The sequence below is a fragment of the Sulfitobacter sp. M85 genome, from assembly GCF_029285915.1.
Taxonomy (GTDB): Bacteria; Pseudomonadota; Alphaproteobacteria; order Rhodobacterales; family Rhodobacteraceae; genus Sulfitobacter; species Sulfitobacter faviae.
In genome coordinates this window covers 1-113,740 of sequence record NZ_JABECQ010000002.1, presented here as the reverse complement: position 1 = coordinate 113,740, position 113,740 = coordinate 1, and the positions used below count along the sequence as shown (strand labels likewise).

The window sequence follows — 113,740 nt, the reverse complement described above, 5'->3', positions numbered from 1 at the left end:
CGCTGAGCAGCTTGGGCGCGCTGTCGGAACCGCCGATGCTGGCCGCGAGCCCTGCCATCACGGCATTGAACCGCTCAGAATAGGGACGCGAAGCCTCGGCAGCCTCCTGCGCGCGGCGAAGTTTCGCCGCGGCAACCATTTGCATGGCCTTGGTGATCTTGCGGGTCGATTTGACCGACGAGATCCTGTTCTTCAGGTCCTTGAGATTTGGCATTGCCTTATCTCCCGTTTAAGCGAAGTCGGCGGCGAAACCGTCGATGGCGGCTTTGATCTTCTCTTCCAACTCGCCTTTGACCTTGCGGTCGTTGTTGGTGATGTCCTTGAGAAGGTCGTCGTGCTTGCTGCGCAGATGCGCCAGCAGACCCGCTTCGAAACGGCCGACGTCCGAGATGTCCACCTTGTCGAGATAGCCGTGGGTACCGGCGTAGATCACGCAGACGATTTCGGAGTTGGTCAGCGGCGCGTACTGCGGCTGCTTCATCAGTTCGGTCAGACGCGCACCACGGTTCAGCAGCTGCTGGGTCGCGGCGTCGAGGTCGGAGCCGAACTGGGCGAAGGCCGCCATTTCGCGGTACTGGGCCAGCGACAGTTTCACCGGACCGGCCACCGAGGACATCGCCTTGGTCTGGGCCGAGGAGCCCACGCGGGACACCGACAGACCGGTGTTCACGGCGGGACGGATGCCCTGATAGAACAATTCGGTCTCAAGGAAGATCTGACCGTCGGTGATCGAGATCACGTTGGTCGGAATAAACGCGGAAACGTCGCCACCTTGGGTCTCAATGATCGGCAGCGCGGTCAGAGAGCCGTTGCCGGCCTCATCACCCAGCTTCGCCGAACGCTCGAGCAGGCGGGAGTGGAGGTAGAAAACGTCGCCCGGGTAGGCTTCGCGGCCCGGCGGGCGGCGCAGCAGCAGGGACATCTGACGGTAGGACACGGCCTGCTTGGAAAGGTCATCGTAGATGATCAGCGCGTGGCGGCCATTGTCGCGGAAATGCTCGGCCATCGCGGTGGCGGCATAGGGTGCGAGGAACTGCATCGGCGCGGGCTCGGAAGCAGTCGCAGCCACGACGATGGAGTAGTCGATGGCGCCGGTCTCTTCGAGCTTTTTCACCAGCTGCGCAACGGTCGAGCGCTTCTGGCCGATCGCGACGTAGACGCAGTACATCTTCTTGCTCTCGTCGTCGCCAGCGGCTTCGTTGACCTGAGCTTGGTTCAGCATGGCGTCGAGCGCGACGGCGGTCTTGCCGGTCTGACGGTCGCCAATGATCAGCTCACGCTGGCCACGGCCAATCGGGATCATCGCGTCGACGGACTTGAGGCCAGTGGCCATCGGCTCGTGCACGGATTTACGGGGGATGATGCCCGGTGCCTTCACGTCGGCGATGCCACGCTTGGTGGCGCCGATGGGGCCTTTGCCGTCGATGGGGTTGCCCAGACCGTCAACAACGCGGCCCAGCAGTTCGTCACCGATTGGCACGTCCACGATGGAGTTGGTGCGCTTGACGGTGTCGCCTTCGGTAATGTCGCGGTCGGAGCCGAAGATAACGACACCCACGTTGTCGGCTTCGAGGTTCAGGGCCATGCCCTGAATGCCGCCGGGGAACTCGACCATTTCACCGGCCTGAACGTTGTCCAGACCATAGACGCGGGCGATACCGTCACCGACGGAGAGAACGCGACCCACTTCGGCCACTTCGGTTTCCTGACCGAAATCCTTGATCTGGTCCTTCAGGATCGCAGAAATCTCTGCTGCTTGGATACCCATTTATCCGACCTCTTTCATTACATTCTGGAGGGAATTGAGCTTGGAGCGGATCGAGGTGTCGATCATCTTCGAGCCCACTTTGACGACAAGACCGCCGATGAGGCTTTCATCAACGGTCGCATGAAGTGATACTTTTTTGCCGGTGGAAGCGGTCAGCGATTTCGCCAGCTTGTCCGACTGTGTCTTCGTCAGTGCTTTGGCCGTTGTGACCTCGGCAGTGATTTCGCCTTTGGCTTCGGCAATGGTCTCGCGCAGCGCTTTGACCAGGGCGGGCAGCGCGAACAGGCGGCGCTTTTGCGCCATCAGTTGCAGCGTGTTCGCCATGGTCTTGGTCAGGCCCATCTTTTCGGCCAGCACCTTGATCGCCTGCTCCTGCTCTTCGCGGGTATAGAGCGGCGAAGTGGTCAGGCGGCGAAAATCGTCGCTGTCGTTCAATGCCGCTTCAAGCGCGGTAAGATCGCCCTCGATGGCATCGACCTGATTGGCCTCGCGGGCCAGATCGTACACGGCTGTCGCATAACGTTCCGCGATACCGGTGGAAATGGAAGCAGGTTCGGACACGTCCATCCTCTCGTTCAATAAGCGCCGGATATGCGAAGATGTCGCGTCACCAGCAGTTGGCGCGGCTTGAAGTTACCCAAGACGTCTAAATCAGGGGCGATGTAGCAGACAGGTTCACGCCCGGCAACACAGTATAGGCAGGTAATGTCGCGGCGTGCTGCAATATTGCCAGGGCTGCGGCCTATCGCGGCTCTTTGCCGCAGAAAAATGCCACCCCGACCACCGCTGGAGCGGGCCCACGAATCCAGCCCCCTCGCCCGCTGCATGCGCTAAGTCTACAAGGCGCTGAGGCGTTTAGACCGGTTTGGCCTGCGGCTCTGCCATCCCCTCCAACACCCCGATAGCGCGCCTTGCGGTGCTGCGTTGCGGGCGGCCCCGCGGCGGGTAAACCAGTTTCGTGGCCTCCACCAAGATCGCGCCGCCGCCCATCATCGTCGGCATCTGCCGTCCGATTTTCTCGAACAAAGGCGCCGATTTCATCCAGATTCGCTGCTGCGACGGGAACTGATAAAGCGCGCCAAGGTGCCGTTCGGGCAGGAACTGATGCTTGCGCAACTGCGTCTCTAGCTGCCCCGGCGAATAGGGCCGCCCATAGCCGAAAGGCGTGCGGTCGCGCCGCGCCCACATGCCCGCGCGGCTTGGCACGATAAACAGCGCCTTGCCCCCCGGCCCCAGCACACGCCAGCATTCGTCCAGCAGCTCGCTGGGCCGTTCGGAGGTTTCGAGCCCGTGCATCAGCACCAGCTTATCCACCGCCCCCGTCTCGACCGGCCAAAGCGTCTCTTCCGTCAGGACCGAGGTGTTGGGCATCCCCGCCGGCCAAGGCATCACCCCCTGCGGGCCGGGCATCAAGACCATCACCCGCCGCGCATCCGCCAGATAGGGGCGCAGCAGGGGTGCGGCAAAGCCAAAGCCGACAACGGTCTGGCCCTTCGCCTCGGGCCAAAGCTCCAACAACCGCCCGCGCAGGGATTTCTGCGCCGCACGTCCCAACGCGCTGCGATAATAGAAATTGCGCAGATCCTGTACATCAAGATGCATTGCAGCCCGCCTTGGTGAGTGTCACTCTTACCGGACCATAACAACACAGCGAGGTAAGACGCCATGGCCTTTGATCTGGTCACGATTCCCTGTCTGTCGGACAACTACGCCTTTCTGCTGCGTGACCATGACAGCGGCGCGGTGGCGCTGATCGACGTGCCCGAGGCCGCGCCGATCATGGCAGAGCTTGACCGCCGCGGCTGGACGCTGAGCCAAGTCTGGTTGACCCACCACCACCCCGACCACGTTCAAGGTCTGGCCGAACTGCTCACCCGCTTCCCCGCCGAGGTGATCGGCGCCAAGGCCGATGCCCACCGCCTGCCCCCGCTCGACCGCGCGGTGGCCGAGGGTGACAGCATCAAGCTGGGTGCGCTTGAGGCCCAAGTGCTCGACGTATCTGGCCATACCGTCGGCCATATCGCCTTTCATGTGCCCCAAGCCAAGGCGGCCTTTACCGCAGACAGCCTCATGGCGCTCGGCTGCGGCCGCCTCTTTGAAGGCACGCCCGCGCAGATGTGGGAAAGCCTGCAAAAGCTGGCCGCCCTGCCCCGTGACACGACGATCTGCTCGGGCCATGAATATACCGCCGCCAACGCAAAATTCGCCCTGACCGTTGATCCGGACAATCCCGCCCTTATATCAAGGGCCAAGGACATCGACAGCGCCCGTGCCAAAGGGCAGCCGACCGTCCCCTCGTCGCTTTCACTGGAACTAGAAACCAATCCCTTCCTGCGCCCCGCCGACCCGGCCATTCGCGCGACCTTGGGGATGCCAGACGCCACCGACACGGAAGTGTTCACCGAAATCCGCAGGCGAAAAGACCAGTTCTGAGCGCCTGCAATCATGGCTTAAAGTCCTCGCTCACGGCAAATGTGACCGATTCGGACCAGAATCTTCTTGAAGATGGGCCATGATCAACCAAACTCTAATACTATGAGGCCATGGTCGGACCGAGGCCTGAGACATCTCAGCACCTCACCGACCCCGATCGAAAAGGAGCACGCCCGTGCCTTCATTCTCGACTACACTTGAGCAGGCAATCCACGCGGCCCTCGCGCTGGCCAATGCCCGCCGCCACGAATTCGCAACGCTTGAACATCTGTTGCTGGCCTTGCTCGATGAACCCGATGCCGTGCAGGTCATGAAAGCCTGTTCCGTCGATGTCTCTGACCTGCGCGATACGCTGGTGGAATTCGTCGACGATGATCTCAGCAATCTGATCACCGACATCGACGGTTCCGAAGCGGTGCCAACGGCGGCTTTCCAGCGCGTGATCCAGCGCGCCGCGATCCATGTGCAATCTTCGGGCCGGACCGAGGTGACGGGGGCCAACGTGCTCGTCGCCATTTTCGCCGAGCGTGAGAGCAACGCCGCCTATTTCCTGCAAGAGCAGGATATGACCCGTTATGACGCGGTGAACTTCATCGCCCATGGTGTCGCCAAAGACCCGGCATATGGTGAATCCCGCCCCGTCACAGGCGCGCCCGAGACCGAGGAAGAGGCCCAAGGCGTCACCGATGGCGACAAGAAGGAATCCGCGCTGGCGAAATACTGCGTGGACCTCAACGCCAAATCCCGTGAGGGCGACATCGACCCGCTGATCGGCCGCGAGGGCGAGGTTGAGCGCTGCATTCAAGTGCTCTGCCGCCGTCGCAAGAACAACCCGCTTCTGGTGGGGGATCCCGGTGTCGGCAAGACCGCCATCGCCGAAGGGCTGGCGCGCAAGATCGTCGCCGGTGAAACGCCTGAGGTGCTGGCCAATACCACGATCTACTCGCTCGACATGGGCGCGCTCTTGGCCGGCACCCGCTACCGCGGTGACTTCGAAGAGCGGCTCAAGGCCGTGGTGACCGAGCTTGAGGATCACAAGGACGCCGTGCTTTTCATCGACGAGATCCATACCGTGATCGGTGCCGGTGCCACTTCGGGCGGCGCAATGGATGCCTCCAACCTGCTGAAGCCCGCACTTCAGGGCGGCAAGCTGCGCACCATGGGCTCCACCACCTATAAGGAGTTCCGCCAGCACTTCGAGAAGGACCGCGCGCTGAGCCGCCGGTTCCAAAAGATCGATGTGAGCGAGCCTTCGGTCGAAGACGCCACCAAAATCCTCAAGGGTCTCAAGCCCTATTTCGAGGAGCATCACAGCGTCAAATACACCTCCGACGCGATCAAGACCTCCGTTGAACTGGCGCATCGCTACATCAACGACCGCAAGCTGCCCGATAGCGCGATCGACGTGATCGACGAAGCCGGTGCCGCCCAGCACCTCGTCGCCGCTTCCAAGCGCCGCAAGACCATCGGCACCAAGGAGGTCGAGGCCGTGGTGGCCAAGATCGCCCGCATCCCGCCGAAGAATGTCTCCAAAGACGATGTGGTGGTGCTGAAGGATCTGGAAAGCTCGCTCAAGCGGGTGGTCTTCGGTCAGGATGACGCCATCGTGGCGCTGTCTTCGGCGATCAAACTGTCCCGCGCGGGCCTGCGCGAGCCGGACAAGCCCATCGGGAACTACCTCTTCGCTGGCCCCACTGGGGTCGGCAAGACCGAGGTCGCCAAGCAATTGGCCGACACCCTCGGCGTGGAACTGCTGCGTTTCGACATGTCGGAATATATGGAGAAACACGCAGTTAGCCGTCTGATCGGCGCGCCTCCGGGCTATGTCGGCTTTGACCAAGGCGGCATGCTCACCGATGGCGTGGACCAGCATCCGCATTGCGTGCTGCTGCTCGACGAGATGGAGAAGGCGCACCCGGACGTCTACAACATCCTGTTGCAGGTGATGGACCACGGCAAGCTGACCGATCACAATGGCCGCACGGTGGATTTCCGCAATGTGGTGCTGATCATGACCTCCAACGCGGGTGCTTCCGAACAGGCCAAAGCGGCAGTGGGCTTTGGCCGCGACCGCCGCGAGGGCGAGGATACCGCCGCGATCGAGCGGACCTTCACGCCGGAGTTCCGCAACCGTCTGGACGCCGTGATCTCCTTCGCGCCGCTGCCGAAGTCGGTGATCCTGCGGGTGGTCGAGAAGTTCGTGCTGCAACTCGAAGCGCAGCTGATGGACCGCAACGTGACCATCGAGCTCTCCAAGAAGGCCGCCGAATGGCTTGCCGACAAGGGCTATGACGACAAGATGGGCGCGCGTCCCTTGGGCCGTGTGATCCAAGAGCACATCAAGAAGCCGCTGGCCGAGGAACTGCTCTTTGGCAAGCTGGCCAAGGGCGGTGTCGTCAAGGTCGGCGTCAAAGATGATGAGTTGACGCTCAAAGTCTTGGGCAGCGAAAGCAAGCGTCTTTCCGGTGATCGCCCCCCGCTGCTCACCGCGGAATGATCTCTCGGGCCGCACTGGCCCTGATCCTCTCCTCCGCCAGCCCTGCGCTGGCGGAGGATTTGCAATTGGCCTTCCCGCTGGATTGCACCCTTGGGCAGGACTGCCACATCCAACAATATATGGACCGCGATCCGAGCGGTGACGCGCGGGACTACCGCTGTTCCGGTCTGACCTATGACGGCCATAAGGGCACGGATTTCGCCCTGCCCGACCGCGCGGCGATGGCGGCGGGTGTGACTGTGCGTGCGGCGGCGGCGGGGGTGGTTAAAGGGCTGCGGGACGGGATTCCAGATGGTGCGCCGCTCTCGGAGGTCCAAGGGCGCGAATGCGGCAATGGCGTGGTGATCGACCTCGGCCAGGGATGGGAGATGCAATATTGCCACCTCCGCCGCGGATCGCTCCGCGTGCAGGAAGGGCAGGAGGTGGCGGTTGGCGACGCCCTCGGCCTCGTTGGCCAGTCCGGCAAAGCGGCCTTTCCGCATCTGCACCTGTCGCTGCGCCATCACGGCCAGCCCGTCGATCCATTCGCGCCCGAGGGCCATAGTTGTGACGTCGAACCGCGCGAAACCCTCTGGCAAGACACCCCGCCCTACCACCCCGGCGGGCTGATTGCGCTTGGCTTTGCCGACCGCGTGCCCAGCTATGATGAGATCAAGGCGGGCGAAGCCCATCGCGACAGCCTGCCCAAAGAGGCCCCTGCCTTGGTCATCTATGGCTACAGCTATGGCACGCAAAAGGATGACGTGCTGCGCCTCAGCCTCGCGTGGCCAAAAGGCACGGTCATCGAAAGGGATGTGGTGATGGAGAAGCCGCAGGCGCAAGCCTTCCGCGCCATTGGCAAACGCGCGGCTTCTGCGCCATGGGCAGCCGGGCGCTATACGGGCAGGGTCACCCTGCTGCGTGAGGGCCGTGTGATCGACGAAAAGACTGGCGTTCTGACCCTGCGATAGGCCGGGACTGCCTGCCTACTTTTCAGTAAACTTCAACTCGATCCGCCTGTTCTGCGCCCGCGCAGCCTCGGTATTGCCCTCGGCTACGGGCTGATACTGGCCAAAGCCATTTGCGGCCAAACGATCCGGCGCGATGCCGAGGAAATTTACCATATATTTGACCACCGACAGCGCCCGCGCTTGGCTGAGTTCCCAGTTGTCCGCAAACTCCCCAAAGCCGGAAAGCGGCACATTGTCGGTGTGACCATCGACGCGGATCACCCAATCGATCTCGGGCGGGATGTCGTCCACAACGCTGCGCAGAATGCCCGCCACCTTGGCGATCTCACCCTGCCCGTCTTGGCTCAGCACCGCACTGCCCGGCGCGAAAAGCACCTCGGAGGAGAAGACGAAACGGTCGCCTTCGATCCGCACACCCTCCTGATTGCCCAGCAGATCACGCAACCGCCCAAAGAATTCCGAGCGGTACTGGGCGAGGTTCTTACTCTCTTCCTCAAGCCGCTTGCGCTCTGCCGCCTCCAATTCGGCGCGGCGGCGTTCCTCCGCCGCGACCCGCGCCAACGCGGTGTTCAACTCGGAGCCAAGCGATTGCAATTCCACCGATTTCGCCGCATCCCGCGCCACTGCGTCATCGAGCAGCGCCTGTAGGTTCCCCAGTTGCGCGCGCAGTTCCGCGACTTGCTGGTTCAACAACTCAGTCTGCCGCTGCGCCGCCGCGCTCACGGCTTTCTCCTCGGCCAGCGTCTCTTCGGCCTGCGCCAAAAGGGCAGCGCGGCGTTCGGCGGCAGTGGTCTTATCCTCGGCCAAAGTCTCCGCCGCGATTTTTGCCGCCAGCGCCTGCGCCAGACGTTCGCGCAGGTCCTCTTCGGTGCCTTCTGCGGCGTCCAACTCTTCGGCGAGCGCGGCGCGCTCGGCCTCCAGACCCGCGCCGCTCTCCTCCAGCCGCTCCATCCGCAGCAACGCTGCGGCAAGCTCACTGTCGAGATCGCTGCGCGCCGCGCGGGCAGCGGCCAAAAGAGTCAGCGTCTCTTCGGCCTTCTTGCGCTGCGTCTCAAGCGAGAGGGTCATGGCCGTCAATTCCGCATCCGCATCCTCCAGCCGGTCGCGCAGGGCCTGCGCCGCTGCGGCTTCGGCCAGACGGGCGGCTTCCTCGGCGCTGAGCGCCTCTTCGGCCTCCGCCACCTCGGCATTGAGGGCGTCGACTTCGGCCTCGGCTTCGGCGTTTTGCGCCCGCAGATCGGCCACCAGCGCATCCAACGCCTCGCGTTTCGCGGCGGCAAGCCGGGCCGTTTCTGCCTGCGCGTCGATCTCCTCCCGCGCGGTGCTAAGCGCGAGGTTCAGCGCCTCTTGCTCATCCAACAGCGCGGCTTCGCGGTCTTCCAAATCACCGATGCGCGCCTGATCTTCCGCCTGCGACGCCAAGAGCGCGGCCACCCGCGCCTCAAAGCCGGTGATCTCGGCCTCCGCCGCCTGCAAGGCAGCCGCTTGCGCTTCGCGTTCAGAGGTCAGCCCGGCGATCACCGCCTCTTGCCGCGACACCTCATCACGCGCGTCGTTTAGCGAGGCATTCAGCGCGCCGAGCCGAGCCTCCAAACGCGCGGTGGTGCGTTCCTCGACGCCAAGCGCTTGGGAAAGGGCCGCGACCTCTCCGGCCAGTTCGTTAAGCTCGCTTTCCTGCCCGCTGATCCGCTCTGTCAGGACGAATTGCACCACCATGAAGATGGTCAGCACGAACATCAGAACCAGCAAGAGCCCGGTCATCGCATCGACGAACCCCGGCCAGATGGAGCCCTGAAACCGTGCGCCTGTCCGCCGGGAAAGTGCCATTACTGGTCCCCGCCACCGGGAATATCGCTGGCCCGCAGGCGGCGGGCCTCAGGGGCGCGGTGCCCGGAGAGCGCCTTGGCCAGCAAAGAGATATCCTTGCGCAATTCGGCCATGGTTTCCTGCCGCCCGGCAGAAATCTCTTCCAAGATACGCAGCATCTGCACGTCGATGGAGCGCAGGCGCATCCGGCTTTCTGCGTCGATCCCTTCGCCCGCAACCTGACCTTCGAGCGTGGCGATCAATCGGTCTTGCCCATCTGCCACCCGCTCCAGCGCGCTGTTGGTGGTCGTGTCATGTTCCATCCGCGTGGTCATCCGGTCCACGGCATCGGCCAGCTTGCCCAGCTTGTCGTCGACCATGGCGCGGCTGACGTCTGATTGGGTGAACATCTGCTGCATTTCAGCCATCTGTTCGACCATCTGATCCATCACGCTGGCCATGATGTTCTGATCGCTCACATCGTCGCCCGAGGTCAGCCCGACCCGCGTGATGGAACTCAGCCAATCTTCCAGCTCTTGATAAAAGCGGTTTTGCCCGTGGCCCGCAAAAAGCTCCAACAGCCCGACGACGAGAGAGCCCGCAAGCCCCAGAAGCGAGGAGCCGAAGGCCACGCCCATGCCGCCCAACTGCGCCTCTAGCCCGGTCATCAGACGGCCAAAGACATCGACGCCCGCCTCCCCCTCACCGGGGGCGAGGGAGCGGATCGTATCGACCACCGCCGGAACGGTCGTGGCCAGCCCATAAAACGTCCCCAGAAGGCCGAGGAAAATCAACATATTGACGATATAGCGCGTGATCTCGCGCACTTCGTCGATGCGCGAGGCGACGGAATCGAGGATCGACCGGGTGGAGGTCGTACTGACCTGCATCCGCGCGCCACGCTGGCGCAGAAGAGACGCCAAAGGCGCCAGCAATTGCGGCGGTTTGGCATCGGGTTCGGCATTGCCAGCGGCGAAATCCTCGATCCAGCGGACCGAGCCGATAAGCTGCATCACCTGATAGAAACAGGCCAGCACACCGACGATGAAGACAAAGATGATGACCCCATTCAGCCATGGGTTCGCGGCAAAGATCGGCAGCACCCGGGGCAGCGCCAGAAAGACCCCGGCCCCCGTGAGGCCGAGCGCGATCAGCATCAGAGAAATCTGACGCACCGGTTGTGAAAACTGCGGTTTTGCCTTGCGGTCTGGCTGTGCCATGCGGCCTTTCCTGACCCTTTGTTCTGCTCTTGCCGCAGCTTACACTGAAACGGCAAAGAGTTGCCAAGTTTTTATGAGGTCAAAGCCTTCACCCGGTCATGCAACCACTCCAACGCGGGGTCATGCAAGCCCACTTCGAACAGATGCACGGCAGTGTTGATTAAATACTCGGTATTGGGCCCGCGTCCGCCTACGGCGCGGGCAATGATCTGCGCTTGTTCTTCCAAGGGCAGGCCACCGCAATATTGATCATGCGCCGCGTCGATCACATAGGTCACCGCCTCCACGTCGCGGCCATCGGTCAGATGCACGGTGAGGTTTTTCTCGACATAGGCCGAAGAGATCAGCTCACGCTCGCGCAGGTACTCCAGCGTCTGCGCCTCATGCCCCGCAGCCACCCGCATCGCCATGCCTTCGCAGGCCGAGCGGACGGATTCGTCGAGCGCCAGCACCAGCCCCGGCTGTTCGACCGTGCCCCGGTGATGGATCGAGCGCATGCAGAACGAACGGGCATAGCCCGGCAGCGTGGCGATCACGCTTTCCGCTACCTCGAATCCGGGGTTCCACAAGAGGCTGCCATAGCCAAATACCCACATTGTCATCCTGCTGGTCCTTTCTGCTGGCCTTCGGTAAACCGCATCTGAAGCACGATTTGAAGGGCTATCGAAATGCGGAAATTGGTTTGGCTGCTGATTGTGCTCGCCGCACTTTGGGGCGCGTGGTGGGCTGCCGCCACGACGCAGATGCAAAGCACCCTGACCCGCCTGCTCGACACCCGCCGCGCGGCGGGTTGGGAGGTGACGCTCAAAGACATCGACAAAGCGGGCTTTCCCCTGTCCTTGCAAAACCGGCTGAGCGGGTTTGCCGTGGCAGACCCGGCCCGCGGTCTGGCATTTGAGGCCCCGCAGCTTGATCTCTCCGCCCCGGTCTGGTGGCCCGGTGATCTCTCGGCCCGCGCGCCTGTTGCGGCGGCCGACCTGCCCGCAGGCGCATTGCCCCTGACGCTGAAGATGCGCGACCTGCGCGCCGATCTGGAACTGCATCCCGGCACCTCGCTTCAACTGGAGGCGATGGAGCTTCGCAGCACGCATCTTGAGGTCGACGGGCCCGACGGGCTGCTGCTGGAGGCCGAAGAGCCGCGGATGCGGATCGCGCAATCGGGCAGTGCGGCGCGGGATTATGACATCGCGCTGCTGCCCGGCGGCATCACCCCCGGCCCCTTGCTGCGCAAGGTTTTGGGCGATGGCGCGGGCCAGCCCGGCGGGCAGCCGATCCTCTCGGCGCGGATGGCCGTGACCTTTGCCCACCCGCTGGACCGGCACAGCGCGATGGCAGGCACCCCGCCGCAGATCGACGCGCTGACGGTTGAGAATGTGGATGCCGCTTGGGGCGAGGTGGCTTTGGGCGCCGAAGGGGCGCTGACCTTTGACGCCGCGGGCATTCCCGATGGGGTGCTGAGCCTGCGGGTCACCAATTGGTCCAAACTGCTCGACGCGGGCGAACGTGCGGGCTTTCTGCCGCCGTCGATGCGCGGGCAGGTCGACACCATGCTGCGGCTGTTGGAAGCGCGGGGCGGCACGCCGGGCGGATTGGACCTCGACCTGATCTTTACGGATGGTCAGATGATGCTGGCGGGGATCCCGCTTGGCCCTGCGCCGCGGTTGGTTCAGCCCTAACGGCCGCTTAGCGGCAGTAGCTACCACTGCGATAGCGCGCCGTGTCGAAGTGAAAGTGGTCTTGGTGAAAGCGGTCCGCCTCTGGTCCCAGCACCGTGCCAAACGGCCCGCAGGCGCCCCGGTGCATCCGTCGCAAAGCCGCGCTGCTGCGCCGCGCGCGCCAGCCCTTCAACAGGCTGATCGCGCTGCCGTCCGCCAGCTCAAACCCGGAAATGTCGATCGCGCGGCCCTTGCCATGTTCGGAAATCTTACCCCCCTTGCGGTTGTTCCGCGTCCGGCAGGCGTAATGCGCGGCGACCTTGAGCTCCTTCAGCCCGCCGCCCTGCCCCGCCAAAGCTGGCACCGCCGATTGGCGCACCCATGTGTTCAGCGCCTTTGCCGTGGTGCAATCCATCACCGCCGCGGTGCTGAGCCGGATGCCCGAGACCGAGCGTATCTTGACCGCATTCTCAACCCCGCAACCGTTGATCCGGCCCGGCACCCGGCCCACCCGCGTGCCCTGTATCGCCAGATCGCCGCAGACCGCGCCCTTGGCCAACATCCGCTGCCGCGCACGGGCGGCCTGTTCGACCTTTGCACTGCGCAGGGTGGGACGGAGCGATGCTTTCATCCCCTGCCCGCCCTCGGCGGCGGCACGGGCGGCGGGGTCACGTTCGGGCGGGCGATCGCGCCGCCGGGGGCGACGCTGACCGGCAAGCTATCCCCCTGCTGACGCGCCACGGGGCGCTCAGAACTGTCCGGCCCCGCAGCCAAGGCGATTTGCCCCAGCATGATCAGCGGCAGGACAGCCCAGCCCCTCATGACTTGGGCGCGCCCCGGCCAAAATCGGGCGCGTCGGTATCCTGCCCCGCCTCGATGATGCCGCGCCGGATCGCGCGGGTACGAGTGAAATAGGCGTGCAGATGATCGCCGTCGCCGGTCCGAATGGCGCGTTGCAGGGCGAAAAGCTCTTCGGTGAAGCGGCCAAGGATTTCCAGCGTCGCGTCCTTGTTGGTCAGAAAGACATCGCGCCACATCGTGGGATCACTCGCCGCGATCCGGGTGAAGTCGCGGAAACCGGCGGCGGAATACTTGATCACCTCGCTGTCGGTCACCCGGCGCAGATCGTCGGCGACGCCCACCATCGTATAGGCGATGAGGTGCGGCGCGTGCGAGGTGACGGCCAGCACCAGATCATGGTGTTCGGCATCCATCTCCTCCACATTGGCACCCGCCCCTTCCCAGAGCGCGCGCAGCCGCGCGATGGCGTCTTTGTCGGTGCCTTCCACGGGGACCAGCAGGCACCAGCGGTTGTCGAAGAGCTCGGCAAAGCCGCTGCGCGGGCCGGAATGCTCGGTCCCCGCCAGCGGGTGGCCGGGGATGAAATGCACGCCGTCGGGCAGATACGGCCCCACCTGCGCAATCACGTCGGCCTTGACCGAACCCACATCCGTCACCGTGGCACCGGGTGCGAGATGCGGCGCGATCTCGGCGGCCACGGCGCCCATGACGCCCACCGGCACGCAGAGCACCACCAGATCGGCGCCCGCGACAGCCTCGGCGGCACTGTCGCAGACCCGGTCGCAGAGGCCGATCTCGCGCGCCGTGGCGCGGGTCTCGTCGCTGCGGGCATAGCCGGTGACTTCGCCCGCCAGACCGCCGCGCTTCATCGCCCAGAACAGTGAGGAGGCAATCAGCCCCAACCCAATGAGGGCGACCCTGTCATAGACCTGCGCCATCAGTTGCCCCCTTTGAACTGCCGCACGGCATGGACGACGCGGCGGCAGGCGCTTTCATCGCCCACGGTGATGCGCAGACAGTTGGGCAGGTTGTAGCCCGCCACCCGGCGCACGATCAGCCCTTGGGTCTTGAGGTAGTCGTCACAAGCCTCGGCCTCGGCCTGATTGGCGAAGCGGGCCAGCACGAAATTGGCGAGCGAGACGTCCGAGGGCACGCCGATCTCGGCCAGCGCATCGGCCAGCCACGTGCGCCAGCGGGCGTTCTCGGCCCGGCAATGGTCGGTATAGGCGCGGTCGCGCATCGCCGCCTCGGCGGCGTTGAGTGCGGCCTGCGACAGGTTGAAAGGACCGCGCACGCGGTTCAGCACGTCGATCACATGGGCTGGCCCATAGCCCCAACCGATGCGCAGCCCGCCCAGCCCGTAGAGCTTTGAGAAGGTGCGCGTCATCACCACGTTGTCGCGGCGGTCCACCAAGGCGGCGCCGCCGTCATAGCCCTCGACATATTCGGCATAGGCCCCGTCGAGCACCAGAAGCGCCTGCGGCGGCAGGGCTTCGGCCAGACGTTCAAGCTCGGCCAGACCGATCATCGTGCCGGTGGGGTTGTTGGGGTTGGCGATGAACACCAGCCGCGTCGCCTCGGTGCAGGCGGCGAGGATGGCATCGACATCGGTCACCCGCTCACGCTCGGGCACCTCGACGGGCGTAGCCCCCGCGGCGAGGGCGGAAATGCGGTACATGGCAAAGCCGTGCTCGGTGTGCACGACCTCGGTGCCCGGACCGGCATAGGCTTGGCAGAGAAAAGCGATGATCTCATCCGAACCCGCGCCGCAGATGATCCGCTCGGCATCGAGGTCCAGCACCTCAGCAATGGCGGCGCGCAGGGCGCTATGGTCGGAGGATGGGTAGCGATGCAGGTCATAGGCCGCGCGACGATAGGCTTCGACGGCGGCAGGGCTGGGCCCCAGCGGGTTCTCGTTCGAGCTGAGCTTGACCACATTCTCAAGGCCCGCGACATGCGCCGCACCCCCTTGATAAAGGTCGATCTCCATAATGCCCGGTTGCGGTGCGATCTGTGTCATCTCGCTCTCATCCTCACGCTACTGCCGCCCTTCTATCGGGGGTGTCGCGGTGATGCCAGAATCATTCTGCATCCTCGGCGCCAGCGGACAGGCTGTTGCCCTGCTGCCGCCGCCCTGCGCAAAAAGAAAAGGCCGCGCGGTTTGCACCACGCGGCCTTTGGTATTCGACAGGCGAAGAAGCTTAGTTCTTCGCGTAGAATTCCACGACGAGGTTCGGCTCCATCACAACCGGGTACGGCACGTCGCCGAGGCTCGGTGTGCGCACGAAAGTCGCGGTCATTTTTGAGTGGTCACACTCCAGGTAGTCCGGCACGTCACGCTCGGGCAGTTGCACGGCTTCGAGAACCGAGGTCAGCTGCTTGGAACGGTCACGCACTTCGATCACGTCACCCTCTTTCACGCGGTAGGAGGGGATGTTGACCTTGCGGCCGTTCACTTTGACGTGGCCGTGGTTCACGAACTGGCGTGCAGCGAAAACTGTCGGCACGAACTTGGCGCGGTAGACAACGGCGTCCAAACGGCGCTCGAGCAGGCCGATCAGGTTCTCACCGGTGTCGCCCTTGACGCGCTCGGCTTCGCCGTAGATGCGGCGGAACTGCTTCTCGGTCAGGTCGCCATAGTAGCCCTTGAGCTTCTGCTTGGCGCGCAGCTGGATGCCGAAGTCCGACATTTTGCCCTTGCGGCGCTGGCCGTGCTGGCCGGGGCCATATTCACGACGGTTCACCGGGGACTTCGGACGGCCCCAGATGTTTTCGCCCATACGGCGGTCTAGTTTGTGCTTGGCAGCTGTGCGTTTTGTCACGGCTGATCTCCTTTATAAAGCCCCGAGGGGCGGTAAAGGGCGTTGTCCTTTGGCCGAAGCCCGACAGGCTTCCCCTTGCGGGGTCCACCAACACCAATGAAGGGGCGCTTATACGGGGCCATGGCGGGGAGTCAACGGGGGATTTTCGGCGAATTTGATCCGCCCCGCCCCTAACGTGCCATCGCAGCGCAGGGCGCGTGGCGGTGACAGGTCAGGATATGATCGTTCACCAGCCCGCAGGCCTCCATCCAGGCATAGGTGATCGTCGGCCCGCAGAACTTGAAACCGGCTTTCTTCAAGTCTTTGCTCACCTGCTCGGACAAGGCCGTCTTCGGCGGCACCTCGGCCTGTGTGGCAAAGCGGTTTTGCAGCGGTTTGCCATCGACATAGCGCCACATGAAGGCGTCGAACCCCTCGCGCGCCTCCAACTCCTGCCAGGCCCGCGCGTTGGTGATGGCGGCCTCGATCTTGCCCCGGTGGCGGATGATGCCCGGATCACTCAGCAGGCGCAGCACATCCGCCTCGCCCCATTCGGCGATCTGATGCGGGTCGAACCCGGCAAAGGCCGCACGGAAATTATCGCGTTTTTTAAGGATCGTGATCCAGCTCAGCCCCGCCTGAAACCCGTCAAGGATCAGCTTCTCCCAAAGCGCGCGGCTGTCGTATTCGGGCACGCCCCATTCGGTGTCATGGTAGGCTTGGTAAATCGGGTCATCCCCGGCCCAGTCACAGCGCTGCATCTTCGGCCCCCCTCTGCGCGATCCACCGCGGAAATCGCCGCCGATTAAGACCGTATTATCACCTTTGCGCCCATACCAATTGCAGGACAGCAAGAGAGTACCGCCGTGCCCCGTCGATTCCAACGCCCTTTCGCCGACGTTCCCCCCGGTGGGGACAGCCCGCTGAACCATGCGGTGATGCAGCGCGATGCCGCGACGCTTGAAATGGTGCGGGAGGCTGTGGCCCATCGCCAAACGCTGCTGGCGTTCCAGCCCGTCATGCTGGCCAGCGATCCGACAAATATCGCCTTTCACGAGGGGCTGATCCGCCTGCTTGATCCTACGGGTCGCGTGATTCCGGCCAAGGATTTCATGCCCGCGATCGAGGACACGGATACCGGGCGGCAGGTGGATGTTCTGGCCCTGCGCCTGGGGCTGAACGCGCTGCACCACCATCCCGGCCTGCGGCTGTCGATCAATATGTCCGCCCGCTCCATCGGGTATCAGGAATGGACTCGCGTCTTGCGCCACTGGCTGGCCCGCGACGCGACCTTGGGCGAACGGCTGATCCTTGAGATCACGGAAAGCTCTGCCATGATGGTCCCGGAACTGGTGACAAGCTTCATGAACCAGTTGCAGCCTCACGGCATCTGCTTTGCCATGGATGATTTCGGGGCGGGGCAAACGGCGATCCGCTATTTCAAGGATTTCTACTTTGATGTCCTGAAGCTTGACGGGCAGTTCATCCGCGGCATCGCCACCAACCCCGACAACCGCGCCCTGACCGCCGCACTGATGTCCATCGCCACGCATTTCGACATGCTGACCGTGGCCGAATGCGTGGAGAACGCCGCCGATGCGGCGGTGCTGACCGAGATGGGCGTCGATTGCCTGCAAGGCTACCACTTCGCCGCGCCAACCACCCGGCCCCCATGGCTGAATTTCGACCGGGTGCGGGCCACCGGCTAGGCCCGCGCGGGCAGGCCGCCGGGGCTGCGGCGGCGGGCTGCCTGCTCAGTTGCCGCATTGCAGCGCATCCGCTATCACTACCTCAGAGGGACGGGAGCGCCCACGCCCGACGATGGCGCGTGTCGGTGTGCCCCCGCCCAACAAGGTAGAGGAAAGTCACATCATGACCAATGTCGTCATCGCATCCGCCGCCCGGACCGCCGTGGGCAGTTTCGGCGGAGCGTTCGCCAATACGCCCGCCCATGACCTTGGTGCCGCCGTTCTGAAAGAACTGGTGGCCCGCGCCGGGGTGGACCCGTCCGAAGTCTCCGAGACCATTCTGGGGCAGGTGCTGACCGCCGCCCAAGGTCAGAACCCGGCGCGTCAGGCGCATATCAACGCAGGGCTGCCGAAAGAGAGCGCAGCTTGGGGCATCAACCAGGTCTGCGGCTCGGGCCTGCGCGCCGTGGCGCTGGCGGCCCAGCATATCCAACTTGGTGACGCGAACATCGTGGCCGCTGGCGGGCAAGAGAACATGACCCTCAGCCCCCATGCGCAAAACCTCCGCGCGGGCCAGAAAATGGGCGATTTGCAGTTCATCGACACGATGATCCGCGACGGTCTCTGGGATGCGTTCAACGGCTACCACATGGGCCAAACCGCTGAGAACGTGGCCGAGAAATGGCAGATCAGCCGTGACCAGCAAGACGAATTCGCCGTCGCCTCGCAAAACAAGGCCGAAGCCGCGCAGAAGGCTGGCAAATTCGCCGATGAGATCGTTCCCTTCACCATCAAGACCCGCAAGGGCGAGACGGTCGTCGACCAGGACGAATACATCCGCCACGGCGCCAATATCGAAGCGATGCAGAAGCTGCGCCCGGCCTTCACCAAGGACGGCTCCGTCACCGCGGCCAATGCCTCGGGCATCAACGACGGTGCGGCAGGTGCGCTGCTGATGAGCGCGGATGAGGCCGAAAAGCGGGGCATTCAGCCGCTGGCGCGGATCGCCTCCTATGCCACCGCCGGTCTCGACCCGTCGATCATGGGCGTCGGCCCCGTCTATGCATCGCGCAAGGCGCTGGAGAAAGCCGGTTGGTCGCCCGAAGACCTTGATCTGGTGGAAGCCAACGAAGCCTTCGCCGCACAGGCCTGCGCCGTGAACAAGGAAATGGGCTGGGATCCGGAAATCGTGAACGTCAACGGCGGCGCCATCGCCATCGGCCACCCCATTGGTGCCTCGGGCGCGCGGGTGCTCAACACCCTGCTGTTCGAAATGCAGCGCCGTGACGCCAAGAAAGGTTTGGCGACGCTGTGTATCGGCGGCGGTATGGGTGTTGCCATGTGCCTAGAGCGCCCCTAAGACTAAATCGGCGCGCAACTTTCTTGCGCGCCGATACATGCATTTGCAAGAACATTACCTTGAGGGAGGGATTACATGTCACGCATCGCTTTGGTCACCGGGGGAAGTCGCGGGATTGGCGCGGCCATTTCGACCACGCTGAAGGACAAAGGCTATACCGTCGCCGCCACCTATGCCGGCAATGACGAAGCCGCCGCGAAATTCACCGAAGAGACCGGCATCGAGACCTACAAATGGAACGTGGCAGATTACGACGCCTCCAAAGCGGGGATCGAACAAGTCGAAGCCGAGCTTGGCCCCATCGAGGTGGTGGTCGCCAATGCGGGCATCACCCGCGACGCGCCCTTTCACAAGATGACCCCCGATCAGTGGAATGAAGTCATCGCCACCAATCTGACCGGCGTCTTCAACACGATCCACCCGGTCTGGCCCGGCATGCGCGAACGCAAGTTCGGGCGCGTCGTCGTGATCTCTTCGATCAACGGGCAAAAGGGTCAGTTCGCGCAGGTGAACTATGCCGCGACCAAGGCGGGCGATCTGGGCATCGTGAAGTCATTGGCCCAAGAAGGCGCCCGCGCAGGCATCACGGCCAATGCCATCTGCCCCGGCTATATCGCGACCGATATGGTCATGGCGGTGCCCGAAAAAGTCCGTGAAAGCATCATCGCGCAGATCCCCGCCGGGCGGCTGGGAGATCCCGAAGAAATCGCCCGCGCGGTGGCCTTTCTCGTTTCCGACGATGCGGGTTTCATCAATGGCTCGACGATCTCTGCCAATGGGGCGCAATTCGTCGTCTGACGGGACGATGTTCTGGAAATTTAATGGGCCAGTCTTTTCCAAAGACTGGCCTTTTTAATGGGAAAACAGAACCCGACTGCGTCCTTTACCAGCCGTCCAGCCTGCCGCCCCGCCAGAGCGGAACGACAGCGATCAAAAACGCCGCATTCCGCGGCGAGGGTCAGCTCGACAGGCGGCTAATCTCCTCTTTCAAACGCAGTTTTTCCTTCTTCATGGAAGCCACTTTCAAATCGTCCATACCGGGGGCGCGTTGCGCGGTTTCCACCGCCTCACTCATCGCCTGATGCTTGCGCTTCAGGGTGTCCAGATGTGCGTTCAAAGCCATACAATCCTCCATGATTGGTGTGTAGAATTTCAGTGGACCACAGCGCGACCCACAAGTCACGCGGCACCGCAGCATAGGGGTGAAGTTGGTAAAGAAACGCTTAAGAAGTAGGATAGACCAGCGGCGCCCCCCGGCGCAGGACCGCTTCGATTTCCGGCACATAGCTATCGCCGTCCCCCTCATGCCGCGCGCCACGGTGCATGACAAAGCTGTGATAGAGCCGAAAAGCACCGCGTCCGTTCTTGCGCGCACGCAAAAGAATCAACTCCGGCATCCTTCCCGCGCGCGAGGCGAGCGGCAGCACCTCGACCGATCCCATCTCATGCGGCAGCGCCGCCAGAATCTCGGGCAGCCGTTCGGCGCGATGGATAAAATGCGCCTGCCCTTTGGGCTTTAGCCGCCGCGCGGCGGTGCGGACCCATTGTCGCAGGGGCGTCGCCTCACCCAAGGCCGTCTCGCGCCCGGGATCGCGGGACTGGACCGAGGCGGCCCGGTCGAAATAGGGCGGATTGGCAAGAACGTGGTCAAATTGTCGCTGGCGCAGATGCAGGGGCATCTCGGTCAGATCAGCCTCCACCACCTCCAGCGCCGCGCCGCCATTGCGCCGCGCCAGTTCGGCATAGGCGGGTTGCAGCTCACAGCCCGTCAGCGTCAGCCCCGGCACCCGCGCCCCCAGACAAAGCACCGCCGCACCGGCCCCGCAGCCAAGCTCCAACACGCTTTGCCCTGCCTTGGCCTCGATGCTCGCGGCCAGCAAAACCGGGTCCACCCCGGCACGATAGCCCCGACCCCGGCGCGGCTGCCAGAGGTGCAGCTTGCCGCCGAGGAAAGCGTCGCAGGTCAGGTCGTCTTCGGTGAAACGGGTCACAGCCCCAGCGGAATCTCATTGTCGCGCATCACCCGCAGGGCGGCGTCATGGTCATCAGGATGCACCATCAGGCGGCGCGGGAAAATCCCGATGCCTCCTTCGAGCACGCTCATGTTTACGTCCATTTCAAAGCAGTCTATATCCTCCCCCCTGAGAAGGGCGGTGGCAAAGGCGATGATGGTCATGTCGGTGCTGCGCAAAAGTTCCTTCATATCAAAGATGTAGAGCCGGATCACCGGCATGTCGAGCGGGACGCGGGAAATGATGATGAAAAGTGATGCAACGGGCAAACCGCACGACCGCATGGCGGCCTATCTAAGCGATGATATGGCGGCGGTCAGCGCCCTGATCCGCGAGCGGATGGCGTCGAAACACGCGCCCCGCATCCCCGAGGTCACCGCCCATCTGGTTGAGGCGGGCGGCAAGCGCCTGCGCCCGATGCTGACGCTGGCCGCGGCCCGGATGTGCGGCTATGACGGGCCCTATCACGTCCATCTGGCCGCCACGGTTGAGTTCATTCACACCGCGACCCTGCTGCACGACGATGTGGTGGACGAAAGCGCCCAACGGCGCGGGCGGCCCACGGCGAACCTTCTGTGGGACAACCAGTCGTCGGTGCTGGTGGGGGACTACCTCTTCGCCCGCAGCTTCCAGTTGATGACCGAGCCGGGCTCGATGCCCGTCATGCGCATCCTGTCGAACGCCGCCGCGACCATCGCGGAGGGGGAGGTGCTGCAACTGACCGCGGCGCAGAATCTGGCCACGGATGAACAGGTCTATCTGCAAGTCGTGCGCGGCAAGACGGCGGCGCTCTTCTCAGCCGCGACTGAGGTGGGCGGCGTGATCGCCGATGCGCCGGAGGATCAGGTCACGGCGCTCTATGACTATGGAGACGCCCTTGGCATCGCCTTCCAGATCGTCGACGATCTGCTGGATTATCAGGGTGATACAGGGGCCACGGGCAAGAACGTCGGTGACGATTTCCGCGAGCGCAAGCTGACCCTGCCGGTGATCAAGGCCGTGGCCAAGGCCGACGAGGATGAGCGCGCCTTTTGGACCCGCACCATTGAGAAGGGCAAACAGGAAGAGGGCGACCTTGACCATGCGCTGATGCTTTTGGCCAAACACGACACGCTCACCGCGACGCGGCGCGATGCCTGTGACTGGGCGGAGAAGGCCAAAGCGGCGCTTGCCCCCCTGCCCGACCACGAGTTGAAAGACATGTTGATCGATCTGGCCGACTACGTCGTCGCCCGGATCAGCTAAGCGGCCAAGATCGGCGCGGCGGCGACCCACCATTGCGGCGCGGCCTTGGCGATGCGATGGGCGGCGGCTTCTGCCTGCGCTGCCGTGGCGTAGAGGCCGAAACAGGTCGCGCCCGAGCCGGACATCCGCGCCAGCGCCGCATCGCTCAGCGCCTCCAGACAGACCCCGATGATCGGCTCCCGCGCGATGGCGGGGGCGGCAAGGTCGTTGCGCTGCGCGGTCAGAAATTCGATGAAATCGGAAAAGCCCGCGAACTTCGGGATCACCTCCGGCATCGGCGGCTGGTTCTTGTCGCTGAGCGCCGAGAAGACAGCGGGCGTCGGCACATCGACACCAGGGTTTACCAGCACCATATGGCAAGGCGGCAGCGCGGAGAGCGGCGTGAGGACCTCCCCCACCCCCTGCATCCGCTGCGGGCCGCGTGTCAGACAGACCGGCACATCTGCCCCGAGCTGCGCCGTCTCTTCGGGCAGCGGAACGCCCCAATGCGCCGCAAGCAGCTCCAAGGCCGCCGCCGCATCGGCAGAGCCGCCCCCGATCCCCGCCGCTGCGGGCAGGTGTTTCTCAAGATGCAGTGCGGCGCCACGGCCCGCGCCTGCGTCCAGCATCTCTGCCGCGCGCAGGACAAGGTTGCGCACATCGGTCGGCACCCCTTCGGCCCGCGGGCCGCTGACCGTCAGGGTCAGATCATCCGCGGCAGCCACACACAGCCGATCGCCCACACCAGCCCGCACCACCAGCGAATCCAGCAGGTGATAGCCGTCGGCCCGCTGGCCGGTGCAATGCAGGGTCAGGTTCACCTTGGCCCAAGCCATCCGCGACGCCGCAGCGCCGGGGTCGGCGGGCGCCCCATCCTTCGAAAGGCTCATTCGTCCGCAGCAACCTTGAGCGGGGCCGCGCCCTCTTCGGCCAGCACGGCATCGAGCCCCACTTCCAGCTTGCGGCGCATCCGCTCGGGGTCGGCCTCCGAATCCGCATCCGTCAGGTCAACGAAAGAGAGCGCCCGGCGCCACTGGAATTCGGCCTCGCGCTTGCGGCCCACGGCCCAGTAAACATCCCCGAGGTGATCGTTCACCACCGGATCGACCGGCTCCAACTCGACCGCGCGTTCCATCTGCTCTACCGCCTCATCGTAGCGGTCAAGGCGGTAAAACACCCAGCCCAGCGAATCGACGATATAGCCACTGTCGGGGCTGGCGGCGACGGCGCGTTCGATCATCTCTAGCGCCTCGTCCAAGTTGCGCTGCTGTTCGACCAGCGAGTAGCCGAGGTAGTTCAACACCTGTGGCTGTTCGGGGTTCAACTCAAGTGCGGCGCGGAAATCGGCTTCGGAGCCTTCCCAATCGCCGCTGCGTTCCTTGGCGATGGCGCGGGCGTAGAACAGCACCCAGCGGGCGCGGGCGGTTTCGGGCGTTAGCGCGAGCGCTTGGTCGTAGGAGGCGATGGCCGCCTCATAGTCCTCTTCGGCCCGCAGCATATCGCCTAGCGTGGAATGCACCACGGCCAGATCACCATGGCTGCGCGCGAGCTGTTCCAGCACTTCGATGGCCTGCGCGGTCTTGCCCGAGCGACGCAGCGCATCGGCGCGGCCCAGTTCGGCGGCGTGATAGGCCGGGCTGTCGGCAGGCAGGGATTTATATTCGGCAATCGCCAGATCATGCTCGCCAAGGTTCTCCAACAGGCTTGCCGTCAGCAAAAGCGCATCAACATGGTCCGGGCGCAGGTAACGCGCGATGCGCGAATAGAGCAGAACGTAATAGTCCCCCGCCGCCTCATTGCGCAGCACGGCGGCGAAGGTGAAAAACACCTCGGCCATGCCCGCTTGGGCGTTGGGCATATGGCTGAAGGGCGCGGGCGTTTCCTGCTGCAAACCTTCGATGAGCCGCGCGATTTCAGGATCGCTATCCGTGCCAAAACCGTCAGAGAGCACGGCCAGCGCATCCTCGCTGCGCCCCAATTGGCCAAGGATCTCGGCATGGGCCATCACGCCGCGCCGGGTCTGGCCTGCGGCCCCTGCCTCACCACTGGCAAAGATCGCCTCCGCCCCTTCGAAGTCGCCCACGCTCGCCAGCGCGAGGGCCTTGTGATACATCACGAAGCCCTGCATCCCGGCCTCTTCGCTCAGGCTGTCGAAAGCCTTTATCGCGGCGGTTACATCGCCCGCCCCCATATGCGCCCAAGCCTGCACCAGCCCGCCGACCCAAGGGCCGATGGCCGAGGTATCGCGTTCAAGCAGGGCCATGTAATCGCCCTCTTTCGCCAAGGCGGCCACGAGGGTCATCTCGGCCACCTGGCTCTTGGTGCCGAGGGTGATCATATTGCGTGCCAGCGGCAGCGCCTTGTCCACCCGCCCGAGCGAGAGATAGGACAGCACCGCGCTTTCCATCAGTTCGATGTTCTTAGGGTCCCGCGCCAGCGCTTCGGTGTAATAGCGCGCGGCCTCGGGGTAGTCGCTGTTCACGGCAGCATGACGCCCCGCCAGATAGGGGCCCGCGACCGATTGCGCCATCAGCGGCGCCGACAGGCCGATGCAAAGCGCCGCAACGCTGGTGAAACCTAGGACATTCCGAAACATGCAAACCGCCTCATATCGCTTTGCTCGCAGGCTATCATCTTCGTGCCGGGGCGCAATGGCGGGGCGGTGATGTCGCCCATGGCCGACAGGTTTTCGCCGAAAAGACGAAAAAGACCGACACGCCTGCGCGTGCCGGTCCTTTAATTGCGCCTTTGGCGATGGCTCACATATTCGGGTAGTTCGGCCCGTCGCCGCCCTGCGGGGTGGTCCAGACGATGTTCTGCGTCGGATCCTTGATATCGCAGGTCTTGCAATGCACGCAGTTCTGGAAGTTGATCTGGAACCGCGTCTCGCCGGTTTTGTCATCCTCGACGAACTCGTAAACCCCCGCCGGGCAATAGCGGGCCGAGGGGCCCGCGTATTTCGGCAGGTTCACCTCGACCGGAATGTTCGGGTCTTTCAGCTTGAGATGCGCAGGCTGGCTTTCCTCGTGATTGGTAAAGGAGAAGGCCACATTGGTCAGACGGTCAAAGCTGAGTTTGCCATCGGGTTTGGGGTAGTCGATCTTCTTGTGCTTATCCGCAGGCTCGGTCGCTTCGGCGTCCGATTTCCCGTGCCCGAGCGTGCCCAAGAGCGAGAAGCCGAGCGTGTTGGTCCACATGTCAAAGCCACCAAGCGCCAGCGACGCGGTGAGCCCGTATTTCGACCACAGCGGTTTCACGTTGCGCACCTTCTTAAGGTCCGTCGCGATCGGCCCTTCACGAACATCGGTCTCATATTCGGTCAACTCATCGCCGCCACGGCCCGCTTGGATCGCCGCATAGGCCGCCTCTGCCGCTGCCTTGCCCGAGAGCATGGCGTTGTGGTTGCCCTTGATGCGCGGCACATTGACCATGCCCACCGAACAGCCCAGCAGCGCCACGCCGGGGGCCACCATCTTGGGCATCGACTGATAGCCGCCCTCGGTGATCGCCCGCGCGCCATAGGCCACGCGTTTGCCGCCTTTGAGCAGTTCGGCCACCATCGGGTGATGCTTGAACCGCTGGAATTCCATGTATGGGAAGACATGCGGGTTCTTGTAGCCGAGGTGAACAACGAAGCCGACGTAAACCTGATTGTTCTCAAGGTGATAGATGAACGACCCGCCGCCCGCATTGCTGTTGAGCGGCCAGCCCATTGTATGGGTCACGGTGCCTTCTTTGTGCTTGGCGGGGTCGATCTCCCAGATCTCTTTCATGCCAAGACCGTATTTCTGCGGCTCTTTGCCCTCATCCAGCCCGTATTTCGCAATAACCTGCTTGCTGAGGCTGCCGCGCACGCCCTCGGAGAGGAAGACATATTTGCCGTGCAGCTCCATGCCCGGCTCATAGCTTGGGCCGGGGGTGCCATCGGCCTGACGCCCCATCTCACCGGCAACAACGCCTTTGACTTCGCCATTCTCGCCGAAAACCAGTTCCGAACAGGCCATGCCGGGGAAGACTTCGACGCCCAGTTCCTCGGCCTGTTCGGCCATCCAACGGCAGACATTGCCCATCGACACGATGTAGTTGCCGTGGTTCTTCATCAGCGGGGGCATCGGAAACTCGGGGATGCGCAGCTTGCCCGCCTCGCCCAGCAGGTAAAAGTTGTCTTCCTTCACCGGCACGTTCAGCGGCGCGCCTTTTTCCTTCCAATCGGGGATCAGCGCGTCCAGCCCGCAGGGGTCGAGCACCGCGCCCGACAGGATATGCGCGCCGACTTCCGAGCCCTTCTCCAGCACCACGACATTGCAATCGGCATCCAACTGCTTGAGCCGGATCGCAGCCGACAGGCCAGCAGGCCCGGCGCCGACGATCACAACGTCATATTCCATCGCTTCGCGTTCAATCTCGGCCATTTTGGTGCTCCCTCACGGCAAATTCGGTTTGGATTTGGCTAAACCACCGCCGCGCGCAATGCAATCGCGACCCTGCGTTTATTGCGCAAAACGTGGGCTCCACGACATAACATGACGCGCGACCTTGCGGATCGCCGGCTCTTCCCCCTTGAGGTAGTGCTGCCGCGCCCGGTTTCACCACTCAAGCGCTGCGGCCCGCACGGCGAAAACGGGACCGGATTGACGGCAGTCAACCGCCGATCCCGGGGCCGTTAGCCCCTTGCAATTGGCGGGCAGTTTGGGTCAGGTATCTGCCAAGTTAACACGCAATTGGCCGCCCCCCGGCGAAAACCCGGGTGCGGCCCTCATTATGTAGGCACACCGCCATGGAAAAAATCCCGATGACCCGCGACGGTCACACCGCGCTCGAAGTCGAACTCAAGCAGCTTAAAACGGTTGAACGCCCCGCCATCATCAAGGCCATCGCTGAGGCGCGTGAACATGGTGACCTGTCGGAAAATGCCGAGTATCATTCCGCCAAGGAAAAACAGTCTTTCATCGAAGGCCGCATCAAAGAGCTTGAGGGCGTGATCTCGCTCGCCGATGTGATCGACCCCAAGAAACTGTCGGGCTCGATCAAATTCGGCGCCACGGTGACGCTGGTCGATGAGGACACGGACGAAGAGAAAACCTATCAGATCGTTGGCGAATATGAGGCCAATATCGAAAAGGGTCTTTTGAACATCAAATCCCCTATCGCGCGCGCGCTGATCGGCAAGGAAGAGGGTGATTCCGTCGAGGTGCGCACCCCCGGCGGGCAGAAATCCTATGAGGTTCTCAAGATCGTCTACGCTTGAACGGGAAAGCTGACATGGCAGAGCCCGACGCTTCCGCATCCCCAGAGCAAGTCCCCCGCGCCCCGCGCGGCGGGACCGGCGCGGCACGGCCCACGCCGATGGGCATTTACGACCGGCCCAAGGCCAATAGCATCACCGAGATCGAGGTCATCGCGGGCGCGCTTTCGGCGCTCTGGCTGCTTGGCACGGCGATCTATTTCACCTTCATCCCCGCCGAGGTGCCCGAGGGCACGCCCGACAGCGGGCTGCGCGGGCTATTGATCCTGCTGGTGGTGATCATGCCCGTCGCGATGATCTGGGTCGGGGCCACCGCCGCCCGCGCCGGGCGGGTCATGCGTGAGGAAAGCCAACGTCTGCAAGCCGCGATCGACGCGATCCGGCATTCCTATATCTCGCAACAGCAGGGCAACAAACCGGCGGGCGAGGGCAGCATTGCCCGCAAGCTCGATGAACTCGCCGCCAGCGTCCGCAAGACCGAGATTGCGCTGGCCGGACTTCAGGGCCGCGATGCACCATCGCGCCCCGTCGATCCGGCCCCCGCGCCGACACCGCCCGCCGCAGAAGAGCAGCCGACGCTGGCCCTTGGCACGCAGGCGGGCGACAGCGCGCAGCCGCTCTCTGCCGAGGATTTCACCCGCGCCCTCAACTTCCCCGAAACGGCGGAGGATCAGGCCGGTTTCGACGCCCTGCGCCGCGCGTTGAAAGACCGGTCTGCCGCGCAGCTTGTACAGGCCGCGCAGGATGTGCTGACCCTGCTAAGCCAAGACGGCATCTATATGGACGACCTGCGCCCCGACCGCGCCCGCCCCGAAGTCTGGCGGCAATTCGCCAGCGGCGCGCGGGGCCGGACCATCGCGCCTTTGGGCGGCATTCGGGATCGCTCCTCGCTGGCGCTGGCCAATGCGCGGATGCGGCAAGACCCGATCTTCCGCGACGCCGCGCATCACTTCCTGCGCCGCTTTGACCGGACCTTTGCGGAATTCGAAAAACAGGCCACGGATGAGGAAATCTCGATGCTGGCCGATACCCGCACCGCCCGCGCCTTCATGCTGTTGGGCCGCTGCGCGGGCACCTTCGATTGACGCGCGGCCCTAGCCGGTAAAACTGCCGTAGGGGATGAAACGGACGGTATCGCCCGGCGCGATGTCGCGGGCGGCCTCGTCCAATTCGACCAGCCCTTCGGCCCAACTGAGCCCGCTGATGCGCCCCGACCCTTCGGAGGCAAAGACCTCGGCCCGGCCATCGCGCATCCGCGCGCGCAGGTATTCCCGCCGCCCGGCCTTTTTGCGCTTCTCGAAGGCGGCAGGCACGTCGAAACCCTGCGGCTCTTGCCAGCCGCCCCCGGCCAACAGCGCCATGGCGGGCCGGGCGAAGATCAGCGAACAGACCATCGCCGCCACCGGATTGCCCGGCAGGCCAAAGACCGGCACCCCCTGCCACATTCCAAGCGCCAAGGGCCGCCCCGGTTTCACCGCGATCCGCCAAAGCTGCATCGCCCCCGCTTCGGTCAGCAGGGCCGAGACGTGGTCTTCGTCCCCCGCCGATGCGCCGCCACTGGTGAGGATCACATCGACCTGCCCTGCCGCCGCGTCAAGCCGCGCGCGCAGCGCGGCGCGGTCGTCGGCCACGCGGCCCAGATCGACCGCCTCATGGCCAAAACCGGTGGCAAGTTGCAAAAGCATCGGGCGGTTGGCGTCGTAAATCTGCCCGTCGCGGGCCGCCGCGCCCATCTCGACCAATTCGTCCCCGGTTGAGATCACGCCGACCTTGAGCCTTTTGCGCAAAGACACCTCCGCCACCCCGGCGGCAGCCAGAAGCGCCAGTTCCGCCGGGCCGATGCGCGTGCCCGCGGCGAGGATCACGTCGCCCGCCTGCACATCCTCCCCTGCCTTGCGGGTGTTGGCCCCCTGTTTGACCGGCCCGTGAAAGCGCAGCACGCCCTCCTCAGCGGTCACATCCTCTTGCAAAATGACGGTATCGACGCCTTCGGGCAGTGCCGCACCGGTCAGCACACGGATCGCTTGCCCCGCAGGCACCGCACCGGGGCGGTCGCCCGCCGCCGCGCGGCCCGGCACCAGCGGCATTTCCTGCAGCCCCTCGCCCCGTCCTCCGGCAAAGCCATAGCCATCGACCGCCGTATTGGGCAGCGGCGGATTGGCGCGGATGGCGGTCACATCTTCGGCCAAGATGCGTCCCCCGGCATCGGCGGCGGGGCATGGCTCGGCCCCTGTCACCGCGTGAAGCCGCGCACGCAGCAGGTCCAGCGCTTCATTCACCGGGGTCCAATGGACGCCGGGGGGCAGGGCAAAACAGTCGTTGCGCAGGGGCGGCGGCGCGGTGCTGACGGGCGCCACCGGGACGGCGATCAGCCCCACTTCGCGCAGGATGAAATCGGCAATCGCACGGGTGTCGTTCAGGTCAAAAACAGGCCGGTCCATCTCAAGCGCCACGTCGCTGGCCACCGCCCGCACCGTCGGGTCATCCGGCGCGATCAGCGCGTTTCCGGTCTCGGCCCGGTGCGCTTCGACCTTGGGATGGCCATCGCGTTTGTAGCCTTCGATCAGCACCAGATCGACAGGCGAAAGCCGCGCCAGATGCGCGTCGAGCGGTGGCTCTTCGGCCCCGCGCAACTCATGCATCAAGGCAAAGCGCGCGCCGGAGGCCAGCAGCACCTCGCGCGCGCCCGCGACGCGGTGGCGGTGGCTGTCCTTGCCGGGGTGGTCCACGTCGAAAGTGTGATGCGCATGTTTGACGGTCGAGACGGTGAAGCCGCGCCCGGTGATCTCGGCCACCAACCGCTCCATCAATCCGGTCTTGCCCGCGTTCTTCCAACCGACGACACCGTAAACCCTCATGCCATCGCCTCTGCTTTCGCCAAATCCTCGGGCGTGTTCACGTTGAAGAAAGCGGCCTCATCGGGGAACAGCGCCTCGCGCCCATCGTGCTGTTCGGTCCAGAGCACCACCTTGCGCAGCCCGCCCGCCAAAGCGCTGCGCAGATCGTCGCGCAGCGCCACGGGCCAGAGGCCAAAGGTCGGATGCCGCGCCGTGCCGCGTTTGGCATCCGGCGTCGCGGCCAAGGCGAGCGGATGGGCCATATCATCAGCGGCGAGTAGCAGACGGGGAACCAGATCACAGGGGAAGAAAGGCGTATCGGCAGCGGCGGTCACAATCGTATCGGCCCCCTGTTCGGCGGCCCAGTCGAGCCCGGCCAGCACGCCCGCAAGCGGCCCGGCGAAACCCTCGATACTATCCGCCAGCACCGGCAGGCCCAGATCCGCAAAGCGCGCCGCATCGCCATTGGCATTGAGCGCAAGTCCCGCGACCTGCGGCTCCAGCCGGTCGATCACCGAGGATAGCAGCGTGCCCTGCCCCAGCGGCAGCAAGCCCTTGTCACCGCCGCCCATACGAGTCGCCTGCCCGCCCGCCAGAATGACGCCAAGTGGTTGTTTCATCGCTTTATTCCTTCGCGCCCTTGCGCCCGCTTTTGCGCGGCTCTTCGGCCACGCTGGCCGGATCCGCATCGCGGATCAACCGCCCCTCCCCGGCCAGACAGGTAAAGCGCTGCCCGCGCATCCGCCCAATCAGGGTCAGGTTCACCTGCTGGGCGATCTCCACCCCCCAAGCGGTAAAGCCCGAGCGGGACGCCAGCACCGGAATGCCCATCATCGCCGTCTTGATCACCATCTCAGAGGTCAGCCGCCCGGTGGTATAAAGCACCTTATCCTCGGCCCCGACCCCTTCGGAAAGCATCCAACCCGCGATTTTGTCGACCGCGTTGTGACGGCCCACATCCTCCATATAGACCAAAGGCCGGTCGCCTTGGCAAAGCACCGTGCCGTGGATCGCCCCGGCCTCCAGATAGAGGCTCGGCGTGCGGTTGATCTTGGCCGCCAGCGCATAGAGGTCCGAGGTGCGCACCGGCGTATCGGGCAAGCTCACCTCCGCCAGCCCCTCCATCATATCGCCAAAGACGGTGCCCACGGCGCAGCCGCTGGTGCGGGTCTTGCGCTGCATCTTGTCTTCGTAATCGGTGGCCCGTTTGGTGCGGACGACGACGGTCTCAAGCTCTTCGTCGTAATCGACACCGGTGATCTCTTCGTCCGGGCGCAGCATCCCCTGATTGCGCAGAAACCCAAGCGCCAGATAGGCTGGGTAATCGCCAATGGTCATGGCGGTCACGATCTCTTGCCGGTTGAGGAATATCGTCAGGGGGCGCTCTTCGACCACATTGATCGCCACCTCGGCCCCGGTGTGATCCACGCCAGAGACGCTGCGCGTCAGCCGAACAGCAGTCGGATCCGGGGCGATCAGATAATTGCTAAGTTCATTGTCTCGGGCCAATTGTATCCCCCTGCGGTTAGGTCTAAGCCTTTGACATTATATTTAAGAGTTCGCCATGGCCATCACCACCACCAAATCCGCCTATCGCAAAGGGATCGTCGACGCGCTGCCCTTCGTGCTGGTGATCATCCCCTTCGCCTCGCTCTTTGGCCTATTGGCGACCGAGGCCGGGTTGAACGTGTTCGAAACGCTGACCTTTTCGATCGTGGTGATCGCCGGGGCCGCGCAGTTCACGGCGCTGCAACTGCTGCAAGAAGACGTGCCCACGGCGATCATCCTCGCCTCTGCACTGGCGGTGAACCTGCGCATGGCGATGTATTCGGCCTCTCTCACCCCGTGGATCGGCGGCGCGCCACTGTGGCAGCGGGCGCTGGCGGCCTATATGACGGTCGATCAATCCTATGTCGCCGCGATGACGCAATATGAGCGCGACCCTCAGATGACGGTGCCGCAGCGCATGGCCTATTTCTTTGGGACCGTGACGCCGGTGGTGCCGCTTTGGTATATCTTCACGCTGATCGGCGCGATGGTCGGCTCCAGCGTGCCGGATAGCTGGGCGCTGGACTTCGCCATCCCGATCACCTTCCTTGCCATGATCGCGCCGATGTTCCGCACGCTGGCCCATGTGGCGGCGGCGGTCGTGGCGGTGGTCGTGAGCCTTTTCGCCGTCGAGGTGCCCTATGCGCTTGGGCTGATCATCGCGGGGCTCGCGGGCATGATCACCGGCGCGCAGGTCGAGGCGTGGATGGAACGGCGCAAACCGGGGAGCATGGCATGATGATCGATAGAACCGCACTTTGGGTCGTGATCATCGGCCTCGGGCTGGGCAGCTTTTTCCTGCGCTTTGTCTTTACCGGATTGGTCGGCAACAAACAGATGCCCGCATGGCTTTTGCGGCATCTGCGCTATACCGCTGTGGCGATTCTGCCCGCGCTGGTGGCTCCGCAGGTGATCTGGCCTTCGGCCACCGGGGGGCAATTCGATCTGCCGCGCGTTACCGCGGCGGCGGTGACATTGGGCGTGGGGCTGGTGACCAAGAACGTCCTCGCCGCGATCCTGTCGGGGGCCGCGGCGCTTTATGGGATGCTCTATCTGGTGGGGTAAGCGCGGGCGCTACTGTTGGGCCAGTTGCGCCGCGCGCAGGGCGTCGATCACATCGCCCTCATCGTCTTCGTAATATTTTGTCGTGGTGACGCCGGGCAGGGCCTCGAACCGCTCTTGCAGCTTGACGGGATAGTAGGTCGACCCAATGCTTTGAAACCCCGGCAACTGGCTGAGAATGCCGCTGGTGGCATTGGCGCAAAAGGCACCGGGCACCGCGCCATGGGCGGTCACCAGTTCAAGCGCGCGTTCGGCCACCCCGGGGCTGACGGGGATTTCCTGACTGACCACATGAAAGGTGCTGCGCGCATGGGCGGATTTATAGGCTTGCAACCAGGCAGGCGTCACCCCGTAGAGCACATCGCCCCGCTCGGCCATCCGCGCATCCCGAAACGACCCCGCGGGGTCAAAGATCACCCGCTGCGAGCCGTTCACCATCAGCGCGCTATGGCCGCCGCTGCCGGTGCGGTTGTTCACCATGGTCATCAATGTGAGGGACGGCGGCTCGGGCGCGCGGTAGGCTGCACGCGCCACAACGTCGGGCGGGCTATCGGGGCTTTGATCCACCGAACAGCCAGCCAGAACGCCAATAAGTGCAATCGACGCTAAGAGAGTTCTCAAACCGTTACCCTCGCGCCTAGGGATAGGACGTGATCAACCGGCAAAGATCGCCAACAGAACAAGGATCGCGAGGATGACAACGGTGCCGCGTGTCACGAAGGACATGAATCCGTCAAAGGTCTTTTGCTGCTCTTCGTAATTCATGCTGCCGTGTTCATGTTCAGCCATTTTCGTCTCCCTAAGACAATTTGTTGGCGCTGATTAACCTATTCGCATCACCCTGTCACGGGGGATTGATGCGCAGAAAACCATACTAGCTTTGCGCAGAACCACGCGCTATAGGGGAATCTTACACTTCCCCGCACGTTATAGAGTCTCTCAGGTTTCGTCGTCTTCCAGATCGGCAACCAGTCGAAAGCCGATCCGTTGCGGCGCGGCATCGGGCACCTTTTTCGGCAGGGCCCGCAGCATCACGTTCAACTGCCCCACATGCTGCACCAGTTGAGCCCGCGCCCCTGCCGGATCGACGCCGTAAAAGGTGATGATATCGGGGTCGAAATACCCCATGCCTTCGATCCGCAGCACCCCGGCATCGCCCCCGGCAAAGCCGATCGCCGCCTCGTGGTCGTTGTCGAGCTTTTCCTCGAAATTCTTGAGGTAGAGCACGACCCGCTCATAGGCCCATTGCGCGGGGGATTTCTGTTTCACCGGCTTGTCGGTCACCGATTTGGGCAGGGGTTGATCGCCCGACTTGGGCTGATCGGTGCCCGTATGCACCTCATGCATGCGCGGTAATGCCGCAGCCTCATAGGCCTCGGCTGCCGTTTTCACCTCATCGCCCATCGCTCACCCCTTGCGCTGATACACCCATGCGCCATCCGCCGCGCGCAAGCTGCGCGTGGCCTCTCCGGCTTGGTAAAGGTGGCTCAGATGGGCGACGGCTTCAACCAGCGCGAGGCCATATTCCGCCTCGCCGATGCTGCGCTTAAACAGCGGCGCGAAACATTCCGAGGCCGATTTCGGCGTGTCGATATAGGCCAGAAGCCTGCGCAGGGCGCTGTGGTGGTTCTCAATCAGTTGCTTTAGCCGCGTCGGCAGGCCGGTGAAGGGCAGCTTGTGCCCGCCAAGCACCAGATGATCCTCCCGCGCCAAGGGGACGAAACTCTCGCAAGCCTCCAGCCATTCGCCGATGGGGTCGGCCATCGGCTCGGTCGGGTAGACGCCGATGTTGGGGCTGATGGAGGGCAGGATCTGATCCCCCGCGATCACCAGATTGTCGTCACGGCTCCAAAAGGTCGCGTGTTCGGGGGCGTGGCCATTGCCGATATGCACCTCCCAATCGCGCCCGCCCATGCGGATTACATCGCCCTGCCGGATCCGCGTGAACCCCAGCGGCAGTGGGGCCACCACATCGGCGAAATTGAAAGGCCGTTCGTTGGCGCGTTTGTCATAGAGCGCCGCTGCCATCCCCGCCTTGCGGTAGAACGCGAGGGCTTCGGCGACCGGCACCTCCTGAACATCCAACGTCAGCATCCGCGCCGTCAGCCATGCCGTGCGTGTGGTGACCAGTTCCGCCCCGAATTCGGTCTGCAACCACCCGGCAAGGCCAACGTGATCGGGGTGGTGATGGGTGACGACCACGCGCGAGATCGGCTTGCCGCCAAGCGGCCCTGTCATCAGCCCGCGCCAAATTTCCTTGGCCCGGCGCGAGGCAAAGCCCGTGTCGATCACCGTCCAGCTATCGCCCTCGTCCAAGGCATAGACGTTGACGTGATCGAGCTTCATCGGCAGCGGCAGGCGGAACCAAAGCACCCCCGGCGCCACCTCGATCGCCTCCCCCTCGGCGGGCGGCACCTCCCAAGGATAGCGCAGCCCCTTGGGCGTTTTTGGCGAAGCGGTGGAGAGGGTGGCCTGCTCTGTCATCAGCTTCTCAGGTCTTCGACATCAAGCGCATAGAGGTCTTCCGCCCCGGCCTGCGCATGGGCCAGCAGGCCCTGATGCTCGGGCAAGAGACGTTGGATATAGAACCGCGCCAGCTTGGCCCGCGCATCGCCTGCGCCGGCGGCCTTCTCGGCCATGGCGGCTTGCAGATGCAGATGCCCGCCCATCACGCGGGCGAAGGCGCGCAGATAGGGGACGGCACCGGCGAAACGGGCGTTCATGTCCTTCTGCGCGGTCATCCACTCGGTCGCCTCGCGCAGGGTCTCGCTCGCCTGCCAGACCGCATCGGCCATGCGCGGGAAAGGGCCGCGGGCGGATTCGGCATGAGCTTCGATCTCATCCAAGAGCCGGTTCGCCGCCTCGCCGCCGTCCATCATCTTGCGGCCCACAAGGTCCATCGCCTGAATGCCGTTGGTGCCCTCGTAGATCGCGGTCACGCGCACATCGCGGCTGAACTGCGCCGCGCCGGTTTCTTCGATAAAGCCCATGCCGCCATGCATCTGCACACCCATCTCGGCGACGCCTATGCCCACATCGGTGCCGAATGCCTTGGTGATCGGGGTGAGGAACGCGGCCCGGGCAGCCCATTCATCCCCCTGCCCGGCGCGCGCCATATCACTGGCATAGGCACAGCTCAGCGCAATCGCGCGGGAGGCAAAGATATCGGCCTTCATGCTCAAAAGCATCCGGCGCACATCGGCGTGATCCACGATGGTGCCGGTGCCGCCCTCGACCGGGGAACGGCCCTGCTTGCGCTCCAGCGCGTAGTCCAGCGCCAGTTGATAGGCCCCTTCGGCCGCACCGATGCCCTGTTCGCCGACACCAAGGCGCGCGTTGTTCATCATGGTGAACATCGCCGCCATACCGCCGCCCTCGCGGCCCACCAGCCAGCCGGTGGCCTTGTCATATTGCATCACCGCGGTGGGCGAGCCGTGCAGGCCCATCTTATGCTCCAGGCTGACCACATTCACGCCATTGCGCTGGCCCGGCTCGCCATTCTCGTCAGGGATGAATTTCGGGACAAGGAAGAGGCTGATCCCCTTGGTCCCCGCAGGTGCACCCGGCAGTCGCGCAAGAACCAGATGGCAGACATTGCCTGCAAAATCATTGTCGCCCCAAGAAATGTAGATCTTCTGACCAGAGACCGCATAAGTCCCGTCGCCATTGTCTTCGGCCCGGCTGCTCAGCGCGCCTACGTCCGAACCGGCCTGCGGCTCCGTCAGGTTCATCGTGCCGGTCCATTCGCCCGAGATCAGTTTGGGCAGGTACAATTCCTTGATCGCGTCCGAGGCATGGTGCTCCAGCGCTTCGATCTGGCCTTGGCTCATCAGGGGGGCGAGTTGCAGCGACAGGCAAGCGCCGCTCATCATCTCGTTGACCGCGCTGGTCAGGGTCATCGGCAGGCCCATGCCGCCAAACTCCGGGTCCGCCGACATGCCGATCCAGCCGCCTTCCGCAATCGCGGCGAAACCTTCGGCAAATCCGGGAGAGGTGCGCACGACGCCGTTTTCCAGCTTGGCAGGGTGCAAATCCCCGCCCCGTTGCAGCGGCGCCAACACGTCATCGCAAAGCCGTCCGGCCTCTGACAGGATCGCGCCGGTGACGTCTTCACTGGCCTCAGCGAAACGGTCGGTGCTGCGAAGCGTTGCGAAATCCAACACGTCCTCGATCAGAAAACGGTAGTCATCCACGGCGGCGCGGTACGGCATATCATATCCTCCTGAAAGGCGCGCTTGTTCTGGCAAGCCTGACATGGCCCTGATAAAGGCTGGTTTATGTTGCCGCCAGCATGAAATGCCAGGCCGCCCCCCGCAACCCAAACGCGGCGTCACGGGATGCTGCATGATCCGACAGGCCGAAACACCCGATGACCCAGCCGACCGAGACCCTGACCGCCACGCCCCAAGGCATTGCCCGCGCGGCACGCCTGCTGCAAGACGGCGCGCTGGTCGCCCTGCCGACGGAGACGGTTTACGGCCTGGGCGCGGATGCCCGCAATGGCGAGGCTGTCGCGGGCATCTATGCCGCCAAGGGGCGACCCAGTTTCAACCCGCTGATCGTGCATCTGCCGGATATCGACACCGCCAAACGCTATGTCGACTGGACCGAGCAGGCCGACCGGCTGGCGCAGACCTTTTGGCCCGGCGCGCTCACGCTGGTCCTGCCGCTGAAACCCGACAGCGGGCTGTCGTCGCTGGTCACGGCGGGGCTGCCGAGCCTTGCGGTGCGGGTGCCCGCCCATTCCGCCATGCGGCAGGTCTTGCAGGCGCTCGGCGGTCCGGTCGCCGCGCCCTCGGCCAACCCCTCGGGCAAGATCAGCGCGACCACGGCGGATCATGTGCGGGCGGGCCTCGACGGTAAGATCGCAGCGGTGCTGGACGACGGTGCCTGCCCCGTTGGGTTGGAAAGCACGATCATCGGCCTGACCGGCCCCCACCCCGCTCTGCTGCGCGCAGGCGGCCTGCCGAGCGAGGCGATCGAGGCCGCACTTGGCCAGAGGCTGGACGTTGTCGATGGGGCCGAGATCATCGCGCCGGGGCAGCTCGCCTCGCATTACGCGCCCGGCGCGGCGGTGCGGCTGAATGCGCGAACGGCGGGGCCGGGTGAAGTGCTGCTTGGGTTTGGCGAGATGATCTGCGACCTCAACCTCTCCCCCTCCGGCGATCTAACCGAGGCGGCGGCGAAACTGTTCGACCACCTGCACCAGTTGGACGCCACCGGTCAGACCATCGCCGTGGCCCCGATCCCCGATCACGGGCTGGGCCGTGCGATCAACGACCGATTGGCCCGCGCCGCAGCACCGCGTTAGGCGTGCCCGGCTGAGGCCGACAGCCCCAAGGGGTCGATCCCCAGCGTCTTGAGCGCCGCGCCCCATTTCTCGGGATCCGGCAGGTCGAAGATCACCTCGGGCGAGGCTTCGCAGGTCAGCCATCCGTTCTGGGCGATCTCACCCTCCAACTGCCCCGGACCCCAGCCCGCATAGCCCAGCATCAACTGCGCCTGCGCCGGGCCCTTGCCGGTGGCGATGTCTTCGAGGATGTCGCGGGTGGTTGTCAGGGCGATGCCATCGCCCACGCGCAGCGTCTCGATGGCCGAGCGGTATTCGTCGGAATGCAGCACAAAGCCGCGCCCCGTCTCGACCGGCCCGCCGAAATGCACGGCCAGCGATTTGGCCTGCGGCGGTGTGTCTTCGACCAGTTGATCCAGCACATCCGACAGGCGCAGTTTCGGGGCGGGTTTGTTCACGATCAACCCCATCGCCCCCTGTTCGGAATGCGCGGAAAGATAGATCACCGAATGCGCGAAACGCGGATCGCCCATGCCCGGCATCGCGACCAGCAGCTTGCCCGTCAGTTCCATCGTCTGACCCGTCAACGCCCACCTCCTGAAGGTAACCTTTCTTTAAACATGGCCGCTTGCGCCCCACAAAACAAGAGAGGCGCCCTACCGTCCGCCGCATCAGCGAAACATGGATGATGCAAATGTGACTTGGCAGGCGCGGATGGATACCGCATCAAGACCGCATGAATATATCGCGCCTCTTCTCCGCCGTTCTTTCCTGCCTCGCCCTTGCCCTGCCTGCCGCCGCACAGGACGGTGTCGGCACGCCGTTGCAGGGTGATCTGCTCACTGGTTGGCAACAGGCCGACGGGCGGCGGGTGGCGGCGATCCGGCTGCGCATGGCACCGGGTTGGAAGACCTATTGGCGCAGCCCCGGTGATGCAGGCATCCCGCCGGAGTTCGATTGGTCCGGCTCGAACAACCTGCGCGATGTGCAGATCACATGGCCCGCGCCCAAGGTCTTTGACCAAGGCGGGGTGAACTCCATCGGCTATGCCCGCGAGGTGATCCTGCCGCTGACCATCACCCCGCGCCGCGCCGGTGCGCCGGTGACATTAGACACCAGCATCGACCTTGGCGTCTGCAGCGACATCTGCCTGCCACAGACCATCCACCTGCGCGCCCTGCTCGACACCCGCGACAGCAAGCCCACCCCGGCCATCGCCGCCGCCTTTGCCGCGCGGCCCTATTCCGGGGCCGAAGCTGGTCTGAAAAGCGCCCATTGTAGTCTGCGCCCCACCGCGCGTGGGCTGGAGATCGAAACCCGGCTGGCCCTGCCCTCTGCCGGGGGTAAGGAGACCGTGGTGATCGAACCCGGCAATCCCAACATGTGGATGAGCGAGACCGTGAGCCAGCGCTCGGGCAATACGCTTGTCGCCAGCGGTGAGATGATCGCCGAGAACGGCACCGCGCTGGCGCTCGACCGCTCCGCCATTCGGATCACGGTGATCGGCAAGAACCACGCGGTCGAGGTCACGGGCTGCACCTCGGGCTAAACCTGCGCGCTACTTGCGGCGCTGATGCTCGTCCAGCCGCGGCATGATCTCAACGAAGTTGCAGGGCATGTGGCGGTAGTCCAACTGTTTCAGCAGGATGCCGTCCCACGCATCTTTACAGGCACCCGGACTGCCCGGCAGCGCGAACAGATACGTCCCCAGCGCCACGCCGCCCGTCGCGCGGCTTTGCACCGCGCTGGTGCCGATCTTCTCCATCGAGATCATGGTGAAAACCGTGCCGAAAGCGTCGATCTCTTTCTCATAGACATCGCGGTGCGCCTCGACCGTCACATCGCGCCCGGTGAGACCGGTGCCGCCGGTGCTGATCACCACGTCAATCTCAGGGTCCGCGCACCAGTCGCGAAGTTGCGCCGCGATGGCGGGGCGGTCGTCGGTCACGATCTCGCGGGCGGCCAGCACATGGCCCGCCGCTTCGATCCGCGCGACCAACACGTCGCCCGACCGATCCTCGGCCAAACTGCGGCTGTCCGAGACGGTCAGCACGGCGATTCTTACGGGGATGAACTCCCGGCTGTCGTCGATCCTGCTCATGTCCGCTCCATCATTGCCAAACGCGCGGCCAAAGCCACGAAAATACCGCTGCTGATCCAGCCGAGCAGCCGCCCACCGCCCGCCAGCCGCCGTCCGATCCCGGCGGCAAAGACCCCGACCGCGCCGTTGATGACGAAACCGCCCAGAGCCAGCACCGCACCAAAGGTCAGGAACTGCGCCAAGACCGGCCCGGCCTCGGGCACCACGAATTGCGGCAGGAAGGCCAGCACGAAAAGGATCACCTTGGGGTTCGTCAGGTTGACTGCGAAACCGGTATTGAAGGCGCGCCAGCCGCCCATGCCGGGCGTCGTATCGCGCGGCTTTCCAGCCTGCCGCAGCGTTTGCACCGCAAGCCAGAGCAGATAGGCCACGCCGAGCCAGCGGATCATGTCCAGCGCCCAAGGCAGCGCCGCGACGACCGCGCCCAGCCCCAACCCGGCCAAAGCCACATGCACCAGCACGCCCGCCGAAATCCCCCCGCTCGCCGCTAATGCAGCCCGCGGGCCCGAGCGCAGCCCCTGCCCAAGGCAGAACATCATATCCGCCCCTGGCGTGAGGTTCAGCGCCAAGGCGACGGGCACGAAGGCCAGAAGGGTCAGCGCATCAACCATCGCGCAGCTTGGCCTGAACGCTAAGCAAATCGGCCCAAGCCTCGCGCTTGGCCTCGGGATTGCGCAGCAGGTAGCCGGGATGCACCATCGGCATGCAAGAAAGATCGGCGGCCTTGGTCCAATTGCCGCGCAGGCGCATGATGCTGCGTTTCTCCAAAAGCGATTGGCAAGACCAATTGCCAAAGAGCACCAGCACCTTGGGCTTGGCCAATTCGATATGACGCTGCACAAAGGGGCGCATCATCGCAATCTCATCAGGCTTCGGGTCGCGCCCCTGCGGCGTGCGCCACGGCAAGATATTCGACAGATAGACATTGCGGTCGCGCCCCATGTCGATCGCCGCCAGCATCCGGTCGAGCATCTGACCCGCACGCCCCACGAAGGGCTTACCCGCGCGGTCTTCGTCGCGGTCGGGGGATTCGCCCAAGATCATCAGCGGCGCGCCAGGCACCCCATCGGCAAAGACCAGATTGCGTGCGCCCTTGTGCAGCTCGCAATGCTCGAACCCTTGGATCGCGGCGCGCAGCTCTTCCAATGTCTGCGCGGACTGCGCGGCGCGGCGGGCCAGCGCCACCGGGTCGGGCGTCTCTGCCGCTTGCAGGGGCTGCGGCCCCTTGGTCGCCTTGGCGCTGGCCTTGGGCGGGCTTGCGGGCACCTCATAGCGGTTGACCGGCGCATCGCAGATCGCCTCGGTCGCGCCAAGCTCGACCTGCCACGCCAGCATCTCTGCCGCCTGATGATAATCGAATGATTCCATGACCCGCAGCTTACGCCCTGTGGGCGAGAGGCGAAATGCCCTATCGCTGCGCTTTACGCGCCAAGCCCCCCGCGCCTATAAGGCGGCAACAGCAGAAGGGATCGCCACCATGTCATTCGCCCATCGCCACCTGCTTGGCATCGAGCAGCTCTCGCAATCCGACATTACCACCCTTCTGGACTTGGCCGACACCTATGCCGACCGGAACCGCCAGCCGAACAAACATTCCGACGCGCTGCGCGGGCTGACCCAGATCAACATGTTCTTTGAAAACTCCACCCGCACGCAGGCGAGTTTCGAGATCGCAGGCAAACGCCTTGGCGCGGATGTGATGAATATGGCGATGCAGGCCAGTTCGATCAAAAAGGGTGAGACGCTGATCGACACGGCGATGACGCTGAATGCCATGCACCCCGATCTGCTGGTCGTCCGCCACCCGCAATCCGGCGCGGTGGACCTGCTGGCCCAAAAGGTGAATTGCGCCGTGCTCAACGCGGGCGACGGGCGGCATGAGCATCCCACGCAGGCGCTCTTGGACGCGCTGACGATCCGCCGCGCCAAGGGGCGGCTGCACCGGCTCAGCATCGCCATCTGCGGCGACATCGCGCATAGCCGTGTGGCGCGGTCGAACATCCTCTTGCTGGGCAAGATGGAAAACCGCATCCGCCTTGTCGGCCCGCCGACCCTGATGCCCAGCCAGATCGACCAGTTTGGGGTCGAGGTCTTCGACGATATGAAAAAGGGGCTCGAAGGTGTCGATGTGGTGATGATGCTGCGGCTTCAGAAAGAGCGGATGGATGGCGGCTTTATCCCGTCGGAGCGCGAGTATTACCACCGCTATGGGCTGGATGCCGAAAAGCTCGCCCATGCCAGCCCCGACGCCATCGTCATGCACCCCGGCCCGATGAACCGCGGGGTGGAGATTGACGGCACTTTGGCCGACGACATCAACCGTTCCGTCATTCAGGATCAGGTCGAGATGGGCGTCGCCGTGCGCATGGCCGCGATGGACCTGCTGGCGCGCAACCACATCGCCGCCCAACCCGGCGCGGCCTGACCGGAACCCCGACGGGCCAAGCGGCGTTTTCCTGAGAACAGTCAAAGGAAGCCGTCATGCCCCATACAGAAGTCGCCCCGCAAGAAGCTGGCAAGGTTCGCGTCTATGCCCTCTCGCTCTCGGATGCCGAGGCGCGGGCGATGCGCGATGATGAGACCGCACAGGCCGCGGCCCTCGGGGTCGATCGGATCGACGCAGCCTATACAGAGGTCTTCCGGGTGGCCGACCTCGATCAACTGGGGCTTGCGGGCTATCTGCGCGACGGCAATGGCGTGAACCCCGACCAGATCGAGACGGACCGCAGCAAGCTTGCCGCGCTCGATGGTTGGGTGATGATCGTCTACTCCCGCGCCTTTGCCGGGCAGTCGCTGCAACTGGCTCCGATCCCGGCGCTGACCCATATCGGCACCTATACCGAAGGCGGCCCCGACACGCCGGTGCAGGCGATGGAGGCCGAAGCCGCCCAGCCCTACACCGGCATCCCCCGCGTCGCCCCTTCCGAGCCCGCCAAGGGCGGCGGCGGCAAGACCATGGTGATCGTCGCAGTGGCCGTGCTGATCCTGCTCATCATCTGGTGGCTGCTGGCCTAAGCGCGAAAACCGCTGGCACCCTTGGTGCTGGCGGGCTACATCTGGCCCATGCAAGAACCTGAACACGATCCGAAAATGTCTGGCCGTATCGCCATGGTCGCCCTTTTGGTGGCCTTTGGCGTGGTCGGGCTGATGATTTGGATTGGCGGCTAGCGGCGCGTGCGCCGCGCCCGCGCCCAAAAGACCGCTTGGTTTGGGGGGCGATTTGGGGCATGACAGCGGCGCATCCGCTATCGCACCAAAGGCCCGCCCATGACCCAGTTCTTCACCAATCTGCGCCTTCTCGACCCTCAGGCTGGCACGCTTGAGCCTGCTGCGGTTCTGGTGCGCAACGGGGTGATTGCCGAGGTGCTGGCCGATGAGGCCACAGCGCCCGAGGGCGCGGAACTGGTCGATTGCGGCGGCCATATCCTCGCCCCCGGTATCGTCGACATCGGCGTCAAAGTTTGCGAACCGGGCGAGCGGCACAAGGAAAGCTACCGTTCTGCCGGGTTGGCGGCAGCAGCGGGCGGGGTGACCACCATGGTCACGCGCCCGGACACCGATCCGGCCATCGACAGCCCCGAGACGCTGGAATTTGTCACCCGCCGCGCCAATGAAGCCGCCCCGGTGAATGTGGTCCCGATGGCCGCGCTCACCAAAGGCCGCGAAGGGCGCGAGATGACCGAGATCGGTTTTCTGATGGACGCCGGGGCCGCCGCCTTTACCGATTGCGACCGCGTGGTGACGGATACCAAGGTCTTCTCCCGCGCGCTCACTTATGCCCGCAGCCTCGGAGCGCTGGTCATCGCCCACCCACAGGATCCGGGGCTGAGCAAGGGGGCGACCGTCACCTCTGGCAAGTTCGCCTCACTGCGCGGCTTGCCTGCCGTCTCGCCCATGGCCGAGCGGATGGGGCTGGACCGTGACATCGCCCTCATTGAGATGACCGGGGCGCGGTATCACGCGGATCAGATCACCACCGCCCGCGCCCTGCCCGCGCTGGAACGCGCCAAGCGCAACGGGCTCGACATCACCGCCGGTGTCGGCATTCACCACCTCACGCTGAACGCACTCGACGTGGCCGACTACCGCACCTTCTTCAAGGTGAAGCCGCCGCTGCGTGATGAGGAAGACCGCCTTGCCGTGGTCGAAGCCGTGGCCAGCGGCCTGATCGACATCATCTGTTCCATGCACACCCCGCAGGACGAAGAGAGCAAACGCCTGCCCTTCGAGGAGGCCGCCAGCGGCGCGGTGGGGCTGGAGACGCTGCTGCCCGCCGCGATGCGTCTGGTCCATGCCGAGATGATGGACCTGCCCACGCTCTGGCGCGCACTGTCGCTGAACCCGGCCAAACGCCTCGGCCTGCCCGGCGGGCGGATCGCCGTGGGGGCGCCTGCGGATATGGTGCTGTTCAACCCCGACGCGCCCTTCGTGTTGGACCGCGCGACGCTGCGGTCGAAATCCCGCAACACACCCTTTGATGGGATGCGGATGCAGGGTAAGGTCGTGGCAACTTATGTAGCAGGCTCCTGCGTTTACGAGGCGAATTGATGCCCCCAATCGAGACTTCCGTTGAATTGATCCTCTTCTGGGCGCTGGCAGGCTATGTCATCGGCTCCATCGCCTTTGGCATGTTGCTGGCACGGCTGATGGGGCTGGGCAATCTGCGCAGCATTGGATCGGGCAATATCGGCGCGACCAACGTGCTGCGCACCGGCAACAAGAAGGCGGCGGCGCTGACCCTGCTGCTGGACGGGGCCAAGGGGGCCGTGGCGGTGCTGCTGGCCCGCGCCTTCGCGGGCGAAGATGCGGCGCAGGCGGCGGCGCTTGGTGCGATGATCGGCCATTGCTACCCGGTCTGGCTGGGCTTTCGCGGCGGCAAGGGTGTGGCGACCTTTCTGGGCCTCATGCTGGCGCTCGCTTGGCCCGTCGGGCTGGCCTGCTGTGCGGTCTGGCTGGCGACGGCGGCACTCTCGCGCATTTCGTCGCTTTCCGCACTGGCGGCGGCAGCAAGCTCGACCTTCCTGCTGGTCTTCCTTGGCTACGGGGAAATGCTGCTTTTGGGCATCGCCCTGACTTTGCTGATCTTTTGGCGGCACCGCGACAATATCCGCCGGATCCGCGCAGGCACGGAATCGCGCATCGGCCAAAAAGGCTGACACCGCCCGAGGGCGGCATCAGCCTCTTTACCCTTCAGTAGGAATATTCCGCGTAGATACGGCTCAGATCGCCGTTCCATGGCCCGTGGTAATCCGCCAAGAGATCGTCAGCAGGCACACGGCCCGTCTCGATGCTGTCGCGCAGGGCGTTGAGGAAATGCGTCTCATCCGGCACCAGCCCACCGGCACCGGGACGGGCGCGGGCTTTCAGCCCCGCCTCTGATAGGGCCACGGCCTCGCGCGCCAGATCATGCATCTTAAGCCCGCCCACCTCGGCCTGAAGGCCGTGGGTGGAGGCGGCGATGCGCAATTCTTCCCGTGTCTCGGCATCCCAGCCTTTGACCAGATCCCACGCGCCATCCAGCGCGCTTTGGTCATACATCAACCCGACCCAGAAGGCCGGCAGGGCACAGAGCCGCCGCCACGGGCCGCCATCGGCCCCGCGCATTTCGATGAACTTCTTGACCCGCGCCTCGGGGAAGAGCGTGGTCAGGTGGTCGGCCCAATCGCTCAGCGTCGGCTTCTCGCCGGGCAGAGCGGGCAACTCGCCTTTCAAAAAGTCGCGGAAGGACTGGCCGAGCGCGTCGATATATTTGCCGTCGCGGTAGACGAAATACATCGGCACATCGAGCGCGTATTGCACCCAAGCCTCAAAGCCGAAGCCCTCATCAAAAACGAAGGGGATCATGCCCGTACGCGCGTCATCGAGATGGCGCCAGACCAGACCGCGGGTGGATTTCACGCCGTTGGGCTTGCCGTCGAGAAAGGGCGAATTGGCGAAAAGCGCATTGGCGATGGGCTGCATCGCCACGGCGACGCGCATCTTCTGCACCATGTCGGCCTCGCTCGCGAAGTCGAGGTTGACCTGAACGGTACAGGTGCGGCGCATCATGGTGGTGCCCATGGTGCCGACCTTTTGCATATAGCCGTCCATCAGCTTGTAACGGCCCTTGGGCATCAGATCCATCTGCTCATGCGACCATTCGGGCGCGGCCCCCAGACCGATGAAACCGACGCCGATCTCATCCGCCACGTCTTTCACCTCGCGCAGGTGGGTGTTCACCTCATCGCAGGTCTCGTGAATGGTCTCGACAGGGGCGCCCGAGAGTTCCAACTGGCCGCCCGGCTCAAGGCTGATGTTGGCCCCGTCTTTCTCAAGCCCGATCAGCTTGCCACCCTCTTCGACAGGGGACCAATTGTGGCGGTCGCGCAGCCCTTCCAGCATCACCCGGATCGAGCGTTCCCCCTCATAGGGGAGCGGTTTGAGCGTGTCCTTGCAATAGCCGAACTTCTCATGCTCGGTGCCGATGCGCCACTGCTCGCGCGGCTTGCAGCCGTCCGCCAGATACTGCGCCATCTGGTCGTGATGTTCGATCGGGCCGCCGCCGGATTGAGGAATGGACATATGCGAGGGCTCCGTTTTGAAGGATCGTCTTGGGTGTCTTCTAAGTTGTCGACGTGGCGTCGCGTCTAGCAGGGATGGGCGGATTTGACGGGGCTGTCAATGCAGCAAGACATGCGCCGGGCGCAGCGGCGCGCGCTCCCAGATCACAACGGCGTCATGGCGGGTCTTGCGTAGCTCAAAGAGCATCCTCTCGGTGCGTAGCCCCGGCAGGGCAGCGAAAGCATCAAACAGCGCCTCGGAGCCTGCGGCGTTCACCGGGATCAACAGGGGCGTCTCATCGTCGCGCGGCTCAAGCCGCCAATGGGCCGGAAACATCTGCCGGTCGAGGCTGAGCCGCTGCAATTCGCGCAGCGCCACCGTGCCACCGGTCAGCGGGCCGAAATAGGTAATCTGCCCTTCGACGACCTGCACCGCGCCCGCGCCATCGCCCTGCCCGCGAAAGCGCGCGCGTTGCACGCCAAGCCAGATCAGCGCGGCACCGCCCGCCAGCGCCGCATAGCCGGGCACCGCCAGCAAGAAACCGGGGCCCGCGACCAGCCAAAGGCCAAGGCCCATCAGCCCGCCGCCGACGATCGCCTCGCGCCAGCGCCAAAGCTGATCGCGGGCGCCTTGGCGCAGGAAACTCATCGGGCCACCATTCGCATCACCAATCTCCCAAAGCCTGCTGCCACATGGTCATCGCCGCCACGGCCGCCGTATCGGCCCGCAGGATGCGCGGGCCGAGCGTGACCGCATGGGCGTGATCGAAACCATGCAGCCGTTTGCGCTCGCCCTCGGAAAAGCCGCCCTCGGGGCCGATCAGGATGGCCCATGGCCCCTGCGCATCCGGCGGCAGCGCGCCGCTTTCCCCGGCCAAAGCCTCATCGCAGAACATGATCTGCCGGCTGCTGTCCCACTGGTCCAGCAGCCGCCCCAGCTTCTCGGCCTCGGCGACTTCCGGAACATAGGTGCCGCCGCATTGCTCTGCCGCCTCGACCGCATGGGCCTGTAGGCGCGGCCGCTGCACGCGGCCTGCGTTGGTAAATTCGGTCATCACCGGCAGGATGCGCGCGGCCCCCATCTCAGCCGCTTTCTCGACGATGAAGTCGGTGCGGGTCTTTTTGATCGGGGCAAAGAGCAGCCACAGATCCGGCGGCATTTGCAAGGGGCGGGTCTGTTCGACACAGGTCAGCACCCCGCCGCGCTTGCCCGCCTCGGCGACCTCGGCCAGCCATTCGCCATCGCGCCCGTTGAACAAAAGCACCCCGGCCCCAACCGTGAGCCGCATCACCCCAAAGAGGTAATGCGCCTGCTCGCGCGCCAAAGGAACCGTTTGCCCCTGCCCCAAGGGCTGATCTACATACAATCTGATTTTCGCGTTCATAGGGCCAGATATATGCACAACCAGCCGCCTTCGCCAGATGCTACGCCCGATGCGCCTGTTGCCGATGCGGTGGCCGACAATTGGGTCGACCGTCACGCCCCGGCGGGGCTCCGCCCCTACCTGCGGCTGAGCCGCGCGGATCGGCCCATCGGCACATGGCTGTTGCTGCTGCCCTGCTGGTGGGGGCTGAGCCTTGCGATTCTCTTCGACCAGTCGCCGCGGTGGGAGGATCTGTGGATCTTCGCGGGCTGCGGCATCGGCGCTTTCCTGATGCGCGGCGCGGGTTGCACGTGGAACGACATCACCGACCGGCATATCGACGGGAAGGTCGCCCGCACCCGGCTGCGGCCCATCCCTTCGGGCGCGGTGACGGTGAAACAGGCGCTAGCGTGGATGGTGGGGCAGATGCTGCTGGCGCTGCTGATCTTGCTGTCATTCAATCAAGCGGCCATCGCGATGGGCGTGCTGGCGCTCTTGCCGGTGGCGGTCTACCCCTTTGCCAAACGCTTCACTTGGTGGCCGCAGGTCTTTCTGGGCCTCGCCTTTAACTGGGGCGCCATGCTGGCTTGGACGGCCCATGCAGGCACGCTGCACGCGCCCGCCGTGGTGCTCTACTTCGCGGGCATCGCTTGGACGCTGTTTTATGACACGATCTATGCCCATCAGGATGCCGAAGATGACGCGCTGATCGGTGTGAAATCCACCGCCCGGCTCTTTGGTGAGAATTCCGGCAAATGGCTGCGGCGCTTCCTGATGGCCACAGTGGGGCTGATGGGGATTGCCGTGATCTATGCCGGGCTGCCCCAAGCCTCGGTGCTGGCGCTGGCGCTGGCCCTTGGCGGGCCTTGGGCAATGGGATGGCATATGGCATGGCAGCTGCGCGGGCTGGATACCAAGGACAATGCCAAGCTTTTGCAGCTCTTCCGGGCCAACCGCGATACCGGCATGATCCCGCTGTTGTTTTTCGCGGCAAGCTTGCTGGCCTGATTGCACCCCCGGCAGGACGCGCGTATCAAGTCGCAAGCTTAACAATCAGAAGTCCGCCCATGCGCCTCTCCGCCATTTTCACGATCGCCCTGACCTTTGCAGCCGCAGCGGTGGTCTCTCTGGTGGCGGCGAGCTTTTCGGTGCAACTGATCGAAGACACCTCGGAAATCGGCGTCCGTGACGCGCTGGACGCGCAGGGCATGACATGGGCCGAAGTGCAGGCCGATGGCTTGCAGGTCACCCTCGCCGGGATCGCGCCGACCGAGGCCGTCCGCTTTCGCGCCCTGTCGACCGCAGGCACCGTGGTCGACGCCGCCCGCGTCATCGACGAGATGGAGGTCGAGGCCCAATCCGGCATCGCCCCGCCGCGTTTCTCTGCCGAGGTGCTGCGCAATGACGCGGGCATCTCGATCATCGGCCTGATCCCCACCAGCACCGACCGCGAGGCGGTGATCGACGCCTTTGGCGACATGGCGGGCGACGCCTCGGTGACCGACCTTCTGGAATCCGCAGATTATCCCGCCCCCGAAGGCTGGGAAGACGCGCTGAGCTTTGCCGTGCAGGCGATGGCCGACCTGCCCCGGGCCAAAGCCTCGGTTGATGCGGGGCGGGTGACCATCACCGCCATCGCCGACAGCGCCGCCGCCAAGGCGCAGATGGAACGTAAACTGCAACGCGCCGCCCCGCCCAGCCTGCGGCTGCGACTGGACATCGCGGCCCCGCGCCCGGTGATCACGCCCTTCACCCTGCGGTTTGAGATCGACGCGGAAGGCGCGCGTTTCGATGCCTGCTCTGCCGATACCGAAGCCGCCGCCGACCGTATCTTGAAAGCGGGCATCACCGCCGGCGCGCCTGAGAGCGCCGATTGCACCATCGGTCTGGGCGTGCCCAGCCCGAACTGGGGCCGCGCCGTGGCGCTGACCATCGACGCGCTGCGCCGTTTGGGCCAAGGCAGCATCTCTTTCGCCGATGCGGACATCACCCTGCTGGCCGCGCCCGGCACCGAGTCCACCACATTCGACCGCGTGGTGGGCGAATTGGAAAACGCGCTTCCCGATGTCTTTGCCCTGACCGCGAAACTGCCCGAGGTCGAAGACCCAGAAGCAGGCCCGCCCGAATTCACCGCGACCCTCTCGCCCGAGGGGCAGGTGCAACTGCGCGGACGACTTTCGACCGAGGGGCTGCGCGATCTGGCCGACAGCTACGCGAAATCGCATTTCGGCTCGGCCAACGTCTATACCGCCGCGCGGCTGGACGAGACCCTGCCGGGCGATTGGGCCACCCGCGTTCTGACCGGGCTTGAGGCCATGGCCTCCCTCGCCAATGGCTCTGTCAAAGTCACCCCGGACCGGCTTGAGGTGATGGGTAACACCGGCAACAAGGACGCCAACACCACCGTCGCCTCGCTTTTGGCCGATAAGCTGGGCGAAGGGGCGGATTACAGCATCGATATCACCTATCAAGAAAAGCTCGACCCCATCGCGGGTCTGCCGACGCCTGAAGAATGCGAAGCCGAAATTCGCGAGATCCTGAAAATTGGCAAGATCACCTTTGAGCCGGGCAGCGCCACGATCGACGCCTCCGCGCTTGGGACGATGGACGATATCGCCGAAGTGCTCAAAAACTGCGGCGACATCCGGCTAGAGATTCAGGGCTACACCGATAGTCAGGGCCGCGAATCGATGAACCTGTCACTGTCGCAAAGCCGCGCGGAATCGGTTCTGAACGAATTGCGCGCGCGCCGGGTGCTGACCTCCTCCTTCGTGGCCAAAGGCTATGGCGAGGAAAACCCCATCGCAGACAACAAGACCGAAGAGGGTCGCGAAGCCAACCGCCGCATCGAATTCCGCCTGATCCAGCCCGAGGCCGAGACCCCCGAGGACGAAACAGCGCTGGAATCTGCTGAAGAAACGGGCGATACCACGGCAGAAGAGATCGGGGAATCCGACGAAACCGAAGAAGGCAGCGGTGATGAGCAGAACTGAGTTTGTCCTGGCAACAGCCATCATTCTTTTCGTGGCCTTCTGCATGGGATGGTTCGCCAATTGGCTGCTGAACCGCTTTACCCGCGTAGCCGCTGATGATGTGGCCCAGCTGGACCGGATGAGCCAAGAGCTGCACGAGGCCGAGGAAACCCGCGATCAGGCCATCACCTATCTGCAACAGCGCGAGGCCGAGTTGACCAACCAACTCGCCCAGACCGAGGCCGAGTTGCGCGCCGCGATGGACGGGCTGCGCGACGCGCGCCATGAGGCCGAGGAAATGCGCGCCTATATCGAACGTCAGAAAGCCTAACCCCAGACCTTCGGAGCCCTGCCATGGCCAAACTCGCCCACTCCATGATCCGCGTCTTTGATGAGGCGGCATCGGTGAAATTCTACGAAGACGTGTTCGGGCTGAAAATCGCGGACCGGCTGGATTTCGACAGTTTCACCCTGATCTACCTGCGCGACGCCACGGGCGCCTTCGAACTGGAATTGACCGTCAACAAGGACCGCGAGACCCCTTACGATCTGGGCGACGGCTATGGCCATCTGGCCTTTGTGGTCGACGACCTTGAAGCGGCGCGCGAGACCGCGATCAAGGCCGGTGCCACCCCGCGCGAGATCGTTGATTTCCGCCCCGCCGGAGAGACAGTGGCGAAGTTCTTTTTCGTGGCAGACCCCGATGGCTACCAGATCGAAGTCATCGAAAAAGGCGGGCGTTTCGCCTGAGCCGAAGGCTCACCAACGCTGCAACGCCGCCTCGTCTTCGTCTTTCGCGGCGACCCAAGTGTCCCCCTCTGCCGTGATTTCGCGCTTCCAAAAGGGCGCGCGGGATTTGAGGTAATCCATCAGGAACTCCGCCGCCTCAAAGGCATGGCGGCGGTGCCGCGCGGCGGTGGCGACCATCATGATCTGCTCCCCCGGCACCAGACGCCCGTAGCGGTGGATGACCAGCGCATCCTGCAGATCGAACCGTCCCATCGCCTGCTCGGCAATCTCACGCAGGGCCTTTTCGGTCATACCGGGGTAATGTTCGACTTCCATCGCGCTGAGCGTGCCCGCGTCATTGTCGCGCACCACGCCTGTAAAGGTCACGATCGCGCCGCTGCTCCCCTCGCCCTTGGCAAAGCGCGCGGCTTCCTCACCCAGATCAAAGGGCGCTTCCTGCACCAAAACGCGCATCGCTCAGCCCCCGGTCATCGGAGGGAAGAAGGCCACCTCGCGCGCGCCTTGCAGCGGGGCGTCGAAATCGGTCAGTTCCTGATCAACGGCGACCCGCAGCGCGGAAAGGTCGGAAAAGGCAACTTCGTAGCGCTCCTCCCGGCCCCGCAATTCTTCGACCAATTCGGCCACCGTGGCAGCTTGGCTCTCGACCCGTTCGCGGGGCAGGCCGATGCGTTCGCGGACCCATGCGAAATACAAAACATCCATTAGCGTGGCTCCTTCAGGTGCGGCAGCGCCTTGCGCAGATAGTCAAAGCCGGTGATGGCGGTCAGCACGGCGGCGACCCACAAGAGCGCCAGCCCCAGCAGCCCGGCCCATTCCATCCCGGCGAGTTTCCAGCCCAGCCCGAGATGATCTTCGACCTCGCCATCAAGGATCGCTTCGATCATCTGCTGGTCCATGCCGAAAACGCTCATCCCGAGGTAATGCTCGAACACGCCTTGCGAAAACAGCACGGCGATGGCGATCATCTGCAATGTCGTCTTCCACTTGGCCAGTTGAGTCACCTTCAACGTGCCGGCGACATCGCCCAAATACTCCCGCAGGCCCGAGACAAAGACCTCACGAAACAAGATCAGCGTGGCGGGCAGCACCAGCCATGGCGACCAGCTTGAGAAGGCGACGATCACCATCAGCGCGATCACGACCATCGCCTTGTCGGCAATCGGGTCGAGCATGGCGCCGAGTTTGGTTTCCTGCGCCCAAGCGCGGGCAAGGTAGCCATCGAACCAATCCGTCACCGCCGCCCCGACAAAGAGCAGCAGGGCGAACCAATCGGCATAGGGGCGCGTAAAATAGAGAAACATGACCGCCACACCGGGGGCCGCGACCAGCCTGAGCAGGGTCAGGATATTGGGCAAATTCCATTTCATGACGTTATCCTATCTTGCGCCGTTCGTGGCTGAAAGGACGAAACCGCCCCGTCCACGAGCTGTCGGCAGCACGGGGCCGCCCGCCCTATCCTTTTTCATGGAAATAGCCGTAGATCGTCTCGGCCAGCGCATCCGATACGCCCTCAACCGCCTTGAGATCGCTGAGGTTCGCGCGGCTTACCGCCTTGGCCGAACCGAAATGCGCCAGCAGCGCACGCTTGCGCGCAGCGCCGACGCCCGGCACATCGTCGAGGGGTGTGGCGCTGACCCCCTTGGCCCGTTTGGCACGGTGGGTGCCGATGGCGAAACGGTGCGCCTCATCCCGCAGGCGCTGCACGAAATAAAGCACCGGATCGTTGTGGCGCAGCGCCATGGGGCGCTTGCCGACGCGGTGGAACTCTTCCTTGCCCGCGTCGCGGTCAATGCCCTTGGCCACGCCGACCATGGGAATATCCTCAACCCCATGCTGCGCCATGATGGAGGCCACGGCGCTCACCTGCCCCGCGCCGCCGTCGATCAGCAGCAGATCGGGCCAAAGGCCGCGGCTGCGGTCCGGGTCCTCTTTGATGAGCCGTTTGAAGCGGCGGTGCAGCACCTCTTTCATCATGCCGAAGTCATCGCCCGGGGTCAGGTCATCGCCGCGGATGTTGAACTTGCGGTACTGGTTTTTCATCATGCCTTCCGGCCCCGCCACGATCATCGCGCCGACGGCATTGGTGCCTTGGATATGCGAGTTGTCGTAAACCTCGATCCGCTGCGGCGGCTTGGGCAGGTCGAAGGCATCGGCCAGCCCCTGCAACAGCTTGGTCTGCGTGGCCGTCTCAGCCATCTTGCGGGCGAGGCTTTCGCGGGCATTGCGCAGGGCACCGTCGACCAGTTCGGCCTTCTCACCCCGTTTCGGCACCAACAGTTCGACCTTACGGCCCAGCTTGCCGCTCAGCGCCTCGGCCATCAGATCTGGGTTCTCGATCTCATTGCTGAGGATCAACTGCCGGGGCGGCTCTCGGGTGTCGTAGAACTGGCCGATGAAGGCCTCCAGCACCTCGGCGGCGTCGATCTCGCTGCCGATCCGAGGGTAGTAGTCATGGTTGCCCCAGTTCTGGTTGGCGCGGATAAAGAAGACCTGCACGCAGGCCTGACCGCTTTCCATGTGCAGCGCGATAATGTCGGCCTCGTTCACCCCCTGCGGGTTGATGCCTTGGGCGGTCTGAACCTGCGTCAGCGCCTTGATCCGGTCGCGCAGGGCGGCGGCGCGTTCGAACTCCATCGCCTCTGACGCCTCTTCCATGTCCCGCGCCAAACGGCCCTGAATATCCGTCGATTTGCCGCTGAGAAACCGCTCCGCATCGCGCACGGTCTCGCGATAATCCTCGGCCGAGATTTTGCCGACACAGGGGGCGGAGCAGCGTTTGATCTGATGCTGCAAACAGGGCCGCGTGCGGCTGTCGAACATCGCGTTGGAACAGTCCCGCAACAGGAACACCCGTTGCAATTGGTTCAGCGTCCGGTTCACCGCGCCCGCGCTGGCAAAGGGGCCGTAGTAGCTGCCCTTCTCCTTTTTCGCGCCGCGGTGTTTCTTGATCTGCGGGTAGTCGTGATCGGCGGTGACAAGGATATTGGGAAAGCTCTTGTCGTCGCGCAGGAGCACGTTGAACTTGGGCTTAAGCTGCTTGATCAGGTTCTGTTCAAGCAGCAGCGCCTCGGTCTCTGTCTTGGTGGTCAGAAACATCATCGAGGCGGTGTTCGCGATCATCCGCGAGATCCGCGCCGAATGCCCCGTTGGCCGCGCGTAGGATGACACCCGCGCCCGCAGGTTCCGCGCCTTGCCGACGTAAAGCACGCGGCTCTCCGCATCGAGCATCCGGTAGACGCCAGGCGAGGAATCGAGCGACTTCAGATAGGCCTGAATCACCTTGCGGCCTTGCGGCGGAGGGCTGTCGTTGGGCGTGGTCATCTCAGGCGCTGATTCTCGTGCTTCGCTGCAATAGGACGGCAATGGGGGCAAGCTTTAACATGTCCACCAAACATGTGGATAACTCTGCCGATAACTTCTGGGCATCTTGGATTTCTCTTTGTTTTTAACATGGTTCGCTGATTTGCCTATTTTTTAGGCGCGCCCATAATATCCTGATTTCGTTCATTCTTTTGTTTACCATGAAACAAGCCTCTGAAAACAAAAGGGTTTCGGTAACACTTTGGTTACATAGGTTAAGGACGTGCAAAACTTCCCGCATGCGCGTCAGTTTCGGGGGCTTTTAGGGCTTGTTTCCCATTGCAAATGCTCTCCGCCATCGGTGCAGATAAGCTGCCCCGTGACCCCCGGCGAATCGATGAAATACCCCAGTGCCGCCGTGATATCCTCGGGGTTCGCGCCGCGGCCAAGAACCGTGCCGCGGCGCTGCGCGGCAAAGTCATCGGGGTCTTGATGCGGGCCTTGCAGGGTCGGGCCGGGCCCGATGCCATTCACGCGGATCGCGGGGGCCAGCGCCTGCGCACTGGTGCGCGTCATCGCCCAAAGGCCCATTTTGGCGATCGTATAGGTGGTGAATTCCGGCGTCAGGTTGCGCACCCGCTGGTCCAGCATATTGACGATCAAACCGCTGGCACGCGGCTCTCCGCCGGCGTCGGCATCGGGGGTCAGCCCCTGCCCTGCCATCGCCTGCGTCAAAACGAAGGGCGCGCGCAGGTTGCTGCCCATATGGCGATCCCAGCTTTCGCGCGTCGCGCTGGTGATATCGTCCTGCTCAAAAATCGAAGCGTTGTTCACAAGGCAGGTGATCGGCCCGCCGAGCGCATCCGCCGCGCGGGGCAAAAGCGCTTCGGCTTCGGCATCGTCGAGAAGGTCAGCTTGCAGGGCCACAGCGCGGCGGCCCAAGGCCGCAATCTGGGCGACGGTCGCCTCAGCCCCGCTTTGCGAGGTGGCAAAATGCACCGCCACATCAAAGCCGCGCTGCCCGAGGTAGAGCGCCATGGCGCGGCCCAGACGTTGCCCGGCTCCGGTCACCAATGCCCGCCGCATCTGCCGCCCTCCTCAGATCAGGATGATAAACAAATAAAGCCCATAAAGCGCGCTCAGCGCCACGCCCCAAAGCCGGGTGATATCGCGGCCCAGATAGACGAAGGGGATCAGCAAAAGCGACGCGCCCAACATCACCCAAAGGTCGATCCGCAAGAAAGCTTCGTCGACCGAGATCGGACCGACAAGGCTCGCAATGCCGATGATCGCCAGCAGGTTGAACATGTTGGAGCCGATCACATTGCCAAGCGCTACATCCGCCTGACGGCGCAGCGCCGCCATCACCGTGGTCGCAAGCTCAGGCAGCGACGTGCCCACGGCCACCAGCGTCAGGCCGATCACCGTGTCACTGACCCCATAGGTCTGGGCGATGATCGTAGCGTTATCCACCAAAAGGCTCGCCCCCAAGGGCAGGCCGATCAGCCCGAGGATCAGGAACATCGCGATCTGCCAGCCCGCCATATCGGGGTCCGCGCCTTCGGGCTCTTCCTCATCCTCTGCCGCGCCGCTGCGGCAGGCGTGGCGGTGGTCCTTGGCATCGCGGAAAGCGTCGAAAAGCATATAGGCCAGACCGGCGAGCAGGATCAGCCCGGCGATCCAGTCAAAGACGCCGCGGAAGGCCAGCGCGATGAACAAGAGCGAAGCCGCTATCATCTGGTTATAGGTCTTGCGGGTGCTGCATTCCGAGGTGTGCATCGTCGCCAAAAGCGCCGGAATGCCCAGCACCATCAAGATATTGGCCGTATTCGACCCCACGACATTACCAAGCGCCAGCCCCGGCACCCCGTCCAAAATCGCCTTGACCGAGATCAGCAACTCCGGCGCCGAAGTGCCAAAGGCCACGATGGTCAGGCTGACGATCAACGCAGGCACGCCAAGGCGCAGCGACAGGTTCACCGCCCCTTTCACCAGCGCATCCCCCGCAAACAGCAGGATCACGAGGCCAAGCCCCGAAAGTAGCCATGGCATCAGCATCAACGCCCTCCCTTACAGGCACAATCGCCTTTGCCAATGCGGTAACGTCCGCAGTCACGGCATTTGGACCGGGTCAGGCGCCTGCCCCCCAGCCAATGCATTTTTCCAAACCAAGCCATGAGGCCCATGGCCACCAGAAACAGCAGGACGATCTTGAAAACCATGGGCTAGAGTCCAAACCGCGCGAAGGCCGCGCGTTCCTCTATGCCCTGCACCGCGTCCTGCATCATCTGAACGCCAAAACGCGACAACAGCCCGCGTTTCACGCCATAGCGGCGCAGCCTGACCTTATCGCCAAAGCGCTTTTTCAGCAGTGGTTTCAGATGGCCGATCCCGTCGATCAGCCCCAGTTCGGCAGCGCGTTTCGCCAGCCAGATTTCCCCGGTAAACAGGTCTTGCCCCTCGGGCAGCTTGCCCGCGCGGCGGGTCTTTACATGGTCGATGAAATTCTCGTGGATATCTTCGAGCATGGTTTTAAGCCGCGCAACATCCTCAGGGTTTTCGGGACGGAACGGATCGAGCATGGATTTGCTCTGCCCCGCCGTATAAACGCGCCGCTCGACCCCATGCTCGCGGATGAACTCATGCACCCCGAAGGAGGCCGAGATCACCCCGATGGAGCCGACGACCGAGCTTGGGTCCGCGTAGATCTCATCTGCCGCCGCCGTCAGCCAATAGCCGCCCGAAGCGGCTACATCTTCGACGAAGGCGATGACGGGAATGTTCTTTTCTTCGGACAGGCGCCGGATGCGCGCGCCGATCAACGACGACTGCACCGGGCTGCCACCGGGGGAGTTGATCTCTAAGGCGACAGCGGCAGGCTTGCCCTTGGCAAAAGCCTTTTCGATGACCGGACCCATGGTGGCATCGTTCAACACCGCGCGGCCCTGCGCGCCGATCATGCCGGAAAGCCGGATTACGGAAACGCTGGGCGGGGATTTCAGGAAGGGCAGCCGAATTCTCATGCCCTTCATGTAGAACGCCCACCCCGCGCAAACAAGGCGGACGCCCAAGTTTCGTAGGCTCAGGCCCGAAGACGCCAGCCGGTGCGGAAAATCCACCAGATCACGCCGAGGCAAAGCGCCGTAAACAGCGCGATGGCGGCAAGGCTGGTGATGATCGGCACATCCGCCGCGCCGAAAAACGCCCAGCGGAAGCCCGAGATCAGATAGACCACCGGGTTGAAGTGCGAGATCACCTGCCAGACGGGCGGCAGCATCGAGATTGAGTAGAAAGACCCGCCAAGGAAGACCAACGGCGTGACGATCAAGAGCGGGACCAGTTGCAACTGCTCGAAATTGCCCGCCCAGATGCCGATGATAAAGCCCATAAGCGCGAAGCTGATACAGGTCAGGATCAGGAAGGCCACCATGGCGATGGGATGCTGGATCGTGATGTCGACAAAGAAGAAGGCCGTGATCAGGATGATCGTGCCGATAAAGAGCGCCTTGGTCGCCGCCGCGCCGACATAGCCGATGACGATCTCGAAGAAGTTGATCGGCGCCGAAAGCAACTCGTAAACCGTGCCGATGAACTTCGGGAAATAAATCCCGAAAGAGGCGTTGGAGATCGACTGCGTGATGACGCTGAGCATGATCAGCCCCGGCACGATGAAGGCGCCGTAGCTCACGCCCTCGACCTCATCGATGCGGCTGCCGATGGCGGCGCCGAAGACCACGAAGTAAAGCGAGGTCGACAGCACCGGCGAGATGATGCTTTGCGTGATGGTGCGAAAGAAACGCGCCATTTCAAAAGCGTAGATGGCTTTGATCGCGGTCCAGTTCATGCCGCATCCTCCTTGAGCAGATCGACAAAGATATCTTCCAAACTGCTTTGCCGTGTCGCCACGTCTTGCAGCACCAGACCGCTTTCCGCGACCTTGGAGAGCAGTTTGGTGATGCCGGTCCGCTCGGCATTGGTGTCATAGGTGTAGATCAGCGATTGCCCATCGGCGGACAATTCCACATCTGGCGATTGCAGCGCCGGCGGCACTTCGGTGATCGGCTCGGTCAGTTGGACTTCGAGTTGCTTCTTGCCCATGCGCGCCATCAGCGCGTGTTTCTCTTCGACCAGCAGCAATTCGCCCTTGGCGATGACGCCAATCCGGTCGGCGATGGCCTCGGCCTCTTCGATATAATGGGTGGTCAGGATGATCGTCACGCCCGAGGCTTTCAGCCCCGCCACGATCTCCCACATGTCCTTGCGCAGTTCCACATCGACGCCTGCGGTCGGCTCATCCAGAAACAGCACCTTCGGGTCATGCGCCAGCGCCTTGGCGATCAGCACGCGGCGTTTCATCCCGCCCGAAAGCTCGCGGATTTGGCTGTCTTTCTTATCCCAGAGCGAGAGTTGCCGCAGGATTTTCTCCAGCACCGCCTCATCCGCCGGACGGCCAAACAGCCCGCGCGAGAAGCGCACGGTGTTGATGACCTTCTCAAAGGGTTCGAGATTGATCTCCTGCGGGACCAGCCCGATCATGGAACGGGCCGCGCGGAAATCATCCCGAATGTCATGGCCGCCGACGGTCACCTTGCCGCTGGTCGCGGTGGTGATGCCGCAGATGGTCGAAATGAGCGTCGTCTTCCCCGCCCCGTTCGAACCCAGAAGCGCGAGAATCTCGCCCTTCTCGATCTGCAAGTTGACCCCTTTGAGCGCCTCGAAACCGCCCGCGTAGGATTTACGCAGGTTCTGAATATCCACGATTGTCGGCATGGTCGTCTCCGCTTTGGTAAGGCGCGCAACCTAACCGGCTTTGCACCGGCTGAACAGATGCCTTCAGGTCTTGGCGCGACCGAACCAGCCCTTTTTGGCAGGCGCGTCTTCTTCGGTGGCCGACGCCTCTGTGCCCTCCTCTGCCGGACCTTCGAGCGAGGATTGCAGGTTGTCGAAAAACTGATCCGCCATTTTCTTGGCGAAACCGTCGATGATCCGGCTGCCAAGCTGCGCCAGCTTGCCACCGACCTTGGCCTCGACATCATAGCTCAGCTCGGTGCCGCCGTCCTTCTCAACCAGCCGCACTTCAGCACCGCCCTTGGCGAAACCGGCGGCGCCGCCCTTGCCCTCGCCGGTGATCGTCAGCGCCTCATTCGGCACCAAATCAGAGAGCGTGACATGGCCCTTGAACGTCGCCTTCACCGGGCCGACCTTTTGCACCACCGTGGCGACATAACCCTCTTCGACCGAGCCTGAGACGTCTTGTGCGCCGGGCACGCAGGTTTGCAGCATATCCGGGTCGAGCAATGCCGCGTAAACCTCGGCGGGGGTGGCGGCGATCTGGCGGGTGTCGGACATCTGCATGGCTGGCTCTCCCTTAGGCGTATCGCAACAGTCTAGCGGGGAATTCTGCGCAAACCAATGTCAAAGCGCTGGACCTTACGCGCCGGGCTGATAGGTCTTTGCCATGACAAGTAGTTCCCATAACCGCGCCGGACTGGCGATCGGGCTGATCCTTCTCGGCGTCGCCGCGATTTCGGTCAATGACATGCTGATCAAACGTCTGTCGGGCGGCTATCCGCTGCATCAGATCGTCTTTACCCGCTCGGCCATTGGGATTCTGCTGGGGCTGGTGCTGGTCAAACTCGAAGGCGGATTTCACCTGCTTAAAACGCAGCAGCCGGGGCTGCATCTGCTGCGCGGGCTGCTCATCGTGATTTCGAACATGTCGTTCTTTTTGGCGCTCTCGGTCCTGCCGTTGGCCGAGGCAACGGCGCTGTTCTTTGCAGCCCCCCTCTTCATCACGGTGCTGTCGATCCCGCTTCTGGGTGAAAAGGTCGGCCCGCTGCGCCTTGGCGCGGTGATCGTGGGGTTCATCGGCGTTGTGATCATGATGCGCCCTTGGGCCAGCACCGCGACGCTCGAAGTCTCCCGCTGGGTGCTGCTGCTGCCGGTGCTGGCGGCGCTGACCTATGCGTTGAACCAATTGATGACCCGCAAGCTTGGGGTGAACTCCAAAGCCTCGGCGCTGATGGTCTATATCCAAGCCGCCTTTGTCGCCGTGTCGCTGGGGTTTTTCCTGATCGCGGGCGATGGGCGGTTCGTGGATGAGGGCAGCAGTGCCTCGCTCCAGTTCCTGCTGCGCGCGTGGATTTGGCCTGCCCGTGAGGATTACCTCACCTTCCTCGGCATTGGGTTGAACATCGCGCTGATCGGCTATTGCCTGAGCCAAGCCTACCGGCTGGGGGATGCCGCCACCGTCGCCCCGTTCGAATATATCGGCCTGCCGCTGGCGGTGTTCTGGGGTTTCGTGATCTTTGGCGACCTCCCGGTCTGGGAGGTCTGGGTCGGGATCGCGCTGATCCTCGCCTCGGGTCTGTTCGTCTATCTACGCGAGCGCCAAAAGGCGCTGCGCGTGACCCGTTTGCAGGGCGGGCGGCGGGCTTAAGCCGCCACCTCGACCACCACTTTGCCGGTCGCCTTGCGGTCGCGCAGCAGGGCCAGCGCCTCATTCGCCTGTTCCAGCGGCATCACGTTGCTGACATGGGGTTTCAGCTTGCCCGCGACATACCATTTGATCAGCTCGGCGAAACTGTCGGTCAGCACCGAAGGTTTGATCTTGGCATAGCCGCCCCAGTAAAAGCCCAAAACGGTGAGGTTCTTGACCAGCAGGATATTGGCCGGGATCTGCGGCACCTCGCCGCTGGCAAAGCCCAAGGGGATCAGCCGCGCTTCGGGGTTGCAGGCGCGCATGGCGGCTTTGAACTGATCGCCGCCGACGGGATCATAGACCACATCGGCCCCGCCCAATTCCTTGACGATGGCGCGGATGTCGTCGGTCTCGGAATTAATCAGGTGATCGGCGCCCGCCTTCTTGCAGACGGCGAGCTTGTCTTCGCCGCGCGCCACGGCGATCACCTCGGCCCCCATCAGCTTGCCCAGTTCCACCGCCGTCAGCCCGATGCCGCCCGACGCGCCCAAGACCAGCAGCCGCTCGCCCGGCTGCAACCGCGCCTTATAATCCAGCGCCACATGGCTGGTGCCATAGGCGATCAGAAAGGCCGCCGCATCGACCGCTGTCATCTCTTCGGGGATCGGCACGCAGACGGCTGCCGGAATGGCGGCATATTCGGCCAGACCGTCAAACCCGGTATAGGCCGCCACGCGCTGGCCGACCTTCAGGTGATCCACCCCCGCGCCCAGAGCGGTGATCCTGCCCGCCATCTCCATCCCCAGCGTGAAGGGCAGCGGCGGTTTTTCCTGATAGGTGCCTTTGATGATCAACAGATCGCCAAAGTTCAGCCCGCAGGTCTCGACCTGAACCAGCACCTCGCCCTGCCCCGGCATCGGCATCTCAAGCTCTTGCAGGGTGAGCGGTTCGTCATAGGCGGTGACTTGCATGGCGCGCATCGGGCTGTCCTTTCGTGCTGCTTTGGCCCGAAGAGGCCAGAAGCCAGCGCGCTTGGCAAGACCCGTGGCCCGCGCCGCTGCGTCAGCCGGGCATGATCACCAGCCGGATGCCATAGGCCACCACCGCCAGCAGGGCGACGCTGGCCAGCCAAAGCGCCACGAACCAGCCCGCGCGTTTCAGCCAATGGCGCATCAGTGATAGCCCTCCTCGGGGTCGATTTTGCCGCGGAACACCCAATAGGCATAGGCGGTGTAGCTCAGGATCAGTGGCAGCAGCACCAAGGTGCCGACCAGCGCGAACATCAGGCTCTCATCCGGGGCGGCAGCCTCTGCAATGGTCAGGCTCGGCGGGACCATATGGGGGTAGAAACTGATCCCGATGCCGATAAAGCCCAGCACGAAAAGCGCCAGCGCGCAGAAGAACGGCTGCTTGTCGCCGCGGCGTTGCAACCCGCGCAGCATGCCGAAGGCCGCAAGCGCCACCAGCAGAGGCACGATGCCGCTGAAGAGCGCGGTGGGCCACGCGAACCAGCGTTCGAAATAGACCGCATCGGTGAAGGGCGTCCAAAGGCTGACCAGCCCCATGAAGACCAGTGTCGCCACCGCCAACGGCCATGCAAGGCGGCGCATATGCGCTTGGATGCGGCCTTCAAGCTTCATGTTGAGCCATGTGGCGCCCAAGAGCGCATAGCCCGTGGTCACCGCCACACCGGTCAGGATCGAGAAGGGCGTGAGCCAATCCCACCAGCCGCCCGCATAGGCGCGGCCTTCGATCTCGATCCCCTGCACCAGCGCGCCCAAGGCGATGCCCTGACAGAAGGAAGCCACCAGCGAGCCGCCGAAGAACGCCATGTCCCACAGCGGTTTCCAGCGTTTCGTGCGCCAGCGGTACTCGAAGGCAACGCCGCGGAAGATGAGGCCCAGCAGCATCAGGATGATCGGCATGTAAAGCGCGGGCATCACCACCGCATAGGCCAGCGGAAAAACGGCGAAGAGCCCGCCGCCGCCCAAGACTAGCCACGTCTCATTGCCGTCCCAGATCGGCGCAACCGAGTTCATCATCACATTGCGCTCGCCCTCATCCTTGGTCATCGGAAAGAGCAGCCCAACACCCAGATCGAAGCCATCGAGGATGACGTAGATCAACACCGCTGCGGCGATGATCCCGGCCCAGATGAACGAAAGTTCAAGTCCAAACATCTCAGCTCTCCTCGCCCTTGTTATGCGCGGTCTTGTCTCTGACCGCCGCCTCTTCGCCGACAGCAAGGATCGGCCCCTCGCCGCGCGCCGGGTCGTTCTGCGCCGCCCCGTCTTGCGCGTCGTCCCCCTGAACGTCGTCGCGTTCATCCTCCAGCACATGACCGACAACCGGCTTGCGCATCATCGCCAGAATATACCAAGTGCCCGCGCCGAAGACGAAGAAATACACCACAATGAAAGCGATCAGGGAGGTCGCGACCGCCGGCGCCTCAATCGGGGCGAGGCTTTCCGAGGTCCGCAACAGCCCGTAGACGGTGAAGGGCTGCCGCCCGACCTCGGTCGTGATCCAGCCCGCCAGCACCGCGACAAAGCCGGTGGGGCCCATCAGCAGCGCCAGCCGGTGCAGCATCGGCGCATCGTAAAGCCGCCCGCGCAGCCGCGCGAAGGCCGCCCAAAGCCCCAGCCCCAGCATCGCAAAGCCAAGCGCGATCATGATGCGGAAAGACCAAAAGACGATGGCCACCGGCGGCTCATCCGCGTCTGGGATCGTATCCAGCCCGTCGAGCGGCGCGTTCAGATCGTGCTTGAGGATCAGCGACGACAGTTTGGGAATTTCTACCGCGTAGTCGATGCGCTTTTCCTCGGGGTTCGGGATACCAAAGAGGATCAGCGGCGCGCCCTCTGGGTGGCTGTCGTAATGCCCCTCCATCGCCATGACCTTGGCGGGCTGATGCTCCAGCGTGTTCAGCCCGTGCATATCGCCTGCAAGGATTTGGAGCGGTGTGACCAGCAAGAGCATCCACATCGCCATGGAGAACATCCGCCGCGCCGCCGCATCCGCGCGGTCGCGCAACAGGTGCAGGCCCCCGACCCCGCCGACGACCAACGCCGTGGTCAGATAGGCCGCAAGCACCATATGCAGCAAACGGTAGGGGAAGGACGGGTTGAACACGATCGCCCACCAATCCTCGGGCACGAATTGGCCCACGTCATTGATGGCAAAGCCCGCAGGCGTCTGCATCCACGAGTTCACCGACAGGATCCATGTGGCCGAGGCCAGCGTGCCAAGCGCGACCAGCGCTGTGGCGAACATATGCAGCCCGTCGCCCACCCGTTTGCGGCCAAAAAGCATGATGCCCAAAAAGCCCGCCTCAAGGAAAAAGGCCGAGAGCACCTCATAGGCCATCAACGGCCCGACCACAGGCCCCGCCTTGTCAGAGAAGACCGACCAGTTGGTGCCGATCTGGTAGGACATGACGATGCCCGAGACGACCCCCATGCCAAAGGCCACCGCGAAGATTTTCTTCCAGTAGTTGAAGAGCTTCAGATAGGTCTCTTCGCGTTTCCACAGCCAGAGCGCGTTGAGCACGGCCAGAAAGCTCGCCAACCCGATCGAGAAAGCCGGGAAGATGATGTGGAACGAAACCGTGAATGCAAACTGCACCCGCGCTAGGATTTCGGCGGTGTAACCGTCGAGCATATGAAGCCCCCGCGTATTGTTTCCTGACCTATATAGGACCCGGCGGCGGGAGCGGCACAGGCTAAATTGCCGCAGTGCTTGGCCCGCGTTCTAGCTGTCGAACGCCACCACGACGCGCAGCCCCGGCGCGTTGTCGGCAAGCTCCAGCCTTGCCCCATGGAGTTTCGCCACCCCATCGACCAGCGCCAGACCCAGCCCATGACCCGGCGTGCCCCGGCTGCGATCAAGCCGGTAGAGGCGCTGCAACACTTTGTCGCGGTCCTCTGCCGGAATGCCGGGACCGCCGTCCGCCACCGTGAGCGTGACCTGCCCCGCCGCCTGCTTCAGCGCGACCTCTACCGCCTCGGCATCCCCGGAATGGCGCAGGGCGTTTTCGATCAGATTGGCCAGCAATTGCCCCAAAAGCGCGCGGTCACCGGTGACATGAACAGGGGGTTCGGGCAGATCGCAAAGCAGGCGTTTGCCCTGCTCCCCTGCTGCAGGCTCGTAAAGCTCGACCATAGTGCGGCAAAGCGCGGTGAGGTCGACGGAGGCGAAATGGGCGCGGGCCTCGCCCTGCTCCACCTGCGCCAATTGCAATAGCGATTGAAAGATCGCGGCAATGCCCTCCAACTCGGCCCGGGCACGGGCCAGCGGTTCGGCGGGGTCCGCGCCCGCAGCCTCGGCCCGGTCCAGATCGTCAAGATGGACAGAGACACGCTGAATCGGGGTCTTCAGATCATGCGCGATATCGAGAGAGACCTGCCGCAGCGCCGCGACAGAGGTTTCCTGCGCCCGGGCCATCTGGTTCACCGCCTCACCGATGCGCAGCAGGTCATCCGACCAGCGCGGCCCCGGCGCGACCCTTGCGGCCAGATCCCCTGTCGTCAGCCGATCTAGCGTGGCACGGATCACCTCCACATGGCGTTTGGAGCGGCGGGCAAGGATCAGCCCGCCCGACAGCGCGATCAGGACCGTGGGCAGCAGGCTTACCAGCAGAATATTGACGAAAACCTCGCGCAGGGCCGTGATCTCGGCCCGGCTGCGCGCGATGGTCAAAAGCCCGCCATAGAGCGTGTCGGTCAGGGTCAGGTAAACACCCCGATACTCCGCCCGCGCCGCACCGATCGAGACGATGTGATAGCCCTCGTTATCCCGCGCGATGGCCCCGTTGCCGTAAATGCGCCCGTTGGGACCGATGTAGCTGAGGATCAGGCGGTTCGGGTCGGTCTCCCGCGATTCCGCCTCGACCAGCCGCGCGAGCGCGGCGGCGCCGGGGGCGGCACGAAAGCCTGCCATGTCCTGCGCTAGATCGGCGCGGATCGCTTGCTCGAACGACCGTTGGGTGACCGCATAGCTGGCCGCGAGGCTGAGCAGGCTGACGATGGTGAACAAAAGCACCAGCAAAAGCGCCAGACGCAGCGGCATCGACCGCCAGAGCCCCGCCAGCCGCGCCCTCATGCGTCGATCCTATAGCCAGCGCCACGCACGGTCTGGATGAGTTCGCTATCAAAGGGCCGGTCGACCTTGGCGCGCAACCGGCTGATATGGGTCTCCACCACGTTGGTCATCGGGTCAAAGGAAATGTCCCAGACCGCCTCCAAGAGCATGGTGCGGGTCTGCACCCTGCCCTTGCGGCGCAAGAGATGCTCGAGCAAGGCAAACTCGCGCGGCAACAGGTCGATCTCTTGGCCCGCCCGCGTCACCCGGCGGCTGATGAGGTCCATGGTCAGGTCGCCCGCGCGCAGGACCGTCTCCTGCTCCAGCGCCTGCGGGCGGCGGGCCAGTGCGTTGACCCGCGCCGAAAGCTCTCCGAAGGCGAAGGGTTTGACCAGATAGTCATCCGCCCCGGCATTGAGCCCGTCGATCCGGTCCTCCACCGCGCCCATCGCCGTCAGCAGCAGCACCGGCGTGGTATTGCCCGCCCCGCGTAGGGTTTTCAGCAGCGTCAGCCCATCCAACTCAGGCAGCATCCGGTCGAGGATCAGCACGTCATATTGCCCGGTGGTGGCCTGCACCAACCCGTCGCGGCCATCGGCCACCACATCCACCGCATGCCCCTCCTCGCGCAGGCCACGCACGATATAGGTGCTGGTGGTGGTATCGTCTTCGACAACAAGCAGTTTCATCGTGTCCTCATGTAGGATTGCCGATGAATTATACCAAATTCGCCGCCCGTGCAGCCCAGAGGCGGCAATCTCACAAATTTGTATAGGGCACGGCAAGGCACTGTAAAACCGCAGGTCCAGATAGGCTCCCGGAACGACCGAATGCACAGCAAGGAGCATGCAATGACCAAGACTCTTTCAAAAGCCCCCCGCGCCGCCGCCCTTGCGCTGAGCGCCGCGATGGCCGCCACGCCGATGCTGGCGCTGGCCCCCTCGGCCGCGCTTGCGGTTCCGCCGGGCGGCTATGCCGACCTGGTCGAGGCCGTCTCCCCGGCCGTCGTCTTCATCGAAGTGACCGGCAAGCAGCAGCAGGCCGTGGCCCAGCAACAGCTGCCCCCCGGCATGCCCGAGGAACTGCGCCGCCGGTTCGAGCACATGCTGCCCGGTCAGGATGGCGCCGCCCCCGCCCCGCGTCAGGGTCTGGGTTCGGGCTTTATCATCTCCGAGGACGGCCAGATCGTGACCAACCACCACGTCGTCGCAGGTGCCGAGACAGTGACCGTGAAACTCGCCGATGGCCGTAAGTTCGACGCCGAAGTAGTGGGCAGTGACGCGATGACCGACATCGCGCTGCTAAAGGTTGCCGCGGATGTGGACCTGCCCAAAGTGGACTTCGGCACCTCGAAAACCCTGCGCGTGGGGGATGAGGTCGTGGCCGTGGGCAACCCCTTCGGCCTTGGCGGCACAGTCACTTCGGGCATCGTCTCGGCCCTGTCGCGCGACATTCAGGCAGGCCCCTTCGATGACTTCATCCAGACCGACGCGGCGATCAACCGCGGCAACTCGGGCGGGCCGCTCTTTAACAACGAGGGCGAGGTCGTGGGTGTGAACACCGCAATCCTGAGCCCCGGGGGCGGGTCGGTCGGCATCGGCTTCTCGGTGCCCTCGGATCTGGTGCAGACCATCGTCGCCGATCTGGCCGATGACGGGTCGGTCGAGCGGGGCTGGCTGGGCGTGCAAATCCGGCCCATGACCCCCGAGGTCGCCAATGTGCTGGGCTATGACGAGCCGCGCGGCGCCGTGATCGAAGCGATCACCGAGGACAGCCCCGCCGCCAAAGCGGGCCTCAAGAAGGGCGACATCATCCTGTCCTTCGGCGACACAGAGGTGAACGATCTGCGCGACCTGACCCGTGCGGTGGCCACCACCACGCCCGAGAGCGCGGCAGAGGTCGTCGTGCTGCGCAAAGGGTCTGAACAGACCCTCGACGTGACCGTGGGCGCGCTGGAACCCAAGCCGGCGTGATCCACGCCTTCCCGGCGCTCCTCATGCCGCCGGGAAGCCCCCAGCCCTTCGCCCTCGCCGGGGGCTGGGCAGCCTGCCCCGGTGGTCCTGCACTGCCGGGGCTTTTTATGTCCCCTCGCCGCCATCACCTTCGCCTGATGGCGCATTGTGCATATGGAACCGCACCAGTTCCGCCACGGAATTCGCCTCAAGCTTGCGCATCACCCGCGCGCGGTGCACCTCGACCGTCTTGATAGAGATGTCCATCTCGCTGCCGATCTCACGGTTCAACAGCCCTGCCGCCACACGCTCGAACACCCGATGCTCCTGCGGGGTGAGCCGGGCCAGAAGCTGCGCATTTTCGACCTCTGCCGCCTTGCTCTTGCGCCGGGCCGCATCGGACTGAAGGGCGGCGTTAATCAGGTCGAGCATGTTTTGGTTGTTAAAGGGTTTTTCGATGAAATCCACCGCCCCCGCCTTCATCGCCGTCACGGCGGTAGAGACATCGCCGAAGGCCGTCATCAGGATCAGCGGCAGTTTGATCCCCCGCGCGTTCAGCGCCTTTTGCAACTCCAAACCGCTCATCCCCGGCATCCGCACGTCGCTCACAAGGCAGCAGCAACCGCTGTCCTCATAGCTATCGAGGAACGCTGCCGCCGATGCAAAGGGAATGGCGCGCAGCCCGACAGAGCCCAGCAACCACACCAGCGACTCCCGCACCGCGGCGTCATCATCGACGACGTAAACGATCCCCTCTTCCGACATTCTACTTTTGCGCCTCCAACGGCAGACGCACGGTCAGGCAGGCGCCCTCGGCATCGGATTTCGTCACGGCGATCGTTCCGCCATGGGACAGAACGATCGTTTCGCAAATCGCCAGCCCCACGCCAAGCCCCTTGTCCTTGGTCGAGCGGAAGGCGCTGAAAGCGGTCTGTGCGGGCATGTCCGGGGCAAAGCCGCGTCCCGCGTCGGCCACGTCGATCACGATCTCACCGGCTTCGCAGCGCGCGGTGACCGACACTTCGGCATCCTCACGCTCCGCCTCGCGACAGGCGTCGATGCCGTTCTTGATGAGGTTGATCAACAGCTGCTCGATCTCGATCCGCGCGCAATGCAGGGCGACTTCGCCACATTGATCGTTGATGGCCACGGTGACCCCGGTGGCCGAGCTTTCGGGCTGGATCAGCAGTTGCACCGAGCGGAGGATCTCGTCAAAGCGGACCGCATTGCGGTCGGCATCGTCGCTATGCAGATAGTTCGACATGGAGCGCAGGATGGCGCTGGCCCGTTCAGATTGGCTTTGCATATTGTTGAGCACGGCGATCATATCCTCTCTCTCAAGCTGGTCGTTCTTGGCACGCAGCACGCAGCCTGCGGCAAAATTGTGAATAGCGGCTAAAGGCTGGTTCAATTCATGGGCGATGGCGGCGGTCATCTGGCCCAGCGTTTCGCGCCGGTTGAGCAGTTGCAGCGCCGTTTCATGCCGGTGCAGCCGCTCTTCGCGCTCGACCTTTTCGCTGATGTCGGAAGCGATGGTCAAAAGCCCGCCCGCGGCCACGGGGTAATCCGTCACTTCTAGCCAACGGCCCGTCGATGTCCGCGCGCGAAAGAACTTGGCCGGGGCGTTGCGCCGGTCGCGCCGCTGCGCGCTCCAGCGGAACTTGCCTTCGGTGGTCGTCGCCAATTTGCCGGTCTGGGTGAAATGGGCGAGCAGTTCATCGAAATGTTTCCCGATGATATCGCCCTCCATCCCGGCATAGGTCGCGCGATATTCCTCGTTGCAATAGACCAGACGGTCGCTGCTGTCGAAGAGCGCCACCATGGTCGAGATATTCTCGAAAGCCAGCGCCAGAGCCTCCAATGCGCTTTTGCGCTCGGTCTCGGCGGTGGCGATTTCGGTCATGTCGAAACAGGTGCCGCGATAGCCTGCCAGTTCCGCTTGGGCATCGAAGAAAGGTTTGCCTGACATGTCGATCTGCCGTGTCCGCTCCTTGCCCAAGGGCAAGAACAATCGCAGATCGCGAAAGGCTTCTCGCGCGGCGAAGCGTTGTTTCAGCAGGTCGTAATCCCCTTGGTCTTTCGCCACATCGGCTTCGGCAAGGGTCTTGCCCAGATCGAAGATCGGGGTTTCGCTGTCGGTCTGACGGCCCCCGCCAGACAGAAAGGTGAAACGCCCTTCGGCGTCCATCTCCCAGACCCAATCGGTCGCGCTTTCGGTGAAGTCGCGAAAGCGGGTTTCGCTTTCCACCAGTTCTGTCAGCACGTTCTGCTGATCCGTCACATCTTGGATCGCGGCCAGCAGATGCACATGACGGCCCCGGTCCAAACGGCGAATGCAGGCGCGCGCTTCAATCTGGCGTCCGCTGGCGGCAAGAAACTTGACGTTCTCCACCACATCGCGCGGACGGCTGCCTGCCATATGGACCATATGCAGGTTGTTCCGGATCGTGGCGCGGCTGCGCGGCTCCACGAAACTCTGCCCTTGCTGCCACATCTCGCGCAGGTCTTGCGCGTCGCGACCCAAAAGCGCTTCCACCTCGGGCGAGGCATCGACCAGCGCGCCCTGCTGATCCCACTCCAGATAGCCGATCCCCGCCACCTCTGCCGCAAGCGCATGTTGCGCCGCGCTGACCTCTGCCTCATGCACTGCGTCCTGCACGGCGGAGCGGTCCATGATCATGACCAGCACCCCCACCACCTGCCCCCGGTCGGCCAGCGGCTGATAGACCGCCGCCCCCTGGGTGCGGTCCAGCACGGGGCGCGAGAAATCGAAATGCCATGTGACCTGCCGCCCGGCCAAGGCCTTCTCAAGGTTGTCCGAAATCTCCTCCAACAGGTCCGGCGGGACGATCTGCGACAGGTGTTTGCCCACGATCTCATCCGCTGGCCTGCCGAAGGACGCGCTATAGGCGTCATTGACGAAAGCATAGGTCATATTGGGCGTGAGAAAGGCCGCCTGCACCGGCAAATGATCGAGGAAGTCGGGCAATCTGCGCCGTGTCTCATCGGTGTTGGCGGTGTTTTGCAGCTTGCGCCGGTTGCGCATCACGCGCCAGACCTGTGCCACCAGCACCGCAAGCGCCGCCACCGCAAAGACCAGTTCGATCGGGTCGCCATAGGCGCCGCCGCGCGGGGCCGATGCCAATACCACGACGATATAGAGCGCCAAGACCGCAACCGCGCCCCCCACGGCGAAACGGTTGATCGCATCGCCGATCTGCTTGGCGATCATCACGCCGGACAAGACGATCCCGCACAGCGCGATCAATGTGAACGCCGCGACCAAGCTCATGCGCACCTCTACTTTCCCTCAAAAGGTCTGCTTTTTCGGCTCCCCTGTCTATTGGGGGAAACCCTGACAAGGGCCGATTAAACCGCCTCGCAAAACGGGTATACGACGGCGCGCCATAAATTCGTGAAAATATCTGCCCTAATTTCAGCAGCTTGTTCCTGCCTATAGGGGAGAACCCTGACCCCGCTGGGGCTTTGCCCAATTGGCGGCGCAATTTCAGGCCGGTAGCTTGTGCTCACCCCACGGAATTGGCCGTGTGATACATGGTCAAAACGCGGATTTTGCAGTGACAGATAGTGAAACCCCACCCTCGAAGCCCTCTGACGCAAAGGCAGAAAGCAAGACGCCCACGCAGGCCGATCTGATTGAGATCCACAGCCTCTACGCTCGGGCCGACGCGATGGCCGAAGCCGCTGAGAAAGCGGGCAAATCCGACGGTGAAGCGCAGCCTGCCGCGGCCCCGCCCCCACAGAGCGCCGAACAGGGTGATGAATGGAATGACGCGGGCTAAGCGCCGAGACCGCTCACTTCGTACTGTTGGACACCACATGGTCACTGTCGATCCCGCCCAACGAATGAAACAGGCCCGACGTATTGCTGACCCCGAATTTCTTGAGCAATTTCGCGCGATAGACCTCTACCGTCCGGTGCGAGATATCGAGGTTGAGCGCGATTTGCTTGCTGGTCAGCCCCTCTGCCAGATGGCTCAGGATCTCGCGCTCGCGCCGGGTCAGGGGCAAATAGGGCCGTTCGGCAGAAAGGTCCGCAAAGCTCCAGACCGCACGGTCGAGCGGGCGTTCGGGGGTGAAGGAATGGCCGCGCACCCGGCACCAGAACAGGCTGCCGTCCCGCCGTGCCATGATGCGCTCGTCCCAATAGGTATTGGTCTTGCGCAGCTGGTCCACGCCGCGGTCGCGGATGTTTACGAACTCTTCATCCGAGGGGTAGAGAATGGCGAAAAGCTGGTCGCGCAGATCGCCGCGCGCATAGCCGAACATCGCCGCGAAGGCGTTGTTGCAGTCGCGGATGCAGCGGTTCTCGGTCACCACAAGCCCGACGGGCGCATGAACAAAGGCAAGCTCTTCAAAGCGCCCCTGCGCAAAGCAATCGTCGGTACGTATTTCCACCATCTTGCTCCGTTTAACTCTATTTCCGATGCTGAAACCGCAAGCTAGTCGACGGGAGGAGGCGGCGCAACACGGCGCTGGCCCGTGCAGGGAGGACGCGATGCTAACACGCAAGCGCATGGCGGACGCGCCATGATCGCGCGGGCCGCGGTCGCGCGGGTACGGCTGGCAGGGGGCAAGGGCGCGGGTGGCATCACCCGCGCTATGCCCATGCTGACCCGGAAAGGCACGCGCCAATGACCGCCCCCCAGTTCCACTTTGTCCCCGTAATGGGCCATGAGGTGCATGTCGCCGAATGGGGTGATCGTAAGAAGCCTGCAGTGCTAATGCTGCACGGTCTGGCCCGCACCGGGCGCGATTTCGATGAGGCCGCCGCCGCCCTGTCGCGGGATTTCCATGTGCTCTGTCCCGATATGATCGGGCGCGGAAGGTCGAGTTGGGCGCGAGACCCTGAGGTGGAATATTCCGTCGAACATTACGCGCAAATCGCGACGGGGCTTTTGGATCACTTTCAGATCGACCGCGCCGCGTGGTTCGGCACCTCTTTGGGCGGCATGATCGGGATGCATGTGGCCTCAAGCCCCGAGGCGCAGCGGGTCAACGCCTTGGTGGTGAACGACATCAGCCCCGAACTGCCCGAGGCGGCGGTGCAGCGCATCCTCTCCTATGTGGGCAGCCTGCCCGCCTTCGACAGTTTCGCGGAAGGAGAAGCCTGGCTGCGCCAGACCTACGCCCCCTTCGGCCCGGCGGCAGATGCCTATTGGCAGCGCATGGCGCGGTCGTCACTGCGGCGCCGTGGGGATGGAGGGCTGACCCTGCATTATGATCCGCGCATCACCGTGCAATTCACCGCCTCGGCGCATGAGTTGTCGACATGGGACCGTTGGTCACGGACCCGCACGCCCACCCATCTGCTGCGCGGCGCGCAGTCGGACCTGCTGCAACCCGAGGCCGCAAGGCGCATGACGCAAAGCGGCCCCCGCCCCGGCATGACCGAATTCCCCGGCTGCGGCCATGCCCCCAGCATGTCCAACCCCCAAGATATTGCCCTGCTGCGTCGTGTTCTGGTTGAATTGCTGGGACAATCCGCACCCTCATAGGCGCGATTTATGCAAAATTGACGCTACCGCCCCGACATTTGCATGCATCCGGGTATTTTCCTTGCGTCAACAAAGAACTGTGCGGTCTAATGCCCCCGGGGCGTATCCGGCCCTCAGAAGGCCGGAGCGTGGAGGACAGGGACCATTTTGGGCAAAGCCGGCATGGAAAAGATCAGAAATGCGCTGTCTCAGCGTGCGAAACGGATTGTCGTGCTGGTCGCGCTCTGCGCCGTTGTCCTTGGCTTTGGCCATCGGATCGAGACGCTGTCCTATCAGACCTACATGCAGGATCTGGAGCTCGACACCACCTTGGAGTTGATCGAAGTCCGCGAACGGATCCGCGCGGATATCTTCGAGCAGATCCTGAAACTGCGCGAATTGGCCACCGTCATCAGCGAGAACCCGACGATCACCCAATCCGAATTCAGCGCCCGCGCGGCAGAGTTCATGGCCGAGAACCCGGATGTCATCAACCTCGCCGTGGCCCCCGACCTCGTTGTCACCATCGTCCACCCCTATGAGGCCAATCGCGGCGTGCTGGGGCTGGACTACCGCCAGAACGCGGCGCAATTGCCGAAAGTCGAACAGGCTTTGCAAAGCGGTGAGGGGCTGGTGACCGGCCCGGTCGATCTGGTACAGGGCGGGCGCGGGTTGATCCTGCGACATCCGATCTTTGATTCAACCGGCACCAATGCCGCGCCGGACACGCCTTGGGGCATCCTTTCGATGGTGGTGGATTACGACGCCCTCGTCACCCGGTTGCAAATCCCCGAACTGACCGAGAAATACGATCTGGCCATCCGCGAGTTGACGCCAGAGGGAGAGGTCGAACAGACCATCATCGGCGACCCCGAACTGACCTTGGTCGACCCGATCAAGCTCGACTTCAGCTTTGCCTTCGGCACTTGGCAACTGGCCGCCACGGTCAAAGGCGGCTGGCCAGAGCACCGCCCGGACTTCTGGCTGAACTGGCTCTTGCGTCTGCAAGGCGCGCTCGGCGTTACGATTTTCGCGTGGTATATCATGCGGCTGGCCGACAACCGCAAACTTGCCGAAGAACGGCTGCGCACCGGTGTCGAAGCCTTGGACCACGGTTTCGTCATGTATGACGCCAAGGGCACTTTGGTGCTTTGCAACGAAAAATACCGCGAGATTCATGGCTATAGCGACGTGGTGAAGCCCGGCTCGACCTATGAACAGATCGTGCGGGACAGCATTCGCCGCGGCATGGTCCCCGATGCCATCGGCAAGGAAGAGGAATGGATCCGCATCTGGCTGGAAAAGCGAGAAAACGGCGCCTTCGAGACCGAGCAGCGCATGCCCGATGGCCGCATCATCCGCACGTCGGACCGGCGGATGGAAGACGGCAGCGTCGTGGGTCTGCGGATCGACGTGACCGATCTGAAAAAGGCGCTTTTGACCGCCGAGGACGCGAACAAGGCCAAGACCGATTTCATGGGCGTGCTGAGCCATGAGTTGCGCACGCCGCTGACCGTCATTCTGGGCCATGTCCGCCTTGCGCGGCATTTCGACCGGACCCCGGCGGCGCGTGACCTATGCACCGCAATCGAGGCCAACCCCCAGACCCGCGAAACGCTCTCTCCCAAGCTTTCGGCGACGATGGCCAAACTGGGCGACATCATGCAAACGGTCGAGCGGTCAGGCAATCACCTGCTGACCCTGATCAACGAGGTGCTCGACTTTGCCAAGATCGACGCGGGCAGCCTGTCCATCGCGATGGAGCCGGTGCAGATCGACGATATCGTCACCCCGACCGCAGATCAGCTGCGCCCGATGGTCGAAGACAAAGGGCTGGAGTTAAAAGTGAAATCGGCCAGCGGCGTGATGCTGGCGGATGGCAAACGCATTCAGCAGGTGTTGATCAACCTGCTGAGCAATGCGACGAAATTCTCCGACGAAGGGACCATTTCGCTGACCTGCCGCATTCGGGGGGAGGTGGTGGAATTCCGCGTGACGGATTCCGGCATCGGCATCCCCGAAGATGAACTGGAGCGCGTTTTCGAACCCTTCCATCAGGTCGATTCCACCGCCACCCGGCGCTTTGGCGGCACCGGGCTGGGCCTTGCCATTTCGCGCGACATCGCCACCGCCCATGGCGGTAGCCTTGTCGCCACCAGCATCATGGGCAAGGGCAGTAGCTTTTTGCTGACCCTGCCCCTGCGCCCTGCCATTGCCCTCGCCGCCGCCGAAGCGCGGGAGGCCGAAGTGGCCTGAGCGCCGCGCCTCGGCTCTTCGATATCGCGGCTCACCGCGCGGGCAGGTGCTCCACCACTTGCTCCTGCTCACCCAGCCCTTGCACACCCAGCCGAACCCGGTCGCCGGGGCTGAGATAGCGTTGCGGTTTCAGCCCCATGCCCACGCCCGGCGGGGTGCCCGTGCAGATCAGGTCGCCCGGCTCCAACTGGATGAATTCGGACATGTAGGAGACAATCGTCGCCACATCGAAGATCATCTTTTCGGTAGAGCCGTCTTGCAGCCGCTCGCCATTGATCTCGGTCCAAAGGGACAGCTTGCCCGGATCGCCCAGCTCATCCCCCGTCACGAGCACTGGCCCTGTCGGGCAAAAGTTGGGAAAGCTCTTGCCCTTGACCCATTGCCCGCCCCGCTCGGCCTGCCACGCGCGCTCGGACACGTCGTTGACGACGCAATAGCCCAGCACATGATCCAACGCCTGATCGCGGCTGACGTTCAAGGTGGTACGCCCGATTACCACGCCCAACTCGACCTCCCAATCAAGTTTGCTCATCTTTTTAGAATAGAGAAGCGGATCGTTCGGCCCACAATAGGTGCGGCTGGCCTTGTTGAACAGGATCGGCTCGCGCGGCACCTCCATGCCCGACTCCGCCGCATGGTCGGAATAGTTCAACCCGACGCCCCAGATGTTGCGCGGCTGGCTGACCGGTGCGGCGATGCGCTGGCCTTGGATCTGGGCCAGCGGCAGCCCTTCCAGATCGACGCCCTCCAACACGTCGCGCAACGTCGGGATCGTCTCGGGTGTGAAGTCCGGCACAAGGGCGCTGACGTCTCGCGGCTGCCCTCCCGCATCCAGCACCACCGGCGTCTTCGCGCCGTCCCGCGCCCCGTATCGCATCAATCGCATGGTCAAATCTCCCCTCTTCGCAACCCTCGTTGGCCGTACCATAGCTGCTGGATTTACGATGGCCACCGCTTTGCAAAGTGGCGCACGCCGTCTCTGCCAATCGGCATCCGTCTGCTTACCGGGGTGAAAAGTCTTGTTCTTGCCCCAATTTAGTCGTTGCGGCATTGGCAGCGGTGCCCGAGGGGGATACCTTGGGTGAACATCTGCCCACGCGCCAAGACAGATGCAAAGACCACGACAGAGGCAAATATGAACGACTTTTACAACGCTCTGGCGGATTTCGACGATCCGCTGCGGCAACTCTATATGCTTGCTGTCGAACCTGACCTCTCTGTCGAAGACAAGATCGCCAAGCTTTTGCAACTGGGCACAGAGGCGCTCGACCTCGAACTTGGCATCGTCTCCCGCGTGGATCACCCGGTCTATGAATGCGTCTATGTCCATGGGCCCGATTGGGCACCCGCCCCCGGCAGCACCTTCGACATCAATGGCACCTATTGCCTGCATACGCTTGGCAACGACGATGTGACCTCTTTTCACCACGCGCGCCAGCAAGAGATTTCGGCCCACCCCTGCTATGAGAACTTTGGGCTGGAAAGCTACATTGGGGCACCGCTGAAAATCAGCGATGCGCTCTTTGGGACGTTGAACTTTTCCGGCACCGCCCCGCGCCCTGCCCCGTTCAGCAAGGCGCAGACCCAATTCGTCCAGTTCCTCGCCCGCTGGCTGAGCAGCGAGCTCTCGCGGCAATCCGAGCGCCGCGCGCTGCGCGAACAGCGCGGGCTGCTCAAGGCGATGGTCGATGCCGTGCCCGAGGCCATCATCATGGCCGATCCCAACCGCCGCGTGGCCTTGGTGAACCCGGCGGTTGAAACACTGTTCGGCTACACCCCCGACGCGCTTCTGGGGCGGCAGACGGCGGTTCTTTACGAGACCCTCGGCAGCTACGAACGAATGGGCGAAGAGCTTTCGAATGCTGGCACGGCCAGCAAGGAAAGCGGCTTTACCGTCGCCTGCCGCCGCGCCGATGGCTCTACTTTCGAGGGGCAAGTCGCCACCGCCAAGGTCGAGACTGACCGCGGTGAGCATCTGGGCTATCTCGGCGTGGTGCGCGACGTCAGTGAGCAGCGCGAGTTTGAACGCGCCAAGGACCAGCTTATCGCCACCGTCAGCCATGAGATGAAAACCCCGCTGACCGCGCTGACCGGGGCGCTGCGCCTGCTTGAGTTGAACCCGGACGACCTGCCGCCGCAAAAGCGCAAACTGTTGCAGCTTGCGATGCGCAACGCGCGGGCGATCGATCAGATGGTGGGGGATATTCTGGATGTCGAAACCCTGCGCAGACCGGATCAATCGGGGTTTTCCGAGCGCGCCTTGGCACCGCTCTTGGCCCAAGCCTCGGAGACCTTGGTCTCCTACGCGAAAGAGCGCGGCGTTGGCTTGGAAATGACCCCCTCCGAGGCCCCCACACCGCTGTTGCGGCTGCACGAAGGGCGGCTCACGCGGCTGTTGTCAAACCTGCTGTCCAACGCGATCAAAGCCTCGGACGAAGGCGGCACGGTTCAGCTTGGCCTTTCGGAAGATGGCACCGGGTTCTGGGTCAAAGACCACGGAAGCGGCCTGCCTTTGGAACTGCAACCGGTTCTTTTCGAACGGTTTTCCCGCGGCTCCAGCTACCGGGTCAAAGAGGGGCATGGGCTGGGGATGAGCATCGTCAAAGCCATTGTCGACCAGCACCTTGGGGAAATTCGCTTTGAAACCGCCGAGGGCGAAGGCACGACCTTTTTCGTAGACTTCCCGCCGCTCGAAGGGCGGCCGGATGCGATGGCCGCCTCCTGACGGCGCATCGCGGCCCCGGCGAGCTTCAGGTCAGAAAAGCCCGAAGCGCGTGCAGCGTGCGGTCAATCCCGGCGGCGGTGGTCAGCACCCCCGGCGACATGCGCAGGGTCTGGCTGCGGTTGTCGACGTAAATCTCCAGCGCCGCCAATTGCGCCACCACATCCGCCGCGTCGATGTGATCGGGCAGAACCACCATGAGACTGCCGCCCCGCTGGTCCGGGTCCGCCGGGCTGGCGAGGGTCAGGCCCATCCCCTCAAGCCCCGCCTGTAGCTGCGCGGTCAGCTTGCGGTTATGCGCCGCCAAGACTTCGGTGTTCTGCCCCATGCGCCATTTCATCGCCGGCAGGCTGGCCACCGCAGGAACGGTTGAGGGCGTGCCACTGTCGAGCCGCCGAATGTCAGGCGCGAATTCGAAAGCGTCGAGATCCCATGAGAACGGATTGCCTTGCGAGAACCAGCCGCGCATCTCGGGCTGGCACTGCGGGATCAGTTCGGCATCCATATAGACGATCCCCGCCCCCGGCGTGCCGCACATCCATTTGAGGCTGGTCGACAGGGCGAAATCGACGCGCGGCGCGGTCACGTCATAGGGCAGCAGCCCCACGGCCTGCGTCATATCCACCCCGATGAGCGATCCCATCTTGCGGCCATGCGCCACCAATTGCGGGATGTCCAACCGGTGCGACGTCGTCGAGCTGACCCAAGTCAGCAGGGCCAGCGCCACCTCCTCGTCCCAATGGGCGATGATGTCTTCGGCCTCGACCCAGTGCCCCCCTTGCCGGATCGGCACAGTGTTCAACGTGAAACCAAAACGCTTCGACAGGCCGGTAAGCAGGAAGTGCAGAGAGGGGAAACCATCCTCGGCCACCAAGACCTTCTTGCCGCGCAGGGTGCCTTCGGGCAGCGCACCGATGACGGCCATCAGCCCGGTGGTGACGCTCTCTGTCGTGGTGACGGTGCCCTTCGGCGCGCCGATCAACTCGGCCCAGAGGTCAATGAACTGCTGGCGTTTGGGCAAGACATCGGCCCATTGGTCGCCGTTGGGCGCGGCCCATGCATCGGTGAAATCGGTGAGCCCGGCCAGCATATCCGCATGTTTGCCGGGGTATTGCCCGATGGAGTGATAGAGGAGATAGGCGTCGCCCGTTCCTGTTTCTGTGGACATTGTAATCTCCGTAGGGTGTTGGCCGCGCAGGCGCGCGGGACGGTAATTTTGTGGGGGACGGGGCCGCTTCGGCTCAGCGGTAGCCGCGCTTGTAATGCTGCTCTAGCCAGCCGGTGAAACGGACCATCGGCCAAAGGATCGCGATGTAGATCAGCGCGGCCAGCAGCAGCGGCGTCGGATTGGCGAAAAGCGCCTGCGCGTCGGTGGCCTGTTTCAGCAAATCATCCATCGCCACGACCGAAGCGAGCGAAGTGTCTTTCATGATCGCCACCGCATAGGAGGCAAGCGGCGGGATCATCATCCGAAACGCCTGCGGCAGGATCACCTTGCGCATGGTGGTAAAGAAGGACAGGCCAAGCGCATCGCAGGCTTCGAACTGCCCGCGCGGTACGGCTTCGATCCCGGCACGCACGACCTCTGCCGTATAGGCCGCCAGCACCAGCGCCAGCGCAATGGTCGCCCCCACGAATGAGGAAAAGACGATGCCCGCGAAGGGCAGCGCGTAGTAGACGAGGATCAGCACCACCAGCACCGGAATGGCGCGGAAGATATCCGTATACAGAACCGCCAGCAGCCGGAACGGCTTGGCCGCATAGAGCCGCACCAGACAGACCAGCACGCCAAGGATGCCGCCAAAGAAAATCGCCGAAGCGCCCAGCAGGATGGTGTTGAGCAGCCCGCGCATCAAGATCGGGAAAGCGCGGCGCATCACGTCGAGATTGAAGAAGATGTCGATGATTTCCATTGCGCATTCCGTCAGTTTGATCGCAGGGGGCAAGCCTTAGGCCGCAGGCGGAGCAGCGCCCCGCCCGCGGCCCAAAGGTATCAGTCCGCCGAGGTGGGCACCGGCAGCGGGGTCACCGCAAGGCTGCCCTCGGCAGGGGCCACGCCGAGCCATTTCTCATAGAGCGCCGCCATGGTTCCGTCCTCTTTCATCGAAGAGATCGCACCGTTGACCGCCTCCAGATGCTCAGAGCCCTTGGGCATCATGATCGCGAATTTATCGCCCGTCGGAATCTCGACCGAGACCTGCAAGCCCTGCATCGTCGGCTGGGCAAAGGCGTAGCGCAGGCTGACGATATCATTCACCGCGGCATCGATCCGGCCACTGCGCAGATCGGTCAGCATATTGGCGGTGGTGTCATAGCTGGAATAGGATTTAAAGCCGAGCTCATCCTCCCGTTCTTTCAACCAGTTCTCCGGGAAAGAGGTGGCGATGGAACCGATGCGCTTGCCCTCCAGCCCGTCGAGATCGGCAATCCCGGCGTCGGTCTTGGTGCCGACCCCCAATGCGCCCGAGAAATAGGGCTGCGTGAAAGACTGCGCCTCAAGCCGTTCATCGGTGATGGTGAGCGATGAGATCACCGCATCCACCCGGCCCGAGGCGGTGGCCACGAAAAGCGCGCGGAAGTCGTAGCCGCTGATTTCGGTCGTCTTGCCAAGCCGGGCGGCGACCTCATTGATGATGTCGACCTCGAACCCCTCGAAGGCGCCCGCTTCGTTCTTGAACTCCCACGGCGGGTTCGCCGGGTAAGAGCCGATTTTCAGCACGTCCTGCGCCATGGCAGAGACGCCCGACAGTGTCGTCAGCGCCGCGACGGTGAGGCCAACGATCAGATTATTTTTCAGATTCATGTTTTGCTCCCTGTGAACACCCCCGCGCAGCGCGGCAAGCTTTCCCCTATTGGCTGCCATTTTTCGTATACGAATTCAATTGAATTTTACGAGTATGCAAACTTATACCTAGCCATAAGCGTATTTCCTGCGCATGCTCGGCCTGCAATCGCATACTTTTCAGAGAGGTCGGAATGCCCCGCTCAGCCAAGCGCCACATGAAAGATCAGATTTACGACATCTTCCTCGGGCGCATTCAGCGGGGCGAGATCAGCCATGGCGACCGCTTTGTCGACACCGCCGTCGCCGAAGAGTTCAACGTCTCGCGAATGCCGGTACGCGATGCGCTGATGCGCCTGTCGCATGAGGGCTACCTCGACAGCACGACACGGGGCTTCACCCTGCCCAACCTGTCGATGCGCCAGATTTGCGAGATTTTCGAGTTGCGCCGCCTGCTGGAACCGCGCGCCGCGGCGCTGGCCACCAATCAGCTGACCGATGAGGACATCGCCACCCTGACCCGCGCGGTGGAACAATCCGAGCGCACGTTGGAAACCGGCGATATCGAAAGCCTCTATGCCGCCTCCGAAGACATCCGCCGCACTTGGATCATGGCGGTGCCCAACATCGAGTTGCGCGACACGATCCTGCGCTACATGGCCCAAATTCAGGCCGTTCGCATGGCCACGCTGCGCGACGCCGTCGCGCATGAAACCCTCGTGGAGTTGCACCGCGACATGCTGCGCGCCTTTACCGCCCGCGATGCGGCCAAGGTGGAGCTTTTGCTGCTGCGCTACGTTCTGGCTGGAGAGGATAGCTTCCTGCGGCTGAAAGCCCGCGCGCAGGATTAACCCGCCTCGCCCTTGGCCACCGTACAGAGCCAATCGCGCACGATGATCGCCGCGCTCGACACCCCCTGCCGGGGCGAAAGCAGGTAGAAATCCAGCCCGCCTTCCATCACATGCGGCACCGGGCGCAGCAGCCGCCCCGCCTCAAGATCGCGCTGCACCAGAAAGCGGCTTGCCAGCGCCACCCCCTGCCCCGCCAATGCAGCATCAAGGCTCAGCGTCGTTTGATTGAACCGCAGCGTGCGGGCCGGTTTGACGCTGCTGCCAACGGCCTCTTCGGCAAAGCGCGGCCAGAGGTCATGGGTATCGTGAAGCAGGGTCATGCGCGCCAGTGTGGCGGCATCGACCGCCCCCTCCCCCGCAAGCAGCGCCGGAGAACACACCGCCACCACCTCCTGCGTGAAAAGCAAGTTCGCCCTCAGGCTCGCCCCAAAGGGCGGACGCGCCTGTCGCACGGCAAGGTCGATCCCATCGGCATGAAAACTCGCCACCCGCTCTGTCGCCGTGATGCGCAAATCAATGCCGGGGTGCGCTTGGGTGAAGTCCGAAAGCCGGGGGATCAGCCATTTGGATGCGAAGGTCGGCGTCACGCTGATCGTCACCCGCGCCGGGGCGTGGCGCAGGGCATCCGTCGCCTCCGCCAATTGCTCGAAAGCACGCGACACCGACAGATGATAGGCGCGCCCCTCGTCAGTAAAGGCCAGCCCCCGCGGCTCGCGCAGGAACAGACGCAGCCCCAGATGATCCTCCAGCCCGCGCACTTGCTGGGCGACCGCGCCTTGAGTCACGCCCAACTCATCCGCCGCGGCCCGGAAATTCAGGTGACGCCCCGCGGCAGCAAAGGCACGAAGCCCGTTCAAGGGCGGCAGAGGCATCTCATTCGACATGATAGAATTCCTACAGTCACACAACAAAGCATCTGGCTGGCTGCACGGGATCACAGCGCCTAAATGACGCAGCATATCCGCGCAGCGCAATCGCTGCCTAGTATATGGAGCATATCCGATGACAGCAGAAAAAGTAGCCCTTATCACCGCAGGCGGCAGCGGCATGGGCGCGGGCGCGGCCCGCAAACTGGCGGCAGACGGCTTTAAGGTCGGCGTCTTGTCTTCTTCCGGCAAGGGAGAGGCGCTCGGCACCGAACTGGGTGGCTTTGGGATCACCGGCTCGAACCAATCGCCAGACGCACTGGCGCAGCTGGTAGATGGCGCGATGGACCGTTGGGGCCGCGTCGATGTGCTGGTGAACTCCGCCGGGCATGGGCCGAAGGGCGACATTCTGGAAATGAGCGACGCAGATTGGCACGATGGGATGGACGTCTATCTGATGAACGTGATCCGGCCCACCCGTTTGGTAACGCCGATCATGGCGGCGCAGGGCGGCGGTGCGATCATCAATATCTCAACCTTCGCCACCTTCGAGCCGGACCCGCTCTTTCCCACCTCGGGCGTCTTCCGCGCCGGGCTGGCGGGTTTCACCAAACTCTACGCCGATCAATATGCGGGCCAGAGCATCCGCATGAACAACGTCTTGCCCGGCTTTATCGACAGCCTGCCCGAGACTGAGGACCGGCGCGTGCGCATTCCCATGGGGCGCTACGGCACCGAGGCCGAGGTGTCATCGCTGATCGGCTGGCTCGCTTCCGAGGGCGGGGCCTATGTCACCGGGCAGAACTGGTGCATCGACGGCGGGCTGACCCGTGGCGTCTGAAGTGCTGGCGCCCGCCACGCCGCAGCGGCTGGCCTTTTGGGTCAAATGGATCGCCTCGGTGATCCAAATACTCGGCTATGCCGCCACAGGTTTCGGCTGGACGCCGTGGAACCTCTACCTCTTCGTGGTGGGGGTTCTGGGCTGGCTGATCGTCGGGCTGCTTTCGAATGACCGGGCGATCACGCTGGTTCACCTTGTTGCTATGGGGGCGATGCTTGCGGGGATGGCCAGCCAGTAGTGGCGGTGTGTCGAGGGGCGTCGCCTGCGTGATGGCCCCCCGTATCCCCGCATAACATCCGGCGGGGGAACCGTGTCCCCTCCCCCCGCCTGCCTTGCACGACGCTGAACCTGCCCCATATCTCTTTGCAAAGGACAACCGCGAGAGACCAAGATGGGCTATGTAAAGACAGCGATGCTGATGGCGGCGATGACCGCGCTTTTCATGGGGGTCGGCTATCTGATCGGCGGATCGGGCGGTGCGCTGATCGCGCTGGTGGTGGCGGCGGGGATGAACGCCTTCACCTGGTGGAACTCCGACCGCATGGTGCTCAAGATGCACAATGCGCAGCCCGTCTCGCCGGGGGACCGCGCGGGGCTCTACGCCATGACGGCAGAGCTTGCGCGGAATGCGGGCCTCCCCGAGCCCAAAGTCTATCTGATCGACACGCCCCAGCCCAACGCCTTCGCCACCGGGCGCAATCCGGCCAACGCTGCCGTGGCGGTGACGAAAGGGCTGATGCAAAGCCTCAGCCGCGAGGAACTGGCGGGCGTCATAGCGCATGAGTTGGCGCATATCCGCAACCACGACACGGCGATCATGACCGTGACCGCGACTTTCGCCGGTGCGATTTCGATGCTGGCGAATTTCGCGCTATTCTTCGGCGGCGCGCGTGAGCGGATGGGGATGATCGGGACGTTGATGATGATGTTCCTCGCCCCCATGGCCGCCGCGCTGGTGCAGATGGCGATCAGCCGGACGCGGGAATATGCCGCCGATAAGGCCGGGGCCGAGATCTGCGGCCATCCGCTCTGGCTCGCCTCGGCGCTTGAGAAGATCGCCTTGGGGGCCGCGCGGATCGACAATCACGCGGCAGAGCGCAACCCGGCCACGGCGCATATGTTCATCATCAACCCGCTACACGCGCATAAACATGACAGTCTTTTCGCCACGCACCCGGCGACGGAGAACCGCATCGCGGCCCTGCGTGCGATGACACCTGACGCCGCGCCAGTGCGAACACACAGCGCCCGCCCAACCAGCAGCAGCCGCATCCCGAAAACCGGCAGACGCCGCGACGCGGGGCCATGGCACTAGGCCGCGCTTAGCCCCGCCGCCAGTAGGCGGTACAAATCTGGCGGGTTTTATCCATGCCGAGATGGGTTTTGAAATGTCCGCGCAATTGCTGCGCGTTCTGGAACTCTCCGGCGAAAAAGGCATAGCCCAAACCGTCATCCGTCAGCGCCTGCGCATGGCCAAGCACTTCGGCCTCGAAGGTGGCGGGCGGCAGGGCATGGACGCGCAGCTTGGTCTTGGGCAGGTAGTCGCGATACGACACGCCTTGCGGCAGGGCCGCCACCACATCGCCCACCGCATCCTCCGGCAGCCGCGCCAAAAGCTGCGCTACGGCGGGCAGCCCCGTGCCATCGGCGGCAAGGAAATAGGAAGAGGCTTTCGGCAAGGCGCTGATGCCCACCGGCCCCATTGCGCCGATCCGTTGCCCAGCTTGGGCGTTCTGGGCCCATTGCGAGATCAGGCCGGAGCCGTGGCGAACCACGTCGATATCGACCTCTTCGCGCTCGGGGCGGATGTTCTTGAGCGTGACATAGCGGGCATGCAACTCATCCGCACCCTTGGGCCAAACCGGCGCCCCATTGGCGCCCATCACCGGCCAGACCGGCGTGCGGCTGGCATCGCGCGGCAGGATCAGACGCAGGTGGATGCCCTGCGGGGCAAGTTCGGCAATGTCGGGGTAATGCAGGGTAACACGCTGCATCCCTTCGAAGAGGATTTCGCTGTTCAGCACCTCCAACAAACGGAAGTTCTGCGGCGTTTCTCCGGCCTCTTGCGCCACACCCTGCCAGCGGATGCGATCGGCCAGCGCGGGGTCAAACTCCGCCACATGATGGACCATGCCCTCTTTCGAGAATTGCATGGCGTTTTCGCCGGGGGCTTGCAGGCTGACCTCCAGCCCACGCGGGCAAAGATCGAACTCTACCCGGTAGCCGTCTTGCTCAAACACATGACCCGTCGGCCCCTTGGCGCGAAACGCCATGCCGTGGTCATCGACAAGATGCGACAGGATTTGCGAGAGCATCTCCTGCGGGGCATCCATGGGGATGGTGGTCTTGGCTTTGGCGATGGTCATCTGCGGCTCCTCCCGAGGCAAAGAAAAGCGCGGCACACGAGGGGAGTGCCGCGCTCTAGGCTCACCAGCTATGGGCCAGCTTCACGGTGACTTCACGGCCGGGGCTGTAGAAGTCAGCGTAAGAGCCGCCGAAGGAGGTGTGCTTTTCGTCGAACAGGTTAGTGACATTGGCCGACAGGGTGGTCTGCTCGGACAGATCATAGCTGACCGCGGCGTCGACCACGACAAAACTGCCTGTCTCACCCGTGGCGTTGCTGTCGCTGTAGTAGTAGCCGCTGTTGAACCGTGCGCCCAAACCGACTGTCAGATCACCACGGCCAAGGTTTTCCCAAGTCCGGCTGGCCCAGATCGAAGCGACGCTTTCAGGCACCAGTCCGGGGCGGTTGCCGACATTGCCCGCCGTGCCGTTCTCTTTGATCTCGGCATCCAGATAGCTGTAGGCGGCGGTGAGAGTATAGGCGCCCATCTCGGCCTTGGCTTCCAGATCGATACCACGCACGCCGATCTCACCAATGGTTTCCGGCAGGTTGGTCGCAGGGTTGGTGCGGGTGATGTTGCTTTTCGACAGGTCATAGACCGAGGCCGTCAACAGCGCGTTTGTGCCCATGGGCTGCCATTTGGTGCCCAGCTCGAACTGCTCGCCCTCTTCCGGCTCGACGCCAAAGCCTGCGGGCACGACCGACTGTGCGTAGTTCCCAAAGACCGAGAGGTTGGGTTTGATCTTATAGGTCAGACCCAGGCGGCCCGTCGTCTCGCTGATGTCGTTGGTTTGAACCGTGCCGGCAAGGTTGTTGGTCTCAGTCACGTCGATCCAGTCGTGCCGCAGCCCGAAGGAGGCGATGAAACGCTCGTTCCAGTTCAGCTCTTGCTGAGCGTAGATCGCCTTGCCCTCCGTCTCGGTGTCAAGATCGGCAAACATCGGCACACTGGTCGGACGGCCCGTATAGGTCGGGTTGTCGCGGTCAACCGACGGTGCCGGGCCATAGAAGCGTTGGTCAGACTCGTCGGACCAAGAGAATTCGACCCCCGCCGTGGTGGTGCTGGCGGCCCCGCCGAGGAACCCCTCATAGGTCAGATGCAGATCGGAGATCATGCTCTCGCTCGTGCCATCGCTGGCAAAAAAGGCGCGGTCCACCGTGCTGTCATTCGGGGTTCCATCGCTGACATAGGCATAGCCGAAGTCATCGGCGCTGTCGCTGTAGCGCAGGGTGCCGCCAAAGCTCAGCCCGTTGCCAAAATCATGCGCGCCCAGAACCGATACGGTCGTCCGCTCGGTGCCGCGGTAGTTGTAGTCAGGCTCGCCGTAGAACACATCGCTGCGGTCAAAATCGCCGCCCGCCGGGAAACCGCCGCTGCCGGGTACGGAATCGCGGTTGAGGTGATCGACGATCACGGTCAGCTCAGACGCATCGGAGGAGCGCCATGTCAGGCCGCCCATCGCGAAGATCTCATCGTTCTCGGAATAGGGATACTCAAGCTCGCCATTGCGCAGCAGGCCGGTGAAACGGTAGCTGAGCGTGCCTTCCTCATCCAGCTTGTCGCCGAAATCCACACCGGTTTCCAAGCTGCCATAGGAGTCGACCGAGGTGTAGACACTGCCAAAACGTTCGTCGCGGGGGCGTTTACTGACATAGTTGACCGAGCCACCGGGATCGGAAAGGCCAAAGGTCGAAGACGACGCGCCCCGGATCACTTCGACCCGCTCATAGGCGAAGGGTTCTTCGCGGACCGATCCGAAGTTCGCGCCCAATGTCAGCCCATCGCGGTAGGTATAGGCTTCGAACCCGCGCAGGATGAAATAGTCGAACCGATCATCTGCGCCATAGCTGTCGGTGCTGGCACCGGCTGTGTAGTTCAACACCTGCTCCACGCTATCCGCGCCGCGGGCTTCGATCTCGCGGCTGGTGATGACCGAGACGCTGGCCGGGATGTCGATGATCTCACCCGACAGTTTGCCGCCGCTGCTGATCTCGCTGGCGACAACCGTTTCGGCATCCGCCGCGCCGGACGTCTCGGAACTGGCTTCGAGGATCACGTCATCCAGCTGGTAAGTTTCTTGCGCGTAAAGCGTGCCCGGCACCAGCGCCGTGCAGCACAGCAGCGCCGTCTTGAGAGAGCCGCGCCCCATTTGCAGGGGGATGAGTTTGGAAGAGGACATGGCGGTCTCCGTAATAACCTAGTGAATCTGTCGGGATTCCCTTACCCCTATGATACGGAGGAGACCAGAGTCAATCTGACTGAATTAGTCAGTTATTTTCAGGCCGCGGCATTCTTGCGTGGCGGCCCGATCTTGTGACGCCCAATTGGCACCATGCAGGGGGTCTGCGAGACCGGATCGTTGACGATACGGCACGACAGGCCAAAGACGGTTTTCACCAATTCCTCGGTCAGGACCTCGGCGGGCGGCCCCTCGGCGCGGATGCCGCCATCGCCCACGGCGATCAGGTGATCGGCATAGCGCGCGGCGAGGTTCAGATCATGCAGCACCATGACGATCGTCGTCCCCTGCGCCATGTTGAGATCGACCAGCAGGTCCAGCACCTCGACCTGATGCGCCACGTCCAGAAAGGTCGTTGGCTCGTCCAGCAGCAACAGGTCGGTCTCTTGTGCTAAGGCCATGGCGATCCAGACACGCTGGCGTTGACCGCCCGACAGCGTGTCGAGATCACGCTCGGCCAGTTCCTCGGTCCCTGTCGCGGCCAGCGCGCGGGCCACGGCGCGGTCATCCTCTGCCGACCAGCGCGAGAACAGCCCCTGATGCGGATGCCGCCCACGCCCGACAAGATCGGCCACGGCAATCCCCTCAGGCGCGATGGGCGATTGCGGCAGCAGCCCCATGACCTGCGCCAGCTTGCGCGACTTCATTTGGTGCACCGCTTCGCCATCCAGCAGAACCGCGCCGGACTTGGGCTGCAAAATCCGCGCCAGCGTCCGCAAAAGCGTTGACTTCCCCGAGGCGTTCCCGCCCACGATGGCCGTGATCTTCCCCGCCGGGACGGTGAGCGTTACCCCCTCCAAAATCACGCGCTTTTCATAGCCCGCGCCCAGATCGCGCGTTTCAAGACGGTGGTCGTGGGTCATAGCGTGCCCCCATTTCTATTGGCGCGAACGATGAGATACAAAAGGAAGGGCGCGCCGACCGCGCCGGTGACGACCCCCACGGGCAAGCGGGCGGGCAGCAGGAACTGCCCCACGAAATCGCCCGCGATGACCAGCAAAGCACCCACAAGCCCTGCCCCCAACAGCAACCCGGTCGTGCCCGGCAAAAGCCGCGCCGCAATGGGCCCCGCAAGGAAGGCAACAAAGGCAATCGGCCCGGTCGCTGCCGTGGCGATGGCCACAAGGCCGACGGCGGCCAGTGTCACGCGCAGCCGCGTGGCGTCAGCACGCACGCCAAGCGCTTCGGCGGTGTCATCGCCAAGGCGCAGCACCTCCAGATCGCGGGCGGTAACGGCCAAGAGCCCGCCGAAGACCAACAGCGCCCCCGCCACGGGCAGCGCTTGGACAAGCTGCATGCCGTTGAGGCTGCCAGTCAGCCAGCGCATCGCCTCGGCCCGGTCCCATGCGGGCGCTTCAAGCAAGACATAGGCCGTCACACTGTCGAGCATGGCAGAGACGCCGATGCCGATCAGGATCAGCCGCGCCCCGGCGGCACCGCGGCGCGAGGACAGCGCCCAGATCATCGCCGCGACCCCAAGCCCCGCCACGACCGCCACAAGCGACACCAGCCAACCGTCGAGGGCCAGAATAACGATGGCAAAGACCGCCGCCGCACCTGCGCTGGCGCTGATGCCGATGATATCGGGGCTGGCCAGCGGGTTGCGCAGCATGATCTGAAACGCCACCCCGCCCAAGCCAAAGCTGGCCCCGGCCAAGAGCCCCATGACCGCGCGCGGCAGGCGTAAATCCGTCACCACGAATGAGGCATTGGCCCCCGGCGCCCCCGTCAGCGCGGCCCAGACATCGCCCGGTGGCAGGCAACCGCGCCCACAGCTGAGCGTCAGGAGCATAAGCGCGGAAACGAACGCGGCCAGTGCGACCAGCACCTGAACACGCCGCGTCGCGGCAGGGCGGAAACGGCGGGGTGCGGTAATGGTCACATCGCTCATAGCCCACGCATCCTGTGATTGCGCACCGTCCAGATAAAGAAGGGCGCGCCGACAAAGGCCGTGACGATGCCCACGTCCAACTCATTCGGGCGGGCGATGACGCGGCCCAGCACGTCCGACAGCCCCAGCATGGAGGCCCCCGCCAAGGCCGAGAGCGGCAGCACCAGCCGGTAATCGACACCCGCGATCATCCGGCACAGATGCGGCACGACCAGCCCGACAAAGCCGATTGGCCCGCAAAGCGCCGTCGCCGTGCCGCAAAGGATCACCGCCCCCGCCGCCGCCATGACCCGGCCCAAGGCGACGCTTTGGCCAAGGCCGGTGGCCAGTTCTTCGCCCAGGGCCAATGCGTTGAGAACCCGGGCCGAGGCGAGGCTCAGCGCCAGCCCCACCAGCGCGAAGGGCATGGCGGGCAAAAGCGTCTCAAAGCTCGCGCCGCCGATGCCGCCCACCTGCCAAGATTGCACAGAGCCCGCGATATCATTGCGCGGCAAGACCACCGCGATGATGAAGGCCGACACCGCCACAGAAGTTGCTGTGCCAGCAAGGGTAAGCTTCAGCGGTGTCGCCCCGCCCTGCCCAGCGGAGCCGATCAGATAGACGAAAATCGCGGTCAACCCCGCCCCGGCGATGCCGAGCCACAGAAAACTCTGCGCGCCGCTGATGTCGAACCAAGCGATGCCCACCACGACGAAAAGCGCCGCGCCCGCATTGACGCCCAGAATACCCGGATCGGCCAGCGGATTGCGGCTGATGCCCTGCATCACCGCCCCCGCAAGGCCAAGCGCCGCGCCCGCCAAAACGGCCAGCGCCGTGCGCGGCATCCGCACCGCGACCGCCGCAGCGCCGATGGACTCGATCCGGCCAGTCATGCCCGCCCAGATCTCGGCCCAAGGCACCGAACGCGCGCCCACGGTCAGCGACAGGCCGGTCATCAGCAGCAGCAGGCCCAGCAAAAGCGCGAGACCGGCCAGCCGTTGGGGGCGCTGCACCTGCATTATTCGCCGCGTGTGGCGGCCGCGCTCAGCCGTGCAAGATAATCGTCGAGCACATAGTCGATCGACAGCGGCGTCGGGTTCGCGGCAGTGCCCATCGGATCATTCGCCAAAAGCACGACCGAGCCGCGGGCGACCGCCGGGAAACGCGCGATCAGCGGGTTCTTGGCCAGCTCATCCAAGCGCGCCTGATCGCCATAGGTCACCACAACGTCTACATCGTCAAACAGGTCGATCCGTTCTGCACTGACACGGCCCGAGTATTTCCCGGCCTCGCTCGCCTCGCGCACCGCCTGCGGCGTCGCCATGCCGAGGTCGGTCAGGAATTGCACCCGCTGGTCGGCGGCGGCGTAGAAACCGATGATGCTGAGGTCACGCGGATCAAGGTGGGTCACGAACATACCGGTCTTGCCCGCCAGTTCGGGATGCGCCGCGCGGGCGGTCGCGATCCGCTCTTCGATCTCGGCGACCATCGCCTCGCCCTCCTCGGCCATGCCAAGGCCCGCCGCATTCTGGCGGATCATCTCGCGCCATGTCGTTGTCCATGCCGCTTCGGGATAGGCGACGACCGGGGCGATGCGGCTGAGCGTTTCATAGTCCGACTGCGACAGGCCGGAATAGGCGGCGAGGATCACATCGGGCTGGGTGCTGGCCACGGCCTCGAAATCGATGCCATCGCCCTCGTCAAAGAGCGTGGGCACCTCGGCGTTCAATTCGTCCAACCGTTCGATCACCCAAGGCAGCAGCCCATCGCCATCGTCGTCCCCCCATGAGGCGCGGGCGAAGCCGACCGGCACGATGCCAAGCGCCAAGGGCACTTCGTGATTGGCCCAACCGACCGAGGCAACCCGCTCGGGGCGCTCTTCGATGGTGGTTTCGCCAAAGGCGTGTTCAACGGTGACGGGAAAGTCCTGCGCCATGGCGGCGGTCGCGCCGAAGGCCAAGCAAATGAATGACAACGTTCTGAGCACCGCGGCCCCCTTAATCCGATTCTTTTAGTAAACTATTGCCTGTTATGCCGCTGCGGGCGGGGATGCAACAGGTCAGTTCATCGGATCATGGGTTGGGACTGCGCCGGGGCCGCCTGCGAAGCGGCCCCGGGTGTGGTTATTGGATGCTGACCTCGAAGGAGACGAAGCCCTGCGCGCCGGGTTGCAGCGCCCCCGTACAGGACCAGCGCAGCGCCCCGTCGTAGCCCGGCGCATTTGCCAATGGCGCGTCCAAGGTGCAGGTCACCCCATCGGCCAGGGTGACCGGGCTGGGCACCGCTGCGGCCAAAGCCGTGTAGGGCGGTGTCTTGTCGTAGACGACGATGTCGCGCGCGGGCACGGTGCCCACGGTTTCGACATAGATGCGGTATTCCAACACATCCCCGGCAGCGGCGCCGTTGCTGACCCCTTCGGGCGTGCCGCGCGTCACGTTGCGGACGGTTTTGGTCAGTTTCAACGTGCCCTGCGCCGCCTCAACCACCAGCCGATCGGTGTTGACGTTTCGCTGGGCGAGGCCGCTGGAGCCATAGCTGGTGTCGGCGACCAGATCGAAGCGATAGGTCGATCCCTGCGTTGCCGCGCCCGAGACGGTGACCCGTGCAAGGACACAGATCAGATCGCCCGCCTCGGTGGGCAGCGCACCGGAGATCGCTTGGTCCGGCGTACCGTCGCAATCCGTATCCTCGTAAAGGGCGGTCGAGAAGGCCCCTTCGGGAGTCGAGGCTTCGGCGGTGACGCTGAAGGTCACGCTTCCGGGGGCCGAGGCGATATACTCATGCCGCAGCGCCAAGACCTGCCCGGCCCGGATCGTCTTGTCCTGCGATTGGTTCAGCCGCGCCGCTTCGATAAGGCCGAAGCCGAGCCCGGCGTAGGCGGTGCCCGCCGCGGGGGTGAAGGTGAAGCGCCCGTCATGGGGATCGCCGTTCACCACGCCGGGCAAGGCCGCGCCGCCCTCGGACACGTTGAGCAGACCCGCGCCGGGCTGGGCCACCACGGTGACCGCGCCGCTATACCCCTCAGGCAAGGCCGCGCGCCATGTGCCGTCCGCCGCCAGATCGGGCGTGACTAGCAAAGCGCCGCCCGCATCCAAAATCTCGACCACGGCGCGGTCCGTGCCCGCCTCGCCAGTCTGCTGGGCCCCGTCATAGGCGTCGCTCCCCGCGCCGATGTCAAAGAACACCACGCCAGAAAGCACCGGACCGTTGGAACGCCGGGTCACGCGGGCGAGCGCCTCGTCATCATCGACCAGCCCATCGCCGAGGTCATCCACCAGCGCGCCGGTGCCGGGGTCGCTGTCGGGGTCAGAAAGCGACGCGCCGATGATCTCTGCCTGATTTTCCGTGGCGCCTTCGCTCTGCATCGTGACGCGGATGGTCAGGCTGTGGCTGCTGCCCGAGGGCACGTCGCCAAGCAGCCACAGACCGGTCGAAGCGTCATAGCTATCGCCCTGCGCCGCCGCGTCGTCCGAGACATAGGCGAAGCCATCGGGGATGAGATCGAGCACCCGCACATCCGAGGGGCTGCCGGGGCCGGTGTTGGTCACCGTCAGCACGAGGTCGAGCGCCTCTTCCACCGTGGCCTCTGTCGCGGGGCTGGCGTCCGCCGCGCGTAGGATGGTTTGGGTCAGGGCCAAATCGGCCTCAGTCGGCAGGGTTTCAAAACCGAAATCAGAACTTACCGGGCTGCCGCTGCCCGCATCAACAGCAAGGCTCGCGATCGGGTTTCCCGTGGTCAGGGTGAGGCCCGCCGGTATCTCAGGGTCGGCCTCATCCACTTCGACCAGATAGGCATGTGCCGGGTCGAGGTTGCTGAAGGAATAGGCCCCCGCCGCATCGGTTTCGGTCACCGCCACCTGCGTATCATCGGCCCGGTCGCCGGGCGTGCCTGCATCGTCGAAAAGCGTCACGGTGATGCCCGCGGGCAGCGTGGCTTCGGCCCCGTCGCGGCTGCCGGAACTGTCGGCGTCCTCATAAAGCGTTCCGCCGATCCGGCCCTGCGGCAACAGATTGACGAGGGTCACGAGGTAATCCTCAACTTCCCCATCGAAGTTCAGACCGCTGAAGGGGTCTTGGGTCAGCGCGCTAGAGGTCGACCAGCGGATGCGGGCATAGGTGGTGCCATTGCCCACATCGACCGGCACGGGAATGTTCAGGCTGATCTGGTTGTTGAACGCGCCATCCGTATCGCCCAAGCCGCCGTCGCGAAAGTTGATGGCCACCTGTTCGGTCGGGTCGAAGACATTGTTCTGGTTGAAGTCGATCCAGAGCTGAAGATTGGTAATGCCTTCGGTCACCGGCAGACCAAGGGCCAGTTGCACGCTGAGGGTCTCATGGGTCTGAATGGTCAGCGGCACGATGGTGCCCGCCTCAAGCACCGGGAACTCGGCAATGGAATCCTCGTCGTCGATCCCGTCGAGGTCGTCACCATCGGCATTGGCGCTGAACATGCTCTCGGTCTCGGAATCGGGGAGGCCACCGCCAAGGTAGATGTCCGGCACGATGATATGGCGCGGCTCACCATAGCTGGCAGGCGCGTCGCCCCGGTCCACCAGATCGGCGGCGGCGATGATGAGGGAGTAATCCTCGATCTCGCCATCGACGGCAAAGCTCGCCACCGGCAGCCCGGCTTCGGAGGAGTAGCGGAACCGTGCAAAGGTGGTGGAGGTGGTGGCATCGCTGGGCACGGTCACGTCGATCTGGATCACGCCGTCGCCTGCCACATCGTCAAAGCCTGTGCCGTCGTCACGCAGGTCGCGGGCGATGTTTTCGCCGAAAGACCCTTCGAAGACCCCGTCGCCATTAAAGTCGATCCACGCCTGAAGGTAGCCCGCCCCTTTGACCGGAATGTTGAGCGTGCTGATCATCCCTTGGGTCATCACCGGAAAGACCACCGCGTCTTCGTCATTGCTGTCCAACAGGTCGTCCGCCGTGGCCGAAGCATCGGACTGCGCCACCAGTTCGATATCGGGCGGCACGTCGCCAAGATAGACCTGCGGCGTATCGCTGACCCCATGCGAGGCGGTCAGGTAAGAGATCGGCGCATCGCCAAAGTCGACCCCGAGCCCGTCGAAAACAGCGACCGTGACCTGCGCCCGGTCGCATTGCGTGGGGTCAATGCTGTCGCAAAGCTCATAGTCGATCAGATAGGTGCCCGAGGGCACCCCCGGCGGGACGATCACCCGGCCCGCATCGGCGCCTTGGGTTTCCAGCACGGGCACCGGATCACCGCTGTTCTGGGGTATGGCTTCGGTCAGCACCGCAAGCGTCGCGGTGGGGAAGGCGGCAGGCAAGCCGTTGATCGTGTCGTTGGACATGACCTCTCCCGCCGTACCGCCAAGCAGGCTGTTGAGCGGCGTCGCGGTATAGTCATCGTCGCCCGCCACCACGCTGGCCGAGGTATTCGCAACCGCGCAAAGCCGGATCGACGAGCCGCGCCGCGCGTTGTTCAGCGAGCTGCCGGTATAGCCGTGGATGAACTCCCCCTCGGTGAAGGTGCCGTATTCATAGGTGGCATAGTTGTCGAAACCGGTCTCGTTCGGCTCTTCCGTCCAATTGGTCGGGTCACCCACCTTGGCGGGGTCCATCGTGATCGCCTGCCCCCCGGCGGGAAAACCGGCGAGCGGGGCGGTGTGGAAATAGGAAATGCCATCGGGCGCGAGCAGCGGGCCGACCACATCCGAACTATCATCCGATGTCCCACGGCTGTCCACATCCGTCTGTTGAACGATCACGCCGTTGATACGGCTTTGCTCGACCGCCCGCCCTTGGGGGTTCGAGGGGGTGGCGCTGCCGTCTTCGACCAGGCGCAAACGGTAGGTGACGAAGCCGTTGTCAGCGGGTGTCATCCGCGCTTCGAGCGAGCCGTCGATATTGACCGCAGTGGCGTTGCTGATCTGGGTCGCTTGAAACACGACATCCAGATCGTTGCCATTGATGTCGGTGGTGACATTATCAAAGACGAAGATGTCCGAGGTCGTCAGCGCCGCCGCGCTGCCCGCTCCGGCCAGCTGCGTGCGCGGCTGCGCGAAAACCGACCGCGGCGTACAGGTTTGCGGGCCGGTGTCGGTGGACAGGACATTGGCGACGATGCTGGCGTTTTGCGGATTGGACTGCAGGCGCGACACGAAAGGCGTGCCGATCGCGCCGATCCCCGCCGTGGCCGTACTGTCGACCGCGCCCGACAGGGCATCCGCCGCCGTCACGGTATATTCCGCCGTACAGGTCACCTTGCCGCCCGGGGCCACAGGTGCGGTGATGGCCGGACAGGTGACCGTGCCGACAAGGCTGTCTTCGATCACCACGTCTTGGTTCGGGTTGAAGGGCAGCTCCCCTGTATTGGTCACCTCATAGATAAAGGTGACCGTCGTGCCCTGAAGCGCGGAGAGCGGGCTGGTAAACCGTGCAAGGCTGATTGTCTGTTCGGTGGTAAAGTTCACATCGGCGAAGATGCCGATCCCCCGCGCCCCCGCATCATAGGGCAGGGTCACCGGATTGTAGTAGCTGCGGACCTCGCCAATACTTTCGTCGTACCAAAGCTCAATCCGTGAGGTCGCATTGGGGTAGCTCAGCCGGATCGACCCATTGGTATCATCGCCCGAGCCAGGGGAGAGGAAGGCGCTGCCGTCGATGAAAAGACATTGCGCCTCGTTCCCGTTCAGCAGGCCGGTGTCGCCGGACCCCGGCCCGGGGCCGACCACGACGGTGGGTGCCGGCCCCAGTGTGGTGATACTTGGGTTGCCGTTATCGCCAAAGGCCGTCACAAAATCGCAGCGGTCCCCGGTGCTGTGGTTGTCGGTGGGGTCAATGTCGAGGATGTCGACGGTAAGGTTGTCGACCTGAAACGCGACGCCGCCGGAACTGGCCGAGACGCTGGCGGTGATCCGGTCATCGCCGCGCCGCCCCGCATTCGGCGCGGCATCGCCCACGATGACAAGCGAATCGACACCGCCGCCCAGAACATTCACATCGTCGGGCGTAAAGATCGGATTGCCCTGCGCATCAGTGCTATAGGGGCGCAGATTGCCGGTGATCTCGACCGTTGTGTCGATCTCGAAACCATATTGGTCCGACAGAGTCCGCAACAAAGGCCCGGCAAAGCCTGCGGGCCAATCGAAAGTGGACCAATCGATCGAGAAATCCCCGGCATCCGCGGGAGAGGAGGAGACGGTAAGCGCGGCGCAAACGGCGAGGGAGACACCGCGCAGCGCTTTTCGGTTGGAGAGACGTTTCACAATTCACCTTTCGGTCCGAACCGGAGAGCCCGCGCAACGAGGCCCCCAGCGAGAATACGAACAAATATCTACCGGACATTTATCGCGAATTGTCGGTCTCAAAGCGAAGGTGCGTCCGGTCAAAGCAGATGCCGCTGCGGATAGCGCGATATACTTACGGATAGGTGAAACAGCTCTGGCCAGATCGCCAAATGCGCCCCCGGTCTTCCCCCCGAGGGGAGGGACGGGGAAAACCGGTGGGGCGCATCGCTGCAAAGCTATCAGGGAGCCGCTCCCTGGGGTAGGGGAACGGGCAGCAGCTCCCGAGAAGGCCCGCGTCGTGAAGCATATTTTCAGGCGAAACGGTCGAAATGAACCGGTTGCCAGCTTGGACGCGGTCATTGGTGTGGTCAATGACGCCTTCGTGCAGACCCGTCTATCGGCGGGCATAACTAACTATAGGTCGCGCCTCGCATCGTTGCATCTGGGCGGGGGTATAATCGGACTAGTCTTAAGGATAGGTTTCCGCCGCCCCGTCCAAGCAGATTTGTCAGAGGTCAAGCTGCGCCTTCATCGCCGCCAGCGTCGCGTCGCAGGTGGCGGGCAAAGCCTCAGCCAGCGCGCGGGCCTCTTCGCCCTTGTCGGTCTTGCAGGCGGTCTCGATCTCTTTGAGCAGCCCGTGCAGCCGGTCGGCGCCGAGCATGCCGCACATCCCGGCCATGGCATGGGCGCGGGCCTGTAGGTCAGGCAGAGCATCGGCTGCCATCAGGTCGGGCAGATCGGTCGCGACTTGTTGGTCGAGCTTTTCCACCCGCTCGCGCAGCTTATCCGCGCCCAGCAGGTCGAGCAGATCTGCGATTTGTTGTTCGTTCAACAGGGGCCGTTTCGCGGATTTCGCCTGTACCGATGACTGGGCGCTGGCCAAACGCTCGGGCAGAGCCTGTTCGGGCATTACCGCGCGCCCCGAAAGTTCGCGCAGCTTGGCGCGCAGTACCTTCATATCCAACGGCTTTTGCATGAACCCCGACATCCCGACGGCGCTGAACTCCGCCCGTTCTTTCGGCATGGCATGGGCGGTCACGGCGATGATCGGCGTTTCGCGGTTGGGGCCCTCGCCGGAAAGAATCGCCTTGGTCGCCTGAATGCCATTCACCTCGGGCATGGAGATATCCATGAGGATCGCATCGAAGGGCGCGTCTCCGGCCAGTTCGATCGCCTCGCGCCCGCCGGTGGCGAGGGTGACGTCATGGCCAATCTTCTCAAGCATCGCCTTGATCAGCTCGCGGTTGATCTCATTGTCGTCCACCAGCAGAAGGTTGAGCCGCTGAGCCGCCGCGGGTTCGGCGCGCTTTTGCGGGTCGGGGGCCGCATCGCTGTTGATCTCGGCCAGATCGGCAAGCTCTACCGGCAGGCGCAGGGTGAAACATGTCCCCTCCCCCACGGTTGACTCGCAGGTGATCTCACCCCCCAGACGTTTGACCAGACGGCGCACGATCCCAAGCCCCAGACCGGTGCCCCCGGTGCGGCGCTCATAGCGGCTGTCGAGCGAGACGAAATCTTCGAAAATACGGTCGATATCCCCCGCCGGAATGCCAGAGCCGTCATCTTCGACCTGAAGGTGAAATTCTTCCCCCTCCGTGGCGGATTTGGCGAACCACCCGCGCAAGGTCACATCGCCGCCGGGGCTGAACTTGATCGCGTTGCTTAAAAGGTTCAACAAAATCTGCTGGATCGCCCGCGGGTCCGTGACGATGGCCTTGTCGTCTAGCTGTGTCAGATCAAGATGCAGCCGGGTGCCCCCGGCCTCTGCCAGAGGGTCCATCGTATTGATGATTCCCGCCATCAGCACGGTCATGTCACAGGTCTGACGCACCTGTTCATAGGTTCCCGCCTCACTGCGTTCAATGGCCAGCACGTCATTGATATGGCCCAACAAAATCTCGCCCGAGGTCATCGCCGCATCGAGATAGCGCTTTTGCTCATCATCAAGCCGGTCATCTTGCAGCAGTTGCAGGGCCGAGATCACACCATTGAGCGGCGTACGCATCTCATGGCTCATCATGGCGAAGAAACGCGATTTTTCTTGATAGGCGTCAAGGGCTTCGTCCCGCGCGGCAATGATCTCGGCCTCGCGAAGGCGTTTTTCGGTGATGTCCCGAATATAGGCGATAAAGAGCGACCCCTGCCCCATCGGCGATTGCGACACGGACATCTCGACCGGGAAAATGCGCCCGGCGTGGTCGATCATCTCAAACTCGCGGCGGCCCTTGTCGGCGACCTCCGTCTCGCCGGTGATGCGGAACCTCTCAAGCCGCTCGCGGTGCATCCTGCGGTCGGCCGGGGGGATCAAAAGGCTGATATAGTCCCTGCCCTTCGCCGCCTCATGGGTGATGCCAAAGATCTCTTCGGCGGAACCGTTGAAATCTTCGATCTCCCCACGCTCATTGATGACGACGATGGCGTCGAGCGATGCCTGAAGGGTGGTCGCAAGGCGCAGGTGGTTTTCTTCGACCAGTTGCGATGTGCGGTTCAACCGGCTGGCCTGCCGCGAGAGGCGGTAGACCGCCCCGACCAAGGCAAGGGTGACGATCAAGACGATCGCCGCCATCACCTCGATCAGCCGCACGATCTCATGGCGTTCGTATTGGGACAGCTCGCTGGCAATGGCGATGGAGGCGAGGGCAATCTCGCGGGGCACGTCTTCGATGCTGCGCAACATGGCGTCGATATCGTCCAATGCCGCGATCAGTTCGGCGTCGGACCCGTCAATCGCGGGCAGGAACCCGTCCAGCTGGGCCCGCAACTCACGGATTTTCGGTTTGGCCTTTGCGTTGTTGCGCACCCGTTCGGCCAACAGAACGCGGCTATAGAAGATGTCGAACCTTTTGCGGAACTCGTCCAACGCTTCGGGCGTGGCGGATTTCGCCTCAGCCAAGGCGCGGTCGGTCTTGAGGAATTCGATCTCGATCTGCGTAAAGACCCATTCAGCATGGTCTTGCTGCGCACTGTCGAGCGCTTGAATCCGATCCCAGACGTTATAGGCCAGATAGGCGGCGATGCTCATCCCCAGCACGAGGATAAGCATCAAGACCTGTCGGCTTCTTGCGCGCGCGGGCCCGAATTTTCCTGCGTCGTTCATCCAAGCCCTCTGCGCCATTGTCAGTTACTCGACACTAATTCGGTCAAGCTGCCAGATCGACCGGCTGTAGACCAGTTCCGTCTGATAGGCGATGTCGCTGTCATAGGGGTAGACCACCCAAAGCGGCCCCTTGTCCCGGCGCGACATCTCCTCGCCATTGGTATGGTAGGCGATGATCGGCCCGTCTTCGACCGCGTCGGACATGGGGATTTCCACCGCATAGTCATTGATCGCCGTCGCGGTGATGGTGCCTTCTTCGACGTTCAGCGTCTCAAAGAGGTCTTTCAACGACACGCCTTCGAATGCCTGCGTGCCATCGGTCCAGATCGTCGTTGTTTCAAAGCTTGAGACAGGCATCGATTTGAGATCCGAGAGGGTGAAGCTATGGGTTTCCTCGGCCAGCGTCACTTCGAGCACGGCCTCTTCGTCTTGGGCGGCAACCGCCGACGCAAGGCCCAGAGAGAGGGCAGCCGCGGTGATGGTCTTGCTGAGGTACTGAAAGGTCATGTCAAATTTCCTTATCTGGCGTTGTGACCTGACCATACCCTGCCCGAATGACAGGCGCGAAGGCGCAGAAGCGCATCCCCCCTATACCAAAGGATAGGTGCGCCTGTCCCCGCGCGCCCCGCATTGCCATACCAAAGGATAGCGGCGCATGCCTTTGCCCCCCTTTCCCCTTGGGCTTTCATCTTTCCTTTGAAACGGGCACACTCTACCAATTAGAGAACGCCGGCCATTTTGGCTTCAGGAGATCTATTATGTCTTTGCGTATTTTAATTGCCGATGATCACGACATGGTCCGAGAGACCATCGCCATGTTTCTTGATGCGGATGGGGCCACCGTCACCGAAGCGGCAAGCGATCTGGCCGGAGCGCTGGACAAGATCAAATCAGAGCCGCCCTACGACCTGGTGCTGCTGGATTATACGATGCCCGGCATGAAGGGCTTGCAGGGTCTGCAAACCGTTCTTGATATCAATGAGGGTCGCCCGGTCGGGCTCATCTCCGGCACCGCCACTCGGCTCATTGCCGAACAGGCGCTCGAAATGGGGGCGATCGGCTTTCTGCCCAAGACGCTGCCCGCCAAGTCACTGGTCAACGCGGTGCGTTTCATGGCGGCGGGAGAGACCTATGCCCCGGTCACCTTCATGTCGGGCAAGGACAATCCCGAAGAAACGGATTTCGAGAAATCCCTGTCCGAGCGAGAGCGCCAGGTGCTGCGCGGATTGATGAACGCGCAGTCCAACAAAGAGATCGCCCGCGACCTCGATCTGCAGGAAGTGACGATCAAACTGCATGTCAAAACACTTTGCCGAAAACTGGACGCAAAGAATCGTACCGATGCGGCGATCATTGCGCGCGACGCGGGCTTCGTTTGAGGCCCGTTTCACACCCCTGAACCATCCCCGGCATCGGCCCAGCGCGTGCGCTGTAGCGCCCCGATTTCCCCCTGAGCGTAAACCATAATCGCCCGCCTCGTGCGGGCGTTTTTGCGTTCGGCCTATAGCGGCCCGCGACGAATCAAAGATTCGGGAGCCCCATTTTTCCCAGCAAAATTAACCATCTGCGGAGCCCGCGCCCGGCCCGATTTCCGCGCCAAATGATAGGCCGCGGCGCGACCTGATAGGGTCACCTATCCTTTCGGCTAAGCGCCTGACCACAGGCTCAGCGAGTTAACCGTTCGCTCAGATGATATCGGTATCCGGTTCCCCGAAGATGAGAACAGGACAACGCAATGAGCGTGTCCGTTCATTGCAATCGCCGGCTCTTCACCGGCCAACAAGGGAACTACTAGATGCGTATCCATATCTCCCAATTGTCCAAGACACTCATCACGAGTACGGCTTTGTCGCTCGCTGGTTTCGCGGCTGCCGCCGACGCGCTCACGAGCGAATTCTCCTTCCGCGTGGTGGAAACCAATGCCGAGGGCGAAGAAGTCCTCGTAGAGCGTGAGACGGTCCGCCCGGGCGAAGTCATCTCTTATGAGCTGCGTCACCAGAACATGACCGACGGCGCCATGGAAGGGCTCGTCATCGCCGCGCCGGTCCCTGAGGGCGTCTCTATCACATTGGGTGCCGAAGTGACCTCTGTCGCCGCGGTCTTTGAAGTCCAGGCCGAGATGGACCCCGAACAGGAAGGGCTGGAATGGTCCACCGTTCCCGCCATCCGCAAGGTCGTCGATGCCGATGGCAACATGACCGAAGAGCCGCTTCCTGAAGAGGCTGTCGCCGCCGTGCGCTGGACCCTCTCCGAACCGCTCGAAGCAGGCGATTCCGCCTTCAACAGCTACCGCGTGCGCCTGAACTAATCCCGGCGCCTCTCTCTCCACTCTCTCTCCAACTACTATAGAACTAGGGAATATTAACGTGAAACACCAAACAACCTTCCTGCGCTCCGTAAGCGCCGTTGCTCTGACCGCCGTGATCGGCACTGTCGCTTTCGCGGCACCCGAAGCGGGCTCTGTCATCGGCAACCAAGCCGTGGCGACTTATACCAACGCCGCGGGCGACACGATCACGGTAACCTCCAACACCGTTGAGACAGTCGTTCAGCAAGTTGCCGGCGTCACCCTGACCTCCGACAACACCGAAACCATCGCCCCCGGCGGTAAGGCGTTCCTGCCGCACATCATCACCAACGATGGTAACGGCCCGGATGCCTTCGCACTGACCGCGGTTGAGACCAACAGCGGCACGCTCGACACCTCGCAGCTGGTCTTCTACCCCGACGCCAACATGGACGGCGTGGCCGATAGCGTCACCCCGCTGACCGAGACACCGACCCTCGCCCCCGGTGAGCAGTTCGGCATCGTGATCGAAGCCTCCGTCGCCTCCACGGCCACCGGTTCCGACACGATCACCGTGACGGCGGCCTCGACCCTCGACGGCACCGTGCTGAGCACCAACACAGACACGCTGACAATCTCCAACGACGCGATTGTCGAGTTGGTCAAATCGATGACCGCGGACCCGGCTTCGGGCGGCAACCCCAATATCATCGACGCAGGCGATACGGTAACGATCACGCTGACCTACTCCAGCACCGGTCTGGCCGCGGCCAACAACTACTCTGTGCAGGACGTGCTTGATGGCCGCCTGACCTATGTGCCCGGCTCGGCCCGTTGGTCTGACTCCGCCACACCGCTGGACGATAACAACGGCTCCACCGTGGTCGACACGACAAACGGCTCTGGCGAGACCATCGCTTGGGACTATGACGACGCGCAGAACGTCAACTTCCTGATCTCCTCTGTCGGTTCTGGCCGCTCGGGTGAGGTGACGTTCCGTGCCGTGATCGCGGATACCGCCAACGCGGGCATCATTACCAACGTGGCGACCCAGGACGTTGACGGCGTGGCCTTCCCGCCATCGAACACCGCCTCTGTCACCGTGGACAACCAATATGCGGTTGCGGTTGCCGATACGGCGATCAACTCCAACGGCACGGCCAACCCGGCGATTGCCTCGGCCACCGACGATGACGCGGCCAACAACGATGTCGTCACGGAATCCGGTGATGTCTATCAGGGCGGCACGATCCGTCAGGAATTCGTGCTGACCAACCTCTCCAACAGCCCGGACAGCCTGACCCTCGACGTGACCAATGGCGACTTCCCGGCTGGCACCACCTTCCGCTTTGTGGGCGCCGACGGTATCACACCGGTGGTCGGCTCTGTCGGTCCCTTGGGTATCGGTGACAGCGCAAAGGTGACCTTGATCGCCACATTGCCAACCGATGTCGCACCGACAGCCACCACCAACTACACCGCCGTCATCACAACGACCTCGGACAACTCCGGCGTCAGCGATGTGTCGACCGCCGAATTCACCGGCGCGGTTCTTGCGGCTTCGGTCGATCTTGAGAACGCCGTCGTCGGTTCCGAAGGCGATGGCGCGGCACCGACGAACGGTGGCAACCCATGGGTCACCCAGTCGACAGACCCGGGCGCACCGGTTGTCTTCGAGATGCTGGTCGAAAACAACGGCCCCACCTCGGACAGCTTCAACCTGTCGCTGGATCAGGCCCTGCCCGCAGGCTGGACGGTTGAGTTCCAGCTGCCCGACGGCTCGATCGTGTCGAACACCGGCACCATCCCCGCAGGCGCATCGCAGGCCATCCGCGCCGTGATCACGCCAGCCGATGGCGCCCTGCCGGGTGACACGCTGGTCGACGTCGCGGTCGTCTCTTCCGTCTCGGGCCAAGGTGACCGGATCGTCAACCAAGTCACGGTCAATGAAATCTATGACGTGAAGATCATCGAAGACCAAAGCGCGCAGGCTTCGCCGGGTGGTATCGTGGACATCCTCCACACCATCTCGAACGAAGGGAACGTGGCCATCACCGAGGCGTCGATCACGCAATCGGGTCTGACCAACTTCTCCGGTGCGATCTTCTGGGATCAGAACGGCAACGGCGTGATCGATCCGTCCGAACCGGTGATCGACAACTTCGATGACCTGACCGACGGTGTCTCGCCGGGTGTCAACGGCCTTGCCCCGGGCGACAGCATCTCGCTGATCTACCGTGTGCAGACGCCTTCGACAGCCACCCAAGGTGTGTCCGAAGTCGGCACCATCACCATCAACAACACGTTGAACGGTGTCGGGACCGATATCGACCAGACCAACAACGCCGTCGAAGACCGCGTGGTCATCATCTCGGGCGATGTCACACTGAGCAAGTATCAGTACATCGACGCGAGCTGCGATGGCACCGTGGGCACCTTCACCAAGACACGTCTTGATGTCGAGCCCGGCCAGTGCATCCGCTACATGGTCGAAGCCGAGAACACAGGTGCCTCTGCGGCGGACAATGTGATCATCACGGACGCGGCCCCGGCCTATACCGCGATCACGGACTGTGGCGGCGCCTGCCCTGAAAGCCTGTTCCCGGGCACCAGCACGGCCACCGTCACCTCGACCAACGTATCGAGCACGCATGGCACGATCCTTCCCGGCGGCTTTGCCCGGGTAGAGTTCACCGTGCGGGTCGACGACTAAGCGACCTCTCGGGCGCCCCCGGGCTGAGCGATGCTCTCCCGGGGGCGCCCCCTCCTCCCCCCGTTTCCGTCTCCCCCATTTTTCACTCCCTTCCCAGGGATCGCAACAGGAGCAAGCTGATGCGCAGTTTCCTTATGTCTAAAGCCCGCTCGGCTCTGGCCCTGATCAGCGCCTCCGCACTGGGCCTGAGCCTTCTGCCCCAGACCGCCACCGCCGCCCCGGCCCCCGGTGGGTCTTTCATCCGCAACGTGGCAGAAGTCAGCTATTTCAACACCTCCCTTGGCATCATGGAACGCGTCTTCTCGAACCCGGTACGGGCCGAAGTCGCCGCGGTTCCCGGGCTGGAAGTGACCGGCTACTCCGACCTTCTGCTGACCCGCGGTGCCTTTGGCCGTTACCATTTCGACGTCATCAACAGCGGCAACGTGCCGCTTTCCACATCGGTCAGCATCGGCGAGCAAGGCAGCGCCAGAATGATGTCGCGCCAATCGCTTTTCCCCGATCTCAATGGCAACGGCCTGATCGATGCCGAGGACCGCGCGGTCGACATGTCCGCGCCCATCATGCTCGCGGCTGGCGAACGGCTGCAACTGATCTATGAGTTCCGCATCTCAGCAGAGACGCCCGTAAGCACCCAATTCGCCAGCATGTTGACCGCCTCTGCCGTGACCGAAGATGGCCAACGCCTGACCGAAGACGCCATGGGCGTCTCGCGGGTTGAGGAAGGCGGGCTCGAAGTCTCGAAAGAGCAGGTCGTCGCCGAGAATGACGAGGGCGCGCTCATCACCTACACCCTGCGGCTGCGGAACGACTCCGAGCGGGACGCCTTTGGCTACCCTGAGATTGAGGGCCAGCCGATCGTGATCGACGGCACGCCCCGGACCGGCGTCTTGCTGCGCGATGCGATCCCGCTGAACACCGTGTTCCACGCGGTGCAGGATTCGGGCACCATGACCGCGCTGGTTCACATGCGCGGCGCGCCTGACCACCACTACGTCAGCGTCGCCCCGGCCGGGCTTTCCCATGACGTGGATGCGGTGGCCTTCTTTCATGAGGGCGACTACGCCGTCGGCCATGCGACCGATCCCAGCTTCTCGGTGCGGGTGCCTGCCGACTTGGGCAAGGTAGAGGTGCAGAACACCGCCTCGGCCTTTTACAACAACCAAGAAAGCACCCTGCTGCTGACCTCCAACACCGTGGTCTATGACCGCGATACAGAGACGGTCGGCACCTTGGTCTTTGAACACCCCGAGACCGGCGCGGACCAGCCCTATGGCACGCCGGGCAGCGACACCCGCCTGCGCCTCACCTCGGGCGCCTGCAACATCAGCGCCGAAGTCGACAGCACGACGGTGACCATCCGCAGCATGCTGACCGGCGATGTGGAAACCATCATCGCGACCGAGACCGGGGCCAACACCGGTGTCTTCCTCACCCCCGCCCTGCCGATGGCGCAAATGTCGCCCGCCGTTGCCGGGGATCAGGTCATGGCCACCGATTTTGGCGATAGCTTCATCGCGACGGCGTCTTGCGACAGTGCGGTGCTTGAGGACGATCTGATGATCAACCCCGGCAACTTCCTGTTCAACTCCGTCACCAACGCCCCGATTGACGGCGTGGCCGTGGCGCTTGTCGATGCCCGTTCGGGCAACGAAATGGCCCGCACCCAGACCGACCAGCGCGGCTTTTTCACCTTCTCCGAAATGCCCGAAGGCGACTACCGCTATGCCGTGATGGACGCGCCCGCATGGATCTTCCCCTCCGCGCGTCTGGACTATGCCGGTATGGGCCGCAATGTGATGGATGCCGGTTGGGGCCGCGCGTTCAGACACGCAGGCGGCGCATTGTTCGTCTCCGACATCCCGGTTGATCCGAATTATGGCACGCCGCTGGCGCTGGACAAAGCCGCCGACCTCGACCGCGTGGGTCACGGTGAATTCGTCACCTACACGCTGAGCTTCACCAACAACATGCATCAAGCGCTGATCGGCGGCGAAATCCTCGACCGGCCCGCCTATGGTGTGAACTTCGTGCCCGGCACGGTGACCCTCAACGGAGAGCCGCTGGACGACCCGCAAGAGATCGGCAATGGCGATCTGCGCTTTGACCTGGGCATGCTTGAGCCGCTGTCGAGCCATGAGCTGTCCTATGTGATGCAATTCTCTGCCGCCGCCCGCGAAGGCCGCAACGAGAACAGCGCGATCCTGTCGGGCCGCCAAGCGGGCACCGGGACGCTGCAACAATCGCAGACCGCGCGCGCCATGGTCCGGCTCGACAATTCGGGGGGTGTCTTTGCACGCCAAGGCACCGTGCTGGGCGCCGTGTTCATGGATTGCAACGGCAACGGTCTGCGCGACCGCGTTGAGGATGAGCCCGGCATTCCCGGCGTGCGCATCGTGACCCAGGAAGGGCTCTTCGTGGTGACCGATATCAATGGCGCCTATTCGCTCAACGGCATGCGTCCGGTGACCCATGCCTTCCTCGTGCAGCCCGAAACCCTTCCCGCCGGAACCGCGGTGCAGGTGACCCGCACCAACGATCTGCGCCGGGGTGGCTCGCGCATCGTGCCGCTGAAGAAGGGCGAGTTGCGGACCGAGAACTTCGCCGTGGCCCAATGCACTCCCGAAGCGCTTGAGGAAGTTGGCAAACGCCGCGACCATTTCGCCGGGAAAAGTCAAACCCCCGGCATGAACGCAACCGATCTGCCGATCGACGGCCAGCGCAGCAGCACCCGCTCGGTGCGCGGTGAGGCGGGCATCGCCACCACCACACAGCTGACCCCCGGCATGATTGCGGCGCAGAACGAAGAGGCCGGGCGTGACGCCTCCTCTGTCGCGCAAGCCGCCCGTGCCTCGGCGCAGCGTCAATCACTCGACAGTATGATCCAGAACCTCGATAGCGCGCCGGGCTTTGTCGACTTTGCCGAAGACACCGCCGTCACCCGCGCCACGCAGAACATCCGGATCAAGGGCAAGGCCGATCTCACGCTGTCGCTTCTGGTGAACGGGCGCGAGCTGGGCGGCGACCGGGTGGGCGAACGCACCAATCTGGCGAAAAACAATGTGCAGGCGCTGGAATATGTGGCCGTGAAACTGGCCTCGGGCGAGAACGTCCTGACACTGGTGGGCCGTGATGGTTTCGGCATCGAACGCGTCCGCAAAGAGCTGCGCCTGACCGCCCCCGGCAAACCCGCCCGGATCGAGATCCTGATGCCGGAAACCGCTTCGGCCAATCCCGCCTCGGTGGTGCCGGTCGTGGTGCGCGTGCTTGACGCCGGGGGCCGCCCGGTGCCCGCATCGGGCACCGTGACCCTCGCCGCTCGCCGGTCGCTTTGGGATGTGACCGACATCCGCAGCAGCGCGCCCGGCGTGCAGGCCTATCTCGACAATGGCGAGGCGACCTTCAACCTGATCCCACCGCAGGCCTCCGGCCCCGACCTGATCACCGTGCGCTCCTCCTTTGGCGAGGCCGAGGCGCGGGTGACCTTCACCCCCGACCTGAACGAACGTGTGCTGATCGGTGTGATCGAAGGCGCGGTTTCGCTGAGCGGCGATGCGGGGAATGTTATCGAAGAAGACCGCATCAGCGCCTTCGAGGACACCACCACCGGGATCCGAGGTGAGCTTTACCTCAAAGGGGTGATCCGTGGCGATGCCCTGCTGACCCTGCGCTACAGCTCGGACCGGGACACCGAAGACAGCCTGTTCCGCGACATCCGGGGTGAGGAATACTACCCCGTCTACGGCGACAATTCCGAACGCGGGGCCGATGCGCAATCTTCGTCCAACCTCTTCGTGAAGGTAGAGAAAGGCCGCTCCTATGTGCTCTACGGCGATATCGCCATCGCGCCCGAGGCCAGCGCGCTGAAACTGGGCGGATTGCAACGTGTCGCCACCGGCGCCAAGGGCCATTGGGAGAACGACCGCGTTTCGGTCACCGTCTTCGCCGCCCGGACAGCGCAGGAGCAGCAGATTCAGGAAATCCGCGGGCGCGGTGTCTCTGGCCCCTATGACCTTGACCTGAGCGGCTATGTGCAAGGGTCCGAGCGGGTGGAGATCCTCGTGCGGGACGAAGACGGCGGCGATATCCTGTCGGCCACGCCCCTGCTGCGCGGCACCGACTATCTGCTCGACTTCTTTCGCAACACCATCACCTTCGACAGCCCGGTGCGCCAGTTCGACCTCGACGGCAACCCCGTGTCGATCCGCGTGACCTATGAGGTCGAGGCCGAGAGCGCCGAAGCCTATTGGCTCTATGGCGGTGAGGTGAACTATGCCCTGTCCGAGCGGACCTCTCTCGGCGCCCGTGCGGTCCATGCCGACGCCCCCTTGGGCAACGCGGCCCGCCAGCGGATGCACTCTGCCTATCTCCAGCACGAAGACCGCCAAGGCGGTCTGTGGGAGGCCGAGGTGGCCCGGTCGGAGAACGCCATGGGCGACAAGGGCAACGCTGCGCGCCTGTCCTATGAGCTGAAGACCGAAACCCGCCACTTCGCTTTCGAGGCGATCCACACGGGCCGCGACTTCTACGCTCAAGGCGGGTTGGCGCGCCCCGGCACCACGCAGGTCCGCCTGAGCTATGGCGAAGAGATCGACCGGCGCAGCGACATCGACTTCGGCGCGGAATACACCCGCGACCGGATCAACGACAGCACGCGGCTGACCGTGGATGCGATCTATTCCCGGCATCTGAGCAAGACCCTGCGCGGCGAGATCGGCCTTGAGTACAGCCGGGACCGCACCGCCAGCGGCAGCGAGAGCGACACCGCCCTGATCCTCGGCGCACATTGGACCCCAGCGGCCCGCCCCGGCACCGTGATCGAGGCCAAGCTGCGCGCCCCGCTCAGCGGCGACGCCCCCACCGAACTGACCCTCGGCCTTTACGACGAGCCCAAGAACGGCTGGCGCGTCTATAACGAGATCGAGCTTCAGTTCGGCAGCGCCGCTCTGGTCACCCGCGCGGCCTATGGCTTCACCTATACGATGAACGAATGGGTCACTGGCCGTACCGAGATGACCAAAACCAGCGGCACCAGCGACACCACCATGGTGCAGGGTCTGTCGGTCGATTGGGACCTCAACGAAAGCACCAACCTGCGCGCCGACCTTGAGCATTCACGCAACCTTGAAACCAATGACGGAGAGCTCACCTCCTTTGCCATCGGCACAAGCTGGGAATCGGCGGATGGTGACTGGGTCGGTGATGCCGAGCTGGAAACCACTTGGGAAGAGAGCGGCAAGACCTATTACGCCAGCTTCGGCATCGCGGGCAAAGTCACCCCTGAGCTGACCGTTCTGGCCCGCAGCCGTGCCGCGCTCGACCGCCGCGAGGGCGAGGACTCCCGCCGCATGCGCACCCGTATCGGGGCCGCCTATCGCCCCAAGGATAACGCGCGCCTGGATGTGCTGGCTTGGTATGAGCATCGGCTGGAAGAGAAACACGCCAGCACGGAAACGCATCTGTGGTCGATCGACGCGAATTACGAGATCGACGCCGACCTGCGGATCAACGGCAAATATGCCGGCCAGTACCAGAAGATCGGCACCAATGCCGGCGCGCGGGCCAATACCACCACGCAGTTGATCCAAGGCGGTCTGAACTACGAATTCGGCGACGACCGTTTCCAACTCGGCCTCAACGCCACGCATCTGTGGGACAGCGAGGGCAATTCTTCCAACGGGATCGGCGCCGAATTTGGCTTCACCCCGCGCGAAGGTGTCCTTCTGGCGCTCGGCTACAACAAGGCCCGTGGCCGGGTGGCAGGGCAAAGCAGCCTCTATGACGAAGGGTTCTATTTCCGGTTCAACCTGCTGTTGGACAACTCACTCTGGACCCAGTTCGACCAGTTCCTCGGAAGCTGACCGGGAGACTCAGCCTCGAGGGAGAGCCACGTTCCAAGCGCATCTGGAACGTGGCTCATTTCTCTTTCAGAGCGCGGCGTCGCTCCAAAGTCGACCCGGCCTATTCCAAGTGCCGGGCCGACTATCCTTTCGAGACGCTAACTAGCTGTCCGCATTAATGAAATATCGATTTTAGAGGCGCATGATCAGGGACAATGCAAACCTCCAGCCCGATGGGAAACTCCGATGAAAAAGCTCGCTGCCAGCACTGCCTTTTGCCTGATCGCCGCCACCCTCTCCGGCGCGGCAAATGCTAATGATTTCGCCCGTTTCGACAGCCGCAAGATCGCCGTCACCGGCCTGAACTTCGCCCTGTCGCCTTCCGCCTCGGATGCACGGATCCACCTCAACCGGGCCATGATCCAGACGCCTGTCAAACATGCACAGGCCCCCCGCAAACTGACCCTGCCCCCGCGCGGTGGCCCATCGGCGGCGGTGCGTCATGTCATCGCCTCTGCCGAGGCGGGCGCGAAAGGCTATGACGCGGTGCAGCATGGGGCGCGGATCAAGCCGCCCAAGCGCCCCACAAGCATGACCATCGGCGAAATCTATCGCTGGATCAAGGCCACCCCCGGCCAGCCCCATGCCATCGGGCGCTACCAGTTCATCCCCAACACCTTGAAAACGCTCGTCGCCGAAGCGGGGCTAAGCAAGAGTGACCGGTTCACCCCACAGGTCCAAGACCTGCTGGCCGATCTATTGCTCGAAGATGCGGGATTTACCCCCTTTATGAAGGGCAAGATCAGCCGCCATCGTTTCATGGAAAACCTCGCCCGGATCTGGGCCGGGCTGCCCACTTCGACGGGCCGGTCCTATTATCACGGCCATGCGGGCAACCGGGCTGTCATCACTTGGAACGAATTCGACAGCCATATGAAAAGCATTTTTGAAAACACGGCACGCGGTACCTCCTGACCGCGCGCCCCACTCTCTTCTCTCTCTCTCTCTCCGTCTCCCTCCAGGCCAAAGCGCGCGTATTTTCGCCGCTTTGGCCGCCTTTTTAGCCGCGGCGCTGCATCTCGCGCGGCATTTCCGAGAAGATTTCAGGCCCATCGGCGCGCTGCTGAGGTAATCCCCCCCGATCTTAAGGGGATGCGGAAGTAGAATTTTCTCGGCAGGATGAACGAGGAGATTCCGATGAAGAAGACACGTTTTACCGAGGCCCAGATCATGGCCGTACTGCGCCAGATGGAGGGCGGTGTGCCTGCTGCCGAGCTGTGCCGTGAACATGGCATGAGCAGCGCCACGCTGTACAAATGGCGGGCGAAGTATGGCGGGATGGACGCCAGCCTCATCACTGAGATGAAGGCTATGGCCGAGGAGAACCGCCGACTGAAGCGCATGTATGCCGACGTCAGCATGCAGAATGACCTCCTGAAGGAAGCGCTCGGAAAAAAATGATACGGCCAGCTCAGCGCCGAGAGTTGGCCGTGAAAGCGGTGGCGATGAAGGGGGTCAGCATTGCGCTGGCGTGCCGGGCGTTCGACGTCAGTGAGACGTGCTATCGGTACAGCCCCAAGCTGGACGATGAGAACGAGCAGA

The 113,740-nt window shown here is 63.6% G+C and carries 102 protein-coding genes and 2 pseudogenes (1 of these 104 cut by a window edge); 38 read left to right on the top strand and 66 right to left on the bottom strand.

Features of this window, described 5'->3' with window-relative positions; translation table 11 throughout:
- The 4 genes from HKX24_RS04355 to HKX24_RS04340 form a co-directional block, all read right to left on the bottom strand.
- Positions 1-214, bottom strand: partial view of a F0F1 ATP synthase subunit gamma gene (locus HKX24_RS04355; protein WP_271693060.1) — the start only. Its footprint begins 668 nt before the window's first position; only the first 214 of its 882 coding nucleotides appear in the window; it begins with the start codon at positions 212-214; its stop codon lies off the left edge, out of view.
- 15 nt (positions 215-229) lie between these two features.
- The gene (gene atpA, locus HKX24_RS04350; RefSeq protein ID WP_209218275.1) at positions 230-1,768 is read right to left on the bottom strand and encodes a F0F1 ATP synthase subunit alpha; all 1,539 of its coding nucleotides are present in this window, start codon (positions 1,766-1,768) and stop codon (positions 230-232) included.
- Positions 1,769-2,329, bottom strand: a complete 561-nt coding sequence (locus HKX24_RS04345) for a F0F1 ATP synthase subunit delta (RefSeq protein ID WP_067262214.1) — start codon at positions 2,327-2,329, stop codon at positions 1,769-1,771. It abuts the gene before it with no gap.
- Between the two features lie 294 nt (positions 2,330-2,623).
- Complete coding sequence (locus tag HKX24_RS04340) at positions 2,624-3,370, bottom strand: class I SAM-dependent methyltransferase (protein ID WP_067262215.1); 747 nt, start codon at positions 3,368-3,370, stop codon at positions 2,624-2,626.
- 63 nt (positions 3,371-3,433) lie between these two features.
- Between HKX24_RS04340 and gloB the strand changes: the two genes are divergently transcribed.
- The 3 genes from gloB (at position 3,434) to HKX24_RS04325 (ending at position 7,648) form a co-directional block, all read left to right on the top strand.
- Complete coding sequence (gloB, locus tag HKX24_RS04335; RefSeq protein ID WP_271693058.1) at positions 3,434-4,201, top strand: hydroxyacylglutathione hydrolase; 768 nt, start codon at positions 3,434-3,436, stop codon at positions 4,199-4,201.
- Positions 4,202-4,376: 175 nt separating this feature from the next.
- Positions 4,377-6,698, top strand: a complete 2,322-nt coding sequence (gene clpA, locus HKX24_RS04330; RefSeq protein WP_067262217.1) for an ATP-dependent Clp protease ATP-binding subunit ClpA — start codon at positions 4,377-4,379, stop codon at positions 6,696-6,698.
- Positions 6,695-7,648 carry a M23 family metallopeptidase gene (locus tag HKX24_RS04325; protein ID WP_271693057.1) on the top strand — a complete coding sequence of 318 codons (954 nt, stop codon included), beginning with the start codon at positions 6,695-6,697 and terminating at the stop codon, positions 7,646-7,648. Before clpA ends, HKX24_RS04325 begins: the two co-directional genes overlap by 4 nt.
- A 15-nt stretch (positions 7,649-7,663) precedes the next feature.
- Here the strand turns inward: HKX24_RS04325 and HKX24_RS04320 are convergent, their stop codons facing one another.
- From HKX24_RS04320 to HKX24_RS04310, 3 genes are all read right to left on the bottom strand, one after another.
- A complete protein-coding gene (locus tag HKX24_RS04320; RefSeq protein WP_271693056.1) occupies positions 7,664-9,475 on the bottom strand; it encodes a peptidoglycan -binding protein in 1,812 nt (603 codons plus the stop codon).
- Positions 9,475-10,674 (bottom strand): biopolymer transporter ExbB, encoded by a 1,200-nt coding sequence (locus HKX24_RS04315; RefSeq protein ID WP_271693055.1) that lies wholly within the window; start codon positions 10,672-10,674, stop codon positions 9,475-9,477. Before HKX24_RS04315 ends, HKX24_RS04320 begins: the two co-directional genes overlap by 1 nt.
- 71 nt (positions 10,675-10,745) lie before the next feature.
- On the bottom strand, positions 10,746-11,276 hold the full coding sequence (locus HKX24_RS04310) for a gamma-glutamylcyclotransferase (protein WP_276153835.1): 531 nt from the start codon (positions 11,274-11,276) through the stop codon (positions 10,746-10,748).
- Positions 11,277-11,342: 66 nt separating this feature from the next.
- Between HKX24_RS04310 and HKX24_RS04305 the strand changes: the two genes are divergently transcribed.
- Positions 11,343-12,350 (top strand): DUF2125 domain-containing protein, encoded by a 1,008-nt coding sequence (locus tag HKX24_RS04305; RefSeq protein WP_271693053.1) that lies wholly within the window; start codon positions 11,343-11,345, stop codon positions 12,348-12,350.
- Between the two features lie 7 nt (positions 12,351-12,357).
- On the opposite strand, the pseudogene HKX24_RS04300 reads toward HKX24_RS04305, so the two are convergent.
- The 5 genes and pseudogenes from HKX24_RS04300 to HKX24_RS04280 form a co-directional block, all read right to left on the bottom strand.
- Positions 12,358-13,151 (bottom strand): annotated as a pseudogene (locus HKX24_RS04300) (extensin family protein).
- Positions 13,148-14,068 carry a prephenate/arogenate dehydrogenase family protein gene (locus tag HKX24_RS04295; protein WP_067262228.1) on the bottom strand — a complete coding sequence of 307 codons (921 nt, stop codon included), beginning with the start codon at positions 14,066-14,068 and terminating at the stop codon, positions 13,148-13,150. Before HKX24_RS04295 ends, HKX24_RS04300 begins: the two are co-directional and overlap by 4 nt.
- Complete coding sequence (hisC, locus tag HKX24_RS04290; protein WP_271693052.1) at positions 14,068-15,150, bottom strand: histidinol-phosphate transaminase; 1,083 nt, start codon at positions 15,148-15,150, stop codon at positions 14,068-14,070. Before hisC ends, HKX24_RS04295 begins: the two co-directional genes overlap by 1 nt.
- A gap of 181 nt (positions 15,151-15,331) precedes the next feature.
- A complete protein-coding gene (rpsD, locus tag HKX24_RS04285) occupies positions 15,332-15,952 on the bottom strand; it encodes a 30S ribosomal protein S4 (protein ID WP_271693051.1) in 621 nt (206 codons plus the stop codon).
- Between the two features lie 170 nt (positions 15,953-16,122).
- Complete coding sequence (locus HKX24_RS04280; protein WP_271693050.1) at positions 16,123-16,692, bottom strand: DNA-3-methyladenine glycosylase I; 570 nt, start codon at positions 16,690-16,692, stop codon at positions 16,123-16,125.
- Between the two features lie 105 nt (positions 16,693-16,797).
- Between HKX24_RS04280 and HKX24_RS04275 the strand changes: the two genes are divergently transcribed.
- From HKX24_RS04275 to phbB, 3 genes are all read left to right on the top strand, one after another.
- On the top strand, positions 16,798-17,640 hold the full coding sequence (locus tag HKX24_RS04275) for an EAL domain-containing protein (protein ID WP_271693049.1): 843 nt from the start codon (positions 16,798-16,800) through the stop codon (positions 17,638-17,640).
- Positions 17,641-17,803: 163 nt separating this feature from the next.
- The gene (locus HKX24_RS04270) at positions 17,804-18,979 is read left to right on the top strand and encodes an acetyl-CoA C-acetyltransferase (protein ID WP_209218288.1); all 1,176 of its coding nucleotides are present in this window, start codon (positions 17,804-17,806) and stop codon (positions 18,977-18,979) included.
- A 75-nt stretch (positions 18,980-19,054) separates the two neighbouring features.
- Positions 19,055-19,777 carry an acetoacetyl-CoA reductase gene (phbB, locus tag HKX24_RS04265; RefSeq protein ID WP_271693048.1) on the top strand — a complete coding sequence of 241 codons (723 nt, stop codon included), beginning with the start codon at positions 19,055-19,057 and terminating at the stop codon, positions 19,775-19,777.
- Between the two features lie 160 nt (positions 19,778-19,937).
- Here the strand turns inward: phbB and HKX24_RS04260 are convergent, their stop codons facing one another.
- The 3 genes from HKX24_RS04260 to HKX24_RS04250 all read right to left on the bottom strand — a co-directional run bounded on the left by HKX24_RS04260 (position 19,938) and on the right by HKX24_RS04250 (position 21,182).
- Complete coding sequence (locus tag HKX24_RS04260) at positions 19,938-20,102, bottom strand: DUF465 domain-containing protein (RefSeq protein ID WP_082852182.1); 165 nt, start codon at positions 20,100-20,102, stop codon at positions 19,938-19,940.
- A gap of 100 nt (positions 20,103-20,202) precedes the next feature.
- Positions 20,203-20,970, bottom strand: coding sequence for a methyltransferase domain-containing protein (locus tag HKX24_RS04255; RefSeq protein ID WP_271693046.1), 768 nt, complete (start codon positions 20,968-20,970; stop codon positions 20,203-20,205).
- Positions 20,967-21,182 carry a DUF2007 domain-containing protein gene (locus HKX24_RS04250; protein WP_040700850.1) on the bottom strand — a complete coding sequence of 72 codons (216 nt, stop codon included), beginning with the start codon at positions 21,180-21,182 and terminating at the stop codon, positions 20,967-20,969. Before HKX24_RS04250 ends, HKX24_RS04255 begins: the two co-directional genes overlap by 4 nt.
- Positions 21,183-21,237: 55 nt before the next feature.
- Between HKX24_RS04250 and HKX24_RS04245 the strand changes: the two genes are divergently transcribed.
- The gene (locus HKX24_RS04245; RefSeq protein ID WP_271693045.1) at positions 21,238-22,236 is read left to right on the top strand and encodes a polyprenyl synthetase family protein; all 999 of its coding nucleotides are present in this window, start codon (positions 21,238-21,240) and stop codon (positions 22,234-22,236) included.
- On the opposite strand, the gene HKX24_RS04240 is transcribed toward HKX24_RS04245, so the two are convergent.
- From HKX24_RS04240 to HKX24_RS04230, 3 genes are all read right to left on the bottom strand, one after another.
- Positions 22,233-23,105, bottom strand: a complete 873-nt coding sequence (locus HKX24_RS04240) for a 4-(cytidine 5'-diphospho)-2-C-methyl-D-erythritol kinase (RefSeq protein WP_271693044.1) — start codon at positions 23,103-23,105, stop codon at positions 22,233-22,235. The two genes, HKX24_RS04245 and HKX24_RS04240, sit on opposite strands and share 4 nt — an antisense overlap.
- Entirely contained in the window at positions 23,102-24,811 is a 1,710-nt protein-coding gene (locus HKX24_RS04235) for a tetratricopeptide repeat protein (protein ID WP_271693043.1), read from the bottom strand. Before HKX24_RS04235 ends, HKX24_RS04240 begins: the two co-directional genes overlap by 4 nt.
- Before the next feature lie 163 nt (positions 24,812-24,974).
- Entirely contained in the window at positions 24,975-26,627 is a 1,653-nt protein-coding gene (locus HKX24_RS04230) for an electron transfer flavoprotein-ubiquinone oxidoreductase (RefSeq protein WP_271693042.1), read from the bottom strand.
- A gap of 365 nt (positions 26,628-26,992) precedes the next feature.
- Between HKX24_RS04230 and greA the strand changes: the two genes are divergently transcribed.
- Together greA and HKX24_RS04220 are read left to right on the top strand one after the other, a co-directional pair.
- Entirely contained in the window at positions 26,993-27,463 is a 471-nt protein-coding gene (gene greA / locus HKX24_RS04225; RefSeq protein WP_067268537.1) for a transcription elongation factor GreA, read from the top strand.
- 98 nt (positions 27,464-27,561) lie between these two features.
- On the top strand, positions 27,562-28,545 hold the full coding sequence (locus HKX24_RS04220) for a hypothetical protein (RefSeq protein WP_271693789.1): 984 nt from the start codon (positions 27,562-27,564) through the stop codon (positions 28,543-28,545).
- A 9-nt stretch (positions 28,546-28,554) separates the two neighbouring features.
- Here HKX24_RS04220 and HKX24_RS04215 read toward each other — a convergent pair whose 3' ends face one another.
- Genes HKX24_RS04215 through HKX24_RS04205 form a run of 3 tightly spaced genes read right to left on the bottom strand, consistent with a single transcriptional unit; the run spans position 28,555 to position 31,812 of the window.
- On the bottom strand, positions 28,555-30,318 hold the full coding sequence (locus HKX24_RS04215) for a bifunctional molybdopterin-guanine dinucleotide biosynthesis adaptor protein MobB/molybdopterin molybdotransferase MoeA (protein WP_271693041.1): 1,764 nt from the start codon (positions 30,316-30,318) through the stop codon (positions 28,555-28,557).
- Positions 30,315-30,917 carry a molybdenum cofactor guanylyltransferase MobA gene (mobA, locus tag HKX24_RS04210; RefSeq protein WP_271693039.1) on the bottom strand — a complete coding sequence of 201 codons (603 nt, stop codon included), beginning with the start codon at positions 30,915-30,917 and terminating at the stop codon, positions 30,315-30,317. Before mobA ends, HKX24_RS04215 begins: the two co-directional genes overlap by 4 nt.
- A 4-nt stretch (positions 30,918-30,921) precedes the next feature.
- Positions 30,922-31,812 (bottom strand): formate dehydrogenase accessory sulfurtransferase FdhD, encoded by an 891-nt coding sequence (locus tag HKX24_RS04205; protein WP_271693787.1) that lies wholly within the window; start codon positions 31,810-31,812, stop codon positions 30,922-30,924.
- Positions 31,813-31,861: 49 nt separating this feature from the next.
- On the opposite strand from HKX24_RS04205, the gene HKX24_RS04200 reads away from it, so the two are divergent.
- Positions 31,862-32,584, top strand: a complete 723-nt coding sequence (locus HKX24_RS04200) for an AzlC family ABC transporter permease (RefSeq protein WP_271693038.1) — start codon at positions 31,862-31,864, stop codon at positions 32,582-32,584.
- Entirely contained in the window at positions 32,584-32,910 is a 327-nt protein-coding gene (locus HKX24_RS04195) for an AzlD domain-containing protein (protein WP_067265610.1), read from the top strand. Before HKX24_RS04200 ends, HKX24_RS04195 begins: the two co-directional genes overlap by 1 nt.
- A 9-nt stretch (positions 32,911-32,919) precedes the next feature.
- Here the strand turns inward: HKX24_RS04195 and HKX24_RS04190 are convergent, their stop codons facing one another.
- The 5 genes from HKX24_RS04190 to HKX24_RS04170 form a co-directional block, all read right to left on the bottom strand.
- Complete coding sequence (locus HKX24_RS04190) at positions 32,920-33,528, bottom strand: hypothetical protein (protein WP_271693037.1); 609 nt, start codon at positions 33,526-33,528, stop codon at positions 32,920-32,922.
- Positions 33,529-33,561: 33 nt separating this feature from the next.
- Positions 33,562-33,696: an aa3-type cytochrome c oxidase subunit IV gene (locus HKX24_RS04185; protein WP_271693036.1), complete on the bottom strand. Its 135-nt coding sequence runs from the start codon at positions 33,694-33,696 to the stop codon at positions 33,562-33,564.
- A 150-nt stretch (positions 33,697-33,846) separates the two neighbouring features.
- Positions 33,847-34,311 carry a DUF6173 family protein gene (locus HKX24_RS04180; RefSeq protein WP_271688201.1) on the bottom strand — a complete coding sequence of 155 codons (465 nt, stop codon included), beginning with the start codon at positions 34,309-34,311 and terminating at the stop codon, positions 33,847-33,849.
- Between the two features lie 3 nt (positions 34,312-34,314).
- Positions 34,315-35,391: an MBL fold metallo-hydrolase gene (locus HKX24_RS04175; RefSeq protein ID WP_271693035.1), complete on the bottom strand. Its 1,077-nt coding sequence runs from the start codon at positions 35,389-35,391 to the stop codon at positions 34,315-34,317.
- Positions 35,391-37,118 (bottom strand): acyl-CoA dehydrogenase, encoded by a 1,728-nt coding sequence (locus tag HKX24_RS04170; RefSeq protein WP_271693034.1) that lies wholly within the window; start codon positions 37,116-37,118, stop codon positions 35,391-35,393. Before HKX24_RS04170 ends, HKX24_RS04175 begins: the two co-directional genes overlap by 1 nt.
- A gap of 158 nt (positions 37,119-37,276) precedes the next feature.
- Between HKX24_RS04170 and HKX24_RS04165 the strand changes: the two genes are divergently transcribed.
- On the top strand, positions 37,277-38,218 hold the full coding sequence (locus tag HKX24_RS04165; protein WP_271693033.1) for an L-threonylcarbamoyladenylate synthase: 942 nt from the start codon (positions 37,277-37,279) through the stop codon (positions 38,216-38,218).
- Here HKX24_RS04165 and HKX24_RS04160 read toward each other — a convergent pair.
- Positions 38,215-38,769 carry a YqgE/AlgH family protein gene (locus tag HKX24_RS04160; protein WP_271693786.1) on the bottom strand — a complete coding sequence of 185 codons (555 nt, stop codon included), beginning with the start codon at positions 38,767-38,769 and terminating at the stop codon, positions 38,215-38,217. The genes HKX24_RS04165 and HKX24_RS04160 overlap by 4 nt on opposite strands.
- Before the next feature lie 164 nt (positions 38,770-38,933).
- Here HKX24_RS04160 and HKX24_RS04155 point away from each other — a divergent pair, with 164 nt between their 5' ends.
- Positions 38,934-39,746, top strand: coding sequence for a protein-disulfide reductase DsbD domain-containing protein (locus HKX24_RS04155; RefSeq protein ID WP_271693032.1), 813 nt, complete (start codon positions 38,934-38,936; stop codon positions 39,744-39,746).
- A gap of 9 nt (positions 39,747-39,755) precedes the next feature.
- Here the strand turns inward: HKX24_RS04155 and moaB are convergent, their stop codons facing one another.
- The 3 genes from moaB to HKX24_RS04140 are packed head-to-tail and all read right to left on the bottom strand — an operon-like array spanning position 39,756 to position 41,666.
- A complete protein-coding gene (gene moaB / locus HKX24_RS04150; RefSeq protein ID WP_271693031.1) occupies positions 39,756-40,298 on the bottom strand; it encodes a molybdenum cofactor biosynthesis protein B in 543 nt (180 codons plus the stop codon).
- The gene (locus HKX24_RS04145) at positions 40,295-40,909 is read right to left on the bottom strand and encodes a LysE family translocator (RefSeq protein WP_271693030.1); all 615 of its coding nucleotides are present in this window, start codon (positions 40,907-40,909) and stop codon (positions 40,295-40,297) included. Before HKX24_RS04145 ends, moaB begins: the two co-directional genes overlap by 4 nt.
- Positions 40,902-41,666, bottom strand: coding sequence for a uracil-DNA glycosylase (locus HKX24_RS04140; RefSeq protein ID WP_271693029.1), 765 nt, complete (start codon positions 41,664-41,666; stop codon positions 40,902-40,904). Before HKX24_RS04140 ends, HKX24_RS04145 begins: the two co-directional genes overlap by 8 nt.
- Positions 41,667-41,775: 109 nt before the next feature.
- Between HKX24_RS04140 and HKX24_RS04135 the strand changes: the two genes are divergently transcribed.
- The 4 genes from HKX24_RS04135 (at position 41,776) to plsY (ending at position 45,454) form a co-directional block, all read left to right on the top strand.
- Positions 41,776-42,723 (top strand): aspartate carbamoyltransferase catalytic subunit, encoded by a 948-nt coding sequence (locus tag HKX24_RS04135; RefSeq protein ID WP_067265620.1) that lies wholly within the window; start codon positions 41,776-41,778, stop codon positions 42,721-42,723.
- Positions 42,724-42,779: 56 nt separating this feature from the next.
- Positions 42,780-43,313, top strand: coding sequence for a hypothetical protein (locus tag HKX24_RS04130; protein WP_271688208.1), 534 nt, complete (start codon positions 42,780-42,782; stop codon positions 43,311-43,313).
- 252 nt (positions 43,314-43,565) lie between these two features.
- Positions 43,566-44,846, top strand: a complete 1,281-nt coding sequence (pyrC, locus tag HKX24_RS04125; protein WP_271693028.1) for a dihydroorotase — start codon at positions 43,566-43,568, stop codon at positions 44,844-44,846.
- Positions 44,846-45,454, top strand: coding sequence for a glycerol-3-phosphate 1-O-acyltransferase PlsY (plsY, locus tag HKX24_RS04120; RefSeq protein WP_209218309.1), 609 nt, complete (start codon positions 44,846-44,848; stop codon positions 45,452-45,454). The genes pyrC and plsY overlap by 1 nt, the downstream gene beginning before the upstream one ends.
- Before the next feature lie 34 nt (positions 45,455-45,488).
- Here plsY and HKX24_RS04115 read toward each other — a convergent pair whose 3' ends face one another.
- The 3 genes from HKX24_RS04115 to HKX24_RS04105 form a co-directional block, all read right to left on the bottom strand.
- Positions 45,489-46,859 carry a glutamate--cysteine ligase gene (locus HKX24_RS04115; protein WP_271688211.1) on the bottom strand — a complete coding sequence of 457 codons (1,371 nt, stop codon included), beginning with the start codon at positions 46,857-46,859 and terminating at the stop codon, positions 45,489-45,491.
- A gap of 96 nt (positions 46,860-46,955) precedes the next feature.
- Positions 46,956-47,486, bottom strand: a complete 531-nt coding sequence (locus HKX24_RS04110) for a hypothetical protein (protein ID WP_067265571.1) — start codon at positions 47,484-47,486, stop codon at positions 46,956-46,958.
- Positions 47,487-47,502: 16 nt separating this feature from the next.
- Entirely contained in the window at positions 47,503-48,222 is a 720-nt protein-coding gene (locus HKX24_RS04105; RefSeq protein ID WP_271693027.1) for a 16S rRNA (uracil(1498)-N(3))-methyltransferase, read from the bottom strand.
- A 12-nt stretch (positions 48,223-48,234) separates the two neighbouring features.
- Here HKX24_RS04105 and ubiA point away from each other — a divergent pair, with 12 nt between their 5' ends.
- Genes ubiA through HKX24_RS04085 form a run of 4 tightly spaced genes read left to right on the top strand, consistent with a single transcriptional unit; the run spans position 48,235 to position 51,923 of the window.
- Positions 48,235-49,209, top strand: a complete 975-nt coding sequence (gene ubiA, locus HKX24_RS04100; protein ID WP_271693026.1) for a 4-hydroxybenzoate octaprenyltransferase — start codon at positions 48,235-48,237, stop codon at positions 49,207-49,209.
- Positions 49,210-49,268: 59 nt separating this feature from the next.
- Positions 49,269-51,194 carry an OmpA family protein gene (locus tag HKX24_RS04095; RefSeq protein ID WP_271693025.1) on the top strand — a complete coding sequence of 642 codons (1,926 nt, stop codon included), beginning with the start codon at positions 49,269-49,271 and terminating at the stop codon, positions 51,192-51,194.
- On the top strand, positions 51,181-51,504 hold the full coding sequence (locus HKX24_RS04090; RefSeq protein WP_007118939.1) for a hypothetical protein: 324 nt from the start codon (positions 51,181-51,183) through the stop codon (positions 51,502-51,504). Before HKX24_RS04095 ends, HKX24_RS04090 begins: the two co-directional genes overlap by 14 nt.
- A gap of 23 nt (positions 51,505-51,527) precedes the next feature.
- Positions 51,528-51,923, top strand: coding sequence for a VOC family protein (locus HKX24_RS04085; RefSeq protein WP_271693024.1), 396 nt, complete (start codon positions 51,528-51,530; stop codon positions 51,921-51,923).
- 9 nt (positions 51,924-51,932) lie between these two features.
- Here the strand turns inward: HKX24_RS04085 and HKX24_RS04080 are convergent, their stop codons facing one another.
- The 10 genes from HKX24_RS04080 to HKX24_RS04035 all read right to left on the bottom strand — a co-directional run bounded on the left by HKX24_RS04080 (position 51,933) and on the right by HKX24_RS04035 (position 60,578).
- Positions 51,933-52,376 carry a molybdenum cofactor biosynthesis protein MoaE gene (locus HKX24_RS04080; protein WP_271693023.1) on the bottom strand — a complete coding sequence of 148 codons (444 nt, stop codon included), beginning with the start codon at positions 52,374-52,376 and terminating at the stop codon, positions 51,933-51,935.
- 3 nt (positions 52,377-52,379) lie between these two features.
- A complete protein-coding gene (gene moaD, locus HKX24_RS04075) occupies positions 52,380-52,625 on the bottom strand; it encodes a molybdopterin converting factor subunit 1 (RefSeq protein WP_209218317.1) in 246 nt (81 codons plus the stop codon).
- Positions 52,625-53,290: a CDP-diacylglycerol--glycerol-3-phosphate 3-phosphatidyltransferase gene (gene pgsA / locus HKX24_RS04070; protein ID WP_067265553.1), complete on the bottom strand. Its 666-nt coding sequence runs from the start codon at positions 53,288-53,290 to the stop codon at positions 52,625-52,627. Before pgsA ends, moaD begins: the two co-directional genes overlap by 1 nt.
- An 85-nt stretch (positions 53,291-53,375) precedes the next feature.
- Positions 53,376-55,244, bottom strand: a complete 1,869-nt coding sequence (uvrC, locus tag HKX24_RS04065; protein WP_271693022.1) for an excinuclease ABC subunit UvrC — start codon at positions 55,242-55,244, stop codon at positions 53,376-53,378.
- Between the two features lie 285 nt (positions 55,245-55,529).
- The gene (locus HKX24_RS04060; protein WP_271693021.1) at positions 55,530-56,309 is read right to left on the bottom strand and encodes an SDR family oxidoreductase; all 780 of its coding nucleotides are present in this window, start codon (positions 56,307-56,309) and stop codon (positions 55,530-55,532) included.
- Positions 56,310-56,321: 12 nt separating this feature from the next.
- Positions 56,322-57,281 (bottom strand): calcium/sodium antiporter, encoded by a 960-nt coding sequence (locus HKX24_RS04055; RefSeq protein ID WP_271693020.1) that lies wholly within the window; start codon positions 57,279-57,281, stop codon positions 56,322-56,324.
- Positions 57,282-57,448: 167 nt separating this feature from the next.
- Positions 57,449-58,246, bottom strand: a complete 798-nt coding sequence (locus tag HKX24_RS04050) for a S49 family peptidase (protein ID WP_271693785.1) — start codon at positions 58,244-58,246, stop codon at positions 57,449-57,451.
- Positions 58,247-58,305: 59 nt separating this feature from the next.
- Positions 58,306-59,067, bottom strand: coding sequence for an ABC transporter permease (locus HKX24_RS04045; protein WP_067265544.1), 762 nt, complete (start codon positions 59,065-59,067; stop codon positions 58,306-58,308).
- On the bottom strand, positions 59,064-59,993 hold the full coding sequence (locus HKX24_RS04040) for an ABC transporter ATP-binding protein (RefSeq protein WP_271693019.1): 930 nt from the start codon (positions 59,991-59,993) through the stop codon (positions 59,064-59,066). The genes HKX24_RS04045 and HKX24_RS04040 overlap by 4 nt, the downstream gene beginning before the upstream one ends.
- Before the next feature lie 63 nt (positions 59,994-60,056).
- Entirely contained in the window at positions 60,057-60,578 is a 522-nt protein-coding gene (locus tag HKX24_RS04035) for a carbon monoxide dehydrogenase subunit G (RefSeq protein ID WP_271693018.1), read from the bottom strand.
- Between the two features lie 103 nt (positions 60,579-60,681).
- On the opposite strand from HKX24_RS04035, the gene HKX24_RS04030 reads away from it, so the two are divergent.
- Positions 60,682-61,662, top strand: a complete 981-nt coding sequence (locus HKX24_RS04030; RefSeq protein ID WP_271693017.1) for a DMT family transporter — start codon at positions 60,682-60,684, stop codon at positions 61,660-61,662.
- Here the strand turns inward: HKX24_RS04030 and HKX24_RS04025 are convergent.
- From HKX24_RS04025 to HKX24_RS04000, 6 genes are all read right to left on the bottom strand, one after another.
- Complete coding sequence (locus tag HKX24_RS04025; protein ID WP_271693016.1) at positions 61,659-62,624, bottom strand: NADPH:quinone oxidoreductase family protein; 966 nt, start codon at positions 62,622-62,624, stop codon at positions 61,659-61,661. The two genes, HKX24_RS04030 and HKX24_RS04025, sit on opposite strands and share 4 nt — an antisense overlap.
- An 82-nt stretch (positions 62,625-62,706) precedes the next feature.
- A complete protein-coding gene (locus HKX24_RS04020) occupies positions 62,707-62,817 on the bottom strand; it encodes a DUF2474 family protein (RefSeq protein WP_136720396.1) in 111 nt (36 codons plus the stop codon).
- Positions 62,817-63,824 (bottom strand): cytochrome d ubiquinol oxidase subunit II, encoded by a 1,008-nt coding sequence (gene cydB, locus HKX24_RS04015; RefSeq protein ID WP_209218325.1) that lies wholly within the window; start codon positions 63,822-63,824, stop codon positions 62,817-62,819. Before cydB ends, HKX24_RS04020 begins: the two co-directional genes overlap by 1 nt.
- A gap of 1 nt (position 63,825) precedes the next feature.
- Positions 63,826-65,304 (bottom strand): cytochrome ubiquinol oxidase subunit I, encoded by a 1,479-nt coding sequence (locus HKX24_RS04010; protein WP_271688235.1) that lies wholly within the window; start codon positions 65,302-65,304, stop codon positions 63,826-63,828.
- 90 nt (positions 65,305-65,394) lie between these two features.
- Complete coding sequence (locus HKX24_RS04005; protein ID WP_271693015.1) at positions 65,395-66,744, bottom strand: HAMP domain-containing sensor histidine kinase; 1,350 nt, start codon at positions 66,742-66,744, stop codon at positions 65,395-65,397.
- The gene (locus tag HKX24_RS04000; protein WP_271693014.1) at positions 66,741-67,412 is read right to left on the bottom strand and encodes a response regulator transcription factor; all 672 of its coding nucleotides are present in this window, start codon (positions 67,410-67,412) and stop codon (positions 66,741-66,743) included. Before HKX24_RS04000 ends, HKX24_RS04005 begins: the two co-directional genes overlap by 4 nt.
- Positions 67,413-67,574: 162 nt before the next feature.
- Here HKX24_RS04000 and HKX24_RS03995 point away from each other — a divergent pair, with 162 nt between their 5' ends.
- Positions 67,575-68,696, top strand: coding sequence for a Do family serine endopeptidase (locus HKX24_RS03995; protein WP_271693013.1), 1,122 nt, complete (start codon positions 67,575-67,577; stop codon positions 68,694-68,696).
- Between the two features lie 105 nt (positions 68,697-68,801).
- Here HKX24_RS03995 and HKX24_RS03990 read toward each other — a convergent pair whose 3' ends face one another.
- A complete protein-coding gene (locus HKX24_RS03990) occupies positions 68,802-69,440 on the bottom strand; it encodes a response regulator (RefSeq protein ID WP_271693012.1) in 639 nt (212 codons plus the stop codon).
- A gap of 1 nt (position 69,441) precedes the next feature.
- On the bottom strand, positions 69,442-71,967 hold the full coding sequence (locus HKX24_RS03985; RefSeq protein WP_271693011.1) for a PAS domain-containing protein: 2,526 nt from the start codon (positions 71,965-71,967) through the stop codon (positions 69,442-69,444).
- Between the two features lie 286 nt (positions 71,968-72,253).
- On the opposite strand from HKX24_RS03985, the gene HKX24_RS03980 reads away from it, so the two are divergent.
- Positions 72,254-72,478 (top strand): hypothetical protein, encoded by a 225-nt coding sequence (locus tag HKX24_RS03980; RefSeq protein WP_271693010.1) that lies wholly within the window; start codon positions 72,254-72,256, stop codon positions 72,476-72,478.
- A gap of 13 nt (positions 72,479-72,491) precedes the next feature.
- Here HKX24_RS03980 and HKX24_RS03975 read toward each other — a convergent pair whose 3' ends face one another.
- Entirely contained in the window at positions 72,492-73,097 is a 606-nt protein-coding gene (locus tag HKX24_RS03975; RefSeq protein ID WP_067265514.1) for a helix-turn-helix transcriptional regulator, read from the bottom strand.
- 233 nt (positions 73,098-73,330) lie between these two features.
- On the opposite strand from HKX24_RS03975, the gene HKX24_RS03970 reads away from it, so the two are divergent.
- Positions 73,331-74,194 carry an alpha/beta hydrolase gene (locus tag HKX24_RS03970; protein WP_271693009.1) on the top strand — a complete coding sequence of 288 codons (864 nt, stop codon included), beginning with the start codon at positions 73,331-73,333 and terminating at the stop codon, positions 74,192-74,194.
- A 162-nt stretch (positions 74,195-74,356) separates the two neighbouring features.
- On the top strand, positions 74,357-76,429 hold the full coding sequence (locus HKX24_RS03965) for an ATP-binding protein (protein WP_276153834.1): 2,073 nt from the start codon (positions 74,357-74,359) through the stop codon (positions 76,427-76,429).
- A gap of 31 nt (positions 76,430-76,460) precedes the next feature.
- On the opposite strand, the gene HKX24_RS03960 is transcribed toward HKX24_RS03965, so the two are convergent.
- Entirely contained in the window at positions 76,461-77,315 is an 855-nt protein-coding gene (locus HKX24_RS03960) for a fumarylacetoacetate hydrolase family protein (RefSeq protein ID WP_271693007.1), read from the bottom strand.
- Positions 77,316-77,564: 249 nt separating this feature from the next.
- Here HKX24_RS03960 and HKX24_RS03955 point away from each other — a divergent pair, with 249 nt between their 5' ends.
- Positions 77,565-79,154, top strand: a complete 1,590-nt coding sequence (locus HKX24_RS03955; protein ID WP_271693006.1) for an ATP-binding protein — start codon at positions 77,565-77,567, stop codon at positions 79,152-79,154.
- 25 nt (positions 79,155-79,179) lie between these two features.
- On the opposite strand, the gene HKX24_RS03950 is transcribed toward HKX24_RS03955, so the two are convergent.
- The 3 genes from HKX24_RS03950 to HKX24_RS03940 all read right to left on the bottom strand — a co-directional run bounded on the left by HKX24_RS03950 (position 79,180) and on the right by HKX24_RS03940 (position 81,954).
- Positions 79,180-80,319 carry an aminotransferase class V-fold PLP-dependent enzyme gene (locus HKX24_RS03950; protein WP_271693005.1) on the bottom strand — a complete coding sequence of 380 codons (1,140 nt, stop codon included), beginning with the start codon at positions 80,317-80,319 and terminating at the stop codon, positions 79,180-79,182.
- A 73-nt stretch (positions 80,320-80,392) separates the two neighbouring features.
- Positions 80,393-81,064, bottom strand: a complete 672-nt coding sequence (locus HKX24_RS03945) for an amino acid ABC transporter permease (protein WP_067265504.1) — start codon at positions 81,062-81,064, stop codon at positions 80,393-80,395.
- A gap of 80 nt (positions 81,065-81,144) precedes the next feature.
- Positions 81,145-81,954, bottom strand: a complete 810-nt coding sequence (locus HKX24_RS03940; protein ID WP_271693004.1) for an ABC transporter substrate-binding protein — start codon at positions 81,952-81,954, stop codon at positions 81,145-81,147.
- A gap of 173 nt (positions 81,955-82,127) precedes the next feature.
- On the opposite strand from HKX24_RS03940, the gene HKX24_RS03935 reads away from it, so the two are divergent.
- The gene (locus HKX24_RS03935; protein ID WP_271688255.1) at positions 82,128-82,784 is read left to right on the top strand and encodes a GntR family transcriptional regulator; all 657 of its coding nucleotides are present in this window, start codon (positions 82,128-82,130) and stop codon (positions 82,782-82,784) included.
- On the opposite strand, the gene HKX24_RS03930 is transcribed toward HKX24_RS03935, so the two are convergent.
- Positions 82,781-83,668, bottom strand: coding sequence for a LysR substrate-binding domain-containing protein (locus tag HKX24_RS03930; protein WP_271693003.1), 888 nt, complete (start codon positions 83,666-83,668; stop codon positions 82,781-82,783). The genes HKX24_RS03935 and HKX24_RS03930 overlap by 4 nt on opposite strands.
- Positions 83,669-83,786: 118 nt before the next feature.
- Between HKX24_RS03930 and HKX24_RS03925 the strand changes: the two genes are divergently transcribed.
- From HKX24_RS03925 to htpX, 3 genes are all read left to right on the top strand, one after another.
- Positions 83,787-84,491: an SDR family oxidoreductase gene (locus HKX24_RS03925; RefSeq protein WP_271693002.1), complete on the top strand. Its 705-nt coding sequence runs from the start codon at positions 83,787-83,789 to the stop codon at positions 84,489-84,491.
- A complete protein-coding gene (locus tag HKX24_RS03920) occupies positions 84,481-84,729 on the top strand; it encodes a DUF6552 family protein (protein WP_276153833.1) in 249 nt (82 codons plus the stop codon). Before HKX24_RS03925 ends, HKX24_RS03920 begins: the two co-directional genes overlap by 11 nt.
- A gap of 153 nt (positions 84,730-84,882) precedes the next feature.
- Complete coding sequence (htpX, locus tag HKX24_RS03915; RefSeq protein WP_271693000.1) at positions 84,883-85,806, top strand: zinc metalloprotease HtpX; 924 nt, start codon at positions 84,883-84,885, stop codon at positions 85,804-85,806.
- Positions 85,807-85,813: 7 nt separating this feature from the next.
- Here htpX and HKX24_RS03910 read toward each other — a convergent pair whose 3' ends face one another.
- The 9 genes from HKX24_RS03910 to HKX24_RS03870 form a co-directional block, all read right to left on the bottom strand.
- On the bottom strand, positions 85,814-86,857 hold the full coding sequence (locus HKX24_RS03910; protein WP_271692999.1) for a siderophore-interacting protein: 1,044 nt from the start codon (positions 86,855-86,857) through the stop codon (positions 85,814-85,816).
- A 61-nt stretch (positions 86,858-86,918) separates the two neighbouring features.
- Positions 86,919-89,015, bottom strand: a complete 2,097-nt coding sequence (locus tag HKX24_RS03905; RefSeq protein WP_271692998.1) for a TonB-dependent siderophore receptor — start codon at positions 89,013-89,015, stop codon at positions 86,919-86,921.
- A 98-nt stretch (positions 89,016-89,113) separates the two neighbouring features.
- Positions 89,114-89,938: an ABC transporter ATP-binding protein gene (locus HKX24_RS03900; RefSeq protein WP_067265489.1), complete on the bottom strand. Its 825-nt coding sequence runs from the start codon at positions 89,936-89,938 to the stop codon at positions 89,114-89,116.
- Positions 89,935-90,966, bottom strand: a complete 1,032-nt coding sequence (locus tag HKX24_RS03895) for an iron chelate uptake ABC transporter family permease subunit (RefSeq protein WP_271692997.1) — start codon at positions 90,964-90,966, stop codon at positions 89,935-89,937. The genes HKX24_RS03900 and HKX24_RS03895 overlap by 4 nt, the downstream gene beginning before the upstream one ends.
- On the bottom strand, positions 90,963-91,964 hold the full coding sequence (locus HKX24_RS03890) for an iron ABC transporter permease (RefSeq protein WP_271692996.1): 1,002 nt from the start codon (positions 91,962-91,964) through the stop codon (positions 90,963-90,965). Before HKX24_RS03890 ends, HKX24_RS03895 begins: the two co-directional genes overlap by 4 nt.
- Positions 91,964-92,881: an iron-siderophore ABC transporter substrate-binding protein gene (locus HKX24_RS03885; RefSeq protein ID WP_271693784.1), complete on the bottom strand. Its 918-nt coding sequence runs from the start codon at positions 92,879-92,881 to the stop codon at positions 91,964-91,966. The genes HKX24_RS03890 and HKX24_RS03885 overlap by 1 nt, the downstream gene beginning before the upstream one ends.
- A gap of 187 nt (positions 92,882-93,068) precedes the next feature.
- Positions 93,069-98,180 carry a GEVED domain-containing protein gene (locus HKX24_RS03880; protein ID WP_271692995.1) on the bottom strand — a complete coding sequence of 1,704 codons (5,112 nt, stop codon included), beginning with the start codon at positions 98,178-98,180 and terminating at the stop codon, positions 93,069-93,071.
- Positions 98,181-98,709: 529 nt separating this feature from the next.
- Positions 98,710-101,244, bottom strand: a complete 2,535-nt coding sequence (locus tag HKX24_RS03875; RefSeq protein ID WP_271693783.1) for an ATP-binding protein — start codon at positions 101,242-101,244, stop codon at positions 98,710-98,712.
- A 78-nt stretch (positions 101,245-101,322) separates the two neighbouring features.
- The gene (locus tag HKX24_RS03870) at positions 101,323-101,805 is read right to left on the bottom strand and encodes a molybdopterin-dependent oxidoreductase (RefSeq protein ID WP_209218349.1); all 483 of its coding nucleotides are present in this window, start codon (positions 101,803-101,805) and stop codon (positions 101,323-101,325) included.
- A 251-nt stretch (positions 101,806-102,056) separates the two neighbouring features.
- Between HKX24_RS03870 and HKX24_RS03865 the strand changes: the two genes are divergently transcribed.
- From HKX24_RS03865 to HKX24_RS03840, 6 genes and pseudogenes are all read left to right on the top strand, one after another.
- The gene (locus tag HKX24_RS03865) at positions 102,057-102,677 is read left to right on the top strand and encodes a response regulator transcription factor (protein WP_067267389.1); all 621 of its coding nucleotides are present in this window, start codon (positions 102,057-102,059) and stop codon (positions 102,675-102,677) included.
- Between the two features lie 416 nt (positions 102,678-103,093).
- Positions 103,094-103,606, top strand: a complete 513-nt coding sequence (locus tag HKX24_RS03860; RefSeq protein WP_067263978.1) for a hypothetical protein — start codon at positions 103,094-103,096, stop codon at positions 103,604-103,606.
- A 58-nt stretch (positions 103,607-103,664) separates the two neighbouring features.
- Positions 103,665-106,298 (top strand): NEW3 domain-containing protein, encoded by a 2,634-nt coding sequence (locus tag HKX24_RS03855; protein ID WP_271692994.1) that lies wholly within the window; start codon positions 103,665-103,667, stop codon positions 106,296-106,298.
- A gap of 119 nt (positions 106,299-106,417) precedes the next feature.
- Positions 106,418-112,159, top strand: coding sequence for a hypothetical protein (locus tag HKX24_RS03850; RefSeq protein WP_271692993.1), 5,742 nt, complete (start codon positions 106,418-106,420; stop codon positions 112,157-112,159).
- A 225-nt stretch (positions 112,160-112,384) separates the two neighbouring features.
- Positions 112,385-113,113: a hypothetical protein gene (locus HKX24_RS03845; protein WP_271692992.1), complete on the top strand. Its 729-nt coding sequence runs from the start codon at positions 112,385-112,387 to the stop codon at positions 113,111-113,113.
- Positions 113,114-113,335: 222 nt separating this feature from the next.
- A pseudogene (locus HKX24_RS03840) lies at positions 113,336-113,740 on the top strand (transposase); the annotation flags it as partial.

Excerpts from the sequence above, each read along its gene's own strand:
- atpA (WP_209218275.1), bottom strand. The coding sequence starts at position 1,768 with ATGGGTATCCAAGCAGCAGAGATTTCTGCGATCCTGAAGGACCAGATC.
- HKX24_RS04340 (WP_067262215.1), bottom strand. The coding sequence starts at position 3,370 with ATGCATCTTGATGTACAGGATCTGCGCAATTTCTATTATCGCAGCGCG.
- gloB (WP_271693058.1), top strand. The coding sequence starts at position 3,434 with ATGGCCTTTGATCTGGTCACGATTCCCTGTCTGTCGGACAACTACGCC.
- HKX24_RS04325 (WP_271693057.1), top strand. The coding sequence starts at position 6,695 with ATGATCTCTCGGGCCGCACTGGCCCTGATCCTCTCCTCCGCCAGCCCT.
- HKX24_RS04320 (WP_271693056.1), bottom strand. The coding sequence starts at position 9,475 with ATGGCACTTTCCCGGCGGACAGGCGCACGGTTTCAGGGCTCCATCTGG.
- HKX24_RS04315 (WP_271693055.1), bottom strand. The coding sequence starts at position 10,674 with ATGGCACAGCCAGACCGCAAGGCAAAACCGCAGTTTTCACAACCGGTG.
- HKX24_RS04310 (WP_276153835.1), bottom strand. The coding sequence starts at position 11,276 with ATGACAATGTGGGTATTTGGCTATGGCAGCCTCTTGTGGAACCCCGGA.
- HKX24_RS04305 (WP_271693053.1), top strand. The coding sequence starts at position 11,343 with ATGCGGAAATTGGTTTGGCTGCTGATTGTGCTCGCCGCACTTTGGGGC.
- HKX24_RS04295 (WP_067262228.1), bottom strand. The coding sequence starts at position 14,068 with ATGGCGCAGGTCTATGACAGGGTCGCCCTCATTGGGTTGGGGCTGATT.
- hisC (WP_271693052.1), bottom strand. The coding sequence starts at position 15,150 with ATGACACAGATCGCACCGCAACCGGGCATTATGGAGATCGACCTTTAT.
- HKX24_RS04280 (WP_271693050.1), bottom strand. The coding sequence starts at position 16,692 with ATGCAGCGCTGTGACTGGGCCGGGGATGACCCGATTTACCAAGCCTAC.
- HKX24_RS04270 (WP_209218288.1), top strand. The coding sequence starts at position 17,804 with ATGACCAATGTCGTCATCGCATCCGCCGCCCGGACCGCCGTGGGCAGT.
- phbB (WP_271693048.1), top strand. The coding sequence starts at position 19,055 with ATGTCACGCATCGCTTTGGTCACCGGGGGAAGTCGCGGGATTGGCGCG.
- HKX24_RS04260 (WP_082852182.1), bottom strand. The coding sequence starts at position 20,102 with ATGGCTTTGAACGCACATCTGGACACCCTGAAGCGCAAGCATCAGGCG.
- HKX24_RS04250 (WP_040700850.1), bottom strand. The coding sequence starts at position 21,182 with ATGAAGGAACTTTTGCGCAGCACCGACATGACCATCATCGCCTTTGCC.
- HKX24_RS04245 (WP_271693045.1), top strand. The coding sequence starts at position 21,238 with ATGAAAAGTGATGCAACGGGCAAACCGCACGACCGCATGGCGGCCTAT.
- HKX24_RS04240 (WP_271693044.1), bottom strand. The coding sequence starts at position 23,105 with ATGAGCCTTTCGAAGGATGGGGCGCCCGCCGACCCCGGCGCTGCGGCG.
- HKX24_RS04235 (WP_271693043.1), bottom strand. The coding sequence starts at position 24,811 with ATGTTTCGGAATGTCCTAGGTTTCACCAGCGTTGCGGCGCTTTGCATC.
- HKX24_RS04230 (WP_271693042.1), bottom strand. The coding sequence starts at position 26,627 with ATGGCCGAGATTGAACGCGAAGCGATGGAATATGACGTTGTGATCGTC.
- greA (WP_067268537.1), top strand. The coding sequence starts at position 26,993 with ATGGAAAAAATCCCGATGACCCGCGACGGTCACACCGCGCTCGAAGTC.
- HKX24_RS04220 (WP_271693789.1), top strand. The coding sequence starts at position 27,562 with ATGGGCATTTACGACCGGCCCAAGGCCAATAGCATCACCGAGATCGAG.
- HKX24_RS04215 (WP_271693041.1), bottom strand. The coding sequence starts at position 30,318 with ATGAGGGTTTACGGTGTCGTCGGTTGGAAGAACGCGGGCAAGACCGGA.
- mobA (WP_271693039.1), bottom strand. The coding sequence starts at position 30,917 with ATGAAACAACCACTTGGCGTCATTCTGGCGGGCGGGCAGGCGACTCGT.
- HKX24_RS04200 (WP_271693038.1), top strand. The coding sequence starts at position 31,862 with ATGGCCATCACCACCACCAAATCCGCCTATCGCAAAGGGATCGTCGAC.
- HKX24_RS04195 (WP_067265610.1), top strand. The coding sequence starts at position 32,584 with ATGATCGATAGAACCGCACTTTGGGTCGTGATCATCGGCCTCGGGCTG.
- HKX24_RS04185 (WP_271693036.1), bottom strand. The coding sequence starts at position 33,696 with ATGGCTGAACATGAACACGGCAGCATGAATTACGAAGAGCAGCAAAAG.
- HKX24_RS04180 (WP_271688201.1), bottom strand. The coding sequence starts at position 34,311 with ATGGGCGATGAGGTGAAAACGGCAGCCGAGGCCTATGAGGCTGCGGCA.
- HKX24_RS04175 (WP_271693035.1), bottom strand. The coding sequence starts at position 35,391 with ATGACAGAGCAGGCCACCCTCTCCACCGCTTCGCCAAAAACGCCCAAG.
- HKX24_RS04170 (WP_271693034.1), bottom strand. The coding sequence starts at position 37,118 with ATGCCGTACCGCGCCGCCGTGGATGACTACCGTTTTCTGATCGAGGAC.
- HKX24_RS04165 (WP_271693033.1), top strand. The coding sequence starts at position 37,277 with ATGACCCAGCCGACCGAGACCCTGACCGCCACGCCCCAAGGCATTGCC.
- HKX24_RS04160 (WP_271693786.1), bottom strand. The coding sequence starts at position 38,769 with ATGGAACTGACGGGCAAGCTGCTGGTCGCGATGCCGGGCATGGGCGAT.
- HKX24_RS04155 (WP_271693032.1), top strand. The coding sequence starts at position 38,934 with ATGAATATATCGCGCCTCTTCTCCGCCGTTCTTTCCTGCCTCGCCCTT.
- moaB (WP_271693031.1), bottom strand. The coding sequence starts at position 40,298 with ATGAGCAGGATCGACGACAGCCGGGAGTTCATCCCCGTAAGAATCGCC.
- HKX24_RS04145 (WP_271693030.1), bottom strand. The coding sequence starts at position 40,909 with ATGGTTGATGCGCTGACCCTTCTGGCCTTCGTGCCCGTCGCCTTGGCG.
- HKX24_RS04140 (WP_271693029.1), bottom strand. The coding sequence starts at position 41,666 with ATGGAATCATTCGATTATCATCAGGCGGCAGAGATGCTGGCGTGGCAG.
- HKX24_RS04135 (WP_067265620.1), top strand. The coding sequence starts at position 41,776 with ATGTCATTCGCCCATCGCCACCTGCTTGGCATCGAGCAGCTCTCGCAA.
- HKX24_RS04130 (WP_271688208.1), top strand. The coding sequence starts at position 42,780 with ATGCCCCATACAGAAGTCGCCCCGCAAGAAGCTGGCAAGGTTCGCGTC.
- pyrC (WP_271693028.1), top strand. The coding sequence starts at position 43,566 with ATGACCCAGTTCTTCACCAATCTGCGCCTTCTCGACCCTCAGGCTGGC.
- plsY (WP_209218309.1), top strand. The coding sequence starts at position 44,846 with ATGCCCCCAATCGAGACTTCCGTTGAATTGATCCTCTTCTGGGCGCTG.
- HKX24_RS04115 (WP_271688211.1), bottom strand. The coding sequence starts at position 46,859 with ATGTCCATTCCTCAATCCGGCGGCGGCCCGATCGAACATCACGACCAG.
- HKX24_RS04110 (WP_067265571.1), bottom strand. The coding sequence starts at position 47,486 with ATGAGTTTCCTGCGCCAAGGCGCCCGCGATCAGCTTTGGCGCTGGCGC.
- HKX24_RS04105 (WP_271693027.1), bottom strand. The coding sequence starts at position 48,222 with ATGAACGCGAAAATCAGATTGTATGTAGATCAGCCCTTGGGGCAGGGG.
- ubiA (WP_271693026.1), top strand. The coding sequence starts at position 48,235 with ATGCACAACCAGCCGCCTTCGCCAGATGCTACGCCCGATGCGCCTGTT.
- HKX24_RS04095 (WP_271693025.1), top strand. The coding sequence starts at position 49,269 with ATGCGCCTCTCCGCCATTTTCACGATCGCCCTGACCTTTGCAGCCGCA.
- HKX24_RS04090 (WP_007118939.1), top strand. The coding sequence starts at position 51,181 with ATGAGCAGAACTGAGTTTGTCCTGGCAACAGCCATCATTCTTTTCGTG.
- HKX24_RS04085 (WP_271693024.1), top strand. The coding sequence starts at position 51,528 with ATGGCCAAACTCGCCCACTCCATGATCCGCGTCTTTGATGAGGCGGCA.
- HKX24_RS04080 (WP_271693023.1), bottom strand. The coding sequence starts at position 52,376 with ATGCGCGTTTTGGTGCAGGAAGCGCCCTTTGATCTGGGTGAGGAAGCC.
- moaD (WP_209218317.1), bottom strand. The coding sequence starts at position 52,625 with ATGGATGTTTTGTATTTCGCATGGGTCCGCGAACGCATCGGCCTGCCC.
- pgsA (WP_067265553.1), bottom strand. The coding sequence starts at position 53,290 with ATGAAATGGAATTTGCCCAATATCCTGACCCTGCTCAGGCTGGTCGCG.
- uvrC (WP_271693022.1), bottom strand. The coding sequence starts at position 55,244 with ATGACCACGCCCAACGACAGCCCTCCGCCGCAAGGCCGCAAGGTGATT.
- HKX24_RS04060 (WP_271693021.1), bottom strand. The coding sequence starts at position 56,309 with ATGCGGCGGGCATTGGTGACCGGAGCCGGGCAACGTCTGGGCCGCGCC.
- HKX24_RS04055 (WP_271693020.1), bottom strand. The coding sequence starts at position 57,281 with ATGCTGATGCCATGGCTACTTTCGGGGCTTGGCCTCGTGATCCTGCTG.
- HKX24_RS04050 (WP_271693785.1), bottom strand. The coding sequence starts at position 58,246 with ATGAGAATTCGGCTGCCCTTCCTGAAATCCCCGCCCAGCGTTTCCGTA.
- HKX24_RS04045 (WP_067265544.1), bottom strand. The coding sequence starts at position 59,067 with ATGAACTGGACCGCGATCAAAGCCATCTACGCTTTTGAAATGGCGCGT.
- HKX24_RS04040 (WP_271693019.1), bottom strand. The coding sequence starts at position 59,993 with ATGCCGACAATCGTGGATATTCAGAACCTGCGTAAATCCTACGCGGGC.
- HKX24_RS04035 (WP_271693018.1), bottom strand. The coding sequence starts at position 60,578 with ATGCAGATGTCCGACACCCGCCAGATCGCCGCCACCCCCGCCGAGGTT.
- HKX24_RS04030 (WP_271693017.1), top strand. The coding sequence starts at position 60,682 with ATGACAAGTAGTTCCCATAACCGCGCCGGACTGGCGATCGGGCTGATC.
- HKX24_RS04025 (WP_271693016.1), bottom strand. The coding sequence starts at position 62,624 with ATGCGCGCCATGCAAGTCACCGCCTATGACGAACCGCTCACCCTGCAA.
- HKX24_RS04020 (WP_136720396.1), bottom strand. The coding sequence starts at position 62,817 with ATGCGCCATTGGCTGAAACGCGCGGGCTGGTTCGTGGCGCTTTGGCTG.
- cydB (WP_209218325.1), bottom strand. The coding sequence starts at position 63,824 with ATGTTTGGACTTGAACTTTCGTTCATCTGGGCCGGGATCATCGCCGCA.
- HKX24_RS04010 (WP_271688235.1), bottom strand. The coding sequence starts at position 65,304 with ATGCTCGACGGTTACACCGCCGAAATCCTAGCGCGGGTGCAGTTTGCA.
- HKX24_RS04005 (WP_271693015.1), bottom strand. The coding sequence starts at position 66,744 with ATGAGGGCGCGGCTGGCGGGGCTCTGGCGGTCGATGCCGCTGCGTCTG.
- HKX24_RS04000 (WP_271693014.1), bottom strand. The coding sequence starts at position 67,412 with ATGAAACTGCTTGTTGTCGAAGACGATACCACCACCAGCACCTATATC.
- HKX24_RS03995 (WP_271693013.1), top strand. The coding sequence starts at position 67,575 with ATGACCAAGACTCTTTCAAAAGCCCCCCGCGCCGCCGCCCTTGCGCTG.
- HKX24_RS03990 (WP_271693012.1), bottom strand. The coding sequence starts at position 69,440 with ATGTCGGAAGAGGGGATCGTTTACGTCGTCGATGATGACGCCGCGGTG.
- HKX24_RS03985 (WP_271693011.1), bottom strand. The coding sequence starts at position 71,967 with ATGAGCTTGGTCGCGGCGTTCACATTGATCGCGCTGTGCGGGATCGTC.
- HKX24_RS03975 (WP_067265514.1), bottom strand. The coding sequence starts at position 73,097 with ATGGTGGAAATACGTACCGACGATTGCTTTGCGCAGGGGCGCTTTGAA.
- HKX24_RS03970 (WP_271693009.1), top strand. The coding sequence starts at position 73,331 with ATGACCGCCCCCCAGTTCCACTTTGTCCCCGTAATGGGCCATGAGGTG.
- HKX24_RS03965 (WP_276153834.1), top strand. The coding sequence starts at position 74,357 with ATGGAAAAGATCAGAAATGCGCTGTCTCAGCGTGCGAAACGGATTGTC.
- HKX24_RS03960 (WP_271693007.1), bottom strand. The coding sequence starts at position 77,315 with ATGCGATTGATGCGATACGGGGCGCGGGACGGCGCGAAGACGCCGGTG.
- HKX24_RS03955 (WP_271693006.1), top strand. The coding sequence starts at position 77,565 with ATGAACGACTTTTACAACGCTCTGGCGGATTTCGACGATCCGCTGCGG.
- HKX24_RS03950 (WP_271693005.1), bottom strand. The coding sequence starts at position 80,319 with ATGTCCACAGAAACAGGAACGGGCGACGCCTATCTCCTCTATCACTCC.
- HKX24_RS03945 (WP_067265504.1), bottom strand. The coding sequence starts at position 81,064 with ATGGAAATCATCGACATCTTCTTCAATCTCGACGTGATGCGCCGCGCT.
- HKX24_RS03940 (WP_271693004.1), bottom strand. The coding sequence starts at position 81,954 with ATGAATCTGAAAAATAATCTGATCGTTGGCCTCACCGTCGCGGCGCTG.
- HKX24_RS03935 (WP_271688255.1), top strand. The coding sequence starts at position 82,128 with ATGCCCCGCTCAGCCAAGCGCCACATGAAAGATCAGATTTACGACATC.
- HKX24_RS03930 (WP_271693003.1), bottom strand. The coding sequence starts at position 83,668 with ATGTCGAATGAGATGCCTCTGCCGCCCTTGAACGGGCTTCGTGCCTTT.
- HKX24_RS03925 (WP_271693002.1), top strand. The coding sequence starts at position 83,787 with ATGACAGCAGAAAAAGTAGCCCTTATCACCGCAGGCGGCAGCGGCATG.
- htpX (WP_271693000.1), top strand. The coding sequence starts at position 84,883 with ATGGGCTATGTAAAGACAGCGATGCTGATGGCGGCGATGACCGCGCTT.
- HKX24_RS03910 (WP_271692999.1), bottom strand. The coding sequence starts at position 86,857 with ATGACCATCGCCAAAGCCAAGACCACCATCCCCATGGATGCCCCGCAG.
- HKX24_RS03905 (WP_271692998.1), bottom strand. The coding sequence starts at position 89,015 with ATGTCCTCTTCCAAACTCATCCCCCTGCAAATGGGGCGCGGCTCTCTC.
- HKX24_RS03900 (WP_067265489.1), bottom strand. The coding sequence starts at position 89,938 with ATGACCCACGACCACCGTCTTGAAACGCGCGATCTGGGCGCGGGCTAT.
- HKX24_RS03895 (WP_271692997.1), bottom strand. The coding sequence starts at position 90,966 with ATGAGCGATGTGACCATTACCGCACCCCGCCGTTTCCGCCCTGCCGCG.
- HKX24_RS03890 (WP_271692996.1), bottom strand. The coding sequence starts at position 91,964 with ATGCAGGTGCAGCGCCCCCAACGGCTGGCCGGTCTCGCGCTTTTGCTG.
- HKX24_RS03885 (WP_271693784.1), bottom strand. The coding sequence starts at position 92,881 with ATGGCGCAGGACTTTCCCGTCACCGTTGAACACGCCTTTGGCGAAACC.
- HKX24_RS03875 (WP_271693783.1), bottom strand. The coding sequence starts at position 101,244 with ATGCTTATCCTCGTGCTGGGGATGAGCATCGCCGCCTATCTGGCCTAT.
- HKX24_RS03870 (WP_209218349.1), bottom strand. The coding sequence starts at position 101,805 with ATGACCTTTCAGTACCTCAGCAAGACCATCACCGCGGCTGCCCTCTCT.
- HKX24_RS03865 (WP_067267389.1), top strand. The coding sequence starts at position 102,057 with ATGTCTTTGCGTATTTTAATTGCCGATGATCACGACATGGTCCGAGAG.
- HKX24_RS03860 (WP_067263978.1), top strand. The coding sequence starts at position 103,094 with ATGCGTATCCATATCTCCCAATTGTCCAAGACACTCATCACGAGTACG.
- HKX24_RS03850 (WP_271692993.1), top strand. The coding sequence starts at position 106,418 with ATGCGCAGTTTCCTTATGTCTAAAGCCCGCTCGGCTCTGGCCCTGATC.
- HKX24_RS03845 (WP_271692992.1), top strand. The coding sequence starts at position 112,385 with ATGAAAAAGCTCGCTGCCAGCACTGCCTTTTGCCTGATCGCCGCCACC.